Annotated in this window: 99 protein-coding genes (2 of these 99 running past the window's edge); 78 read left to right on the top strand and 21 right to left on the bottom strand. The window is 38.1% G+C overall.

The window, feature by feature from the left end; genetic code table 11:
• The 4 genes in view from IWX76_RS16010 to rfbA are tightly spaced (at most 52 nt apart) and all read left to right on the top strand, a layout consistent with a single transcriptional unit that may run on beyond the window.
• Positions 1 to 384, top strand: partial view of a DUF2480 family protein gene (locus IWX76_RS16010; RefSeq protein ID WP_196861034.1) — the 3' portion only. 132 nt of this gene lie to the left of the window's left edge; the window shows 384 of its 516 coding nt (coding positions 133-516); its start codon lies beyond the left edge, outside the window; its stop codon occupies positions 382 to 384.
• Between the two features lie 30 nt (positions 385 to 414).
• On the top strand, positions 415 to 1,194 hold the full coding sequence (locus tag IWX76_RS16005; RefSeq protein ID WP_196861033.1) for a DUF3108 domain-containing protein: 780 nt from the start codon (positions 415 to 417) through the stop codon (positions 1,192 to 1,194).
• A 10-nt stretch (positions 1,195 to 1,204) separates the two neighbouring features.
• Entirely contained in the window at positions 1,205 to 1,777 is a 573-nt protein-coding gene (locus IWX76_RS16000) for a DUF3109 family protein (RefSeq protein WP_196861032.1), read from the top strand.
• Positions 1,778 to 1,829: 52 nt separating this feature from the next.
• Entirely contained in the window at positions 1,830 to 2,690 is an 861-nt protein-coding gene (gene rfbA, locus IWX76_RS15995) for a glucose-1-phosphate thymidylyltransferase RfbA (RefSeq protein ID WP_196861031.1), read from the top strand.
• Positions 2,691 to 2,816: 126 nt separating this feature from the next.
• On the opposite strand, the gene IWX76_RS15990 is transcribed toward rfbA, so the two are convergent.
• Positions 2,817 to 5,186, bottom strand: coding sequence for a M1 family metallopeptidase (locus IWX76_RS15990; RefSeq protein ID WP_196861030.1), 2,370 nt, complete (start codon positions 5,184 to 5,186; stop codon positions 2,817 to 2,819).
• A 216-nt stretch (positions 5,187 to 5,402) separates the two neighbouring features.
• Between IWX76_RS15990 and IWX76_RS15985 the strand changes: the two genes are divergently transcribed.
• Both IWX76_RS15985 and IWX76_RS15980 read left to right on the top strand, forming a co-directional pair.
• Positions 5,403 to 5,879 (top strand): DUF6702 family protein, encoded by a 477-nt coding sequence (locus tag IWX76_RS15985; RefSeq protein ID WP_196861029.1) that lies wholly within the window; start codon positions 5,403 to 5,405, stop codon positions 5,877 to 5,879.
• Positions 5,880 to 5,890: 11 nt separating this feature from the next.
• Entirely contained in the window at positions 5,891 to 7,105 is a 1,215-nt protein-coding gene (locus IWX76_RS15980) for an anhydro-N-acetylmuramic acid kinase (RefSeq protein ID WP_196861028.1), read from the top strand.
• Here the strand turns inward: IWX76_RS15980 and IWX76_RS15975 are convergent.
• A complete protein-coding gene (locus IWX76_RS15975; RefSeq protein WP_196861027.1) occupies positions 7,102 to 8,877 on the bottom strand; it encodes an aminopeptidase P family N-terminal domain-containing protein in 1,776 nt (591 codons plus the stop codon). The two genes, IWX76_RS15980 and IWX76_RS15975, sit on opposite strands and share 4 nt — an antisense overlap.
• A 138-nt stretch (positions 8,878 to 9,015) precedes the next feature.
• Between IWX76_RS15975 and IWX76_RS15970 the strand changes: the two genes are divergently transcribed.
• From IWX76_RS15970 to IWX76_RS15855, 24 genes are all read left to right on the top strand, one after another.
• A complete protein-coding gene (locus IWX76_RS15970; RefSeq protein WP_196861026.1) occupies positions 9,016 to 9,252 on the top strand; it encodes a hypothetical protein in 237 nt (78 codons plus the stop codon).
• A 114-nt stretch (positions 9,253 to 9,366) separates the two neighbouring features.
• Positions 9,367 to 10,023 (top strand): hypothetical protein, encoded by a 657-nt coding sequence (locus IWX76_RS15965; RefSeq protein ID WP_196861025.1) that lies wholly within the window; start codon positions 9,367 to 9,369, stop codon positions 10,021 to 10,023.
• Positions 10,023 to 10,880, top strand: a complete 858-nt coding sequence (gene rfbD / locus IWX76_RS15960) for a dTDP-4-dehydrorhamnose reductase (RefSeq protein ID WP_196861024.1) — start codon at positions 10,023 to 10,025, stop codon at positions 10,878 to 10,880. The genes IWX76_RS15965 and rfbD overlap by 1 nt, the downstream gene beginning before the upstream one ends.
• Positions 10,881 to 10,920: 40 nt before the next feature.
• Positions 10,921 to 12,057 (top strand): GDP-mannose 4,6-dehydratase, encoded by a 1,137-nt coding sequence (gene gmd, locus IWX76_RS15955; RefSeq protein ID WP_196861023.1) that lies wholly within the window; start codon positions 10,921 to 10,923, stop codon positions 12,055 to 12,057.
• Between the two features lie 6 nt (positions 12,058 to 12,063).
• Positions 12,064 to 14,589 carry an SLBB domain-containing protein gene (locus tag IWX76_RS15950; RefSeq protein WP_196861022.1) on the top strand — a complete coding sequence of 842 codons (2,526 nt, stop codon included), beginning with the start codon at positions 12,064 to 12,066 and terminating at the stop codon, positions 14,587 to 14,589.
• 31 nt (positions 14,590 to 14,620) lie between these two features.
• Complete coding sequence (locus tag IWX76_RS15945; protein WP_196861021.1) at positions 14,621 to 15,715, top strand: Wzz/FepE/Etk N-terminal domain-containing protein; 1,095 nt, start codon at positions 14,621 to 14,623, stop codon at positions 15,713 to 15,715.
• A 3-nt stretch (positions 15,716 to 15,718) separates the two neighbouring features.
• Positions 15,719 to 16,126, top strand: coding sequence for a sugar 3,4-ketoisomerase (locus IWX76_RS15940; RefSeq protein WP_196861020.1), 408 nt, complete (start codon positions 15,719 to 15,721; stop codon positions 16,124 to 16,126).
• On the top strand, positions 16,116 to 16,529 hold the full coding sequence (locus tag IWX76_RS15935) for a sugar 3,4-ketoisomerase (RefSeq protein WP_196861019.1): 414 nt from the start codon (positions 16,116 to 16,118) through the stop codon (positions 16,527 to 16,529). The genes IWX76_RS15940 and IWX76_RS15935 overlap by 11 nt, the downstream gene beginning before the upstream one ends.
• A 4-nt stretch (positions 16,530 to 16,533) precedes the next feature.
• The gene (locus IWX76_RS15930) at positions 16,534 to 17,082 is read left to right on the top strand and encodes an acyltransferase (RefSeq protein ID WP_196861018.1); all 549 of its coding nucleotides are present in this window, start codon (positions 16,534 to 16,536) and stop codon (positions 17,080 to 17,082) included.
• Positions 17,079 to 18,182 (top strand): DegT/DnrJ/EryC1/StrS family aminotransferase, encoded by a 1,104-nt coding sequence (locus IWX76_RS15925; RefSeq protein WP_196861017.1) that lies wholly within the window; start codon positions 17,079 to 17,081, stop codon positions 18,180 to 18,182. The genes IWX76_RS15930 and IWX76_RS15925 overlap by 4 nt, the downstream gene beginning before the upstream one ends.
• A 26-nt stretch (positions 18,183 to 18,208) precedes the next feature.
• Positions 18,209 to 19,171 (top strand): glycosyltransferase family 92 protein, encoded by a 963-nt coding sequence (locus tag IWX76_RS15920; RefSeq protein ID WP_196861016.1) that lies wholly within the window; start codon positions 18,209 to 18,211, stop codon positions 19,169 to 19,171.
• 26 nt (positions 19,172 to 19,197) lie between these two features.
• On the top strand, positions 19,198 to 20,691 hold the full coding sequence (locus tag IWX76_RS15915; protein ID WP_196861015.1) for an O-antigen translocase: 1,494 nt from the start codon (positions 19,198 to 19,200) through the stop codon (positions 20,689 to 20,691).
• On the top strand, positions 20,691 to 22,187 hold the full coding sequence (locus IWX76_RS15910; RefSeq protein WP_196861014.1) for a hypothetical protein: 1,497 nt from the start codon (positions 20,691 to 20,693) through the stop codon (positions 22,185 to 22,187). The genes IWX76_RS15915 and IWX76_RS15910 overlap by 1 nt, the downstream gene beginning before the upstream one ends.
• A complete protein-coding gene (locus IWX76_RS15905; RefSeq protein WP_334642082.1) occupies positions 22,184 to 22,813 on the top strand; it encodes an acyltransferase in 630 nt (209 codons plus the stop codon). The genes IWX76_RS15910 and IWX76_RS15905 overlap by 4 nt, the downstream gene beginning before the upstream one ends.
• A gap of 40 nt (positions 22,814 to 22,853) precedes the next feature.
• Positions 22,854 to 23,933, top strand: coding sequence for a glycosyltransferase WbsX family protein (locus IWX76_RS15900; RefSeq protein WP_334642081.1), 1,080 nt, complete (start codon positions 22,854 to 22,856; stop codon positions 23,931 to 23,933).
• A 10-nt stretch (positions 23,934 to 23,943) separates the two neighbouring features.
• Entirely contained in the window at positions 23,944 to 24,807 is an 864-nt protein-coding gene (locus IWX76_RS15895; RefSeq protein ID WP_196861013.1) for a glycosyltransferase family 2 protein, read from the top strand.
• Between the two features lie 22 nt (positions 24,808 to 24,829).
• Positions 24,830 to 26,143 (top strand): hypothetical protein, encoded by a 1,314-nt coding sequence (locus IWX76_RS15890; protein ID WP_196861012.1) that lies wholly within the window; start codon positions 24,830 to 24,832, stop codon positions 26,141 to 26,143.
• Between the two features lie 127 nt (positions 26,144 to 26,270).
• Positions 26,271 to 27,416, top strand: coding sequence for a glycosyltransferase (locus IWX76_RS15885; RefSeq protein WP_196861011.1), 1,146 nt, complete (start codon positions 26,271 to 26,273; stop codon positions 27,414 to 27,416).
• 125 nt (positions 27,417 to 27,541) lie between these two features.
• Entirely contained in the window at positions 27,542 to 28,375 is an 834-nt protein-coding gene (locus IWX76_RS15880) for a glycosyltransferase family 2 protein (protein WP_196861010.1), read from the top strand.
• Positions 28,375 to 29,280, top strand: coding sequence for an NAD-dependent epimerase/dehydratase family protein (locus IWX76_RS15875; RefSeq protein ID WP_196861009.1), 906 nt, complete (start codon positions 28,375 to 28,377; stop codon positions 29,278 to 29,280). The genes IWX76_RS15880 and IWX76_RS15875 overlap by 1 nt, the downstream gene beginning before the upstream one ends.
• A 38-nt stretch (positions 29,281 to 29,318) precedes the next feature.
• On the top strand, positions 29,319 to 30,224 hold the full coding sequence (locus tag IWX76_RS15870; RefSeq protein WP_334642077.1) for an MraY family glycosyltransferase: 906 nt from the start codon (positions 29,319 to 29,321) through the stop codon (positions 30,222 to 30,224).
• 51 nt (positions 30,225 to 30,275) lie between these two features.
• Positions 30,276 to 30,923 carry a hypothetical protein gene (locus IWX76_RS15865; RefSeq protein ID WP_196861007.1) on the top strand — a complete coding sequence of 216 codons (648 nt, stop codon included), beginning with the start codon at positions 30,276 to 30,278 and terminating at the stop codon, positions 30,921 to 30,923.
• Entirely contained in the window at positions 30,920 to 32,611 is a 1,692-nt protein-coding gene (locus IWX76_RS15860) for a capsule assembly Wzi family protein (RefSeq protein WP_196861006.1), read from the top strand. Before IWX76_RS15865 ends, IWX76_RS15860 begins: the two co-directional genes overlap by 4 nt.
• Before the next feature lie 3 nt (positions 32,612 to 32,614).
• The gene (locus IWX76_RS15855) at positions 32,615 to 34,327 is read left to right on the top strand and encodes a capsule assembly Wzi family protein (RefSeq protein WP_196861005.1); all 1,713 of its coding nucleotides are present in this window, start codon (positions 32,615 to 32,617) and stop codon (positions 34,325 to 34,327) included.
• A 1-nt stretch (position 34,328) separates the two neighbouring features.
• On the opposite strand, the gene IWX76_RS15850 is transcribed toward IWX76_RS15855, so the two are convergent.
• Positions 34,329 to 35,837: an oligosaccharide flippase family protein gene (locus tag IWX76_RS15850; RefSeq protein ID WP_196861004.1), complete on the bottom strand. Its 1,509-nt coding sequence runs from the start codon at positions 35,835 to 35,837 to the stop codon at positions 34,329 to 34,331.
• Between the two features lie 5 nt (positions 35,838 to 35,842).
• Positions 35,843 to 37,135, bottom strand: coding sequence for a hypothetical protein (locus tag IWX76_RS15845; protein WP_196861003.1), 1,293 nt, complete (start codon positions 37,133 to 37,135; stop codon positions 35,843 to 35,845).
• Positions 37,136 to 37,481: 346 nt separating this feature from the next.
• Between IWX76_RS15845 and IWX76_RS15840 the strand changes: the two genes are divergently transcribed.
• A complete protein-coding gene (locus tag IWX76_RS15840) occupies positions 37,482 to 38,243 on the top strand; it encodes a 2OG-Fe(II) oxygenase (RefSeq protein ID WP_196861002.1) in 762 nt (253 codons plus the stop codon).
• A 475-nt stretch (positions 38,244 to 38,718) separates the two neighbouring features.
• On the opposite strand, the gene IWX76_RS15835 is transcribed toward IWX76_RS15840, so the two are convergent.
• From IWX76_RS15835 to IWX76_RS15820, 4 genes are read right to left on the bottom strand one after another with little or no spacing between them, the layout of a single operon-like run.
• Positions 38,719 to 39,828: a hypothetical protein gene (locus IWX76_RS15835; protein WP_196861001.1), complete on the bottom strand. Its 1,110-nt coding sequence runs from the start codon at positions 39,826 to 39,828 to the stop codon at positions 38,719 to 38,721.
• 1 nt (position 39,829) lies between these two features.
• Positions 39,830 to 42,157, bottom strand: a complete 2,328-nt coding sequence (locus tag IWX76_RS15830; protein ID WP_196861000.1) for an SLBB domain-containing protein — start codon at positions 42,155 to 42,157, stop codon at positions 39,830 to 39,832.
• 42 nt (positions 42,158 to 42,199) lie between these two features.
• Positions 42,200 to 43,852 (bottom strand): capsule assembly Wzi family protein, encoded by a 1,653-nt coding sequence (locus IWX76_RS15825; protein ID WP_196860999.1) that lies wholly within the window; start codon positions 43,850 to 43,852, stop codon positions 42,200 to 42,202.
• 8 nt (positions 43,853 to 43,860) lie between these two features.
• Complete coding sequence (locus IWX76_RS15820) at positions 43,861 to 45,117, bottom strand: glycosyltransferase family 4 protein (protein ID WP_196860998.1); 1,257 nt, start codon at positions 45,115 to 45,117, stop codon at positions 43,861 to 43,863.
• 303 nt (positions 45,118 to 45,420) lie between these two features.
• On the opposite strand from IWX76_RS15820, the gene IWX76_RS15815 reads away from it, so the two are divergent.
• Both IWX76_RS15815 and IWX76_RS15810 read left to right on the top strand, forming a co-directional pair.
• Positions 45,421 to 46,359 (top strand): SDR family oxidoreductase, encoded by a 939-nt coding sequence (locus tag IWX76_RS15815; RefSeq protein ID WP_196860997.1) that lies wholly within the window; start codon positions 45,421 to 45,423, stop codon positions 46,357 to 46,359.
• Positions 46,359 to 47,465 carry a glycosyltransferase gene (locus IWX76_RS15810; RefSeq protein WP_196860996.1) on the top strand — a complete coding sequence of 369 codons (1,107 nt, stop codon included), beginning with the start codon at positions 46,359 to 46,361 and terminating at the stop codon, positions 47,463 to 47,465. Before IWX76_RS15815 ends, IWX76_RS15810 begins: the two co-directional genes overlap by 1 nt.
• Before the next feature lie 32 nt (positions 47,466 to 47,497).
• Here IWX76_RS15810 and IWX76_RS15805 read toward each other — a convergent pair whose 3' ends face one another.
• From IWX76_RS15805 to IWX76_RS15785, 5 genes are read right to left on the bottom strand one after another with little or no spacing between them, the layout of a single operon-like run.
• Complete coding sequence (locus IWX76_RS15805) at positions 47,498 to 48,628, bottom strand: glycosyltransferase family 4 protein (RefSeq protein WP_196860995.1); 1,131 nt, start codon at positions 48,626 to 48,628, stop codon at positions 47,498 to 47,500.
• Complete coding sequence (locus IWX76_RS15800) at positions 48,625 to 49,314, bottom strand: acyltransferase (RefSeq protein ID WP_334642072.1); 690 nt, start codon at positions 49,312 to 49,314, stop codon at positions 48,625 to 48,627. Before IWX76_RS15800 ends, IWX76_RS15805 begins: the two co-directional genes overlap by 4 nt.
• Positions 49,311 to 50,741 carry a hypothetical protein gene (locus tag IWX76_RS15795; RefSeq protein ID WP_196860994.1) on the bottom strand — a complete coding sequence of 477 codons (1,431 nt, stop codon included), beginning with the start codon at positions 50,739 to 50,741 and terminating at the stop codon, positions 49,311 to 49,313. Before IWX76_RS15795 ends, IWX76_RS15800 begins: the two co-directional genes overlap by 4 nt.
• Positions 50,738 to 51,676, bottom strand: a complete 939-nt coding sequence (locus tag IWX76_RS15790; RefSeq protein WP_196860993.1) for a glycosyltransferase family 2 protein — start codon at positions 51,674 to 51,676, stop codon at positions 50,738 to 50,740. Before IWX76_RS15790 ends, IWX76_RS15795 begins: the two co-directional genes overlap by 4 nt.
• On the bottom strand, positions 51,669 to 52,931 hold the full coding sequence (locus IWX76_RS15785; RefSeq protein ID WP_196860992.1) for an oligosaccharide flippase family protein: 1,263 nt from the start codon (positions 52,929 to 52,931) through the stop codon (positions 51,669 to 51,671). The genes IWX76_RS15790 and IWX76_RS15785 overlap by 8 nt, the downstream gene beginning before the upstream one ends.
• Before the next feature lie 85 nt (positions 52,932 to 53,016).
• Here IWX76_RS15785 and IWX76_RS15780 point away from each other — a divergent pair, with 85 nt between their 5' ends.
• The gene (locus IWX76_RS15780) at positions 53,017 to 54,375 is read left to right on the top strand and encodes an undecaprenyl-phosphate glucose phosphotransferase (protein ID WP_196860991.1); all 1,359 of its coding nucleotides are present in this window, start codon (positions 53,017 to 53,019) and stop codon (positions 54,373 to 54,375) included.
• Between the two features lie 112 nt (positions 54,376 to 54,487).
• Here IWX76_RS15780 and IWX76_RS15775 read toward each other — a convergent pair whose 3' ends face one another.
• Entirely contained in the window at positions 54,488 to 55,075 is a 588-nt protein-coding gene (locus IWX76_RS15775; RefSeq protein ID WP_196860990.1) for a Crp/Fnr family transcriptional regulator, read from the bottom strand.
• Positions 55,076 to 55,441: 366 nt separating this feature from the next.
• Between IWX76_RS15775 and IWX76_RS15770 the strand changes: the two genes are divergently transcribed.
• The 5 genes from IWX76_RS15770 (at position 55,442) to IWX76_RS15750 (ending at position 61,085) form a co-directional block, all read left to right on the top strand.
• The gene (locus IWX76_RS15770; protein ID WP_196860989.1) at positions 55,442 to 56,080 is read left to right on the top strand and encodes a DUF6266 family protein; all 639 of its coding nucleotides are present in this window, start codon (positions 55,442 to 55,444) and stop codon (positions 56,078 to 56,080) included.
• 8 nt (positions 56,081 to 56,088) lie between these two features.
• Positions 56,089 to 57,264 (top strand): hypothetical protein, encoded by a 1,176-nt coding sequence (locus tag IWX76_RS15765; protein ID WP_196860988.1) that lies wholly within the window; start codon positions 56,089 to 56,091, stop codon positions 57,262 to 57,264.
• Positions 57,265 to 57,503: 239 nt separating this feature from the next.
• Positions 57,504 to 58,154: a DUF6266 family protein gene (locus tag IWX76_RS15760; RefSeq protein ID WP_196860987.1), complete on the top strand. Its 651-nt coding sequence runs from the start codon at positions 57,504 to 57,506 to the stop codon at positions 58,152 to 58,154.
• Positions 58,155 to 58,690: 536 nt separating this feature from the next.
• Entirely contained in the window at positions 58,691 to 60,139 is a 1,449-nt protein-coding gene (locus IWX76_RS15755; protein ID WP_196860986.1) for an MBOAT family O-acyltransferase, read from the top strand.
• A 124-nt stretch (positions 60,140 to 60,263) separates the two neighbouring features.
• Positions 60,264 to 61,085, top strand: coding sequence for a hypothetical protein (locus tag IWX76_RS15750; RefSeq protein WP_196860985.1), 822 nt, complete (start codon positions 60,264 to 60,266; stop codon positions 61,083 to 61,085).
• Between the two features lie 14 nt (positions 61,086 to 61,099).
• On the opposite strand, the gene IWX76_RS15745 is transcribed toward IWX76_RS15750, so the two are convergent.
• The gene (locus IWX76_RS15745; protein WP_196860984.1) at positions 61,100 to 61,825 is read right to left on the bottom strand and encodes a tyrosine-protein phosphatase; all 726 of its coding nucleotides are present in this window, start codon (positions 61,823 to 61,825) and stop codon (positions 61,100 to 61,102) included.
• Positions 61,826 to 62,012: 187 nt separating this feature from the next.
• Here IWX76_RS15745 and IWX76_RS15740 point away from each other — a divergent pair, with 187 nt between their 5' ends.
• The 32 genes from IWX76_RS15740 (at position 62,013) to IWX76_RS15585 (ending at position 97,136) form a co-directional block, all read left to right on the top strand.
• Positions 62,013 to 62,282 (top strand): hypothetical protein, encoded by a 270-nt coding sequence (locus IWX76_RS15740; RefSeq protein ID WP_196860983.1) that lies wholly within the window; start codon positions 62,013 to 62,015, stop codon positions 62,280 to 62,282.
• Positions 62,275 to 63,576 (top strand): nucleotide sugar dehydrogenase, encoded by a 1,302-nt coding sequence (locus IWX76_RS15735; RefSeq protein WP_196860982.1) that lies wholly within the window; start codon positions 62,275 to 62,277, stop codon positions 63,574 to 63,576. The genes IWX76_RS15740 and IWX76_RS15735 overlap by 8 nt, the downstream gene beginning before the upstream one ends.
• 1 nt (position 63,577) lies before the next feature.
• Positions 63,578 to 64,567 carry an SDR family oxidoreductase gene (locus tag IWX76_RS15730; RefSeq protein WP_196860981.1) on the top strand — a complete coding sequence of 330 codons (990 nt, stop codon included), beginning with the start codon at positions 63,578 to 63,580 and terminating at the stop codon, positions 64,565 to 64,567.
• Positions 64,568 to 64,579: 12 nt separating this feature from the next.
• Positions 64,580 to 66,475 carry a DCC1-like thiol-disulfide oxidoreductase family protein gene (locus IWX76_RS15725; protein ID WP_196860980.1) on the top strand — a complete coding sequence of 632 codons (1,896 nt, stop codon included), beginning with the start codon at positions 64,580 to 64,582 and terminating at the stop codon, positions 66,473 to 66,475.
• A gap of 8 nt (positions 66,476 to 66,483) precedes the next feature.
• Positions 66,484 to 67,338, top strand: coding sequence for an NAD-dependent epimerase/dehydratase family protein (locus IWX76_RS15720; RefSeq protein WP_196860979.1), 855 nt, complete (start codon positions 66,484 to 66,486; stop codon positions 67,336 to 67,338).
• Positions 67,317 to 68,294, top strand: a complete 978-nt coding sequence (locus IWX76_RS15715; RefSeq protein WP_196860978.1) for an ATP-grasp domain-containing protein — start codon at positions 67,317 to 67,319, stop codon at positions 68,292 to 68,294. The genes IWX76_RS15720 and IWX76_RS15715 overlap by 22 nt, the downstream gene beginning before the upstream one ends.
• 4 nt (positions 68,295 to 68,298) lie before the next feature.
• A complete protein-coding gene (locus IWX76_RS15710) occupies positions 68,299 to 68,949 on the top strand; it encodes an HAD family hydrolase (protein ID WP_196860977.1) in 651 nt (216 codons plus the stop codon).
• The gene (locus IWX76_RS15705; RefSeq protein WP_196860976.1) at positions 68,949 to 69,581 is read left to right on the top strand and encodes an acetyltransferase; all 633 of its coding nucleotides are present in this window, start codon (positions 68,949 to 68,951) and stop codon (positions 69,579 to 69,581) included. Before IWX76_RS15710 ends, IWX76_RS15705 begins: the two co-directional genes overlap by 1 nt.
• Before the next feature lie 10 nt (positions 69,582 to 69,591).
• Positions 69,592 to 70,728 (top strand): dTDP-4-amino-4,6-dideoxygalactose transaminase, encoded by a 1,137-nt coding sequence (gene rffA / locus IWX76_RS15700; RefSeq protein WP_196860975.1) that lies wholly within the window; start codon positions 69,592 to 69,594, stop codon positions 70,726 to 70,728.
• Entirely contained in the window at positions 70,715 to 72,157 is a 1,443-nt protein-coding gene (locus IWX76_RS15695) for an MOP flippase family protein (RefSeq protein WP_196860974.1), read from the top strand. Before rffA ends, IWX76_RS15695 begins: the two co-directional genes overlap by 14 nt.
• Positions 72,158 to 72,175: 18 nt before the next feature.
• The gene (locus IWX76_RS15690; RefSeq protein WP_196860973.1) at positions 72,176 to 73,303 is read left to right on the top strand and encodes a TDP-N-acetylfucosamine:lipid II N-acetylfucosaminyltransferase; all 1,128 of its coding nucleotides are present in this window, start codon (positions 72,176 to 72,178) and stop codon (positions 73,301 to 73,303) included.
• A 65-nt stretch (positions 73,304 to 73,368) separates the two neighbouring features.
• On the top strand, positions 73,369 to 74,385 hold the full coding sequence (pseB, locus tag IWX76_RS15685; protein ID WP_196860972.1) for a UDP-N-acetylglucosamine 4,6-dehydratase (inverting): 1,017 nt from the start codon (positions 73,369 to 73,371) through the stop codon (positions 74,383 to 74,385).
• On the top strand, positions 74,385 to 75,572 hold the full coding sequence (gene pseC / locus IWX76_RS15680; RefSeq protein WP_196860971.1) for a UDP-4-amino-4,6-dideoxy-N-acetyl-beta-L-altrosamine transaminase: 1,188 nt from the start codon (positions 74,385 to 74,387) through the stop codon (positions 75,570 to 75,572). Before pseB ends, pseC begins: the two co-directional genes overlap by 1 nt.
• On the top strand, positions 75,565 to 76,248 hold the full coding sequence (pseF, locus tag IWX76_RS15675; protein WP_196860970.1) for a pseudaminic acid cytidylyltransferase: 684 nt from the start codon (positions 75,565 to 75,567) through the stop codon (positions 76,246 to 76,248). The genes pseC and pseF overlap by 8 nt, the downstream gene beginning before the upstream one ends.
• Positions 76,245 to 77,693, top strand: coding sequence for a UDP-2,4-diacetamido-2,4,6-trideoxy-beta-L-altropyranose hydrolase (pseG, locus tag IWX76_RS15670; protein ID WP_196860969.1), 1,449 nt, complete (start codon positions 76,245 to 76,247; stop codon positions 77,691 to 77,693). The genes pseF and pseG overlap by 4 nt, the downstream gene beginning before the upstream one ends.
• Positions 77,674 to 78,711 (top strand): pseudaminic acid synthase, encoded by a 1,038-nt coding sequence (gene pseI, locus IWX76_RS15665; protein WP_196860968.1) that lies wholly within the window; start codon positions 77,674 to 77,676, stop codon positions 78,709 to 78,711. Before pseG ends, pseI begins: the two co-directional genes overlap by 20 nt.
• 86 nt (positions 78,712 to 78,797) lie before the next feature.
• Positions 78,798 to 79,568, top strand: coding sequence for a polysaccharide biosynthesis/export family protein (locus IWX76_RS15660; protein WP_196860967.1), 771 nt, complete (start codon positions 78,798 to 78,800; stop codon positions 79,566 to 79,568).
• A gap of 17 nt (positions 79,569 to 79,585) precedes the next feature.
• Positions 79,586 to 81,964: a GumC family protein gene (locus IWX76_RS15655; protein WP_196860966.1), complete on the top strand. Its 2,379-nt coding sequence runs from the start codon at positions 79,586 to 79,588 to the stop codon at positions 81,962 to 81,964.
• Between the two features lie 60 nt (positions 81,965 to 82,024).
• Positions 82,025 to 82,900: a glycosyltransferase family 2 protein gene (locus tag IWX76_RS15650; protein ID WP_196860965.1), complete on the top strand. Its 876-nt coding sequence runs from the start codon at positions 82,025 to 82,027 to the stop codon at positions 82,898 to 82,900.
• A 103-nt stretch (positions 82,901 to 83,003) separates the two neighbouring features.
• Entirely contained in the window at positions 83,004 to 84,047 is a 1,044-nt protein-coding gene (locus IWX76_RS15645; RefSeq protein ID WP_196860964.1) for a hypothetical protein, read from the top strand.
• 34 nt (positions 84,048 to 84,081) lie between these two features.
• Positions 84,082 to 84,972, top strand: coding sequence for a glycosyltransferase family 2 protein (locus IWX76_RS15640; protein ID WP_196860963.1), 891 nt, complete (start codon positions 84,082 to 84,084; stop codon positions 84,970 to 84,972).
• Positions 84,973 to 85,104: 132 nt separating this feature from the next.
• Positions 85,105 to 86,232: a glycosyltransferase family 4 protein gene (locus IWX76_RS15635; RefSeq protein WP_196860962.1), complete on the top strand. Its 1,128-nt coding sequence runs from the start codon at positions 85,105 to 85,107 to the stop codon at positions 86,230 to 86,232.
• Positions 86,232 to 87,344 carry a glycosyltransferase family 4 protein gene (locus tag IWX76_RS15630; protein WP_196860961.1) on the top strand — a complete coding sequence of 371 codons (1,113 nt, stop codon included), beginning with the start codon at positions 86,232 to 86,234 and terminating at the stop codon, positions 87,342 to 87,344. Before IWX76_RS15635 ends, IWX76_RS15630 begins: the two co-directional genes overlap by 1 nt.
• The gene (locus IWX76_RS15625) at positions 87,334 to 88,452 is read left to right on the top strand and encodes a glycosyltransferase (RefSeq protein WP_196860960.1); all 1,119 of its coding nucleotides are present in this window, start codon (positions 87,334 to 87,336) and stop codon (positions 88,450 to 88,452) included. The genes IWX76_RS15630 and IWX76_RS15625 overlap by 11 nt, the downstream gene beginning before the upstream one ends.
• Positions 88,449 to 89,390 (top strand): GNAT family N-acetyltransferase, encoded by a 942-nt coding sequence (locus tag IWX76_RS15620; RefSeq protein ID WP_196860959.1) that lies wholly within the window; start codon positions 88,449 to 88,451, stop codon positions 89,388 to 89,390. The genes IWX76_RS15625 and IWX76_RS15620 overlap by 4 nt, the downstream gene beginning before the upstream one ends.
• A 1-nt stretch (position 89,391) precedes the next feature.
• Positions 89,392 to 90,588 carry a hypothetical protein gene (locus IWX76_RS15615; protein WP_196860958.1) on the top strand — a complete coding sequence of 399 codons (1,197 nt, stop codon included), beginning with the start codon at positions 89,392 to 89,394 and terminating at the stop codon, positions 90,586 to 90,588.
• Positions 90,589 to 91,563, top strand: coding sequence for a polysaccharide deacetylase family protein (locus IWX76_RS15610; protein ID WP_196860957.1), 975 nt, complete (start codon positions 90,589 to 90,591; stop codon positions 91,561 to 91,563).
• Positions 91,544 to 92,713, top strand: coding sequence for a glycosyltransferase family 4 protein (locus tag IWX76_RS15605; protein ID WP_196860956.1), 1,170 nt, complete (start codon positions 91,544 to 91,546; stop codon positions 92,711 to 92,713). The genes IWX76_RS15610 and IWX76_RS15605 overlap by 20 nt, the downstream gene beginning before the upstream one ends.
• Positions 92,703 to 93,308 (top strand): sugar transferase, encoded by a 606-nt coding sequence (locus IWX76_RS15600; RefSeq protein WP_196860955.1) that lies wholly within the window; start codon positions 92,703 to 92,705, stop codon positions 93,306 to 93,308. Before IWX76_RS15605 ends, IWX76_RS15600 begins: the two co-directional genes overlap by 11 nt.
• A complete protein-coding gene (locus IWX76_RS15595) occupies positions 93,309 to 93,926 on the top strand; it encodes an acetyltransferase (protein ID WP_196860954.1) in 618 nt (205 codons plus the stop codon).
• Positions 93,916 to 95,079 (top strand): DegT/DnrJ/EryC1/StrS family aminotransferase, encoded by a 1,164-nt coding sequence (locus tag IWX76_RS15590; RefSeq protein ID WP_196860953.1) that lies wholly within the window; start codon positions 93,916 to 93,918, stop codon positions 95,077 to 95,079. Before IWX76_RS15595 ends, IWX76_RS15590 begins: the two co-directional genes overlap by 11 nt.
• Positions 95,080 to 95,189: 110 nt before the next feature.
• Positions 95,190 to 97,136: a polysaccharide biosynthesis protein gene (locus IWX76_RS15585; protein WP_196860952.1), complete on the top strand. Its 1,947-nt coding sequence runs from the start codon at positions 95,190 to 95,192 to the stop codon at positions 97,134 to 97,136.
• A 103-nt stretch (positions 97,137 to 97,239) separates the two neighbouring features.
• Here IWX76_RS15585 and IWX76_RS15580 read toward each other — a convergent pair whose 3' ends face one another.
• A complete protein-coding gene (locus tag IWX76_RS15580) occupies positions 97,240 to 98,634 on the bottom strand; it encodes a UDP-glucose 6-dehydrogenase (RefSeq protein WP_196860951.1) in 1,395 nt (464 codons plus the stop codon).
• Between the two features lie 377 nt (positions 98,635 to 99,011).
• Between IWX76_RS15580 and IWX76_RS15575 the strand changes: the two genes are divergently transcribed.
• The gene (locus IWX76_RS15575) at positions 99,012 to 100,157 is read left to right on the top strand and encodes an acyloxyacyl hydrolase (RefSeq protein WP_196860950.1); all 1,146 of its coding nucleotides are present in this window, start codon (positions 99,012 to 99,014) and stop codon (positions 100,155 to 100,157) included.
• Here the strand turns inward: IWX76_RS15575 and IWX76_RS15570 are convergent.
• Together IWX76_RS15570 and IWX76_RS15565 are read right to left on the bottom strand one after the other, a co-directional pair.
• Positions 100,154 to 100,483 carry a helix-turn-helix domain-containing protein gene (locus IWX76_RS15570; protein WP_196860949.1) on the bottom strand — a complete coding sequence of 110 codons (330 nt, stop codon included), beginning with the start codon at positions 100,481 to 100,483 and terminating at the stop codon, positions 100,154 to 100,156. The genes IWX76_RS15575 and IWX76_RS15570 overlap by 4 nt on opposite strands.
• A gap of 151 nt (positions 100,484 to 100,634) precedes the next feature.
• Positions 100,635 to 100,964: a helix-turn-helix domain-containing protein gene (locus IWX76_RS15565; protein ID WP_196860948.1), complete on the bottom strand. Its 330-nt coding sequence runs from the start codon at positions 100,962 to 100,964 to the stop codon at positions 100,635 to 100,637.
• A gap of 475 nt (positions 100,965 to 101,439) precedes the next feature.
• Here IWX76_RS15565 and glmS point away from each other — a divergent pair, with 475 nt between their 5' ends.
• The 5 genes from glmS to IWX76_RS15540 all read left to right on the top strand — a co-directional run bounded on the left by glmS (position 101,440) and on the right by IWX76_RS15540 (position 110,226).
• Complete coding sequence (glmS, locus tag IWX76_RS15560; protein ID WP_196860947.1) at positions 101,440 to 103,278, top strand: glutamine--fructose-6-phosphate transaminase (isomerizing); 1,839 nt, start codon at positions 101,440 to 101,442, stop codon at positions 103,276 to 103,278.
• Between the two features lie 99 nt (positions 103,279 to 103,377).
• Complete coding sequence (locus IWX76_RS15555) at positions 103,378 to 105,396, top strand: GAF domain-containing sensor histidine kinase (RefSeq protein WP_196860946.1); 2,019 nt, start codon at positions 103,378 to 103,380, stop codon at positions 105,394 to 105,396.
• A 10-nt stretch (positions 105,397 to 105,406) separates the two neighbouring features.
• Entirely contained in the window at positions 105,407 to 106,576 is a 1,170-nt protein-coding gene (locus IWX76_RS15550; protein ID WP_196860945.1) for a pyridoxal phosphate-dependent aminotransferase, read from the top strand.
• Entirely contained in the window at positions 106,573 to 107,649 is a 1,077-nt protein-coding gene (locus IWX76_RS15545) for an FAD-dependent oxidoreductase (protein ID WP_196860944.1), read from the top strand. The genes IWX76_RS15550 and IWX76_RS15545 overlap by 4 nt, the downstream gene beginning before the upstream one ends.
• 57 nt (positions 107,650 to 107,706) lie before the next feature.
• Positions 107,707 to 110,226 carry a hybrid sensor histidine kinase/response regulator gene (locus IWX76_RS15540; protein WP_334642059.1) on the top strand — a complete coding sequence of 840 codons (2,520 nt, stop codon included), beginning with the start codon at positions 107,707 to 107,709 and terminating at the stop codon, positions 110,224 to 110,226.
• Here the strand turns inward: IWX76_RS15540 and IWX76_RS15535 are convergent.
• The 3 genes from IWX76_RS15535 to dxs all read right to left on the bottom strand — a co-directional run bounded on the left by IWX76_RS15535 (position 110,211) and on the right by dxs (position 114,018).
• Positions 110,211 to 111,539 (bottom strand): sigma-54-dependent transcriptional regulator, encoded by a 1,329-nt coding sequence (locus IWX76_RS15535; RefSeq protein WP_196860943.1) that lies wholly within the window; start codon positions 111,537 to 111,539, stop codon positions 110,211 to 110,213. The genes IWX76_RS15540 and IWX76_RS15535 overlap by 16 nt on opposite strands.
• 86 nt (positions 111,540 to 111,625) lie before the next feature.
• Positions 111,626 to 111,934, bottom strand: coding sequence for a hypothetical protein (locus IWX76_RS15530; protein ID WP_196860942.1), 309 nt, complete (start codon positions 111,932 to 111,934; stop codon positions 111,626 to 111,628).
• 155 nt (positions 111,935 to 112,089) lie between these two features.
• Positions 112,090 to 114,018, bottom strand: coding sequence for a 1-deoxy-D-xylulose-5-phosphate synthase (gene dxs, locus IWX76_RS15525; RefSeq protein ID WP_196860941.1), 1,929 nt, complete (start codon positions 114,016 to 114,018; stop codon positions 112,090 to 112,092).
• 182 nt (positions 114,019 to 114,200) lie between these two features.
• Here dxs and glyA point away from each other — a divergent pair, with 182 nt between their 5' ends.
• Positions 114,201 to 115,343, top strand: the 5' portion of a protein-coding gene (gene glyA, locus IWX76_RS15520; RefSeq protein ID WP_196860940.1) for a serine hydroxymethyltransferase. It continues 129 nt past the right edge of the window; only the first 1,143 of its 1,272 coding nucleotides appear in the window; the start codon lies at positions 114,201 to 114,203; the stop codon falls past the right edge of the window.

Raw genomic sequence — 115,343 nt, 5'->3', positions numbered from 1 at the left:
TTAAGGGAAAAAGATTTCAGGGAGTTTATTAAAACGCACGACTGGGCGCAATATGCCGGTAAGAACGTAGCGGTCATCTGTTCTGCAGATGCCATTGTTCCCACCTGGGCGTACATGTTACTGTCCAACCGCATGAAACCCCATGCCAATGAAGTGGTATTCGGTAACCTGGAAGTTTTAGAAGCGGTGTTGTTTACCAAGGCCCTGTCTAAAATAGACATCAATGCTTACGCCAACGAACGCGTGGTAATTAAAGGATGCGGGGACATCGCCGTGCCTACAGCCGCTTATGTAGAGCTGACTAACCTGCTTACACCCGTTGTAAAAAGTATCATGTATGGAGAACCCTGCTCTACAGTTCCCGTGTTTAAACGTAAGGATTAATAATTGGAAAGCTTTTTGCAAAGCCCCTGTATGAGATATACCTATCTGTTTGCTTTTTTTACGTTTCTGACCAGCCTAACTACTTACGCTCAGCACTTACCTTTTCAAAAGCAGCCTGTATTTCAGGCCGGCGAAGTGCTGACTTACAAACTCAAATACGGTTTTATTACTGCTGCCGAAGCAACGATCAGGGTAACAAATTCAGACCAGAAGTTTGACGGGAAACCAACCTATAAACTCTCGGTTGATGCCAGGACTTCCGGTTCCTTCGATGTGTTTTATAAAATCAGGGACCATTACGATTCCTATATCGACAAAACGCAGCTTACCCCTTATTTTTACCAGGAGAATATTCGCGAAGGCAAATACCGCCGCCAGGATAAAGCACGTTTTACACAAAGTACACGTAAGGTGGTTTCGAACAGGGGGACTTTTACCGGACCAACGAATCAGACTTTCGACTTGGTTTCTGCCTATTATTTTGCGCGGAGCCTGGATATTTCAAAGATGAAAATCGGCGACAAGTTTGCGTTGAACTATTTCCTGGGCGATGAAATTTCGCAGCTGCAAATCGAATATGTAGGAAAGGAAGTGGTGAAGAGTAAACTAGGTACCATCAGGTGTTTAAAATTCAGTCCATCTATACAGCCAGGACGAATCTTCAGGAAAGACAGCAGGTTGTACCTCTGGATTACTGATGATGGCAACAGGGTGCCTGTAAAAGCCGAGGTAGAGATACTTGTTGGCGCAGTGACCATGGAAATAAATTCAGCCGCCGGATTAAAATATCCATTGGCTAAAATTGATTAATACAATTAAAATGATAGAAGTACAAAACACCTTAGTTCATGAAGATTTAATCCGCGAGAACTTTGTGTGTAATTTGAATAAGTGTAAAGGCATCTGCTGTGTAGAGGGGGATTCTGGTGCTCCATTGGAGCATGCGGAGAAAGCCATCCTGGAAGCCATTTACCCGACCATCAAACACATGCTGGCACCAAGAGGCATTGAGGCCATTGAAGCTTACGGCACCTCGGTCATAGATTCTGATGGTGATTTAACTACACCTTGTGTGGATGGCAATAAAGAATGTGCTTATGTGACCTTTGAAAACGGAATCACGAAATGTGCTATTGAAAAAGCACATGAGCAAGGCCTGGTAGAATGGCAAAAACCTATATCCTGCCACCTGTACCCGATCAGGATTACCCAATACCCAGAATTTGATGTGTTAAATTACGACCGCTGGAGCATTTGCAGCGATGCCTGTACATTTGGCCGGGAGCTGAAAGTTCCGGTGTACCAGTTTCTGAAAGGACCACTGATTAGAAAATATGGTGCAGAATGGTATGCCGAGCTGGAAGAAAGCGTAAGATTAGGCGCATCATCATAACAATACTATCTTTACAGCGTAGAAACGATTAACCAAAACTAAATAAGATAACTTGAAAGGAATTATACTAGCAGGGGGAAGCGGCACCAGGTTGCACCCTTTAACCCTGGTGATGAGTAAACAAATGATGCCGGTTTATGATAAACCGATGATTTACTATCCGCTGTCGACATTAATGTTGGCTGGGATTAAAGAAATCCTGATCATCTCAACACCTCATGACTTGCCAAACTTTGAGAAATTGTTAGGCGACGGAAGCCGCTTAGGTTGTAAGTTTAGCTATGCTGTACAGGAAGAACCAAATGGTTTAGCCCAGGCCTTCGTGATTGGTGCTGATTTTATTGGCAATGACAAAGTAGCTTTGGTATTAGGAGACAACATTTTTTATGGAGATGGCATGTCGCGCTTATTGCAAAGCAGTGCAGATCCAGAAGGCGGTGTGGTATTCGCTTACCAGGTGTCAGATCCTGAACGTTATGGTGTGGTTGAATTTGATGCCAATAACAAAGCCATCTCTATTGAAGAGAAACCAACGGAGCCTAAATCAGACTATGCAGTTCCAGGACTTTATTTCTATGACAATAGTGTCGTAGAGATTGCCAAAAACATTAAAGCTTCTCCACGCGGAGAATACGAGATTACCGATGTAAACAAAGTTTACCTGGAACAAGGGAAACTGAAGGTAGGCGTATTGAGCAGGGGAACTGCCTGGTTAGATACAGGTACTTTTGCATCGCTGATGCAAGCCGGACAATTTGTAGAGGTCATTGAAGAGCGTCAGGGTTTGAAAATCGGATGTATTGAAGAGGTTGCTTACCGCATGGGCTTTATTGACAAAGAACAGTTAAGGGCTATTGCAACACCATTAGTTAAAAGTGGTTATGGTGCTTATTTATTAAAGATGATTAAATAAACGCTTACGTAAACACACGAATAGCGTAAACAAAACATATATATACATATAAAAAGGTCCCGATTGTACATCAATCGGGACCTTTTTTATTTAGCAGTATGATAAGTTTGCTTTCGAAAACTTATTTTATTTCTTTCCGGCCTGCATTGGGTTCAAACCAACAGATTGTCCCCTTGCAGCACCACCAGATTTTTGTTTAAACAACTGGAATTTGCTTGGTTTCACCTGGCCACCCCAGGTATTATTCGTTTCATCGATATCCGCAGTTTCGCGCATCGGATCCAATTTAATGGAAACCACTTCCTGGTCTTCCACATAAAGTTTAGAAGCATTGTTCTCGTTTAAACGCCAGATCTGTGCAGGAATGCGGTCAAGTTTCTTCGAACCGTCGGCATAAGTAAACTCCACAATCACCGGCATAATTAAACCACCCTTATTGCTGAATGATAACTCATACAGGTGTTTGTTTGCATATTTCTTTTGGTCAGCCGCAGGTAAAGGCTCAATTGGCATATTGCTGGCTTGTTTGCGGGCGGTGGTATCTACTTTTTCCAATCCGCGGGCATATCTCCAATAGAAATCCCTGGTATTTTTGTCTTCATCCGTGTAAAAGGTAATCGACTTATCCGCTTTGTTCCTGATTTTGGAGATGTCTTCAAAAGCATTTACTGCTGGTTTATCTACCGCTACCAGGCGTTCTCTTGCTGGTGGTAATTTAGCATTTACATCAGGTTTGGCATATTTCACCGAATCCAAAGCAATATCACAAGCATCCGTACTGTAAAACCAGCCTCTCCAAAACCAATCTAAATCTTCACCACTCGCATCTTCCATTGTTCTGAAAAAGTCGGCGGGGGTAGGGTGTTTAAAAGCCCATCTCCTGGCATATTCTTTAAAAGCGTAGTCGAACAGCTCGCGGCCCATAATCGTTTCCCTAAGGATGTTTAAGGCCGTTGCTGGTTTAGAATAAGCATTCGGACCGAAACGAACAATGTTTTCAGAATTCGTCATCACCGGCTCCAACTGGTCTTTCGGCAATTTCATGTAATCGATAATGGTATAAGCCGGACCTTTTTTAGTTGGGAATTTATTATCCCAAAGTTCTTCCGTCAGGTATTCCAGAAAAGAGTTTAAACCCTCATCCATCCAGGTCCATTGACGCTCATCGCTATTCACGATCATCGGGAAAAAGTTGTGACCCACTTCGTGGATAATTACACCGATCATTCCGTTTTTGGTTGATTCACTATATGTACCATCTTTTTCTGTACGGCCGTAGTTAAAACAAATCATCGGGTATTCCATACCGTTGGCCGCTTCCACACTTTGTGCAACCGGGTAGGTGTAAGGGATGGTGAAATCAGAATAGGTTTTAATGGTATGGGCAATGGCTTTTGTCGAAAACTTACTGTATAAACCATAAGCTTCTTTAGGATAAAAACTCATGCACATCACAGATTTTCCCTCTATAGGTTGCGCCATGGCATCCCAAACATATTTTCTGGAAGACGTCCAGGCAAAATCCCTCACATCATTAGCTTGAAATACCCAGGTTTTAGTACCCGACTTTTTCGTGCTTTCTGCTTTTTTAGCTTCAGCTAAGGTTACAATCTCTATAGGTTCAGTTGCTTTAGTCGCCTTGTTATACCTGGCCATTTGTTCAGGTGTTAACACTTTTTCGTAATTTAAACATTCGCCCGTTGAACCAACAAGGTGATCCGCAGGTACAGTCATCTCTACTTTAAAGTTTCCGAAGGTCAAAGCAAATTCACCACGACCTGTAAACTGGTGGTTCTGCCAACCCTGAAAATCGCTGTATACGCATAAACGCGGGTACCATTGTGCCATGGTAAACAAGTGATTGCCATCTTCCGGGAAAAACTCAAAACCACCACGACCACCAAATTCCATGCGGTCGGCAATTTTATAAGTCCAGTCCACTTTAAAAACTAAAGTCTCGCCAGATTTCAAACTTGCCGGGATCTCCACCCGCATCATTGTTTTGTTAATGGTGTATTGCAAAGCTTTACCTTGCGCATCCGTTAATTTCTTTATTTGTATACCAAGTCCGTTATCCTTGTCGGTAGACTCCGCTTGCGTCCTGTCAAGCATAGTGGTGGTCGCCATATTCGGCATTTTCGTACTCGACTGGTAGTTGGCGTTGTTGATGTTATTATGTTCGTTTTCGTCAAGCTGTAGCCAGATGTACGTCAGTACATCGGGAGAATTATTGATATAGGTTACGGTTTGTGAACCAGTAAGCAGCATATTTTTCTCATCCAGCGTACATTTAATGTCGTAATCAGCGCGTTGTTGCCAATATTTCACACCTGGCGCACCACTTGCTGTCCTTTGCTCGTTAGGGGTAGTTAATATGGTGCCTAATTGTTCAAATTTATTACCATGGTTGCTGTCGGGGTTATTTCTAATGTTTTGAGCGGTCGTTATACCTATGCTGGCGCAAAAAAAGGTAATCAGGGTAAATATTTTCTTCATGAAATGCGGTTAAAGATGCTGCAAGGTTTGAAATGCATAGCTAAATTTAAAACGATTTTTTGTAAAACACTAAACAATTGCTTATAATTAACCACATCCGGCTTATTAGCCTTGTATAATGACCTCATGACAGTCTTTTTTAGCCAAACCCTATTAATTTGTTACTTCCTACTGGGCGTACTGCCAAGCCCCCGCGTGCAAAATAAGGCGCTTCTTATGACCAGCCGTGAAAGTTTTGGCGAAACGACCATCCTGCACCCTTTACATTTAAGCAGCATGGATATCAACTATACCACTAAACCTGGGACCTTGGAAATCAGTTGCCGTTTGTTTACCGATGATTTGGAAGATGCGCTGAAAAAGCAGTTTAAGGTCCCTACGGATCTTTCGGCACCGGCGAAACATAAAGCCATGGACGAGCTGCTCAAAAAGTACATCGCTTTGCATTTAAAGTTCCAGGCCAACGGCAAAGCCATAACCTTAAATTACCTAGGTTTTGAAAAGGACAGAGAGGCTGTGATTGTTTATGTAGAATCCGCACCTATAAAATCCTTAAAGAAACTGGAGGTCTATAATACACTGATGTATGACCTGTTTAACGACCAGACCAATATTATGCATGTGGTGGTTAATGGCAAGCGGAAAAGCGACAAACTTGACTATCCAGAAACAAAAGCTGTTATCTTTGAATAACACCAAGCAAAATGAACCCTTACCTTAAAAAACTTTACGAACTTTCACAAGCACCAGGCAGAACGATCATCGGTTTAATGTCGGGCACCTCTTTAGACGGATTAGACGTGGCCTTATGCCGTTTTGAAGGGTCTGGTTTGGGGACTAAAACAAGCGTACTGCAGTTTAAAACCATTCCCTACCCATCAGTTTTCAAGGAAGAGTTAAAGTCCATTTCCTTTAAGGAGCAGGTCGATTTACAAAAGCTCACGCTCTTAAACGCCTATATCGGAACTTACCATGGCGAACTGGTGCTGCAATGTTTACAAGAATGGGGTATAACGGCAGGAGAAGTAGCTATAATTGCCAGTCACGGGCAAACTATTTTCCATGCGCCCATTAGCAAACACCAGAAAAATTGCTGGCCAAATGCCACGCTGCAAATCGGCGATGGCGATCACCTTGCCGTTAAAACAGGTGTCATTACCCTCAGTGATTTCAGGCAAAAACATGTTGCTACAGGTGGAGAAGGTGCACCACTTGCCGTTTATGGCGATTACCTGATCTTTTCAAGCCCTGATGAAAACCGTATTTTGCTTAATATTGGTGGCATTGCTAATTTTACATACCTGCCCTCCGGAAGCCATGCAGATCATGTGTTCTCCACAGATGTTGGTCCGGGAAACACGATGATGGATCAATATGTGCAATTACATTATCCAGGTATGGCTTACGATAAAGATGCGCTTCTGGCCAGTAAAGGGCTAATCCAACATGAATTACTTGACGCCCTCTTAGAGGAGCCCTTTTTTGATTTGCCATTTCCTAAAACAACCGGTCCAGAATTATTTAACCTGCACTACCTGGATTTAGCCCTGGCAAAGGGAAGTGGAAAACCTACACATGAAGATATCCTGGCTACTTTATGTGAATATACAGCCATCACTATCACCGAAGCTGTTGAACGCGCTGTAGCGGCTCTGAATTTAAACCAGGAACAAGTGTTAAACTATGAAATTTATGTAAGTGGGGGAGGGATGCACAATCCGCTGCTCCTGCAGAAAATACAAGACCGTTTACAGAAAACAATCAGGAACACGAATGAATTGGATGTGGATCCAGATGCTAAAGAAGCAGTTCTTTTTGCCTTATTGGCTAATGAATGTATAACAGGAGGGCGACTTGATTTTGGAAGCCGCCCTGGTCTGCCATCTGTATTAATGGGTAAAATAAGTCTGCCGACTTAAATTGCCGCTGTTTCTTTCTTTAACCAAAGGTTTTCCTCTTCTGTTAAAAAAGGACTTAATTTTTCAAATACCCGTGCATTATAGTCATTCAACCATTGTACCTGGCTATTTTCCAATAACTCCTTTTTAACAATATTGGTACTGATGGGTGCTAAGGTTAATGCTTCAAACGCATAGAAATCACCAAACTCAGTTTTAGCATCCTCAACGGTCGTTACCAAATTTTCTATTCTAATGCCATGTTTTCCAGGTCTGTAAATTCCAGGCTCTATGGAAGTAATCATGCCCAGTTCAATGGATACAGGTGTATTGGTCGGGTTAAAAACCTGCGGTCCTTCATGTACATTTAAAAAATAACCAACACCATGCCCGGTACCATGACCATAATTTATTCCATGTTCCCAAATCGGTTTGCGGGTAATGGCGTCGATCTGGTAACCACAAGTGCCTTTAGGGAATCGCGATTTACAACCATCAATCATGCCTTTCAACACTAAGGTGTAATCAATACATTCCTCTTCTGTATTCTTGCCTAAAGAAACTGTACGGGTAATATCTGTGGTTCCATAAAAATACTGACCACCAGAATCCACCAGGAACAAACTTTCTGGTTGCAGTTCCGAGTTACTCTCCGCAGATGCTGAGTAATGCGGCAAGGCCCCATGTGCTTTATAAGCGCTGATCGTGGTAAAGCTGTCCCCAATAAAACCTTCTTGTTCCATTCGGTAACTACGTAATTGTGCTGCTGCAGAAAGCTCCGTAATTTTGATCTTTCCAATATTTTCAGATACCCATTTAAAGAAACGGGTAATGGCCACACCATCTTTAACCATGGCCGTCCGGGTGTTTGCTAATTCCGTTGCATTTTTAACCGCTTTTAAAACAGTCGAGGGATTGGTTTCCTTAATCACCTTTACGCTGGCTGGTAATACTTTTAAATACGCATAACAGTTACGTTTTGGATCTATCAATATAGAAGCATTGGCAGGTAGTAAAGCTAAATCCCGTTCAATTTCATCATAAGCTATCACTTCCACGGCGCTTTTTAGCAAAGTCTCTTTTTCTGCTTCCGTTAATTTAGCCGGGTCGATATACAATTTTGCATGATCCTGGCTAATTAAAGCGAAACTCAATACCACCGGGTTGTAATTCACATCTTTCCCCCTGATGTTAAACAACCAGGCCATGTCATCTAAGGAAGAGACCAAATGGAAATCTGCCTGTTGTTTTGTTAATACGGCCCTTACTTCCGCTAATTTAGAACTTACACTTTGCCCAATATGTTCGTCTTCAATTAAAAAAGCGGCATCAGTAGGTAAAGCCGGTCTATTTTCCCAAATAGGATCCAGGTAATCTTTATGTGTTAGGGTAATTCCCTTTTTACCTAAATTAAGGGTTAACAAGTCGCCGGAAAGAATAGAAAGCAGTTTCTCATCTGTAGCCACCACATCACCGGGTGCTAAAGTATCATTTAGCCATTCTATATATTCAGGCATGTGCTGCACTTTCAATTTCACCAGTTCAAAGCCGCTATCGGCTAATTGCTCTGAGGCCTGTTCAAAATACCTGGAGTCGGTCCATAGTCCGGCAAAATCATGGGTAATCACTAAAGTTCCTGCCGAACCCCTAAAACCTGAGGCAAACGGAATGCATTTAAAATGTTTTGGGAGGTATTCGCTCATGTGCGGATCGGCTGAAGGAATCAGGTAGGCCTGTACGTTATCGGCGGCCATTTGCTTACGTATCGCAGTCAGTTTTTCTTTATATGTCATTGTATCGCAGTAATTGTTGTCAAACAAAGTTAGTCATTTCAAATTATTGGCTGTCATAGTGGTGTAGGAAGGCATTAAACCCTGCGAAAACACTTTCGCAAATGCTTTGTTAAATCAAAAAAACTAAAGCCAATTATTATGAATTTCCCAGAGAACGAAAATGATCAAAACCAGGACGAGCGTAACCAAGAGATGAACGGTCAGGAACAGTCGCAAACAAGTGAAGAACCTTCTGAATTTAGCGGTGTTGCACATGCTTCCATGGAGGGTACTACAGAACAGGATGCTTTAGCCCAGGCGTATGATGCAGCACGACCTTCCTATGAATTAGAAAGTGAAGAAGACAGCGAAGATGATCAGGATAGAGACATCTAATAATTTTTCAGATTTGGTCTAATAGTTGCGCTAAGTATTAATAAATACGCAGGAACTTCATGAAAACTGTGTTAATTTTAATACTTTCGCAAACTTAATGGCTCAATTACCTGTATGAAAAAATTATTACTTGTTATTTCATTTACATTGATTTCTTTTATGGCTTTCAGCCAGCGTGATGGAAACTATAATTATAGTTTAGGTGTTCGTGGATATAATTTTACCCAGATGCCAAAACTTTTCAATCAATCAAATACAGATACTTATTTAACTTCTTATTTCAATAGTTATATTATAAAATTTAATGATAACCTCTGGAGTTACCGCTTAAATGGAGGTCAACTTAAGAAAGAAGTTGTTTTCATCAGTAATGGTGAAACTATCAATGGGCAATTGAAAGATATTGCTTTTGAGATGGGCTTTGAAAAGAATTTTAACTATTCTGTTGTTCAGCCCTATTTTGCCTTCGATTTCGGTTACCGTTCAAATAAATTTGATAGCGAAGCAAAAAATAATGCACATACTGCCGCTTATAAATCCGTTAAGGATGGTTTTACTGTAACTCCAACCCTGGGCTTAAAAATTAATCCTGTGGAACAAATATCTATATTTGCAGAATCGAACATGGAGTGGTTTTATAGTTCTACTACAGAAGAAAGATCACTTCAAGCTGGAGCAACAACACCGACTTCTAGTAAATATAAAAAAGGTGAATTTCTTTTGAATCCTATCACAATAGGAATACAATTTCATTTGGACGCAAAAAATTAATGAGTAATATTATTGTTATCGGCGGTAATGGTCAGCTTGGTCAATGCCTTCAGGAAGTTATAACAACATCTTCTACTGCTAACCATATATTTGTCTTTTTATCTCAAAATGATTTGAACATTAGTGATTCAGAGCAGATGACTTCTGTATTTGATCAATACCACCCGGTTTATTGTATAAATTGTGCAGCTTATACTGCAGTGGATCTGGCAGAAGAAGACCAGGCTAATGCACACGAAGTAAATGAATTTGCCGTTAAACGTCTTGCAGAAACATGTGCGGAATATCAAACAACCTTAATCCATATTTCTACAGATTTTGTTTTTGACGGAAGTCGTGGTATTCCTTTAACAGAAACGTCGGCTACCAATCCAATAAATGTTTATGGTGCATCCAAACTAAAAGGGGAGTTAGCCATTGCAAATAACCTCGAAAAATATTTTATCATCCGCACCAGCTGGCTTTATTCAGAAAAGGCCAATAATTTCTGCAAGACGATGTTAAAGTTGTCTCAAATTAAATCCGAATTACAAGTGATTTATGACCAAGTAGGTACTCCAACATATGCCATGGATTTAGCAAAATGTATTTTACATATTATAGATTCTCAAAAACCAGCCTATGGCCTTTACCATTATAGCAATGAAGGTGTCGCATCCTGGTATGATTTTGCAAAAGCGATATTTGAATTTGCAGAAGTTGACATCGATGTATGGCCGGTAAGTTCAAGTGCGTTTAATACGAAGGCTACAAGGCCCCATTATTCCGTCTTAGATAAAACTAAAATTAAAAGTACTTTTGATCTTCCTATTCCATATTGGAGGGATAGTCTGAATCAATGCATAAATAAGTTATAGCTTTAAATTTTTATCTTTGATAAATAATCAATACATTTCTATGAAAGTCGCCTTAATTACAGGAGTTACCGGACAGGATGGTGCATATCTTGCTGAATTTTTATTGAAAAAAGGCTATTTTGTGCATGGACTAAAAAGACGCTCCTCTTTGTTCAATACAGATCGTATTGACCATTTGTACCAGGATCCGCACGATAAAGGTGTTAATTTTAAACTTCATTTTGGTGACCTCACTGATTCAACTAATCTAATCAGGATTATCCAGGAAACACAACCTGATGAAATTTATAACTTGGCGGCAATGAGCCATGTTCAGGTAAGTTTTGAAATGCCTGAATACACAGCAAATGCTGACGGTATAGGAACTTTAAGGTTGTTAGAAGCGATTAGAATTTTAGGATTAGAAAAAAAGACAAAAATCTATCAGGCCTCTACTTCAGAATTATACGGTTTAGTTCAAGCTGTTCCTCAAAGTGAAACCACTCCTTTTTATCCTCGTTCACCTTATGCAGTGGCTAAAATATATGCTTACTGGATCATTGTAAATTACCGTGAAGCTTACGGTATGTTTGCTTGCAATGGGATTTTATTTAACCATGAGAGCCCGCTTAGGGGTGAAACCTTTGTCACAAGGAAAATTACCCGTGCGGCAAGCAAAATCGCTCTGGGCTTACAAAAATGCCTTTATTTAGGTAATCTTTCTGCTCAACGTGACTGGGGTCATGCTAAAGATTATATCGAAGCGATGTGGTTAATCCTTCAACAAGACGTCCCAGAAGATTTTGTAATTGCCACGGGGATTACCACAACTGTGCGTGATTTTGTTAAAATGAGTTTCGCAGAATTAGGTATTACGGTAGAATTTATTGGAAAAGATGAGCATGAAAAAGGCGTTATTATTGATATTGATCCTGTGATTTTCCAAAAATTGGAACTAAATGCAGCTGAGGTGCATCTGGGTATGGAAGTGGTGAAGGTTGATCCTAAATATTTTAGGCCCACAGAGGTTGACTTGTTGTTGGGTGACCCAACAAAATCTAAAACACAGCTAGGCTGGGTTCCCAAATACGATTTGTCATTGTTAATTCAGGATATGGTTCAAGCAGACCTGTCCCTAACTAAAAAGGACGCACATCTCAAATCTGGAGGTTACACTCCATTAAATCATTTTGAATAACCCTATATGAATATTAAAAAGGTTTTAACCGTTCTCTCGTTTTTAATGGTACTTATTATTACTCAAGTATCCGCGCAAACAAACTATGCCGACGTGAAGGTTGATGAATTAACTGATGTACAGGTACGTCAGTTGATGCAGCGGGCTGAATCCATTGGGTATGACGATGCTCAATTGGAGAAAATGGCAGCTGCGCAAGGGATGAAACCTGACGAAATTCAAAAGCTTAGGCTGCGTGTTGAAAAGATAAGAAAACAAGACGGAACCTCATCAACAAATGACAAATCTTTGAAAGGTAAATCTAGTGGAAGAACATTAGAGAACGACACAACAACGGCAAAAACGAGAGACAATAAAAATACAGATAGTGATGAATTATCTGATGCGGAAAAAAGAGCACAGGAAAGAATAAGCTTATTTGAAGATCTAAAGCCCAAAATTTTTGGTGTTGACTTATTTAAAAACGGGAATTTAACATTTGAACCTAATTTACGTATGGCTACCCCAAAGGGCTATGTAATTGGTCCGGATGATGAGTTACTGATTGATCTTAATGGCGACAACGAAGCTAATTACACATTAAAAGTGAGTCCAGAAGGTGCTATCAATCTACAATATGTTGGTAGGATTCCTTTAGGTGGTTTAACCATAGAACAAGCAACTGCTAAACTTAAATCTTTGATGTCATCGACATACCCGGGTTTGAGAACCGGCCGGACCAATCTAGCAATTAATATAGGGAATATCAGAAGCATCAAAGTAACTGTATTAGGAGAGGTTGTTAAGCCGGGATCTTATACTTTACCTTCTTTGGTAACGGTATTTAATGCTTTGTATGTTTCTGGTGGGCCGAATATAAACGGGTCTTTTCGTAATATTCAAGTGATTCGAAATAACAGAATTGTGTCTACTATTGATGTTTATGATTTTTTATTACGCGGTATTCAAACCAACAACATTCGTTTACAGGATCAGGATGTCATTAATGTACCTGTATATCAAAGTCGGGTAGAAATGGCTGGCGAAGTAAAAAGGCCAGCATTGTTCGAGGTGTTAAGCACAGAGTCATTAGAAGATGTGATTAATTTTGCTGGTGGATTTAGTAACCAGGCATATACCGCTAGAATAAAGGTATTACAAAACACTAATAAGGAGAGAAGAATTACGGATGTAGCTGCTGAACAGTTTTCGGTATATGGCCCACTAAATGGTGATAAGTACATTGTTGAAAGTATTTTAGATCGATTTGAAAATCGCGTTGAAATTGAAGGTGCCGTTTTCAGACCTGGTCCATACGAATTGGAAAAAGGCCTAACATTAAAAGCCTTAATCCTTAAGGCCGAGGGATTAAAGGAAGATGCATTTTTAAACAGAGCTTATATTAATCGACTAAATGCAGATAATACCTTAGCCTTAATATCATTTGATGTGGCAAAAATAATGTCTGGAACGGTAGCGGATATTCCACTACAGCGCGAAGACAAAGTTACCATATCATCGCTGTTTGATTTACGTGATGAATTTAATTTAAGCATTCAAGGGGAGGTAAGAGAACCTGGGATTTTTGAATATGCGGAAAATATGAATTTGGAAGACCTAATTCAGATGGCTGGAGGTTTCAAAGAAGGTGCGACTCCTAATCGTATAGAAGTGTCAAGAAGAATCAAAGACAGTGATGCGAAATCCGTGTCAGCTATAACGGCAGAAGTCTTTAATATAAGCGTGGACCAGAATCTTAAAATTCTTGATAATTCATTTGTTCTACAGCCCTTTGATGTTGTCTCTATCCGGAGTTCCGAAGGGTACCAGGTTCAAAAGCAGGTTAAGTTGGAAGGTGAAGTTTTATATCCTGGCACCTATACTATTACAAAGAAAAATGAAACGATATCTGATGTGATTGAACGAGCAGGAGGGTTAACAGTACTTGCCTATGCTAACGGTGCCTCATTAAAAAGACCTGGCCCGGAAAAAAATGATCCTGATGATAAAAATGCGATCAACGACCAAGAAGAAGAAGATAAGAAGTTTTTAAGTTTAAAAAGAGCTCAGGAATCGGGGGTTAAGGACACACTTAAAACTGAAATTGAACAAAAATTGATTCAATCAGATCTCGTTGGAATTGACCTGAAAAGAATATTAGAAAAACCAAAATCCAGGATAGATTTAATACTTGAAGATGGTGATATCATACGGATTCCAAGACAACTGCAAACGGTTAAAGTGACCGGTGAAGTGTTAAATCCGAATAGCATTGTTTACACGCCAAGTAAGGATTTTAAAAGCTATCTAAATGGGGCGGGAGGATTTACTTCGAACGCTTTGAAAAGTGGTGCTTATGTTAAATATGCTAATGGCTCAGTAAAAGGAACCAGTAAGTTTCTTTTTTTTAATAATTACCCTCAGGTAAAGCCAGGTGCCGAAATTTTAGTACCGAAACGTGCCGAAAGGGAACGAATGACCGCACAAAGCTGGATTGGTTTAGGAACAGCACTTGCATCAATGGGAGCGATCATTGTATCATTACTTCGATAATTATTGCATATTAAAACACTTTTCAAATTGAATGAAATCAGAACCAATAATAGATTCAAATAAGTCGGACGAAATTACACTCAAAGAATTCCTTCTGAAAATTCAGGAATGGTTTAAGTACCTGCTTTCCAAATGGCTAACCATTATTCTAATTGCAATACTTGGTGGGATCATCGGTTTTGCTATTGCCTATGTTGATAAGCCGACCTTTACAGCTACCACTACTTTTGTGCTGGAAGAAGGAGTAGGTAGTGCCAATCAAGCTGGAGGAATGGGTGGCCTGGCCTCTATGGCAGGAATTGACTTGGGTGGTACAGGCGGTGGTTTATTTGAAAGCAACAGTATTTTAGAATTATATAAGTCGCGAACAATGATTGAAAAGACGCTGTTCACCGAGATTAGAAATGAAAGTAAAAATGAAATTTTAATCAACCAATATATTGATTTTAACAATCTAAAAGACCGTTGGAAGGAGAGTAAGAACCCTGCTCTTGTTGACTTTCAGTTTACGGACAGTGCAAGGAACACTTCTGTAACCAGACTTCAGGATAGTATCGTTGGGGCTATCGTTGCTGATATTCAGAAAAATTATTTAGTGGTTACCAAACCTGATAAAAAGGTGAGCCTTTTTAAAGTGGAGATTAAGTCTCCGGATGAGTTATTTGCTAAAAATTTCAATGATCAAATAGTCAAAAACGTAAATGACTTTTACGTGCAGACGAAAACAAAAAAATCATTAGAAAATGTCAATGTTTTACAGCAACAGGCTGATTCGGTTAGAAAGGTAATGAATGGCGAGATCTATAGATCTGCAGCTGTGTTGGATGCCACACCAAATTTAAACCCAACCAGGCAGGTACAACGTGTGGCTCCGGTTGAGCGATCTAAAACATCTGCTGAAACAAATAAGGTTATACTTAGTGAATTGCTAAGAAATCTGGAAATGTCAAGGATGACTTTATTAAAAGAAATGCCATTAATTCAAGTTGTTGATCAGCCTATATATCCATTAGAAAAAGAACAAAGCAATCCTATTACTGCTGCAATCATCGGCGCCATTCTTATAGGATTTTTAACGGTTATAGTTTTATTGCTTAATAAAATCATAAAGGACGTTTTAGTATAGTATATGAAGGAAATTCCAAGAATAATAGAACTGCCCAAAATTTTGGACAAAAGAGGAAATCTATCATTTGTCGAATATCCGGGACAGATTCCATTTGAAATTTACAGAACCTATTGGATATATGATGTGCCAGGCGGAGAAATCAGAGGTAGCCATGCTTTTAAGGAGCAATTAGAGTTTATCATTGCCCTCTCTGGTAGTTTTGACGTGGTTTTACACAACGGGGCAGAAGAAGTAAAATACTCCCTTAATAGGTCATATTATGGCTTATATGTGCCTAAAATGCATTGGAGAAGAATAGAAAATTTCTCTACTAATTCCTTAGCATTAATTGTGTCTGACAGTGCTTTCTCCGAAAGCGATTATATCCGGGATTTTGATGAGTTTAAAGAATTAAAAAATGGAAAATAAGGTTACTGTTTTCGATTGTACCTTAGTTGATTTAGGGAAGAAGAATTTTGAGCAAGGGAATCTCACGGTCATAGAAAATGATGGCTCATTTCCATTTGATGTGAAAAGGGTTTTCTATTTATATGACATCGCAGGTGGTGAAAGTCGTGGCGCACATGCCCACTACGAATGTCATCAGTTTTTGATTGCCGCCAGCGGAAGTTTTGAAGTACAGCTTGACGATGGAAACTTTAAAAGGCAGGTTTTTCTAAATCGGCCAAATATAGGTTTACACATCCCACCGGGGATTTGGGCATCAGAGATTAATTTTTGTTCCGGAGCTATTTGTCTTGTCTTAGCCTCACATGTATATAACGAAGATGATTACATCAGGGAGTATGAGGAATTTTTAAATTATAAGTAAATATATGCCCAGCATCCACCCATTAGCAGATGTACAAAGTAAAAATATTGGTAAGGAAACCACCGTTTGGCAATTCTGTGTGATTTTAAAGAATGCTGTCATTGGTAACCACTGTAACATCAATTGTAATGTGTTAATTGAAAATGACGTAGTCATCGGTAACCATGTGACAGTGAAACCAGGTGTTCAGATCTGGGACGGCATCACCTTAGGCGATCATGTTTTTATTGGTCCGAATGCTACGTTTACTAACGACCTGACCCCCCGTTCTAAACAATACCCCGAATCATTTGCCAAAACGGTGGTAAAGAAAGGCGCATCTATAGGTGCTAATGCCACCATCATTGCCGGAAATACAATTGGTGAATATGCTTTAATCGGTGCGGGTAGTGTGGTCACTACACACGTAGCGCCTCATCATGTTTATTATGGAAATCCCGCTAAACATAAAGGTTATATTACTAAAGAAGGCAAACTGGTAGATCTGCAATACAAGGACAATGAAGGCGTTTTGTACCATTTTAACAACAATCAATTAATTATAAAAGAATGATTAAATTTTTAGATTTACAAAAAATAAACCTTGTTTATCAGCAGGAAATAGAAGATAGATTGTTGAGTACCTTTAGGAGTGGATGGTATTTATTAGGTAATGAAGTAAGCAACTTTGAAAACAATTTAAAAAATTATATCGGAACACCTCAGGCCATAGGTGTAGCCAATGGGCTTGATGCCTTGAGGCTGATTTTCAGGGCGTACATCGAAATGGGGATTATGAAAGCTGGCGACGAAGTATTAGTCCCTTCAAACACCTATATCGCTTCCATGCTGGCCATATCAGATAATGGATTAGTTCCGGTATTGGTAGAGCCTGAAATGGATACTTACAATATCGATAGCAGTGAAATCGAAAGTAAAATTACATCAAAAACGAAAGCGATACTATTGGTTCATTTATATGGTCGGGTAGTTTTTTCTGAAGCCCTGACAACTATTGCAGATAAGTATGATCTTAAAATCGTAGAAGATAATGCACAAGCCATCGGTGCTTCCTGGAATGGTCTAAAAGCCGGTAATTTAGGAGATGCTGCCGGATTTAGTTTTTATCCCGGTAAAAACCTAGGCGCACTTGGCGACGCTGGCGCAGTGACCTGTAAAGATGAAGAACTGGCAAAAACAATCAGGGCTATCGCTAATTATGGGTCTAATCAAAAATATATCAATATCTATAAAGGCCTTAACAGCCGTCTGGATGAAATACAGGCCGGTGTATTGGATGTGAAGTTAAAATATATTGATGCAGAAAATCAATACAGAAGGGAAATTGCTGCCCGTTATATCCAGGAAATCAATAATGATCAAATCATTAAACCTGAAATGCCTGCAGATCCAAATGAACATGTTTGGCATTTATTTGTGATCCGCACATCCGATAGGGATAAACTTCAAAAGCACCTATTAGACCAGGGCATTCAAACACTGATCCATTACCCTATTCCGCCACACCAACAAGCCGCCTATGCAGAATGGAATCAACTTTCCTTTCCTAAATCGGAGCGCATTCATAATGAGGTATTAAGCCTGCCGATCAGCCCGGTGATGACCAAAGAGGAGATAGCATTAGTTATTCAAAACTTGAATGATTATAATTAACAGACTTTTAAATATTTAAGCGTAAAATGCGTAACGAAAATAGGATGTTTATCCATGATAGGCAACAGAATTATACAGTTAAATATTACATCAAAAGGCTGTTGTTGCCATTCTTGGATATGCTTTACGAAAGTGTATTAAGAATAAAAAAAAACAGATCAGGGATTAAAAAAAAATACAAAGTTTCAATATGCGCAATTTTTAAAAACGAAGCTAAGTACCTGAACGAATGGATAACTTACCATTTGCTGATTGGTGTTGATCATTTTTATTTATATAATAATAATTCTAATGATGATTTTAAAAATGTACTGGCTTCCTATATAGATAATGGAATTGTAGAGCTAATAGAATGGCCAATGATACCTGGTCAGTTCCCTGCTTATGAACATTGTTTTGTAAATCGAAGGGGAGAAACACAGTGGATCTCTTTTCTTGATATTGATGAATTTATATGTCCTCTTTACGAAACAAACATAAATGATTGGTTGAAGAACTATAGTCATTACCCCTCCATAGCTATTTATTGGAAGATGTTTGGTACGAGTGGTCTGTTACAAGAAGACGTTAATAAATTAGTTATCGAACAATATACTGTGTGTTGGGAGAAATTAGATGATGTAAGCAAAGTACTTTTCAATACCGATTTTGAAGTGGCTAATTATACCAATCATCATTTTATGGAAGGCAAATTAAAGGTGTTGGGGTTTTCTATGACTATCCCGCCCGTAAATGAGTTTAAAAAATTCATTAAATACGAAATACACCGAGCAGGATTTAAAAGTCCTAAAGATTCTACTATTCAAATTAATCACTATTGGAGTAAATCTTATCGATCGATGGAAGAAAAATTTTCTAGGGGAGATGTTAATAATCACGATAGAGATTTGAATTTGTTTTATTGGCATGAACATAAAAACAAGAGCTCCGACTTTAAAATTTGGCGTTACTTGATACAGCTCAAAGTCAATCTTAAAAAGTTACCCTAAGTTTGCATCAATTAGTTAAGTTTTAAATGTCAGAAGACAGTTCATATAAAAAGATTATTAAATCTACTGGAATAATAGGTGGTTCTCAGGTTTTTACAATTCTAATAGGCATATTCCGAACCAAAATTGTAGCGGTACTTCTTGGCCCAATGGGTGTAGGCTTAGTAGGATTATTTCAAGTAACAATTGATTTAATCCGGAGTATGACAGGTTTTGGGATAAATTTTAGCGCAGTTAAAGACATCGCTGAATCAAATAATTCCAATAATGAGGTGAAAATTTCTAGAACGGTTTTTATTGTCAAGAGATGGGCGATAGCAACTGGAGTAATTGGAATGTTATTCGCAATAATCTTTTGTGTGCCTATAAGTGAATATACTTTTGGTAATGATGATTATGCAATTGGAATCCTTTTTCTTTCCATAACGTTTATTGCAACAAGTTTATCACAAGCTCAGTTAGCGATTTTACAAGGTTACCGGCTCATGGGGAAAATGGCGAAGGCTACTGTTTTAGGTTCAATTTTAGGTTTGATCATTACAGTTCCACTATATTGGTGGTTTGGGCTGGACGGAATAATACCAGGACTAATTTTAATGTCATTTAGTTCTTTGATTATTTCCTGGATATTTACGAAAGATTTAAAAACTATTCCAGTAGTGATGAACTTGCAAGAAACCTTTAAGGGGGGGCTAAGCATGGCGCGTTTAGGATTTTTTATAGTTATTTCTGGATTTATTGGAAGTTTGTGTACTTATGCAATAAGGATTTTTATAGCAGATGAAATGGGTATTTCATCAGTGGGTATTTTTCAAGCTTCATATACCATTTCGACGATGTACTTAAGCATAATATTAAATTCAATGCTTGCTGACTTCTTCCCTAGACTAAGCGTCCATAGTAAGGATAATACTAAAGTTAATACTTTAATCAACGAACAAACTGAACTCGCTTTGATTTTTGGAGCGCCCATGGTTATCGCTATAATTGCTTTTTGTCCGCTTATCATAAAATTATTGTATTCTTCATCCTTTGCCGGTGCAGTGCCTATATTAGAATGGCAGGCGATAGGTGATTTTTTCGTACTCATTACTTGGCCTTTAGGAGTATTGTTTCTAGCTAAGGGCATGGGTATTTATTCAGTTCTGACAGATTTGTTATGGGCAGTGCTTTATTATAGCCTTATTTATCTTGGTCAAGATTTCTTTGGCGTAGAAATTTTAGGTATCGGATTTCTAATAGCTATAGTTATAAAGCTCTCTGTCGTGTTTATTTGTGTTCGAAGAATCAGTGGATTTACCTGGAGTAGAAAGAATAGACTATTAATTGCTGTGTATTTAACTTTAGTTTTCTTTACTATGATTAACACTAGATTATTCAGTGGCTTTATATTCTATGTTAACACTTTTTTTATAATAGGGGGTGTCGTTTCTTTTTCTTATTATCAATTAAAAAAAATATTAGTATTGCCTATGATTTTTGAAAAAATTAAAATTAAATATTTTAGAAATAAGAACTAATGAGCGATTTAACAGAGAGAGAGATTACAAATTCCTATCATAAAATTAGAAATTCAGCCAAGGAATCATTTGCAAAAGGCGAATACGATAAATGTCTGGAGCAAATAGAATTATCGGCCAACATTGCCTACAATTTTAATTTCTTTTATAAAGATGATGTATTAGAGGGTCTATTGTCGGCGATCGCCGGCAAATTGTTTTCTGATACAAGCTCAGCTGTTCAACACAATGGTCGTGTCGTTTTCTACGATTATTTCGGCATCGCCAATAGAGGGCTAACTCAACAATACTTACAAGCCCTGATGGCTTTAGACATTGAATTTTTATATGTCTTAGAAAACTATGTGGTCAAATCGGATGCTATTCTGGTAGAGATCAAAACCTATGATAAAGCACAGGTGCTCCTGGTTGATCCCGGGCTCTCGCTTCTGGATAAAATAAAGTTTGTTCATGAAAAGATTGTTGCATTCAAACCTGAGAAAGCATTATTACACCTACATCCGGCAAGTGTGGTGGCTGTTACCGTTTGGAATGCTTTAAGTCATGTGGAAAGGTACCAGGTTAACCTGACTGACCATGCATTTTGGTTAGGCGTAAGCTGCATTGACTATAGTCTAGAATTCCGCGATTACGGCTGTACCGTTTCTATAGAACAAAGGGGCATTCCAAAAGAAAAACTGCTCTTACAGCCCTATTACCCAATCACGGATTGTGGCGAATTTAAGGGGCTCCCAGAACTGGGCTCAGATAAGGTCCTGATCTTTACTGGAGGTACTTATTATAAAATGTATGGCGGTAACAATGCCTTTTTTACAATGCTTAAAAGGCTGCTGGATGAAAATCCACAAACTGTTGTGTTATTGGCAGGAGATGGTGATGCCGATCCGATCCATAAATTTATCAGCAGCAACGGTTACGAGAACAGGTTTTACTTAATTGGTAACCGAACAGACATCAACCACATCTTTCAGCGTTGTGATATCTACCTGAGCACCTACCCGATCACTGGCGGGTTAATGTCGCAATATGCGGCCGTGAATAGCAAACCCATACTTTCTTATAGCGATGCGAACATCCCATGTAATGATGTGGAGAGCTTCCTAACTTTTGGAGATCAGGATGCCAACATTACTTTTCATCAACCGGAGCCTTATTTTGACTATGCCCAGAAGCTCATCAACAGTAAAACTTACCGCGAAGAAATAGGGGCAAAGTATAAACAACGCGTCATCGATGTCCCTTCTTTTAATACCCTGCTTTTTAAAAATCTGTATCAAAAAAATATTCCTTTAGCGTTCGAAAAAATCCACATAGATTATGCTCGTTTTTCTCAGCTTTACCTGGAAGTAGAAAATAACTACCTATTTTCCTATAGGACCTTATTGGTCATGAAGTTTAAATTACGTGCTTTCCTGGATTTTCCACGCGAAATGCTTCATCCTAAGTTTATCAAAAAGCTAATGCTGCTGATTAAAAATAAAATTAGTCACGCATGAAGAAAATCCTGAAATATATTTATAACTTATTAATTTCCATACTCAGCTCGGGGATTGTCAGGTATATCAACCTTCGGTGGAAAGCAGTGAGAAATAGTGTTTACAGTGGAGTAATTGCCAAATCGCTAAAGAATTCCAAATCCGCACAGTTCTTTGAATACCCTTTAGTGATGATTGGCAATAAATATATCGAGATTGACGAGCACTTCAGCACAAGGGCAAGGCTTAGGCTAGAGGCTTGGGACAGTTATCAGGGACAAACGTTTTCCCCGGCAATTAAAATCGGTAAAAACGTGCATATCAATTATGACTGTCATATCGGGGCAATTAACCGGATAGAAATTGGAGACAATGTGTTAATCGGAAGCAGGGTGTTAATTACCGACCATAATCATGGCGAAGCTACCCGGGAATCCATTGTGCTTGCACCTGTTCTCAGGCCCTTATATTCTAAAGGACCGGTCATCATCGGTGATAATGTTTGGATTGGTGAAGGTGCTGCCATTCTGCCTAACGTTAGGATCGGTGAAAATGCCATTATAGGCGCTAATTCAGTTGTCAGTAGTGACGTAGCGGCCAATAGTGTCGTAGGCGGAGTACCCGCAAAACTAATTAAGATGATGTAATCGCATCAGCACCATTGTTGATGATTTAATATTAAATAAAATGGAAGAAAATAATTCAAATCATATACGCCTTATCGCATTTTACCTGGGTCAGTTTCATCCGATCCCTGAAAACAATGCATGGCATGGTGAAGGTTTTACCGAATGGACTAACGTTGGTAAAGCAAAACCACTTTTTAAAGGACATTATCAACCAAAAGTTCCTGCCGATCTGGGCTATTATGATTTACGTCTGGAGGAAGTTCGTGTGAAACAGGCTGAAATGGCAAAACAACATGGTATTGAAGGCTTTTGCTATTGGCACTATTGGTTTGGAAATGGAAAACGTTTGTTGGAAAAACCAATTAATGAGGTCATCGCCTCAGGTAAGCCTGACTTTCCTTTTTGTTTTGCATGGGCAAACGATAGCTGGAAGGGAATATGGCATGGTTTGTCTAAAGGTAATATGCTGATTGAACAATTATACCCGGGAGATCAGGATATAGAAGACCATTTTTATGCGGTACTTGATGCTTTTAAAGATAAAAGGTACATAAGGATTGATGACAAACCGGTGTTTATGATTTATAAAGCATTAGACTTACCAGATGCTAATAAGTTTATTAAAACCTGGCAGGGCCTTGCGTTGAAAAATGGACTAAAAGGCGTGTATTTTATCGGACAGGCGGTACATTTACATGAAGTGGAAAAGTTAGAAAAATTAGACCTAGATTCCATTAATGTGGTTCGTTTACTTTATGCAGAACAGCAACTCAGCAATAAATATAGTCGTTTTGCTAAACGCTTGCTCAAGCTGCCCAGGTTTGCAAAATATAAAAATGCGATGAAGTACTTTATCGGTAAGGAGGAAGAGTCCCCAAATATGATCCCTACCATTATACCAAACTGGGATCATTCACCGCGATCAGGTACCAATGCACTTATCCTTCATGATGCCAAACCGGAATTCTTCGATAGCCATGTTAAAAGTGTATTTGAAGTATTAAAGAAAAAAAGTCCTGATAGAAGAATTGCCTTTGTGAAATCGTGGAATGAATGGGCAGAGGGCAATTACCTGGAGCCTGATTTAAGGTATGGTAAACAATACCTCGAAGTGCTGAAAGAGAATTTGAATTCATAATAACTTATAGATGAATAAACCAACATTTAGTATTGTTGTCCCAACTTATAACAGGGCTGCTTATCTTGTAGAACTCCTTCAGGGGCTTGTCAAGCAAACTTACAAGAACTTTGAGGTGCTCATTTGCGATGATGGCTCGAGCGATCATACTAAGGAAGTGGTAGAGTCTTTTCAACACCTGATCGATTTAAAGTATTGCTACGATACCAATTGGGGTGGGCCCGCTAAACCAAGGAATATAGGGATCAGGAATGCTGCTGCAGATTGGGTATGTTTCCTGGATTCAGATGATTTATGGCTTCCAAATAAATTGGATGAAGTATTTCAGGTGTTATCCGACGACCGCGAGGTGATTTATCATTTATTTAGCACAAACTATCAGAAACAGATCATCGGAAGACATCAGAAATCACCCTTTTATAACCAGTTTGAAGATTTACTTTTCAACGGTAACCGTATCGTGAACTCTTCACTTGTGGTAAAAAAATCTGTCCTTTTAAAAATTGACGGTTTCAGGGAAGATAAGAAGCTAATTGGTGTGGAGGATTATGATTTACTACTCAGAATGGCCCGTGAAAAGGCTGATTTTTATTTTATCGATAAAGTACTTGGCGAATACAGATTAAACGATAGCAATATATCAGGTGATTTTCCCGTTCAGGTCTTAAAAATCAATCATTTATTAACTCAATATGAGCGGGCCGTTCCTGGTGTTGGGAAAGCCAGGGTTGAAGCATTGGTCAACTACCTTAATGGCAGTTATTACCTGAGCAGTAAAGATGTACCTCTGGGTAAAAAGTTTCTTTTAAAGAGTTTGAAAAAGGGATCTTTACCAATTAAGTTAAAATCGTTTGTCAAACTGCTAAAATTTTGAATTTGACTTTAAACATTGAAGGGTGAATAGAATTTTCGTAAGCTATAACGATTGGATAACCTTCATCTTAACAGGAATCATTTTTCTGATTGGAATAGGTGCTTCAGTTTTGGGCTACCCTGAAGGATTGAGCATTTGTGCTACTTTGGTCAATTTGTTGTTCATCATCAAATTTCGAAAAGTTATTCCTATGTTCATCCTGTTTTCCTTTATCTTTCTGTACACCAAGACCTTTAATATTTATTTTATCGACCATATCGGTGTATCTTTTTGGCAAGATTTTCAAACTCCCGGGATCATCAACACTGTATTGATCAATCACGCAATCTTTTTAGTGTTTTTGGGTAATTTAATCTCTGCCGAAGTGAAAGTGGTGAAGACAGATCTTTTTCTCCATTTTAAGCCAGATAGGGTGCTGTTCAGCGTGTTTTTGGTGTGTAGTGTATTTATCTTAATTTTTGGACTTACGGGAGAAACGATCTTCCAAAGCGGTTCTTATGGAACCAGTGATACGGTACAGAAATCAACTTTACATGAATATTTTATCCTCATTTTTTTATTTGTGATGTTATTTGCACCGAGAAATTTCGCTTGTCAGTCACTACTCATCTTTATCCTGCTACTCTACATGATTAAAACATTGCTTTATGGCGGTCGTATTGAAGTGGTGCAGGTCAGCCTGCTGTATTTTTACTTGTATTATGTTTTTAAGGATAAAATAAAACTTAAATATGTGGTCTTAATCATCTTCTCTGGTATATATTTTAACGAAATAGTGAGTAACATCAGGACAAACCCAGCCGATTTAATCCAAGGAAACATAGGACAACTAATGATTCCTTCTGGTTTTTTCTCCAACAATCATGATATCGAATACATTGCCTCTAACGAAGGCGATGTGATTCAATCAAGTGCCAGGCTCATCGGTCTTTCGGGCACTGCCGGGCTAACGCCAATCAAACGTGGATTTAGTTTCATCAGTTACTTATTCAGTCCTATCGTTCCCCTTTCCATTTTACCAGGATATGCCAACCTGGCTGCCTATGAACAGGATACCTATCGCTCAGGTGGGGGTGGCCTAATCAGTACTTATTTTTTTATATGGCTGGGTTATATAGGGCCAGCGATTATTGCCGCTTTTCTTGCTTTCGTCATCCGTTCCTTTTATCAATTTGAAAACAAACTAATGATGATCTATGGTGTTTTATTGCTGATCACTTTTCCACGGTGGTTTGCTTATAACCCTGTACTATTGGTAAAATTCTGCTTTTATGGTGTCATTTTATACATATTGATCCGTTTATTTATCCTGGTGCTTAAAAAGCGACAAGCCTAGGTTATCCTGCTGATTATTGTTTTATATCCTTCAAAGTGTTAATTTTGACGATAATGATCTGGGCGTATAAAAGCTATATAATGCAATTTTTCTCATTAAGCATACCAACTTATAATCATTAAACCCTATGAAGTTATTAATCAATGCATCGACGCTTAGCAGTACAGGTGTTACACAAGTCGCAGTATCCTTTATTGAAGAATGCAAAAAGATAATTGGGCACACGTACTATATTTTGGTTAGTGATGATGTTTCAAATCAAATTAACCAGCGGGAATATCCTGATAATTTTATATTTCACACGATTACCTTAGAACCGAGATTGCTGTTTACAGCTTTTTCTGTAGCTAAGCAGCTTAAAAAGCTTGAATCAGAGTTAAAGCCTGATTGTACCTTTAGTATATTTGGCCCATCCTATTGGACGCCTAAGTCAAAACATTTAATGGGTTACGCTTCTGGTCATTATATCTATGAAGACTCCCCATTTTTTTCCCATACATCTTTATATGTACTGTTTGATACGTTCCTCAGGAAAACTTTTCATAGGTATTTTCTGGTGAGAAATGGTAAGTATTATGTCTGTGAGACAGAAGATGTTAAGCAGCGGCTGCCTGATTTTTTAGGGGTGAATAATAGGGCTGTATATACCGTAAGTAATAGTTATAATCATTTTTTTGAAAATTACAGCCCCAGGCAAGAAGTCCTTCTGCCTAAAAAGGAAGAAAATGAATTTCGTTTTTTAAGTTTGTGTGCATTTGCGCCGCATAAAAACCTGGCCATACTCAATAAAGTAATACCGCTTGTTAAGAAGGTTATAAAAAATTTTAAAATCACATTCATTTTAACAGTTGATGATGCCTCATTCCAATCAAAGCTATCGGATGAAGCAAGGGCAAGTATTATTAATTTGGGTAGGATCGATGCCGACCAATGCCCACAGCTCTATTACGAATGTGACGCTTTGTTTTTGCCAACATTAATAGAATGCTTTTCTGCTAATTACCCCGAGGCTATGAAAATGGAACGACCAATTTTAACCTCAAACCTTTCCTTTGCGGCAAGCGTTTGTGAGGACGCTGCATTGTATTTTGATCCAATTGACGAACAAGACATTGTAGCAAAAATGAACTTGCTTCTCAATGATGCATCCTTGAAAAAGGAATTAATCAAAGCGGGAAAAGAGCGGGTTAAAACCTTTAATTCGGCTGAACAACGTGCCCATGCATATTTAAATATTTGTAATAGTATTAGCACGGAGCAAATTGTCAAATAAAGCCTATTTTTATAGCCACCTTGCAAAACGGGGCTTAATAAGCTTTCCATCATTTGTTGGAACACAAATTGCGTTTCAACGACGCTAATTATTGCGCAATGGCAAGTAATATTAATAAAAAATATATGATTAAAGTTTCTGGGTGTATAGTATTATTTAAAAATGACAGAAAAATTCTCTCTGATTCCATAAACAGTTTTCTAGAAAGTAACCTGCCCATTAAATTATACTTGGTAGATAATTCACCTACTGATGATTTAAAAGACATCAGCCAGCATGAAAATGTTACCTATATCCATAATCCATCAAACCCCGGATTTGGTGGGGGGCATAACATAGCCATCAAAAGAGCTATAGCAGATGGTGCTACCTATCATCTGGTGTTTAATCCGGATGTGCGATATGATGGGAAAATATTGGAGACCATCGTTAACTACATGGATGAACATCAGGAAATTGGTAATCTGATGCCTAAAGTCTTATACCCTGATGGCTCGACACAATACTTATGCAAATTGCTGCCGACACCTTACGATTGGATTGGCAGAAGGTTTAATCCGCTAAAAAAGATCGTAGAAGCCCGAAATCAGCTGTTTGAACTGCGCTTTACCAGTTATGATCAAATCATGGAGGTGCCTTATTTATCTGGTTGTTTTATGTTTCTTCGTTTGTCAGCCTTGCAGAAAGTAGGCTTTTTTGATGATCATATATTCATGTACGGTGAAGAAGCCGACTTATGCAGGCGAATCATTGATGAAGGTTATAAAACCGTCTACTTCCCCCGGGTAACCATCGTCCATCATTTTGAAAAAGGTTCTCACAAAGATTGGAAATTGACTGTGATTGGCATGCAATCTGCCATATATTATTTTAACAAGTGGGGTTGGTTTTTTGATAAAAGACGTAGCGAAATAAACAAAAAAACACTGGCGGAGTTAAGTCTAAAAGATAAATACTAATGATTTTACTCACAGGTGCTCATGGCTTTTTAGGGGGATATATCTATAAAGAGCTGATAAAAATCGATGCTACCGATACCCTCAGTAGGAACAAGGGTACCTATCAAACGGATCTCTCTGATGAGGTACCCGTTTTAAATAAACACTATGACCTTGTTATTCATTGTGCCGGAAAAGCGCACAGCGTTCCAAAAACTGACAAGGAAAAAGAGGAGTTCTTCCGCGTTAACGTGAATGGCACGAGAAATCTGTTAAGTGCATTAAGTGAAAACCCATCCTTGCCAGCCTCGCTGGTACTCATCAGCACGGTGGCTGTTTATGGTTTGGACACAGGTAAAAACATCAAGGAAAATGCAGCGCTAAAAGCCAGCGATCCTTATGGAAAAAGCAAAATTCAGGCAGAAGGACTTGCCACGGAATGGTGTTTGGCAAACAAGGTTAAACTTTCCATATTGAGGTTGCCACTGATTATCGGGGATGAAGCACCGGGAAATCTGGCGGCGATGATTAATGGCATCAGAAAAGGATTTTATGTAAATATCGGCGGAGGCAAAGCTTGTAAGAGCATGGTGTTAGCGCAGGATGTTGCAAATGTTATACCCAGGCTTGCAGCTATTGGCGGAATCTATAACCTAACAGACGGCTATCATCCGAGTTTTATAGAGCTGTCTACCTGTATTGCCAAACAAATTGGAGCAAGAAAACCAGGAAATATACCTTTTTTCGTAGCAAAAGCATTGGCTCATTTAGGCGATTTACTAGGTGCAGCAGCCCCCATCAACATAAATAAACTTCGTAAAATTACCACGGATCTTACTTTTGATGATACGAAGGCCCGTAAGGAAATTAACTGGCACCCAACACCCGTTTTGAAAGGATTTAAAATTAAAAAATACGCAAATTAATGTTTTACCTCTTTTACTTGTTCCTGTTCATAGTAATCATGCTTTTGTACTTCAAAGTTGCTGATTATTACAACATCATCGACCGCCCAAATGAACGAAGTTCTCATACCGAGGTAACCATCAGGGGTGGTGGCATCATCTTACTTTTCGCAGCGCTGGCTGCTGGTGTTTTGCATCCTGAATACTGGCTGCCCGTTACCGGTATGTTGGTTATTGGCATCATCAGCTTCATTGATGACCGGATCACCCTTTCAGGTAGGATCAGAATTATTTTTCATCTCGCCGCGGTAACCCTATTATTTAGCTTTTTGAGTGTCTTTAACCTTTTCCCCTGGTGGATCGTATTGGCATTTTACATCATTGTTATAGGCATTATTAATGCCTATAATTTCATGGACGGAATCAATGGTATTACTGGGGCTTATAGCATAGTCGTGCTGTCTGGTCTCCAATATATTAATTATTATCAGTACGACTTTATTGCCCCTGATTTAATTTGGCTCCCTTTACTTGCCGTACTAGTTTTCCTTTATTTTAATTTCAGGAAAAAAGCCAAATGTTTCGCAGGGGATGTTGGCAGTATAACCATCGCTTTTTGGATCATTTTTTTGATGCTTAAACTCATTATGTTAACCGGTAATTATGCATATATTTTGTTTCTCGCAGTGTACGGCGTAGATACGATCCTAACTATACTTCATCGCCTCGTTTTAAAGCAGAATATATTTGATGCCCATAGGCTGCATTTTTACCAAATATTGTCTAATGATTTAAAATGGCCACAATTGAGTGTTTCTATACTTTACGCGGCTGTTCAATTAGGCATTATTGTTGTCATAACATTCTCTAAATTGGATTTCACCACTTTATTTTTTGCTATAATTACGCCTTTAGCTGTGACATATTTATGGATAAAGCCACTCATTGTAGTTGAAAGAGAATAGTTAACCTTAACTTTGAAGAATAAGCTTCTAAAATAAATCTAGTATGACTATATGAAATACATATTAATTATTGCGCTCTTTTCTCTTACACTGTTTCTTTCTTGTTCTAAGGAAGTCAAACAAGATGTTGAAGTCTATTTCAATGATTTCGAAACAAATGATTTAAATGGAATCACACTTGGACGCATTGAAGACTATAACAAGTCAAAAGTACTGGGCCGGTACAATTCAGGAGGGTTTGATTTGCAAATAAAAGACTTACCAAAGCATAAGTTGGTTGTAATATCTTTCGACCTATACATTCATGACAGTTGGGAAGGTAAAGGGATTGACAATATTGATGGGCCAGATATCTGGAAAATGATTGTTGATGATAATTTATACATCAATACCACATTTTCTAACGCACCCTGTAACGACAGCAATTTTTGTCCACCGCAATCATATCCTTTTGACTATCCAAACAGTTCTCAAAATCCCAAATGGGGATCCGTCTCCAGAAACCTTCCTGGAGCTTGCTTATCTGCTGGCGTAATTGGAGGAACTACACTTTATAAAATCACAAAAACGATAGAGCATTCTAAAGCAACACTACTCTTACAATGCCGTGATCAATTAATACAAAACAATACCCAAGATAATAATTGTGATGAAAGCTGGTCGGTAGATAATATACGGGTAAAAGTAATCAACCTATGAAAAAATTAGCATACCTATGCCTCGCAGTACTCTCACTAACCGTACCAATGCAGGTTTTTGGTCAATCCTTAACCGTTGGCAACACCGCACTGGAAGATTATTACCGTCGGCAGCAGCTTTTAGGAAATCTGGATTCTACGGTTTCGTTTACAGTCAGGCCACTTATTCCTATTCAGGCATTTCGGGTAAAAGATGCAATCTATCCTGATTCTACGGAAACCAGGTATAATGCCTTGAATGCGGAAAGCAGCTTTACTTCTAGCAATGGAAAACTTAAAGCCATGTTTTTGCCTTTAAGTATACACGCACAGGCAAATTCTCATCATCCCTATGGTTGGAATGACGGTGCCATGATCCCCGCAAAGGGCTTACAGACCTTACTAAGTGCAGGTATTTATGCAGAATATGGACCTTTAACCATACAATTTAAGCCTGAAATCGTTATGGCGTCAAATTCAGGATTCGATACCTTTAACAAAGACCATTACGACATCATTACCGCCCGGTATTATGATTTTTACAACAACATCGATCTGCCAGCCAGGTTTGGCAATTCTACCTATAACAAAGCCTATTGGGGTCAAAGCAGCATCCGCCTGAACTATGAAAGCCTGTCATTTGGTTTATCCACCGAAAATTTATGGTGGGGACCAGGCATGCGAAGTTCCTTATTAATGAGTAACAACGCCCCAGGATTCAAACATTTAACCTTGAATACCCGCAAACCAATTAACACACCGGTAGGTTCTTTCGAAGGTCAAATTATTGCCGGACGATTGGAAAACTCTGGATTTGGTGTTTTGGAGCCTGAACGCAATCATTTTTCGAATCCCTTATTCCTGCCTAAACGCGACGACTGGCGTTACCTTGCTGGTTTGGTGCTTACTTGGCAACCTAAATGGGTGCCAGGTTTATTTCTGGGTTTAACCAGGAGTTCACAAAACTATGGTGAGGATCTAAGAAAGTTCGGTGATTACCTCCCATTCTTTTCGTCCAAAAAACAGAGCAATGCAGCAGAGGCCATAAGTAAACGCGATCAGCGGAATTCATATTTTATGCGTTGGTTATGGCCTGAGGAACATGCAGAAGTATACTTTGAGTATGGAAGAAACAATTATTCTGGCGACTTTCAGGATCTTCTGTTAGAACCAGCCGTATCCAGGGCTTATATCTTTGGTATCCGAAAGTTATTCCCCTTTGGCATAAGAAAAGATGAAAATCTCATGGTCAATGTTGAAGTTACCCAGATGCAGGAAACCGACATCTATAAAGTGATGACCGCAACAGGTTGGTATACAAGTAATCACATTAGGCATGGGTACACCAACAGAGGTGAAATTCTTGGTGCTGGAATTGGACCCGGTGCAAATATGCAATCTTTAGAAGTGAGCTGGGTTAAAGGATTAAAACGCCTGGGCCTCCAATTTGAAAGGTACGTTCATAACAACGATTTCTATTATTATGCTTATAATGATTCTAAAGACTGGAGGCGACATTGGACAGATCTTAGTGTTGCAGCTGTTGGTGAGTGGAATTATAAAAATTTAATTTTTAATGCCAAATTGCAGGGAGTAGAATCATTGAACTACCAGTGGTATCTTAAGCAAGAGCCCGGAGAACCTTATACACGCCCGGGGAAAGATGCATTTAATTTGCAGATCCAAGCTGGTCTAACTTATCGTTTTTAATTTATGAAACAGTCTAGAAATATATATATCCTGTTCTTTATCCTAGCGCTGACTTGTTCAGGCCTAAAAACTGCCTATGGACAAACTCTCCCAGTGGGTAGTCCAGGTTTAGACGATTATTATCGTAGGTTACAATTAATGGGTAAGTTAGACTCCAACTTGTCGTTTGCGGTTAGGCCATTATTTAAAGAAGCGATCTTACAAGATGATATTTTTGATCCAGATTCATTGGCTAAATCCTCGGTATTCAATCGCAATAAAAGTTTCGCGAGTGGCAATGGCACTTTTCAATTACTACCAGTATCCTGGCAGCAGCATTTTAATTCTAATCATCCTTATGGATGGAATGATGGCGGAATGATCCCTGCTAAAGGTTACCAAACGATGGTAACTGCTGGTTTTTTTGCTAAATTTGGTCCGTTAAGTATCCAGTTGAAACCAGAAATGATTTATGCTGCTAATGCTGATTTTAAAAGCTTTGGCGACAACCGTTCTGATGCAGATCTGCGTCAGTATTATAGTTATCATAATTTCATAGACGCCCCTGAAAGATTTGGAGATAAAGCTTATCAGAAGTTATTATGGGGGCAAAGCAGTATCCGTTTGACATTTGGTCCAGCCTCTATAGGCTTGTCTAACGAAAATTTGTGGTGGGGTCCTGGCATGCGTAATTCTTTAATGATGAGTAATAATGCCCAGGGGTTTAAACATGTTACACTGAATACCGTGCGCCCTATACGTACTGGTATAGGTTCTTTTGAGGGTCAAGTTATTAGTGCACGATTAGATGATTCCGGCTTTGCACCATTACCCGTTCAAAATTTGTCTACTGGACTAAACTTGCACGCTGGTTTTCGGAAAGATTGGCGTTACCTCACTGGCTTTAACTTAAATTATCAGCCCAAATGGGTGCCCGGCTTATTTTTAGGTTTCACCAGAACTTTTAGTGCTTATCATAGTGACCTAAGCACTTTTAGTGATTATTTCCCGTTTTTCACACCTTTCCAGAAAAATAAGGTGGCAGAGGATGGACAGAACCTTGTAGAAGAAACTTTTGACCGGGATCAAAGAACTTCCTTATATGCGAGATGGATATTTCCCAAAGCTCATGCTGAAATCTATTTTGAATATGCTTTAAATGATAATTCCTTTGATTTTAGAGATTTTATTGGATCCCCAGATCACTCCAGGGCATATTTGTTTGGTTTGAGTAAACTAGTTTCATTAGGACGTGAAAAAGATGAGTTTATTCAGGTAAATGCTGAACTCACACAGCTTTCCCAAACAACAGATGGATTGTTAGTTCGTTCGGCGGGAACCTTTTATCACCACGGAGGCGTTAGGCAAGGTTATACCCATAAAGGTGAAGTAATTGGTGCTGGAACTGGCTCAGGGGGCAACTTACAATCATTGGAGTTGAACTGGGTTAAGGGGCTCAAGAAATTAGGTCTTGGTTTAGAGAGGTATGAACATGGTAAAGATTTTTCTGATCGGTTTGCGGCTAGCCCAAACGGAAGTAGAAAGTGGGTTGATTTTGCTGTTGCAGCTCAGGGGAGTTGGGATTATAATAATTTAATCTTTAACGCAAAGCTACAGGGTATCAAATCTTTAAATTACCAATGGAGACAAAAGGATTTTAGTACAGATACATATTATATACCACATAATGATGCCTTCAATATTCATGGTGAAATTGGTATAACATATAGATTTTAACTTATTTTAATAATTTAGATATGGCTGTTCTGAATGATTTATCGAATAGGACCAAGAGACCTACGATAGAGATGTAACTTAGGACCATTAAAAACGAATAAGAAAATAAAGACACATAGTTTTTGCTTTCCTTTACTTGTTGTAGTGGTAAATAACTTATTATACTAAATAGCAGTGATAGACTAATTGGTAATGCAAATACCTTGTAAAAAAAGGTAAACCTTGTCATGTATAAATATTTGATTAGCCAGTTAACTAATACCATACAGCCTGTGCCAGCACAAAGTATTTTTAATAAAGCCAGCAATACCCCGCTATCAACGGATTTATAAAAAATCCATAGTCCCAAGTATTGAATTGCGATATAAATAACGGAGTTTGCATATAATATGTTCATTTTTAACTTAGTTGTTAATAAAGATCCAATAGGTGTAGATAAAGGGTAGAATATGTATGAAAAGACCAATAGTTGGGTAATGATTACTGATTGTTCAAATTTATTCCCTAACCATGATATTATTAGTGCTTTAGAAAACAATACCAATACTACAATTCCAGGGATCAGTAAATAAGATCCTAACTTAATAACCAGGTAAAAGAATGAACTTAACGCCTCCTTACCTGATACTACTAAGTGATTAAATTTCACCGTTAATGGATAATACAGTGTGCTTAACACATTCCTCAGAATACTAGCTACATTGAAAGCAATGGCATATTGCGCGGTTGCGGCAGCACCAGCTAAATAGGTAATCAATACCAGATCAATTTCGAAAAACAGAAGCCAGGCCAAAGATACAAAAAGGGAGTTAAAGGCTAATCTGGAAACTTTATTGTAGATACTTTTCCGAAACCTGAATGCCTTAAAAAAATAGCGGACATTGTAGTCAAATTTTTTGGTAGTAAGATAACCCAGTGCAATTATATTAATAAGATTTAGGACATTATAAAATAGGAAGTATTCTACAATCTTATAATTTCCTGGTGAAAAGAAATAATAAATGGATATTAAGCGTAGCGCAATATTAATAATTTCAAATTTGAACACAATGTGGTCTGCAAACCTTACTGAATATATTACTTGAATAATTCGTTGCAGGATCAAAATTGGAAAAGAAAATGCTAGGATTCTCAATAAATCAGCAGCAATAATAATTTCAGCTTCTGTAATGCCTTTAATTAAGTAATGAGGATAATAGCTAAAATAAAAGATTCCTATGGAGAGAGGGAAACAACATAATAAGAACACTAAGCAGGAGAATGACGTCACAGCAATTTCAGCCTTTAGTTGTTTTTTGGCTACGAATTCTGCAGCAAATTTCCTGGCGGCTGTAATAAAACCTAAATCTGCATAAGAAAAAAAGATAGTAATGGAAGAACAAAACGCATAAATTCCAAATATAGTCGGTTTACTTGTTAAGTGTGGTGTTACAATGAGTAAGGATAGGATGCCTAAAAGGTAGACTAGTGATTTCCAGAATACAATGGAAAAAAATTGTTTTTTAAACATGTTATTTAAGGCGCTGAATGAATTGAATCTTTTAGTATGTTCTCATCAAAAGTGCTCATATAACCTGAAAGAACATCGTTAGGTTGACAGTGTCTTCTCCTCAATAGTTCTTCCAATTCATATTCATCTTTTGCGACCGCAATTTCTGGATCTGAACCATCAAAAGGTGGGACAATTTTATAATTTAACAAGTCAACCCCGTCATCATCTTGAGGTTCGTATATAACGTAGTTCACACCATTAAAAATTGATTCTAGGAATACTGTAGATGTTGGACCGATAGCCAATGTAGTATGCGCCAAAGATTCACTCAATTGCGGGTAGGGATCAGCTATAAAAAAGGAAGGATCTAAAAAAGAAAGCATCCAATGAACATTTGCTGATGGGTGAGGACGCAACCGCACACTTTTAACTCCAAATTTATGCAGTACTATCTGGAGAGATAATAGATAAACGATAATCGCACCTCGGTCAGCAATTGCAGGTTCATAAGTATGCTGGTGCCAGGTCATGGCTTTTGGTAAAATAAGAATATTCTCGAAGGAATTGCGTAATAAATCAATCCTTTTTGGTGTCATATATCCTGGGTGACCGATAACGAATATCTTTTCGGCGTTGAACCCTGCCTTGATATAATTACATTTGATTTTATTGCCCCAGACATATAAATAATCCGATCGGTTATCTACTTCTTTAGAGTAAATTCCTGGCAATCCATGTGACAAAACGAATGACTTTTTGTTTATCTTTTTAAACACTTCTATTGTCACTTTAGAATGGTAATATTGATCAGTAAATAAGAAAACAGCACTTGGATCTGTTTCTGAATAATAATTAAATAAGTCACTTTCATACTCATCAAGTAAGCTTGCAGTTTCAGGCTTTAATAAGGTATTAAAGCTTGCTTTCCCTAATAAGTTATTAATTTTCTTCGACTTTTTATACAAGGAATTGTTTCCGTCAATTACGAATCCCCTGGGCAACCAAACAGGGGTGTGAACCTCGCCAAGCTTAGCGAGGTATTGGTCAAACTTACCAAAGTAAATACTTGAAATAAATTTTTTTTTTGTTTTACTTTTAAACTGGTTGCGTTTAAGTATGATTTGATTTTTTAAATCATACTTGAGCTCTTCGTAAGTCCAATGATGTAACTTGTTTTCGAAGGGGGTATTAAAATGCGCTCCATAATGGTAAATGCGCCAATCTAATTCTATTTTAATTTTATCCAGGTAGTTTTTTTTTGCCAATTCAGGCATTCCCTCTATGATCTTACTAAGAATATATCTTTTTACTTTCATCTCACTACCTGCTTATTTCCAATCCTTAATCAAACATTTATCATTATTTTAAAAATAAACATTTAAATATTTAAAAACTACAAAAAATAAGGATTACGGTAACTTGTGGTCTTGTTCTACATGTTAAGTTTACGTTTATAATACGATTTTAAAAGCAAATGCTTCGTTGCCATTTCCGGCCGATCCGTTTTAACGAGCTATATTTTATACACATTACTTTCGATGTAACTTAATTAATAAATGCATAATAATTAAATTATGTAAGTATATTGCGTTTTTCTAAAATAAACGTATGGACTTGAATAGAGGTTACCTCTCAAATTTAATACTTTCAAGACTCGAAAGTATGTCAGATCAACTAAAGAATGATTTTGCTCAGACAGGAAGAATAAACAGCTGTATAATTGATGATTTACTTCCAGAGGAGATTGCCCAGCAAATCTACGATGCTTTTCCTTCACCAGAAGAAATGGCTATACATAAATCTTTAAGAGAAAATAAAAGGATTGCAGCTCAAATGGATTTATATAATCCGCTTTTAGAAGAGATAGTATTTGCATTTCAAGATGAGCGGGTTGTTAAAATTGTTGAGCAAATTACTGGGATAAAAGAAATGGTGCCTGATGAAAATTTATATGCTGGAGGTATTAGCCTAATGGCCCACGGTAACTTCTTAAACCCTCATTTGGACAATTCTCACGATAATGATAGAGAAAATTATCGGGTGCTTAATTTATTATATTACGTTACTCCAGATTGGGATATTAATTCTGGTGGAAATTTAGAATTGTGGGATAATGGAATGAATAAACCGCAAAGGACTATTCATTCGAAATACAACAGGTTAGTATTGATGATAACGAATAAATCTTCAATACATTCTGTAAACAAAGTAACCTCACAGGGGAAAAGGTGTTGTATATCAAACTATTATTTTTCAAAAACCCCAGCAGAGTCAACAAATTACTTTCATGTAACCTCTTTTTACGGACGCCCAGAAGAGAATGTGAAGAATGTCATTTTAAGAGCTGATGCTTTTTTAAGGCAAACAGTCAGACAAATAACTGGTAAGCGAATTGTTGACACAAAACATATCTACAAAAAATAGCAAGAGTAGTCTTATATACATTTAACATACAAGTTTGTAATTTACTGTTAAACGAATTTTTCTTCAGATTTCTTTTCGAAATTGACAAGCAGAGTCTGTTATATTATCAGCCTCTGCTTGTCATAACTGTTTTTTTATTAACTATATATTAATTCGCATCCGCAACTACCAGTCATATAAAAAGGTGCAATTCTGCATACAATTTTTTAATATTTCTACTCAAAGTGGCCCATGTCAGGCGATTATAAGCACGAAAGTTAATGTCTACCTGACTGCTATGAACAAATCTATGGTTAGTTATTAAGAAGCCAATAGTGTATGTTTTTTAACATCTATATTTATTGATTTTATGCTCGACCGAAAAAATGAATTAAGAGGCTCCTATATTAATTTAAATGGAATAATTGATATGATATTAAGCATTAAAAGATAAAGAAATTATGGAAGCCTAATTTATTTAATATATAATTTTGGATCAATTTTTTACAACTCTCTTCCGAAATAGTAACAAATAACCACTGAAACCAATCCCGGCAATCAGCATTCCCGCCAGTATGGCTACAAAATACTTCAACCTGTTTTTCTTTAATGGTAGTTCTGGTTCGTCTACGATTTGTACTGTTGGGGTTTCCTGTGCTAGCATCGTTTTACTGCCTTCCAGGTTTTTTACTGTTTCCGAGAAAATGGTACTCAATACAATCTTGTCCCGTTCCTGCATTTCCACATTGGCATTGGCCGTGGTATAAGCCGGGTTCAGGTCTAATAAACTTTGGTTAGCTGATGCCGCCGCATAGGTTTTCCGGTTCAAAATCCGACCTATACTGTCTGCACGGTGTTGTAGACGGTTCACGTTATTTCTTAATCGCGAGGTTTTGGTGGTGATAAAAAAGTCGGTCGCTTGTTTGATCATGCGGGTACAAAACAAAGCGGCCAGTTGTTCATCTTTCATGGTCGTGTTCACTTCAAAAAAACCCAGTTTTTTATCTGTTTTGGCGATGCCGAATTCACCTCCTAATACCAATTGTGTCATTTCATGGATCAAACTATCCTGAACACGAGAGTTCTTCGACGGGTCCATTGGAAAAGCGATTACTTGACCATCTTTACTGTGTTTTAACCACTTTTTATTTAATTTATTGACTTCCGCATATTTATCAGCAAGGGTTTTGGTGCCCAGGCTATCATATGGCGTCAAAAGCGTCGATTTAATCAACTTTCTGCTCTTTAACAACTCTTGCACATTGTCGCCGGCTAACACGCCACTGGCGCCCCCAATACCATCCAGGTTAAAACCAAACTGCCCGGCTAGTGCGGCTAAACCACCACCACCAGATGATTTGGCATCATCGATCACAAAAGTTAATCTTGCCGTATACGTAGGTGTCCACAAATAAGCCGTTAAGGCACCTAATGATGCACCGATAATTAAAAACAGAGCCATCCATTTCTTAAAACTTAACACATACTTCAGGTCGTCTACCCGGTTTCCAATGACTTTACTGAACGAAAATTCAGGTTCATAAGGGTAGGAGCGGTTTTCCGGATAAGGTGTATTCGAAGAAGGAGGCGTATTTTCGGGCATCATGTTAGTTATTTAAAATAGCGATTAAACTAATCAATGCGGTTACTGCAGAAGTAATTCCGCCAATTTCTGCAAAGCCCAGTTTCAATTTGCTGTTAGGATCTTTTTCAGGTACAATGATCTTACTTCCCGGCGTTACAGGCGGATAATTACGGAAAAATAAAAAGCGGGTCACCGGTTTATTCAAGCCGTTTGGATATTGTACATAAGCACCTTTTAATAATGCATTTTGAGTAGCTCCGGCAGCAGCGTTCAGGTAATAGGTAAAGTTTTTTCCATTGTAATCCACCAGTTGCGGGTTATTCACCGCACCAGCAACCTCTACAAAAGAAACTTCCCTTGGAATATAAATACTATCACCTGGTAAAAGGATCATGCTTCTTTTCACACTTTCCCTCTCACTGGTATTGGTCAGGTCTAAATTTACACGTACCCCTTTTCTATACACCTGTGCATTAGCTAAAGAGCCATAAGGACTCAAACCACCGGCACGTTTTAACAGGTCTAAAGCAGTTTCATCCCTACGTTGTACAGAATACTCTCCCGGAAATAAAACTTCACCTTTCACGCTAATGTTGCCTAGAGCACGGTAATTCACTAGACGAGGCACATAGATATAATCCATCGGCTGCAGTTCCATGTCGCCTTCAGCGTCTGTATTTAAATTGATCGTAAAAGTCTTCACTAATTGGTTGGCAACACTATCCGAATCGTTGATAATGATCCTTGATATCTCCACATGGTGATCAGCAGCTTCGTCTTGAAAACCACCAGCCATGGCAATGACATCATTTAGTTTCATGCCTTTTCTATAGGTAAAGGAAGCCGGACTTCTTACAAAACCCTGTACCGTTACATTTTGTGAAGAGGTAAAAACCGCTCTGTCTTGCACCATTACGGAGTCATCACGCATTAAAGGTAAATCGCTTCGGCCTTCTACCACATCCATCGGGTTAAAAGAAATTAATTCTTTTTCCAGGTTCGGCAAGGTTCTTTTAACGTAACCACGTTCCATATATGCTTCTGGTTTTAAGCCCGAAGCCGTTTTTAACAGGTCGCCCAAACTCATGCCTGCAGTCAATTCATACACGCCGGGGCGGTACACTGCGCCTTCTAATACAATTCTGTTGGTATAGCGGTTGGTAATGGCACCAATTTCCACTAAATCACCATTGTTAGGGGTAAAGTTTCCAAAAAGGTTAGAGGGTACATCTTTAACTTCCCGTTCCAATTCATTGATCTGGTCAATTTTAGCCATGCCGCGGTAAGCGATATCTGTAAAACCACCGGCATAGCCAATCAGGTTGTCTAACTGTTCGTTTTCTTTCAGCTCATAAATAGCTGGCCTTTTCACTTCCCCTTTAATGCCTACTCTTTTTCGGTATACCGGAATGCGGATGACATCCTGGTCTTCCAAACGGATGTTGCCATCCATTAAACCATTTTGCAGGAAGGTGTAGAAATCGATCGTTTTATAAACACGGTTATTTCTTAGTAATTCTATGTAACGTAAGGATCCGTTAGCATTAGGGCCGCCAGAATTATACAAAGCGTTAAATACTGTCGACAAAGAGGATAAGGTATAGGTACCCGGTGTTTTCACTTCTCCCACCAGGGTGATTTTAATGCTGCGTGTATTTCCTAGGTTAACAGCTAGTTTGGTTTGCCCACTGTTTAAAGCGGGGTAGGCCTTACTCATCCTGCTTTTAATCAAACTGGTAGCCTGTTCAATCGTAAAACCGTTTAGATAAACTAAACCCGCATAAGGGATTTGTACATTTCCTTCCGTGGTAATTTTTGTTCTTACACTGCTTTCATTCATCCCGGTTACCAGGACAATTAATTCATCACCCGGACCTAAAACATAACTTTTTGGGGTAGCTACACTAAAGTTAGGCTCAAATTTTATTCCTGTCTGGTTAAAAAATTCCATGCCGTATACACCTAAAACAGGTTCAGGTTTAGACACAGGTGCAAGTGGAAAAGGCTTCACCAGCACGGGTGTCGTATCCCGGGCATAATCAATCGCTTCTTTTTCAGCAGTCGCAGGCATTTTAGCGCCTTTTTTATTTAAACCCAGTAGAGTGACCCGGTCTTTAAAAGCCTGTACTTCACCTGGCGACATGCCCTTTTGAACCATCATTTTATAGGCTTGATCTTCAGGAATTCCGGTTTCTTCCAATTTATCCCAGGCTTGTTTAATTTGTGCGTCAGATAACTGACTTACTTTAACATTCTGGATGTTACTCATGGATATGTTTTGCGCATTCACCTTTAAAGTGACCGAAGCAAAAAGAAATAACAGAATATAATATAGGTATTTATGGTTCATGGAAGGATGTTGTGCTAAATCGCAAATATAAAGTATTAAGGATTAAAAGCCATAGGATACCCCGAACTTAAACTCGTTGGGCACGGCTGACGTTTGCAGGTCTGGTCTGATTACACCATTCTGGTGCATATAGGACGCTTTGACATACAATTTTTGAAGCAACTGGTAGTTGGCTTCGAGTAAATATTGTTTTTGCGATTGCACCGGGCCCTGACTTAAAAACGGAGGCTGTGGTTCTGCCCAATACTGGTCAAATAAACCGCCATCAGCACCCTTGCGGATGGCATTAAATTCAAAACGGGTAATCAAACGTGATACCGGAGAATAACTTGCCCAGGCAGTCATGCGGTCAGCATTCTGGCCCATCCAGTCACCCAAAGTGTAACCCTGGTTGGTATAGGTTTGTGCAGGGATCAGGTTGTTATAAACGAAAGGACTAATGCGGGTATATTCTGCACCCAGGGTGAGGTAGGAGATACCCAATACGTCAGTATGAGAAAGCCCCATGGTATAACCTAACTGGTTCCTGCTTTTCGCCTTATTGAAAATTTCGCTGGTGCGAATTTCATCAACAAAAAGCGACGCATATAAATGTGTTCTCGGTAAATGGTTTCTTGAGCTTGCGGAAAAGAAAAACTGGCTGTTGGCTCCGGTAGACAATTTATAACGGCTTTGGTATTGATCATAAGCTTTAAAAAACATCACGGGGATAAGGTAAGCAATGTCAAAATCATCACTGTAGACCATAGATTCCCCAACACTCAGGTTCAAACCTTTTGTGGGGATAAAACTTAAGGTATGCGAAGCCATAAATTTTTTCACATACATTTCGCGGTTTTCTCCAAATAACGCATTGCCTTTATCATAAGATCTTGCAGAGTCGATCACTGCGGAGTTTAACCAGGCATGGGTATAATTAAAATGTAACCATTTTAAAGGGCGATAATCCAAACGGATATTTGGGTAAGCCGGTGATTTATCAGAAGCCACTATACGGCCATTTTGCCCATATCCCCATAATAATTGTTCTTTGCCTAAACTGATCGATCCATTTTTCCAGGCGTAGGTAATGTAACCTCGGAAATCACTGTAATTTACTGTTTTTGACTTTGGATTCACGTTGGCCGTCCTCAAAATCCCAGTTTCCGGTGTAAATACCCGGTTGCTGTCTATACCGTTTCCTTTATCGGTAATGTCCTGGAAATAAAATTGGAAACTGATGTTTTTACCAGCATGGCCCCAAAAGGTTAAACCTGTTGCCGTGCGGGTAACACTTTTTCCTTCCCCAAGGTGCGTTTCAAAAGTCAATGCCGGATCTCCGTTTAACACAAAACCATCTTTTTTAACGGAAAGAAAACGCCACCGGCCAGCTACATCCTTTTTAAAGAAAGTGGTAGTGTCGGGCTTGCCTTCCTGGTCAAATTCACTGAATTCTTTTAGGTAGAAGGCCAGTTCTTTTTGTTCCGTTAGGGATAGGTTTGTCACCGAATCCTGCAGCGTATGCAATAACTCCGCAATATTTTTGCGACTCACTGGCTGAATTAAGTCATTAAATTCAATATTGCCTTTTTGTGCCTGCCGTGATAAATATTGGTAAACAGGGTTTTTAGGGTTTTCAAATACCACTTGTGCAGAGCTGTTAATGGAACCAGTTATTAAAAACAGGAAGAGGATTAAGTAAAGGTTTTTATTCATTGTTTATATTATAGTGAAAGGTTAATTTGTTGTAAACCGGCATAATGTTTTTCGCTGTTAATCAGCTGATGGATATGCTGTTCTGCCTGTCCTCCCATGTGTTGCTGTAATTCCAGGTCATGATACAATTCATTTATTTTTTCTGCAAGCTGGTTGCTGTTGCCAGCCTCAAATAGCAGTCCCGTACGCCCATCAATGACCATTTCGGGAATGGCACCAATTTTCGAGCCAATTACCGGTTTCCCCATAGCCATGGCTTCGACTACGGTAAAGCCTAAAACTTCATACCATTCAGAGGGACAGACCAAAAAAGCCGATTTTCCAATCCATTCCAGTGTTTCTTTTTTTGTTTTTTTGCCCAGGAAATCTACCTGGATCAATTGGTTGATTTTGGCGTAAGTTTGAAGCATCTCCAACTGTGTTCCGGTGCCAATAATTTTTAAGGGAATGGTAGGGTGAGCCTTCATGGCTTCCAGCAAGGTATGTGCTCCTTTTATTTTTTCCAGACGCCCAACAAATACGATAGGTGCATGTTGAGCAAATCTTTCCTGAACGGGGGCTGTGGCGTGTTGAGCAGATCGGGCCTCAGCAATCTCTTTATAATCATAACCATGGTATAATTGAACCAGCTTCTCCTTAAAAAAGTTAAACTGTTTAAACTTCTCGTAAAGAAAAACAGAGGGGCAGATGTAATGGTCTACATATTCGTAGTAGTTGAGGTATTTATGTACATAGTTCTCCATGGAAGCCACGATACTTGCGGGAAGGGAGCCTTTTTTGCATTTATTGGTTACACAATGGTGAAAAGCACCGCCAAAACATTTTTCACAGATTTTTCCATGACTGATAAAAGTGCTTTCCGGGCAGATTGGGGTATATTCATGCAGCGTCCAGATAATGGGAATGCCCCGTTTTTTTAGTGTTTTTAAAATGGCAGGGGTGATGTAATGGTGGATCACGTTAATATGGGCAAAGTCAATTTTTACCACATCAAGCAATCTTTCCAGTTTGTTCTGGGCTTCTGTTGAGTAGATACTGGTTTTAACTACTTTAAGGCCATCAGTTAAACTTTTTTTGTTGACTTTTTTATAGTCAATATGTTCAATAAAATATTCAGCATAGGGTGAAGGGAAATTCCTGTTGTCTTTCATGGAAAAAGGAATTACCTGGTGCCCATGTTCACGGTACAATTTGGTGATGTGTTCTACATATGTCCAATCGCCGCCACTTGGATACCAGGTCCAATTTGCTACCAAAATATTCATTACTTTTCCTTTAAATTAATTTTCAAATAAATTGGCATAATTTTTATACACCTTAAGCAGTTCCTGCATCAGGCTTCAAAGATGCTTGTATTATATCATTTTATTAATTAATCAGGTGAATATTTGGTCAAATTTGGCCTTTTTTTATATAAAAAGATCTTATTGAAGCCGGAAACAGAGATAAGCGTAACAAAAACATTGTACGGTCAGTTTAAAATGGTTAATTTTGGCACCAGGTCAATTTATAAACTAAGACTGCAGCCATACAATTGGGAGAGATAGATTAATGGCTTTAAAACCCCTATGAAGAAGAAAATTTATATAGCCGGAGCGGGCGGAATGCTAGGTGAAGCATTTTATACAGTTTTTAAAGAAGAATTCGAACTTAAATGTACGGATAAAGATGTCAACGAAAACTGGCTTGACTTTTTAGATTTTAGGGATTTTGAAAAATATAAAGAAGATGTTCACCGCTTCCAGCCTGACTATCTTTTTCACCTGGGTGCTTATACCGATCTGGAATACTGCGAAACTCATCAGGACGATACTTACCTTACCAACACCACATCTGTAGAAAACGCTGTTTATATTGCTAATCAACTCAATATACCGATACTATATATTAGTACGGCAGGCATATTTGATGGCCAAAAGGAATTTTACGATGATTGGGATGAGCCGAACCCACTTGGGCATTATGCCCGTTCCAAGTACATGGGCGAACGTTATGTACGGGAACATGCCAAAAGACACATCATTTGCCGTGCTGGCTGGATGATGGGTGGCGGACCAAAAAAAGACAAAAAATTCATCAATAAAATTATTAAACAGTTAGCTACCGGTACCAGGGACCTTCATGTAGTTAACGATAAAGACGGTACGCCTACTTATACTGTTGATTTTGCAAAGAATGTAAAATTGCTGTTTGAGAAAGAATACTGGGGACTGTATAATTTAGTGTGCAATGGGGAAACCAGCAGACGTGAAGTTGCAGAAGAATTGGTTAACATTTTAGGCTTAACAGATGAGGTTACTTTTCATGAAGTATCATCCGATTATTTCAAAGATACCTATTATGCACCTCGACCAACTTCAGAAAGATTGATCAATAAAAAGCTGAATTTACGAGAAGCGAATTTGATGCGCGATTGGAAAGTATCTTTAAAAGAGTATGTAGCCAATTATTATACAGAATATCTGGAAGAAAATCTATATTCTGCAAAAGATACGGTTTCCATTTAATGATGCGTATTGCGGCATTTGGTTTCCGTTCTATCCCTCCAGCTAAAGGTGCAGCCGGTGCCGACAAGTTTGCCATGGAACTCTTTCCACGGTTGGTTAATCGTGGTCATCAGGTTGTCGCTTATAACAGACAATACCCAGATGTATTTGTTGATGTAAACGAATACAAGGGCGTTAAAATTAAAACTTTCAAAACCGTTGCGACCAAAGGCTTCGATACCCTGTTGCATTCTTTTAAATGCACCTGGGATATTATCGTTAACAATACGGCTGAAGTAGTTCATATTCAAAATGGTGGTAATAGCATTTGGGCATTACCTTTACGACTCTTCGGAAAAAAAGTATTTATCAGCCAGGATGGTGTAGATTGGAAACGTGACAAATGGCCCTGGTATGGTAAGTTATTTTTGAAATTATCATCCTATTTAACGGCACACCTTCCCAATGAAGTCATCTTCGACAATGTCATTGCAAAGAAGCTTTTTGAAGATCGTTTTCATAAAAAATTTACGTTTATTCCCTTTGGTAGTGAAGTAAGCCCATGGATCGATGATGAAGATGTTTTATCTCAAAACAACCTGCGAAAAGGGGAATACTACCTATTTATTGGCCGCTTTATTCCTGACAAAGGACTTCATTACCTCATTCCTGCCTTTACCGCTTCTCAATCCTATAAGAAACTTGTGCTGGTTGGGGGATCGCCCAATCCTTCTCCTTATGAGCAGGAAATCATGAATATGGGAAATGACCAGGTGTTATTCCCGGGTTATATTTATGGCGACCAGGTTAACACCTTAATTAGAAATGCATATTGTTATATCCAGCCCTCTGATGTAGAAGGTTTATCTCCAGTGGTGCTTACGGTGATGGGGCTAAATGTACCGATGATTGTAAGTGATATTGAAGAGAATGTCTATGCCGTACAGGATACCGTACGTATGTTTGAAAAAGCGACTATCCCTTCGCTTACTGAAGAAATAGATTACTGCGAAACACATTATCCGGAGATGCAGGCCCTGGCTTTAAGAGCACAAGAACGTGCATTAAGTGTTTTTAATTGGGAGAATGTGGCTGACGAGCATGTTAAAATCTTTCAAAACAGGTAGAAAATTTACGTTATCTTGAAATTGTTGTAAAATTATTGCATTTTAAATATCGCAACCAATTCTTGAGCTGTTTTTTTCCAGGAAAACTGCTCTAACCTTTGTGTTCCATTTGCTATCAATTCCTTACGTAAACCCTCATCAGCTAATGCCAGTTTAATTTTATCAGCGATGTTTTCTGGAAAGAATGGATCAAACTGCAACACCGCATCACCACCTACTTCAGGCAAACAGGTGTTATTTGCTACCAATACTGGAACACGGTGTTTAAAGGCCTCTAAGATCGGGATCCCGAATCCTTCGTTCAGGGAAGGAAAGACATATAATCGAGCATGTTGGTAAACCAGGCTTAACTCCTCATCACTTAAGTACCCTGTAAAGATCACGTCTTTTTCTAACCTATGCAATTTAATCGCTTCCAGAATGAGCTGGCCATCATTGCTATCCTTTTTAGGGGCAGGAGGGCCTGCAAGTACCAATTTTAAGTCTGGGTAACCTGCGTCTTTGACTAATTTAAACGCCTCGATCAGTGCTGGTATGTTTTTACGTTTAAACAGGGAACCCACATGCAAAAGATAATCAGCTGCTCCTGAAACAATCTCTGCGATAGATCTGCTGTTTATATTATTCCCAGATCCATCCAAGTCAAAAGATTTTGGACCCTCATGGACCACCACCAACTGCGTTAATGGGATATCTGTGTATTTCGCGATTTGCTTTTTTGCATATTCGGTCGGTGTAATGATGACCGGCGAACGTTTTGCAGCAGGAATAGCTGTGCTGTGGTAAAGTTCAAGCCAGAGTTTACCATAGTGTTCCGGGTTCTCAAAGAAAAAGGCATCATGAAATACCGGTACTGTTTTATATCCCAAATGTATCAAAGGGACAAAATTATCGGTACAAAATAATATGTCACAACCTTTAGCCCAGGCTTTTAGAGGTAGAAATACTTGTTTCCAAAGCTGGTAACGCAGGTGTTCTACATATTTCAGTAAATTGCTATCTGTACCCCATACCGGGATAGGGGTATCCAGGAAATGAAATTCTACCATAGGGTCATTCATTTCCCTAAAGGCCTTGCAAACTTCTTCTAAATATGTTTTTGTCCCGGTTTTGGCCAGTTGTAAATCCCGGATGTCGACCCCAATAATCAATTTTTTACTCATGCCCTGCTTTTAATGATCCGTGCCGGAACACCAGCAATGATAGAATAATCCGGACAACTTTTGGTCACTACAGATCCCGCTGCAACCACACAACCTTTACCAATATGGACGCCGTCTAAAACTGTTACCCGGCCACCTAACCAGCAATGATCACCAATTCGCACGCCTAATCGCGTTACACCCTGGTCTTTAATGGCAACGCCAGGTTGCTCATAATTATGATTTTCAGAAAATATCTGCACACCCGGACCAATGATCACTTGTTCACCGATGTGGATACCGCCTTGCCCTCCAAGGTAAGCGCCTGCATTGATGCCGGTGCCTGTTCCTATATAAATACCTTTCCCCTGATGTGCAATGACTCCTGTGCAGATTAATATAGAATCTCTGGCAATGGAAACATTGTCTCCGGTAATAATGCCATCTTCCGATAAGGCATTGATAAACACGTTATCTTCGATAATAAGGTTTTTACCGGCAGTAAAATGTCTCTTATGGCGAAGATGGACGCCCGACCCCACAAATAGCAAACCTTTACTTTCTTGTAAAAATAGCTTCATCAACACACCTCGTAATAATTGAACGACACGTACTAAGGATATGGCCATAAGATCTACTGGCGCATAAGTGCTTTCCCATTTATAGTTGGGGTCATTTTTTAGTTTTCTGATGATCTTTTCTATCATGCGTCAGTTGGTGTAGTCGGTAGAGGGGGTAATGTTTGCAAAGCAGGTTCCAGGCGCCTGGGTTCGCCCTGCGCCATGATAACGGTCATCATGATACCCGAAAAAAACCAGTTCATGTAAGAAATATACGAAGAGCTTTCCACTTCAGAGGTTAATAGCGGTATAAAAAAACCTATTTTCATAAACAATACGGCCATGCAAATCTTACGCTCCTTACCATTTAAATAGGGTAACCATTTCACCCCTAAACGGATAAAATTCAGGTAAATGAAGAGGTATAGAAACATGGCAATCACACCTGCTTGCACCCCGATAATGATAAATTGGTTTTCACCTCCAACATTTTCACCCAAAGAACCGGCAACCCTGCCTGAAGAACCAAGACCTAAACCCAAGGGGCTGTCAATCATGGCCATAATACCCTGGATCCATTCTACAAGGTGCCCTACGCTGGAAGGGTTGCTAAAATCAATAGTGTTGACCACTACCTCCATGATGCCACTGGCCGTGTCTTCAAAGCGGGTCATCAGGTATACTACATAAGCGCCAACCAAGCCAAATCCAATGTGGATGGTGTTGGTGATTAACTTCTTACGCGTAAGCAGGGCATAGAAATAAATCATCACGAAATAACTGGCAAAAGGGGCACGAGATAAAGCAAGTGTTATGGAAATAAAGGTAGCTGCTAATGCAGTCATGCCGATTGGTGTTAACACCAACTTATTATCATCTCGTGTATATAAGGCCATGATAAACGCCAGGGCCAATAAGGTTGCTGCTGCATGTTCTAATGGGTTGGCAAAAAAACTAGCAAAACGTTTATAGCCACCTTCCGATTCGAAGGTGGTTGTTAAACCATAACTGCCACTCGGCTCGAAGTTAAAAAAGTAGAAACTGTATTCTGCATAACCCGTCCTGGTTTGCAGGTGTGTTTGGAGCAGGTATTCACCAATCACTACCGCACCGGCAGCAATGGTTAACACCATGATGTAGTTGAAATATTTATTGATGTAAAGGTTACGTAGGTCGAGCAGGCGACCAGTAAAATAAACCATTACAAAAAACGACATGCTTTTGAAGGCCATCAGGCGGTTTACGAAGCTCTGTTCCCCGATAGGTGCCAGTGCATAAAATAAGGAGTAAAGAAAAAAGCTGAGAATGAGGTAATCCAGGAGGTGAAACCTTGGTTTTTGTGTCAAACTCATGATGTTTAAACCCAGGACGCTGAAAATCATCAGCTCTTTAAAAAATTGAAATACGGGTATCAAGTCTTTTAAACCGAAAGAAAATGCCACTGACATGGCGGTAGTGTATATCGACAAGCCAAATATTAAAAAAAGCAACATGGCGTCTTTATTTCCCCTAATGATCTCCCTCAGGCTCATGATGAAAGAAACGATAAACAGGAGCGGAAAAATAAACATCATAAGGGCCAAATTAAGGCTTTTGGCGTAAAAAAGCCATCTTTTAAACCCTTAAATAAATAACCAGCCTTTTTTTTGCGCCCCCTCAGGATAAAATAAGCCAGAAGACCGACAAAATAAGGCGCGTTATACAAAAACATCAAAGGATAAAACAAAGGATTGCCGTAATTCCGGAAAAACCAGATTTTATTGCGGCTCACATAATAGTGGATGATTGGGCTTAAGGTGCCTTCTTTATCTTTAGCCGCTTTTCCAGATGCCCCAGCTTCATGGTACATGGAAACGGATGGTAGATAATGCAGTTCATATCCTGCAGCACGAAGCCTGTAAGAGAGTTCCACATCTTCATAATAGAGGAAAAAACGCGCATTAAAACCACCGGTTTTTGCTAACACAGTATTGCGCAGTAAACAGCAACAACCAGTTAGCCATTGCACTTTGTTAAATTGATGCTGGAGTTCTTTTGTTTTTTTATGATAGGTATAACCAAAAACTCCGTTGACATAACAGTCGCCATTCCAGATGCTGGTCTTGTCGTGCATCCAATAAATAGCAGGTTGTACACCTCCCGCTTGCTGATGGTTTTCCAAATGGTTTAATAAATCTGAAACTACATCCGTTTCCACCAGGGTATCCGTGTTTAATAATAACGAATAGCCATAACCTTGTTCCAGGCTATACTTTAAGGCCCGGTTATTTCCTTCCGCAAAACCGAGGTTTGTTTGGTTGTCGATATAAGTTAAGGTTGGAAAAGCCATACGTAAAATGGGTAATGATCCATCCGTAGAACCATTATCTGCCACGATGATATTAAAATTTTTCTTGTCGCAAAAACGATTTAAAGAATGGATACAAGCGATGGTATGCTGAGGGGTATTCCAGTTTAATAATATAACTGCAACAGGTTTTTGGGTAGACTTCAACGATTGCTTATCCATATTTTATCGATGGTTTAGTGACCACATACTGGTACATCAAAAGGCCAGCAATTTCAATAATCAACGTAAAAGATCCAACCCACAAAGGGTTTGTTAATTGTAATAAACAATAGGCCAGTACTATAGCTAAGCCTAATAATACCATCGCGATTCTGAAGATATACACATTGTGGTTTTTCAATAACTGGTCCAATACGTTCAATACGTTTAAAGCCGAAATCGTTGGTACTAAGGCCATGATCCTTAAAAACAACACAGCCGTTTCATTCTCTTCCCCTGAAAGCACCTTTACTGCAAATGGGGCAAAGACGAATAACAAGATGGAACCCATGAAGAATATGCCGGTAATGATCATTTGCATTCGTTTTTTATAGCGTTTCCATAATCTCGGACTGAGTTTGTATAACTGTGCCGATTTAGGGTAAACTGCATTTGATACTGTGATTAACAGAATACGGCAGGAGCCAATCACCTTGTCGCATAAGGTATAAGCGCCTAATACCGGTGCTGTGCCCCATTTTGCCAATGCAAATATGATAATGCTTTGCTGCAGGTTATTGGAAATGTTGTTTATGGTCAAGTAAAAATTGCTGCGGGCAATATGGAGCAGATCCAATTTAACTGGTCCTGTAAAACGAAGATTAAAATCGCGTATGGCAATATAGAGCAGGTAAGAATAGGTAGCTACAGTAGCCATTCCCATAATAAAATTAACCCAGATAGCATCTTGTGCCCCATCTATAAAGAAAAAAAGCAATACTATCGCTGCAATTTTCGACATTACGTTGGTGATGTTATACAAACGAAGTTTTTCAATACCAATAAAAAAGAATAAGGGATTAAGCACTTCACTTAACACGAGGGGTAAGGAAAATAGAATAAACAAATAATATTGAATGGAAAACCACTGCAGGACAAACAGGAGCAGTAAGTAAGCGATGAATAAAAATACGCGTATCCAAAGCGTATTGTAAAAGACACTTTGTAAACGAGGCAGCTCCTTCACGTGGGCAGCTATATCACGAATACCCGTTTGGTTGGTTCCGTAATTTATGACTGTACCTGTGAGCACTGAGAACGTATTGGCCAGCATCACAAAGCCAAAAGCTTCGATGCCTATCTGATGTGTGATGATTGGGAAAATTAAAATCAGCAACAGAATATTTGACAACTGGATGCTGCTTAAATTGAGGAAATTAGCGATAATGTTCGTTTCCTTAATTCGGGTATAAGAGCTGATTAATAGTTGTTTCAATTGCTGTCGTTAGGTAGGCGAATTTAAAACTATTTAATGGTAAAGTGGTAAAACGACCTATATTTGAGGAAACTTTACCCCATCAATGAGTGAAACCAATCGTGCTTATTATAAAGCAATAAGTATCCTGTTTGATCTATTTCTGGTTAACTTAACCATGTATCTGGCTTATGAAACATCGTTAAACCTCTTACATGTTCTTTTCATTAACGTTTTATGGATAAACCTTACGCAGCTTACTAAGTTATATATTGACCTTTTTGTAAAGGATGCCATACCTACTATAAAACAAACTTTATGGAGTTTGTTCCTATTCATAGCAGTCATGATGGTCATTGAGCTTGCCGCACCTGAATTGAGTGCATCTTCCAATCTCTTTCTGTTACTGTCTCTATTTTTTACCCCGGCCTTACTTTTTGGTAAAATAGCATTTCTGCTACTTCGGCGTTCTAAACGCACAAGTTTGATCAATTATAAACAGGTTGTCATTATCGGTGCCGGGCCATTAGGAAAAGAATTAAAAGAGGTTTTAGAAAGTAATACAGACCTTGGTTATCAGGTGAATGGATTTTTTGATAATTATCCTTCAGCTAATGATAACTTGAATATATTAGGAAAGGTTGATGATTGCATGGCTTTTGTCAAAAATAATAATATCACAGAGGTGTTTTGCGCTTTACCAAATCCCTCCTTCGATCAGGTTGATTTTTTAATACGCCAGGCTGATGCCGAAATGATCCGATTTAAATTGGTTCATGATGTCCAAAACTATTTTAAGAAAACCGTGCATGTACAATTATACGGTCATCTCCCTGTTTTCAGTCCAAGAAAAGAGCCGCTGGAAAATAGGGGTAATCAATTTGTTAAACGGGTTTTCGACGTTAGTTTTTCAATATTTATCTGTCTGTTTATCATGAGCTGGTTAGTTCCCGTATTCGCTTTGTTGATCAAACTGGAATCCAAGGGCCCGGTGTTTTTCAAACAGTTGCGATCGGGTAAAAATAACCGACCATTTTACTGCCTCAAATTTAGAAGCATGCAAGTAAACGGTGAAGCCGACACCAAGCAGGCTTCATACGCTGATAGTCGGATTACCAGGATTGGTGCTTTTATGCGGAGAACAAGTTTAGACGAGATGCCACAATTTTTTAATGTGCTGCTTGGCGATATGTCAGTTGTTGGCCCAAGGCCGCATATGTTACAACACACTGCGGCCTATTCTGCCATCATTGATCAATTTATGGTGCGTCACTTCCTGTTGCCTGGTATTACCGGGTGGGCTCAGGTGAAAGGGCTGCGTGGCGAAACTAAAGATGACCAGGCTATGGAACAACGTGTTAAGCTAGATATCTGGTACTTAGAAAACTGGTCAATATTTCTTGACCTAAAAATTATATTCCTTACGATATGGCAAATTTTGACTGGTCATAAAAATGCCTGGTAGCTTGTATATTTAGGTTCACATATTTCACATATCCCTAAATTGTTTTTTTTGATAAAAATAAAGACAAAATAAGTTAAGCATTTAGCATGCAAAAACTTAACTTATTTGATTTTTAGCTCATGCGGCTTTTCGCTTTGCTGATCGCCTGTTCTGTAACCCCCATCAAATCTCCCAGATATTTCTGTGATACGAAATTTATAACCCCTGGGTACTCTTTGTTAAAGGTATGTAGTCGATTTTTAATTTTCCCTTTCATTAATATGCGATTCCGGTTTAGATTCTTTAACACCTGTTTTACATTGTAAGTATTCATAAGCTCTGTAATAAAGGGTTCCTCTTCACAAATACTCATCCAGGCATGGAAATTTATGTGCATCACTATGGCCTTATTCTGGCAAAATAGTCCAGCGTTAGTAGTACCGGGTGTTACCAGACTAGGCGTGCCTATAATAAATTCATTGGCCTGAAAAAAGTTAATATGTTGTTTTTGTTTGCCAGTCTGCTCATAGTACATAATAAAACCATCCAAAACAAAGTAGATGTCTTTACAGATCTTATCTGGTCTCAACAAGTGTGTTTTTTCTGATAATGTTAACACTTCCATCTTACTTATCAATTTGTTTTTATGGGTGTTCATCAGCTGCCCGGCAGGGTCAAGTACGTTAAAAATAGTTGTGAAATTGAGTTCGCTAATTTCCATGATTAGTTGTTAAAAGGTTTGATTAATTAGTTTTAATATTGGTTATAGATTTTTGATAAATGTGTAGCGGACATCAATAATAGATAAAATAATTATACAATACAAAACAATATGGAATGGAAAAATAAAGTATCGTTTAATTCCCAGATAAGCTGCAGTACGGCTATAGTCTGGTTCGTCGTAAAGATCGAGTCGCGTCCGACTTGGCTCTGGAATTCCTCTGTACAAGCAGGGGAAAAACCTCCTAATGTAGCGCCGATGGCGATACTAAAGAATTGGCGTCTGGGTTTTTGCCTGGAACCCTGGATGAAAATATTATTAAGCCCTTACTATCTCTATTAACAACTCTACTAAGACCTACAAACAATGGCAAAATTGAAACGCGGCATTCTCGGCCAATTATCGGGAAAAATTGGTCCGGTGGTTACATCCACCTGGAAAAACACAGTTTACGTTCGGGCAATGCCCCAAAGAATAAATGACCCGAAAACACCTGCTCAAGTCGCAGCCAGGGAGAAGTTTAAATTTATTCACAACATGCTGCGGCCTTTAAGGCCATTTATCAAAGTAGGGTTCCGGCACCTGGCAACGGAGGTTATGGAAATTAATCTTGCATTTTCATTGGCCTACCGCAAAGTAGTCACCGGAACTTATCCGGATCTGGTGGTTGATTATAGTCAATTGGTACTAAGTGAAGGACGTTTATTACCCTTAAAGGAACCAGAGATGATAGTTGATGATGCGAATAAGCTTACTATAAGCTGGGATGCGGATTTTAAAGCTTATAGCTCCTATAGTGACCTTGTGATGTTGGTCACTCATTGTCCGGCCTTAGGTTTAGCCGGTGGTTTAATAGGCGGTTTTGAACGGGGTGAACGAAATTGCAATTTCACTATACCACCAATGATGATAGGCCAGGACGTTGATGTATATATCAGCTTATTTGCTGTTAATGGTAAAGAGGCCTCAAACAGTCAATACATGGGAAGGGTTAGGCCGGTATGAAAACGCAAATGATCATTCTTAAAGAAATGGTGCTGGATACTTTAGATCCACAAATGGTGCAAAATTTTTCTGTTGAAGAGCTAGAGGAATGGCGGACTGGCGTAGCACAGGCCGTGAACAAGTTAATTAACGCCATGCGTGAAGAAGTTTATGGCTCTGTGGATGACCACCTGGTTAAAAGACATATTCAGCAGGTTCAAAATGACTGTACTTTTTTACTTCAATCCTTGCAGACACAACCTCACATGGACGGACTTTTATTTGAATTACAAACCGTCCTGCGTGAGGGCATGGAAAAAGTATTGCGTTACATTGAAAAACACCATGGCCGCTATTTTAGTTTAAAGGTGCCGATGCCGATTAGTTTTTTCAAAATTTCTGTTGACGAACTGGCTCCCCAGTTGGACCTGTTAAAAATGGGCATGAAGAAAAAACAAGTAACCTCCATCTTGCAGGAATTAATTTTAAAGTGCTTCTATGATTACCTAAAAGCCGGTGAAGCCCCTTATGAGCGGATGCATTATATGAATAACCTATATGAGGCGCTCATGCAATTATGCAAAAATGCACCGGTTGATGATTTTAACCAACTGCTGGTTGAATGTTTAATTTTCCTTTTATTTAATGATCCAACGTTTGAAAGTTATGTGAAGGCCAGGCTGATCGAGAAATTTAACACCTTGTATAACGTGACAGAAAAACTGCAAGCGCTCTACCAGGTAGAGAAATCAATTAAAATGATGCAGGAACGAACGAGTGCCTGTTATGATCCTCAACGTCCAAATCTAAAATTAGTATTGCTGGCCTTTATCAAAGCGGAGATTAAGTTTCTCACTAAAAAACAAAATGCGGCATTGATTCTGAGCATCGAGGGTCAGACAAAAATGAACAGGATGATCCAGCCACCTGAATACCGCATTAAAATGACATTTTCGGCTGATGCTTTAGCTTATTTCCTGCGTTTGTTAATTGAAGCAAACATCATTGTGGCTGTGCCCCGTTCAGAACTGCTGGTCTTTATGGCCAGGCACGTACAAACCCCCGGAATAGGACAGGCCTTCCTCTCTCCAAATAGCTTGGGTACCAAATATAAACAGGTGGTTCAAACAACAGCTAAAAATGTCTATGCCGCTTTAATGCGCATGCTTAAAATTCTGAACAAGGATTTTAACCTGAACATGTAATACTTAGATTTTTTATATATCCCGTCTTACCAAATAAGGCGGGATTTTTTTTGTACTAAATTTTTGCGTTGTAACGCCTGTAAAAACACAGTTTTCAGGCCTAAAAACAGGAGGGGTGTAGTACCCCTGGGACTGATTAAGGTTTAACTGATTCCTTCTATTTGTAAGGTGATGCAGAACTGGAAAGACCAGATCGCATCCCGAATAGACAAATTTTTAAACAATTAATTTTAAACAAAATGGGAATTATTGAAGGAGGAATCCTTGGTGGATTCAGAAACAAAACAGGTGCAGTTATCGGAGCTTACTGGCGTACGCTTCACACGATGAGAGGCCTTCCGCGCAAAAGCGGTAAAGCTGCCACACAACAACAATTGGATCAGCAATCCAAATTCAGACTTATCATAAACCTATTGAGTAAGGCGCAGTCAATTATTGACAAGGGTTACAATTCGGCCGGTAGGGTTGCAACATCCATGAACATGGCCGTGTCAGATAACCTTGCCCGTGCGATCGCTGGTGTATCACCATTATTCAACATCGACTATCCGTTAGTGATCTTTAGTAAGGGAAATCTGGATGATGCAACCGACGTTACGCTTGAAGGTATCGCTACGGCAAAAGTAGATTTTCACTGGAGTTATAATGCCGTATCCGGTGAGTCAGACCGAGCGACTGATGAGGCAACTTTGCTTGTGTTTAACCCGACGAAAGACAGGTTTGTGAAACTCGAAGCTGCGGCCTTAAGATCGGAGTTAGGTTTTGCATTACAGATGCCAGCCAATTATGTTGGAGACACGGTACATGCGTATGTAATTTTCTTTTCGCAAACGAATAAGAAGAAAGTCTCAAAGACGACATATGCCGGTCAGGTAGTTGTAATTGCATAAGTGCAGTAAGTGGGAGCCTGATCGTTAAAGATCAGGCTCTTTTTTTGTTTCCTTAGGCCATTGACTACTGTCTATATGCTTTGTTACACCACAAGTGTCGCATTGGTAATTTCTATAGGTACGCCAAAAAATAAGGTGCTTGTAAAAAAATGATTGTGGTATTCGAGTAATTAGATGCCCCTTTAAACAGGAGCGACATTTAATATATTCTTTTTCTTCGTTTAACCAGGAGAGAGTGTTATTATTCATAATACGGCTAAATTACGTAATAATTAACAAGTGTCTTAATAATTGTAATATTATATTTAAAATATCTATTTGTAAATAAATTAATAAAAAACCATGACAATGTCAGATTTATGTATTGCTATTTTAGATTGTAGTGGTTTAGCATAAACCTAAATCCCAAGATGTCGTAATCAATTAAACACTAGTGCGATGTGCTTAAAATTGGGAAATAAAATTATCTTCGCAATTAATTAGCTAAAAAGCGGTGAATGCCAACCCATACTTACCTATATCAACGATAAAAAATAATGCTATTCAATTCTTTAAGCTTTGCAATATTCCTGCCTGTTGTTTTTTTTCTTTATTGGTTCGTTGCTGAGAAAAAAATCAAACATCAAAACATCTTATTACTTGTTGCAAGTTATTATTTCTATGCTTGTTGGGACTGGAGATTTTTGTTTCTATTAATGTTCACTACAATATTAGACTATGTAACAGGAATCCAGATGTCTCAAACGAAAACCTTAAAAATGAAGAAGTTTTGGTTTTGGCTTAGTATCTTGATAAATTTGGGTTTCCTTGGGATATTTAAATACTATAATTTCTTTGCTTCCTCTTTTGCAGAAGGGTTAACCGGACTTGGTTTAAATGTGAATGTAAGTACATTAAACATCCTACTTCCAGTAGGTATTTCATTTTATACTTTTCACGGGTTATCATATGTTATTGATATTTATAAAGGCAGAATTGAACCTGAAAAGAACTTTGTCGATTACTCTGTTTTTGTTAGCTTCTTTCCCTTATTAGTTGCCGGGCCTATTGAACGCGCTACTCACTTGCTTCCTCAAATTCAAAGAAAAAGAACCTTCAACTATACTCAAGCAATTAATGGATTAAGACAGATCCTTTGGGGCCTATTTAAAAAGATAGTGATTGCGGATAATTGTGCTGCTGTTGCAAATGAAATATTTAACAATTCTGAACAATATTCAGGAAGTACATTATTATTAGGTGCAATTTTATTCACATTCCAAATTTATTGTGATTTTTCGGGTTATTCTGATATTGCGTTGGGAACCGCAAGATTATTTGGTGTAGAATTATTAAGGAATTTTGCCTTTCCGTACTTTTCCCGTGATATTGCAGAGTTTTGGCGCAGGTGGCATATTTCATTGTCCTCATGGTTTAGGGATTATTTGTATTTCCCATTAGGCGGTAGTCGAGGTGGCACTTGGATGAAGGTCAGAAATACTTTCATCATTTTTATCGTTAGTGGTTTTTGGCATGGAGCGAACTGGACATTTATTATATGGGGTTTTTTAAATGCTTTATTTATAATGCCTTCTATCATCTTTAATACAAATAGAAAAAACTTGGATATAGTTGCTCAGGGGAGCTTAATCCCATCGGCAAAAGAAGTGATGGCAATGATTTTCACATTCTCCCTAACGGTTTTTGCTTGGATATTCTTTAGGGCAAATACCGTGTCGGATGCTATACTATTTATTTCGAGTATATTCTCATCTTCAATTTTTGAGATGCCTACTGTAAGTTTATTAAGGCAGTCTTTTATGCCTATCTTATTCATTTGTCTTTTATTAGTTATTGAATGGATCGGAAGGGAAAATCAGTACGGTATTGAAAAGTTTGCTTTTAACTTCCCAAAATCTTTTAGATGGTCATTTTATATTTTTATAGCATTGGTTATTTTTTTGTTTGCGGGTAAAGAACAGCAGTTTATTTATTTCCAATTTTAGACTAATGAAGAGATTTCTAATTTACACAGTTCTATTTCTGATTTTATGTTCGATCCCTTGTTTGTTTTTTTTAACAAGAGCAAACGGGTATACAGACGCTTTCTATAAACGGTTAACTACACCATTGCAAACTTCATTAATAATTGGTACTTCAAGATCGGCGCAAGGAATATTACCGCATATACTCAATAAAGAATTAGGAAGAAATGATATATACAATTATTCATTCACTGTTTCTCACAGCCCTTACGGTCCTGTTTATCTAAAAAGCATTGAACAAAAACTTCAAAAGAACTCAAAAAATGGTCTTTTTATTTTAGCTGTAGATCCCTGGAGTATTTCATCAACAGGAGCCAATCCGAATGATGAGTCTTCATTTAATGAAAATGATCTTTTTTTAGCAGATTTAAGGTCAGTGACGTTGAACCCTAATTTCGAATACTTAATTAAGTATTATGATGATAATTACTTTAGCTTGATTTATAACCATAAGAAAAAAACATTTCTTCATGAAAACGGATGGTTAGAAGTTAATGTAAATATTGAAAACAAAAAAAGCATCGATAATAGCACAAAAAATAAAATAGAGGAATACAGAAAAGATAATTTACCTAGGTATAAATTTTCTAAAAAGAGATTTGAATATTTGAAGTACACCATTGAGCGGTTAAAATCACATGGTATGGTCTATTTGGTTAGACTTCCAATTCATTCAGAAATGATGGAAATTGAAGACAAATTAATGCCGGACTTCAATTTAAAATTGCAGGATCTTGCTACCATCGCAAAGGTTGAATTTTTAGACCTCACTCCAATAAACTCCACTTTTGAATATACAGATGGTAATCACTTGTATAAAACTTCTGGGAAACAAGTGACTAAGATCCTAGCTGATTGGATTAAAAAAACCGATCAAGAAAAATCATTATCTATAACTGGGAAATAATATTGATTATCTGATTAAATTAAGCTTTGATTTTTTAATAATCCACTTTTGACCAATCGTTCAAAATGTTTTGTGGTAGGAACCCGCTTCAGTACTTCTAAGTGTCTTACATGATGAATATCAGTTCCAATAAAATCAATCATGTCGTTATCAATCAGTTTTTCAGCTATTTTTCTAATTGATTTTCCGTAATGGTCTGTTAAAGAAAGAGCATTGACTTGTAACTCAACGCCCAGGTCTTTCAATGTTTTGAAATATTCGTATTCTTTATGGAAAAACAGATATCGCTCAGGGTGAGCTAAAACTGGCTGAAATCCTTTGATGGTAATGTCAAAAATCACACTTTCCAGATCTGGAGGTCTGGAAATCTGACTAAATTCGATTAATAAGCGGTTCCCTGGTAAAGGAATAAGACTATTGGTTTGAAGTTTTTCACTAAATCCCTCATCAAGGTAGTACTCAGAGGAAAGATTTAATGTTATCCCTTCTGGTATCTTTCCTATTAATAATGATTTTCCTTGTTGTAAAGTTTCCTTGGTATTAGGGTGAAAGTCCAGTAAAGTGTGTGGTGTCGTAAATAAATTTGCAAATCCTAGATTTTTTAGACCTGTAATAATATTTATGCTGTCTGTTACGTCTTGAGCGCCATCATCCACCCCAGGAATTAGATGTGAGTGCATGTCTACGCCAATGGCTGAAAAATCGGAAAATTTACTTTTTTTGCGAGTAAAAAAAAACATATTTGACGTGGTTTATTTTTTCAAATATACTGAAGTAAATGAGTAAATAGGTAAACACATGCACAGTGGGCAAGGTTGAATAACTATTATTTAACTGTTGTACAAATACCTTAAATAAAGGAAAATAATTCATCTTAAATATTATCTTTGACACCGTTAAGTAAAACACCGTTTACGAATAAATGAAATGTATAATCAATTGGCACTTTTAGCTAAATATATTCATTTGGGTATGATGGAATCAAAATATTCAATGGTCTCCCAGGAATTAAAAATGTTTTTAAATAAAATAGTTACACAAATCAAACAAGCAAAACTAAGTTTGATGTTAACAAGTTTCATTCAATTTCCACAAAAAACATTTCCTCAATTATTAGTTTTCTTTTTGTATTCAAAGGGGGCGAATTTCAATTATAATAAATCAGTTATTATTTCTTTTAATAAAATATATGCTTAAATCTGTTTCTTCTTCTAAAATTGCTGTTATAGGGCTTGGTTATGTAGGATTGCCGTTAGCAGCAGCATTTGCAAAAAAATATAGTGTAATTGGCTTTGATATTAATCAAAAGCGAATTGATGAATTAAGAACAGGTCTTGACCGTACCTTAGAGCTTGATGAATCTGAATTGCTATCTGTAACGAGAACTGACAAGAGAGAAACCGGATTGTTTTGTACTAATGAAATAGAGGAATTAAGCAGTTGCAATGTTTTTATTGTTACCGTTCCAACTCCAACAGATAAGAATAACCGCCCTGATTTAACACCGTTATATAAAGCAAGTGAAACTGTAGGTAAAGCTTTAAAAAAAGGAGATGTTGTCATTTATGAATCTACAGTTTACCCTGGAGTAACTGAAGAAGAATGTGTTCCTGTATTGGAAAAGATATCAGGCCTAACTTATAATGTTGATTTTTTTGCAGGTTACTCACCTGAACGGATCAATCCTGGGGATAAGGAACATACGGTTACAAAAATTTTAAAAATTACTTCTGGATCTACACCAAAAATAGCAGAATACGTAGATCAATTATATAAATCAATTATAATCGCTGGTACACACATGGCTAGCAGTATTAAGGTTGCTGAAGCAGCCAAGGTAATAGAAAATTCACAGCGAGATATCAACATCGCTTTCGTAAATGAATTAAGCAAGATATTTAGTCGAATGAACATCGATACCCATGAAGTATTGGAAGCTGCTGGTACGAAATGGAATTTTCTAAAATTTAAGCCTGGTTTAGTTGGGGGACACTGCATTGGAGTAGATCCATATTATTTAGCCCAAAAAGCCCAGGAATTAGGGTACCATCCTGAAATCATTTTAGCCGGACGACGTTTAAATGACGACATGGGCGCTTATGTGGCTCAGGAAGTAATTAAGTTAATGATTAAAAAGGATATACAAATCAAAAATGCTAAGGTTTTAGTATTAGGTTTCACCTTTAAAGAAAATTGCCCAGATGTACGTAATACCAAAGTGATTGACGTAATCAACGAATTAAATTCATACAATACGCAGGTCACAGTTTATGATCCATGGGCTAAACCTGAGGAGGTTCTTCATGAATATAATGTGGAAACTACAAATGATTTAGCGCAGCTTAATCAATCGGAGTATGATGCCATTATTTTGACAGTTGGACACGAGAAATTTAAAGACTTAGACCTATCTGTTTTAAAATGCAAAAACTGTGTAATATATGACGTTAAAGGATTTTTGAATAAAGAACTTGTTGATTCTAGGTTGTAAAATGATGTACAATAAAAAATATCATAATATAGATTTAAAAGATAAATCATTTTTAATCACCGGTGGTGCAGGTTTTATTGGTTCAAACTTAGTTGAATATTTGCTTAAATATGGCGCAGGGAAAGTTAGAGTTTTAGATAATTTTTCTACAGGATCACATGAAAACTTGAAGCCATTTCTATCAAATCCATCGTTTGAATTGATTGAAGGAGATATTAGGAATTTAGTGGATTGCCAAAGTGCTGTTCAAGGGATTGATTATGTTTCCCACCAGGCGGCTTTGGGTTCTGTACCCAGGTCTATTAATGATCCTTTAACGAGTAATGACGTCAATATCTCTGGATTTTTAAATATGCTTGTAGCCTCGAGGGATGCGCAAGTGAAGCGTTTCATTTATGCGGCGAGTTCAAGTACTTATGGAGATCACCCGGCTTTGCCAAAACAAGAGGGAAATATTGGCAATCCATTATCTCCGTATGCGGTTACTAAGTATGTTAATGAACTTTACGCCGGTGTGTTCTCAAAAACCTATGACTTCCACACCATAGGCCTGAGGTATTTTAATGTATTTGGACCTAGGCAAAACCCTAAAGGACCTTATGCTGCGGTTATCCCATTGTTTATTGAGCATGCCTTAAAAAATGAGGCACCATTTATAAATGGGGATGGCGAAACCAGCCGTGATTTTACCTTTATTGAAAATGCAGTACAAGCCAATGTGAAGGCATTGTTGAAGGATGATTTAACCCAATACCAGGTTATTAATATAGCGTTTGGCGAAAGAACTACTTTAAATCAACTTTGGACTAAAATATCGGAACTTTCCAAAATTGATTTGTCGCCGATATATAGAGAAGAGCGAAAGGGAGACGTAAAACATAGTCATGCTGAAATTAAAAAGGCAGGTGATTTAATTGGTTACAAACCAGAATTTTCTGTTGTAGATGGAATACCGATTACGTTGGAATGGTATAAAAACAATTTATTTTAGGATAACCATATAATGTTTAAATATATCTTCGATAAGATTAGTCAGTTGTACGATAAAAAAATAAGTGCGAAAGGACTTGCCATTTTCAGAATTACATTTTCTTTTATTCTATTGGGAGAAGTGCTACAATTATTTTATTTCCGCCATTTGATATTCGATAAAATACCTTATTTAATTCCAGCGGAGGTGGATATTTGGCCGGTATTTTTCTTCTGGATTATTGCTATTATTTTTGTTATCCTGGGGCTGTTCACAAGGATCTCATCCATAATCAATTACATATTAACGGTTATCTTGATTGGTACAATAACTTCGTATGAATATCATATGTTTTATACATATTTGATCGTTAATTTCATTTTCATATTTTTACCAATATCTAAGTCAATTTCGATCGATAGGTTATTGCTGAAACTTAAGTACTCGAATACCCGTTTCCGTTATAATCCACCTGAAACGGTTTCTGTTTTGGCTTATTATTGCCCAATTCTACTGGGAATTGGACTAGTATATTTCGATTCCGTGTTTTTCAAATTTAACTCCTCCCTATGGTTAAATGGTTTGGGATTGTGGTTACCTTCATCCTTGCCGCAAACGATTTTATTTGATATATCAACAATACTTAATTTGAAATATCTAGTCATTGCTTTGGGATATTTTACATTATTATTTGAAGCCGTTTTCCTTTTTATATTCTGGAATAAAAGTTACAGGGTTCCTATTCTGGTAATCGGGTTGGGTCTACATATCGGCATATTAATTTGTTACCCTATACCTTTTTTTGCCTTGGGTGTATCAGCAGTTTATCTATTGATGTTGCCAAGTTCAATATGGGATAAATTCTTTAGACGGAAAAAGACTTCATCGGCTAAATTAAAGTTTTATTATGACGGGGAATGTCCTCTTTGTAACAGAACAAGAATTATTGTTAATCACCTGGACACTGGTAATCATATCGAATTTTTAACTGTTCAAGAAAATTATTTAAATGAACCCGCGCTTAAAGATCTTGAATTTGAACAACTTTTAAATGACATTCATTCTGTTGATAGGAAGGGACGAGTTTTTGTGGGGTTAGATACATACATTCACGTCTTTCGCTCCATTTGGTATTTAGTCCCCTTATCCTTCATTTTAAAGGTCCCTGGTATCTACCAATTAGGAAGAAAAGTATATAAGTTTGTCGCGATAAATAGAACAACAGAACGTTGCACAGAGGATAATTGTGGTTTTGTAATACCTGATCTTCCTCAAAATGATTCTGAGATAAAGATTCTTACAAATTACACCTTAAAAGATTTAAAAGTTACAGGAATTTGCATTGGACTCAGTATCCTGATGTTCTTTCAGGTGTTAGTAACTTATAACTCTCCCTTGTTAAAGCAAGTTAGGAAGGAACTTGGTATTTCCAACTTTATAGTGTTCAAAGGAATAGAAAAGGCTTCCAAGACTATCGAACCGTTTACCAAGGCATTTTTCGGCGTTACACATCATGGAGTATTTGTTGATGCGCATTTTAAAGGATATAACCATACTATCGCGGTAGTTTATAAAACTACTTCAGGTGAGGATAAATGGCTTCCAATTTTTGACGCTGATGGCACCCCAGGAAATTATTTATTCGGACCAGTTTGGGCCAAATGGTCTTTTAGATCAAATTCGCCTTTGGTCAATCAAAGCCGATTGAAGGAAAGTATACGTGATTTCACCTCTTTCTGGGCACATAAGAATTCGATAAGCCTAGAAAATGCTAGGTTTGAAATAAGGGTGAAGAAAAATTTAGAGCCCAAGGAATGGGAACATGATTTTTTGAAAAAACAAATGGCAAATCCTTGGCTTGATGGGGGTGAGGTTATATGGAAAAATAAAGCTTTCTACCCTAAAGTAAAGAATATAGAGAACATGTAATGTAGGCAATGTCAAAAAACGAAATTTTAATTGTAGGTATAAATAGCTTCCTTGGCAAAGCCGTCTATGACCATGTCAAAGCAGATGGTGTAATAATCGGGGTTTATCATGTGAACAAAGACAATATACCTGAAGGGATAGCTTCAGTAAAAGTGGATAAGATTTCAAACTTGAAAGGTAAAGCGTTTGGGGTAATATATTTAGTGAGTGCTTATATACCCAATTCGATTGAGGAAGATGACGAAAAGTTAATAGCTGCTAACATTTTACTGCCTAAAAAGTTAAGTGAGTTTTTTCCTGCTTCAAGAATTGTTTTTTGTTCAAGTGTTTCTGTTTATCAGAATTATAGCTCCAAGGATGTTTTATCAATGGATGATGTGCCAAAACCTAACACGAAATATGCACTTAGTAAATTATGGGCAGAGCAGATCATCAGCCGCCACAAGTCATATGCAATACTTCGTATTTCGTCAATGTATGGGGTGGGGATGAAGACAAATACGTTCCTACCGCGAATAATAAAAGATTTAATTTTGAATCAGCGTATTCTGCTGTATGGAAATGGGTTGCGGTTCCAAAATTATATACATGTCAATGACGTGGCTAAAATTATGATTAAGGCCGGTCAACTGCAGAAAAATGTTTCTATGCTAGCCGTTGATGACTATTCTTATACAAATAAAGATATTGCCCAAATGATGTTGAAATATTTACCTGGTACTGTCGAATATACAGGTGAAGATCATTCTACATCTTATAAATATAACAATAAGCTTACTCACGATACATTAGGTGGGATTGAACTTACAAATATCAAGTATGGTATTATAAAATTAATAGAATGGATAAGAAAAGAATATTAGTAACTGGAATAGGCGGTAATGTTGGACAGGGTATTATCAGAAATATACGGTCTTTAGGATATCCAATAGAAATAATTGGGTGTAACACACTGGCGTTTTCAGCAGGTAACCATTTGTGTGATAAATTTTACGAGGTTCCGTTCGCCTACACAGATAACTATATTACGACCATTAGAAATATCGTAATTGATGAAGACATAGATTTAATTATACCTTCAACGGATTATGAGGTCTATTACTTATCTCAGTATAAAGATGAAATTCCATGTAAATTGGCAGTATCTGATCAAGATACTGCAGAAATATATTTAGATAAGTATAAGACATACTTACATCATAAACAATTTGATATACCATTTGCCCCAGCCTTTCTTCCTTCTACTTATGATGGGTCTTTCTCAGATTACATTGTTAAGCCTAGAGAAGGTCGTGGATCTAGGGGAATACATATAAATCCGGAGTCTCTAATTGGTTTTAACGATGATTATATGATTCAGCAACTTATAACAGGAACTGAAATAACCACTGCGTTTTACGTGAACAAAAAAAACGAGTTACATGGTTTTATTAATTTAAAAAGGCAATTAGACAATGGCGCTACTAATGAATGTTATGTTGACCAGCAAAATAATGTAGAATTAGAAAAAATTCTGACAAAAATAATAAACCATTCTAAAATTTCTGGTAGTGCTAATTTGCAGTCAATCTTGACAGATGAAGGGCAAATAATTCCTTTTGAAATTAATTGTCGTATTTCAGGTACAAACTCTATAAGGTCTAACTTTGGTTTTGAAGATGTCAAATATACTTTGCAGGAATTTCTATATGAGGAACCTATATCAAAACCTGAAATAATAGAAGGTGTGGCAATAAGAATAATGATGGATGTAATTTATAAGAATCAGAATGACAAAAATATGCTTCTAGACAATTCATCACCAAGTTTTATTTTTTAATTGTATGCAAACGAAATATAAAGTTCTTCTATTGGATGCAGCAAATACGATCATCCATAAACCTGATTTCTGGGTTAAGTTTGTAAGTGTGTTAGATAGGAATGGGATTGATGTTGATTTGTTAGAGCTGAAACAAAAACATAAACTTATTTCTGAAATTGTTCATTTCCCTGATCGTACATCTAAGGATTTTTATCATTCATTTAATTCACAAGTTTTACTTGCGCTAGGTATTGTACCAAGCGATCAATTATTAGATAACATTCATAGTGAATGCACCTACTTACCTTGGACTGCCTTTGATGATACGAAATCACTTTATGATATTAAACTTCGCAGAGCAATTCTCTCCAACTTTAATAGTTCCATTAAAGATAAAATTTGTGACCTGTTTGGAAATGAGTTATTTGATCAAATTATAGGTTCTGAAGAACATGGGATTGGTAAACCTAACTTAGAATTTTATAAACGTGCATTAGATATACTGGAGGTGCAACCGGATCAAATATTGTATATCGGTGACTCGTTAAAACTAGATGTTATTCCTGCTCAATCGCTTGGTATCGATTCGTGGTTGATTGATAGAGACAACAATTATAAAAGTTTTAAGAATAGAATTACAACTTTAGCGGAAATAGCTAACATTCTGAACTAATGAAAAAAATAGCGATAATTGGATCGGGAGATTTGGGTCAACAAATTGTTAACCATATGGTCCAGGACAATCAATATGATGTCGTTGGGTTCTTTGACGATTTCAAAAATGCATCTGAAAAGGTAAATGCCATATCTGTATTAGGCGGAGTTGAGGATATACAACATGTATTTGATACAGGGGGATTTGATGAACTTATTATTGGAGTCGGTTATAAGCATTTAACCTTTAGAAAGGAGTTGTTTGACCGTTTTGTTGGTAAAATCCCTTTCGGGCGTTTTATTCACTCGACTTGTATAATAGACAATTCAAGTAACATAGGTGAGGGGGTAGTAGTATATCCAGGTTGTATTATCGATTATAAAGTTAATATAGAGCCAAATGTGTTAATTAATGTGGGGTGTTGTATTGCACATGACACAACTATTGGTAAGCACTCTTTTCTTTCGCCTCGTGTTGCTATTGCTGGTTTTGTAACCATTGGCAACGAATGTGTTATTGGAATAAACGCGACTGTGATAGATAATATAAGCATTACGTCAAACACACAAATCGGTGGTGGCGGTGTTGTTATTAAAAATATTTTAAATCGTGGGTTATATGTAGGTAACCCAGTGAAGTTCATTAGATAAAAAAAAATACATGATACCTTTTAATAAGCCATATTTATCTGGCAATGAAACTGAATATATTAAATTGGCAGTCGAATCTGGTAAGATTTCTGGTGATGGGGTTTATACTAAAAAGTGCCACGAATTCTTTGAGAATAGATTTGGCTTTAAAAAAGTTCTGTTAACTACATCCTGTACTGACGCATTGGAGATGGCTGCGATTTTAATTAATATTGTGCCCGGTGATGAGGTGATTATACCTTCCTATACATTCGTCAGTACGGTTAATGCGTTTGTTCTTCGTGGTGCTAAGGTGGTGTTTGCCGACAGTGAGGCTACTAATCCTAATATAGACGCTGATAAAATTGAATCACTTATCACACCAAAGACAAGGGCAATAGTTCCAGTTCATTATGCTGGTGTTGCATGTGATATGGATAAAATTATGGAAATAGCTGAGCGACATAATCTTTTTGTTGTTGAGGATGCAGCGCAGGCTATTGATAGTTATTATAAAGGGCGGCCCTTAGGCAGTATAGGGCATTTAGCTGCTTTCTCTTTTCATGAAACTAAAAATATAATTTCAGGCGAAGGCGGTATGTTGGTGATCAATGATGACCAATTTATGGAGCGTGCGGAAGTTATTAGAGAAAAAGGAACTAATCGTTCTGCTTTTTTCAGAGGTGAAGTGGATAAATATGGTTGGGTAGATATAGGTTCATCCTTTTTGCCATCTGATATTATTGCTGCTTATTTATTCGCACAGTTAGAAAGTTTAGAAAGAATCCAACAAAGAAGGAAAGATATTTGGAATCGATATGACGAGAAATTTAAACAAGCTGGTTTAGAAAACTATATTTCGACTCCCTTTACTCCAGAATATGCCACAAATAATGGTCATATGTATTACTTGGTTACTAAAGGACTCACAGAAAGGTCTAATTTAATTGCTGATTGTAAATTAAAAAATATTCATCCTGTTTTTCATTATTTATCATTACATAAAAGCCCCTATTATTCAGAAATTTATAAGGGTATAGAACTGCCAAATTCTGATTTTTATACCGATGCATTAGTGAGATTACCATTGTACTATTCCTTGACTGATAGTGAACAGGATTTAATCATAGAAACGATTATTAACTCGTTAAGCTTTGGTATCGATTAAGAAAGTAATACTTAACGGACTTTTCTGGTCCATTTTAAATCAATTTAGCGTTATCATTGTCGGTTTGGTTATTACTGGCTTTCTTGCCAGGTTGATATCGCCATCTGAATTTGGTATACTAGGAATGGTATCACTATCTACGGGATTTTTAAATGTGCTTAAGGATTTTGGATTTGGTGCTGCTTTAATTCAAAAAAAAACAGTAACAGATGAAGAATACAGCACCGTATTTTGGTTTAATTTAATTATAGGAGCATTTTTAGCATTGGTGGTATTCTTCGCTGCACCACTGTTGGGTCAATTTTTCAAGGAAGAAAAGGTAGTATCGGTATCCAGGGTTTTGTCATTTACATTTGTAATTAACTCTTTAGGTATTGTATGGAATAATCGATTAGTAAAAGACGTAGCTTTTAAGCAAATTTTTTACCGGACTTTCTTATCTACTATAATAAGTGGCATAATTGGCGTATTTCTTGCGTTCAAGGGCTATGGTATTTGGGCGCTTGTAGCACAAATGTATATGTCATTGATAATAAACACAATACTTAACTATTTGAGGGTAAGGTGGCTGCCTCAATTTGTATTTAGCAGAAACCACCTAAAAGAGTTATGGAATTTTGGTTTACCCTTATTAGGTGACCAGATTATAAATTATTGGGTAAGAAATATTGACAATATTCTAATAGGCAGGGTATTAGGTAAAGATTCTTTAGCGTTTTATAATAAAGGATATAGCCTAATGTTGTTGCCTGTAAGACAACTCACAGGTACTTTAACTAAAGTGTTGTTCCCATCCTTTTCAATGATTCAGGACGATAAAGGACAGATCGGTAATATCTATTTGAAAATGTCAAGTGTCATTGCGTTCATTGCTTTCCCATTAATGATCTGTTTATCTATGCTGGCAGAGCCTTTAATACTAATTGTATATGGAGAAAATTGGAAACAGGTTATACCAATATTTCAGGTGCTAAGTATACTAGGCATGTTTCAAGCTTTAGGGTCATTAAGTGGAAACATTTACCTGTCCTTGGGTGAAACCAAGTTGATGTTCAAGATTGGCTTATTTTCTCGTGCAGTAATGATTTTTGGGATCGTGTGTGGCTTATATGCTGGTGGGATTATGGGATTAGTATATGGGTATTGCATTGCATCGGGACTTGCCTTTCTTCCAGAATTGTACTTTATTGGAAAATTACTAAATATCAGTTTGAAGAGAATTTTATTAAATTTCTTGCCATATCTTATGCTTGCTGCTTTGACTTTTGTTGTCATACGTATCACTACTACTCAGATGAATTTAGGGTTACTCGTTGATTTCATTTTAAAAATAGTGTGTTTTTCAGTTCTTTATTTGATTTTGAATTTTATGCTCAAAACCAAGGCGTTATCAGACCTTTTATTGTTAGTCCGGAAGAAACAGAAATAATTTTATTTTAGAAAGAAAATGCAATTAAAGAAAATTGTTAACATCATGCGTGATGATAAGTTTTTAGATTACTATATAGCTATGTCAGAGCGGTTTATTCCAAATGAAACTTCGTATGTCATATTTAAGGATACAGATGAATTGGTGCATATAAAAAATAAAACTGTACCCCTGATTATTCTTAAAGAATCTAGCGATAATTTTGATGAACTTGTAGCCAGTTTGTCAAAAACAAATGTAATTGTATTTCATAGCTTTAATGAAAGATGGTTTAATTTTATTAGGTCCATTCCTAAAGGTTTGAAAAAAGTTTGGTTGTTCTGGGGTTTTGAAGGTTATGCTGCTTTACCCAAACCTACGTTTCCAAGTATGAGTGTAAAAATTGCTAAGTATGAAAACAATTTCTCAGGAAATGTAAGATTTCTTTATAGCTGCTTTAGACGTATCTTTATAAATAAAAACCATTTGGAGGCGCGTGAAATAATCAACGTAATGGATTATTGTGCCACTTGGGTGGATGCAGATCATGCACTAGCAAAAACAATAAATCCTTATTTGAAAAATTTATCTTTCAATTATTATACTAAAGAATTAATGGATTTTGAGAGTTTTGACGTTCAACGTTTAAACCGAAATAAATTATTATTAGGCAATTCTGCGGACCCTTCAAATAACCATATAGATGCCTTGCAATTTTTACATAAAAATAAATTCAAAGGTATTATATATTGTCCGCTATCTTATGGTGGCACGAAGTTATATAGAGAATATATATGCAAGTTAGGGAATAAGTATTTTGGGTCAAACTTTAAACCTTTAGTGGAGTTTATGCCATTAAACGAATATCAATTAATAGTAAACGAATGTGGTATAGTTTGGATGAACCATAAAAGACAGCAAGCTGCCGGTAATCTTTTATTCTCATTTCTAGCAAAAAAAATAGTTGTTCTGAATTCTGTCAGTCCATTAATTGATACATTTGACAAGTGGAATTTAAAACATTTTAATAGAAATAATTTTGAAATGGCTAATAGTAACCTAGAAGCTGACTTGGAAAAAAATAGAAAAATCATTTTAGAAAGAATCACAATTGATCAGAATGAAACCTTCTTTAGGTCCATTGAAAAGTTGGCTTTAGGTAAATAATGAATTTCACGTATACTTTGATATCTTTATAATTGTCAATTTAACCACATAATTAAATACATACTATGTTAAATCTAAGTGAAAAATCACTTTTGATAACGGGAGGAACTGGATCTTTAGGGAAAGCCTTAACCTCTCACATATTGAAAAACAGTCCAGAGATAAAACGTTTAGTTATATTTTCTAGAGACGAGCAAAAGCAATTTCAAATGGCGCAGGAGTATCCTGCTGATCAGTATCCGCAGCTTAGGTTTTTTATTGGTGATGTTAGGGATAAAGAAAGATTAATTAGGGCTATGAATGGTATAGATTATGTGATTCATGCCGCTGCTATGAAACACGTACCTATTGCAGAATATAATCCAGATGAATGTATTAAAACTAATATTGGTGGAGCACAGAATGTTGTCGACGCCTGCCTCCAAACAAATGTTGAACGAGTAGTTGCATTATCAACAGATAAGGCTTGTGCACCTATCAATTTATATGGCGCAACAAAACTTACTTCTGATAAATTATTTGTCGCTGCTAACAATATAAAGGGTAGTAAAGAAATCCGCTTTTCAGTGGTGAGATACGGAAACGTTATGGGATCGAATGGCTCGGTTATCCCATTTTTCCTTAACAAAAAAAAGGAAGGAAAACTTCCGATAACAGATGTTAACATGACACGATTCAATATATCTCTTGATGGTGGGGTGGAGATGGTCATGCATGCTTTAGAACATGCCTGGGGTGGTGAGATTTTTATTCCAAAAATCTTATCCTACAGAATTACAGATGTGGCTACAGCAATTGGGCCAAACTGTGAGCAAGTAGTTGTTGGTATCAGGCCAGGTGAAAAAGTACATGAGGAAATGATTACACCTTCTGATTCTTTTTACACTTACGATTTAGGGAAGTATTACACTATTCTGCCCGCAACACATACTTGGAAACTAAACGATTTTAAAGCAAGGTTTAATGCCAAGTTAGTGGAGCCAGGTTTTGCATATAATTCTGGTGACAATACAGAATGGGAAACAGTAGAAAGCTTAAGAAATCTAATTAAAGAACACGTAGATTCAAGTTTCGTACTATAATGGAAAACAAAGCTATTCCATATGGCCGTCAAAACATTACCGATGAAGACATTCAAGCGGTAATTGCTACATTGACGTCAGATTATTTAACACAAGGGCCAAAAATTGTTGAATTTGAGGCTGCTTTTGCAAAATATATAGGTAGTAAGTATGCTGTTGCAGTCGCAAATGGTACTGCTGCACTGCACCTAAGTACTTTGGCATTGAACGTTAAGCCAGGGGATAAGGTAATTACCACACCAATAACATTTGCAGCATCTGCAAATTGCGTGCGCTATTGCGGTGGCGAAGTGGTTTTCGCAGATATAGATCCAACTACTTATTTACTGGATATTAGATCGGTGGAGAAACTATTAGCTTCGGCGGAAAAGGGAACCTTTCAAGGTATTATTCCAGTAGATTTCGGTGGCCGTGCAGTAGATCTTCAAGCGTTTAGAAAGCTTGCGGATGATTATGGATTATGGATCATTGAGGATGCTTGCCATGCACCAGGAGGCTATTTTATTGATAATAATAAACAGCAGCAACGCTGTGGAAATGGTGAATATGCTGAATTAGCTATATTTTCGTTCCATCCTGTCAAACATATTGCTTGTGGTGAAGGAGGAATGATTACTACGAACGACAAAGCTCTTTATCAGAAATTGCTTCAATTGCGGACACACGGGATTACCAAAGTGGAAGATGAATATACTAACAGTATTCAATTTGCTGGCGGTACAGATAGCTATCCAAATTGGTATATGGAAATGCAAACCTTGGGATATAATTACCGTTTGACTGATTTTCAAGCTGCCTTAGGCTTAAGTCAGTTGAACAGAGCTGATGATGGCATTATCAAGAGAAGAGGCATAGCTGCAACATATGAACAGGCATTCGAAGGGAAGAGTTTTTTAAAAGGCCAATCGAAGGTTGTTGAGGGCCATGCTTATCACTTATACATTTTAGAAGTGGCAGATCGTCTGGGATTATATAACCATTTGCGAAACCATCATATTTTTGCTCAAATCCACTATATTCCGTGTCATTTAATGCCTTACTACAGGTCTTTGGGATGGAAAGAAGGTGACCTTCCACATGCTGAGGAATATTATAGAAACTGTATAAGTTTGCCCATGTTTCCAACGTTAACCGAAGATGAACAGAAATTCGTCATCGAAAAAATAATTGGTTATTATAGTGTCTAAATTAGCAATAATTCCAGCAAGAGGAGGAAGCAAAAGGATTCCAAGAAAGAACATTAAGGATTTTTTGGGGAAACCTATCATCGCTTATTCTATTGAGGCGGCCATAAGCAGCGGCATTTTTGATGAGGTGATGGTTTCTACTGACGATGAGGAAATTGCTGAAATTGCGCGAGCATATGGTGCCAGCGTTCCCTTTATTAGAAGTATTCATAATGCTGACGATCATGCCACAACCATAGCAGTGTTAAAAGAGGTAGAATTAGAGTATCAGAAACGTTTTAGAATGTCATACGAGGCCATTTGCTGCATTTATCCTACGGCACCCTTGTTAAACAGTCAGTCATTAATTGAAGGATACAAGCTCTTAATAGAAAAAGAACTTGATACTGTTTTTCCTGTGACTGCGTTTTCTTATCCAATATGGCGTGCCTTGGAAATTCAGGATGGACGTACGCAAATGATCTGGCCAGAACACCAAAGCAGTCGGTCTCAAGATTTTAAAGCTGCTTATCATGATGCCGGGCAATGGTACTGGTATAAACCCAGACTGATTACCGGGTCGTTATTTACCAACAATACTGGCTCAATAGTTTTGCCCGAAGAAGAAGTACAGGATATAGATTGCTTATCCGACTGGGTCTTGGCAGAATTAAAATATAAGTTGAAGACAACATGAAACCAGCAGTTTACATCCGTGTAGATGGATCATCGTCAATCGGTCTAGGACATCTCGTTAGATGTATCGCATTGGCACAAATGTTAAAGGACATTTTTAATATTACCTTTTTCTGTAAACAATCGCCTGCAAATATTTCGAAAGAGATCGTTGAATTAGGTTTTGGTCTTTTGATGATACATGAGGAAGCGGAATTTTTAACCGCTGTTAATGCTTCCTGCATTGTGGTATTGGATCATTATGACTTGGATTCCGATTACCAAAAAACGATCAAGGCGACTGGGGCTAAATTGTTGTGCATTGATGATTTGAATGATAAAGATTTTTATGCAGATGTCATTCTTAATCATGCTCCTCATGTCGATTCAGGATTATATCACGCACAAATAGGTGCAATATATGCTTTTGGTTTGGACTACGTTTTACTTAGGCCAGTATTTTTAGAGGCTGCAAAGAAAAGTAACCTTAACAGGTCTACATTGGATGTTTTTGTATGTTTTGGCGGCGCTGATCCCAGGAACATTACTCAGGAGGTGGTGAATGTTCTAATAGGGGATAAAAGATTCAGGCGAATTAACATTGTTTTAGGTTCTGCCTATCGATTTTTGGAAACGCTTCAGCCAGCAGTTGAGCGTGATAAAAGATTTCATTTACATCATTCTATTTCGGAAACTGAAATGTGTGATTTAATGTCCGTTTGTGGGTTAGCCATTGTCCCTGCTAGTGGAGTTTTACAAGAAGCACTCGCTACAGGATGTAAGGTGATATCCGGTCTTTATGTTGAAAATCAACAACTGACACATGATAATTATTTAGCGCTCGGCGCATTTATTAGTGCCGGTAGCTTTAAGGGTAGTGACATCAAACGCTCGCTTGATCTTGCAATGGTTCAAGAACAAGTTGAAAATAGATTAATAGATGGGAAATCAGGGATAAGAATATCAAAGCTATTTAAACAGCTATTGGTTGAGGAATCTTTAACTTTAACTAGAGCTAATAAAGGGGACCTCCTCACTACATTCAATTGGGCAAATGATCAAACTATACGGGCATTCTCTTTCAGTAAAGCCAATATACCCCTAGTCGATCACACCAAATGGTATTTAAATAAAATAGCCAGTAAAGACTGCTTCTATTATATTGGCGTTATTGATGGTAAGACCGTTGGATCAATACGATATGACATCACAGAAACAATTGCTTTAATAAGCTATTTAATCGATCCCGCTTATCACAATCAAGGCTTGGGTCTTTTTTTATTAAAACATGGCATATTACATTTATTGAAAGATTCCCCAATTGAAATTTCCAGAGTAGTGGGTATGGTTATGAAAGATAATATTGCATCAGTGAAAGCATTTGAGCGATTAGGGTATAAAAAAACACCTGATAACCAAGGTTATAAATTTTTTAAAGATATTAATTATGAAAATAGGGTCATATAAAATAAATGCTAATAGTCCGGTTTTTATTATAGCTGAATTATCAGCAAATCATAACGGGAGTTTACAAAATGCATTAGATACGATCAAAGCCGCTAAACGTGCCGGTGCGGATTGCATTAAATTGCAGACCTACACCGCAGATACGATTACTATTGATGCCCGTAATGATGATTTTAAACTAGATCAAGGAACGATTTGGGACGGTAAGTACCTACATGACCTATACAAGGAAGCTTATACTCCGTGGGAGTGGCATGAGCAATTGTTTAAGGCTGCAGAAGAGGAGGGGCTTGTGTGTTTTTCATCACCATTTGATTTTTCTTCCGTTGATTTGCTAGAAGATTTAAATACACCTGCATATAAAATTGCATCCTTTGAGATTACAGATATTCCATTAATAGAATACGTGGCATCAAAAGGGAAACCTGTTATTATCTCTACAGGTATTGCTGAAGAAGCAGATATTGAATTGGCATTAGCGGCATGTAAAAAAGTGGGTAACACGAATATTGCGCTGTTGAAATGTACCTCTAGTTATCCAGCCCCTATAAATGAGGCCAATATGATAATGGTGAAGGACTTGGCTGAACGATATGGCGTAATCAGTGGCTTGTCAGATCATACCATTGGAAACACGGTTCCTATAGTTGCTACCTGCTTCGGGGCCAAGATTATTGAAAAGCACTTTATAGTAGACCGTTCCATCGGTGGTCCAGATGCTTCGTTTTCTATGAATGAACAAGAGTTTACTGATATGGTTAAGGCCGTTAGGGAAACTGAAAAAGCAATTGGTGTCATTGACTATAAGTTGACGGAAAAGCAGGCGAAAGGAAAAGAGTTTTCCAGATCCTTGTATATTGTAGCTGATGTTAAAGCTGGTGAAGTGTTTACAGAAGCTAATGTGCGTTCGATTAGGCCTGGCTATGGGTTACATCCTAGATACTACCATGAAATCATAGGGAAAACCGCCAAATCCGATTTGAGAAAAGGTCAGCGGTTTTCATTAGAGTTCATTTAGATGGTTAATTACTGTTTAAAGATCTCCAAAATGTCCTGCTAAATATTATCTTTGTCATGATTAAGTAATACATCGTCTACGACTAAATGAAAAAAATATTTTATTGGGTAATTCTCATACCAATTATACTAAGCTCTTGTACAGCAACGAAGGAGTTGAGGTATTTTAATGATCTTCCAGATAGTAATCGTGTAGAATTACCTCACATGCCACAAGTTGAGCGATATGTACAAGACGGTGATAGGCTGGCCATAATAATAGGGGCTCAAGATCCAGCTGCTGCGGCATTATTTAATACTTATGGTGGCATATCACAAAGTGGTGCTGGTACATCAAATCAGGGAAATTCGGAGACTTCCGGATATTTAGTAGCTCCAGATGGTACAATTGAATTTCCTTATATAGGAAAGGTCGCCGCCTCGGGTTTAACTGCAATGCAATTAAAGGATAGTCTAACCATATTACTTGCTAAATATTTGAAGGATCCGTTAATTAGTGTCAAATTTTTCCAAATAAAATTTACAGTGCTTGGAGAAGTAAGATCGCCTGGAACTTATACACTTCCACTTCAACGCACGACTTTCTTAGATGCTCTTGGAGCTGCTGGTGATCTTCCCACCTCTGCAAAAAGGTACGATATTCAAATTTATAGGGACTATAATGGCAAACGCACAATCTTCAAAGTTGATCTTCGCAAAAAAGATATCCTTTATGACGCGGAACTGTTTCAGGTCAGGCATAACGATGTGATCTATGTGCAACCAAGAGATAGTCGTAGATTTAGTGAAGAGACTCGTTTTTATACTTCAATGATCACTTTAGCTGTAGGGCTCATCGCAATATTTAGTAGGTTTTAAATTAATTACAAATCCGAATGGAAGATCTTTTCGAAGATAATACACAACAGCAGGGAAGCAATTCTTTTGATTTCAATCATTTTCTTTCAAAACTAAAATCAAATTACATTTGGATTATTATGGCGCTGTTAATAGCGTTATGTAGTGCCTTCTTGTATTTAAGATATTCAACATATAAATACCAAATTTCGGGTTATATATTAGTAGGTGGGGCTGAGCTTCAAACTGGTGCAAATGATATTCTAGCAAATGCTGGTCTAATTAACAGTTCTGATAAAAAAGAATCAGCGGTTAGTAATGAGATCTTTATTCTAAAATCAAATAAAATTAATGGACAAGTTGTGGATTCGCTACAATTAGATATTAATGTGATTAGATCTGGAGCGCTAAAAGATCAGCCGATTCTAAATGAAACCCTTCCTGTAGATATTAAAGTTAAGAAGCATAGGCCTAACAAAACTAGTGCGCTATATAAGTTAAATCTGACCAATAATAAGTATATTATTTCTGAGGAAGGAGTACAACGTACTGGTAACTATGGTGTGCCACTTATAATAAATCAAGACACTGTAATAATTAATAGGAAGCCTGGTAAAAATATTTCTAGTGAGGAATATAGCTTGCAATTTGTAAGCCGATTAAATACGCTTAAAAAATATATAAGCCAACTAACGATACAGCCAGTACCTAATGGTGGTGTAGGTCTCTTAAAAATTTCTATTATTGATGAGATGCCTGAGCGTGCTAATCAGTACATCAATGTGCTCATTGATACATATAACCTTTCTTATATAGAATATAAAAGTCAGGCAATAAGAAGGGCATTAGTTTTTTTAGGTGATCGCTTAAAGACGGTAAGTTCCGAACTTAGTCAACAGGAAAACCAAGTTAAGGATTTTAAAGCAGATAATAAGATCTACGATGTCTCAGCAACTGCTACAGAACTATTAGGTAATTTACAAACCCTTGATGTACAAAAAGGTACAAATGATTATCAGGACCAATTGTTAGGCTTGGTAGAAAGTAGTTTAAAGAAGGCATCAAGTGATGATGAAATAGTTGCATCAGCAAATGGCATTCAAGATATTGTATTAGCAGGCCAAGTTGCTGCTTATAATGAGTTAGTTTTTAAAAAGCAAATGATAAAAAATTCTGGAACAAGTGAAGATCCCAGATTAGCCCCTATTAGTGAACAACTGAAAGATATAAAAAATAGTATACTAAAAAATATTGGAAATATAAAAAGGCAATTCGCGGCGCTAGACAACAATGTTAGGACTCAGGAGAATAAAATATCAAATAAATTCCAATCGTTACCTGAGAAAGAAAAACAGTTTGTAGAATTAAGTCGGAAACTAAATATCAAAGAGAGTCAATACATATTTTTACTCCAGAAAAAAGAAGAAACTGAAATACAGTTGGTTTCTTCGGATGGTGCCAGGTCTAGGACGGTCGATGACATTTTAAATGAAGGGCTGGTTGATCCCATACCTTCAAAAGTATATGCCATTTCAGCATTAGTAGGACTATTATTGCCAACGTTAATTATATTTCTTAGGGTTTTTCTTAATCAGAGGATTGAAACTAGAAAAGAAATTGAAAATGGCACGAGTGTTCCAATTTTAGGTGAGCTTGGAATTAGCAATTCAGATCAACCAATAGTGATTTCCGCTAACAATAGAACTGCGATAGCTGAACAATTGCGAGCCATAAGGACTAATCTTTCGTTTATTAGTGCAAACGAAGAACAAAAAGTTTTTCTGGTTACCTCAACAATGAGTGGTGAAGGAAAGAGCTTTCTAAGTTTAAATTTAGGAAATAGCTTAGCCATCAGTAATAAAAAAGTCGCCATTTTAGAGCTTGATTTGAGGAAACCAATGCTTTCCAAAAATTTAGGAATTCATAATAAACTTGGAATTTCTAGTTACTTGGTCCAGAAAACTATTAATCCTACTGATATTATCCAACCCGTTGAGAATTATCCAAATCTTTTTCTGTTGAATTCAGGTCCGATACCCCCTAATCCCGGGGAATTAATTATTAATTCACGCATGGAGGAATTAATGGCCTATTTAAACGCAAATTTCGATTATATAATTTTAGACTTACCACCCATTGGGTTAGTTGCTGATGCCCTGAGTATGGCAAAATTTGCGGATATATCATTGTTTGTGATAAGACCAAATTACTCTTATCGTTCATCATTGCGATTGGTAAACGATTTATATAGAGAAAAGAAATTCCCTAAATTATCTATTGTCTTAAATGGAATTCAGCCACAACAAGGTTATGGTTATGGTTACGGGTATGGTTACGGTGGTTATTATGCGGAAGAAAACCCTGAATCAGATACCTTCGTTAAAAGAATGCTTAAGAAAATAAATATAAATTCTTAGTAAAATCAATTTCCCGCATTTGGGCTGTAAAATTGTATACGGGACCATATTATTATCTCTATGAAAGTTAAAGATTTTTTCAAGGTCAGCGTCATTATCCCAGTATATAATGCAGAGCACTACTTATTACAGTGTGTAGAATCAGTATTAAAGTTTGATGAAGTGGGAGAAGTTATTTTAATTGAAGATGGCTCTCCAGACAATTCTATTCAGATATGTCGCGAATTAGAAAAAGCCAATGAAAAAGTTAAATTTTTTCAACACCCTAACGGCAGAAATTTTGGCGCTGGAGCCAGTAGAAATTTAGGCATCCAAAATGCTAGATTTGATTTTGTGGCCTTTCTGGATGCAGATGATTATTACCTTCCCAACCGATTTGAGCAAGAACGGGTGCTTTTTCAAGATCCTAATATAGATGGCGTTTATGGTGCTACTGGTTTCTTTGTGGAAGGTGAAGGCCTAATTGCTGGAAAATTGACGACTTTTAAGGAGCGGGTAGACCCTGAATTTCTGTTACGTAAACTTGTTAAACTTGAGGGCAGGTTTACTACTGACGCAATAACAATTCGAAAAAGTCTGTTTAGTAAAACAGGTTTATTTAATGTTTCATTATTACTTCATCAGGACACTGATTTATGGTACAGGCTTGCTTTTTTTGGTGTCTTGGTTCCTGGAACTATTGAAAGTGCAGTTGCGATTAGAAGAGTCCATTCCTTAAACAGAATCAAAAATATGAGTACTAAAACTCGTGCAGTTTTTCATTCAGCGGTGTTTGAGAACTTTAGAAATTATGACAATGTTGATGCCGCTTCCATGAAAATAATCATTAATAGACATATCCTTGCGGTATCAAAAAATCCTTTCGATAGAGTCGTAAATTATTTAAAGCTGTTTAGCCAATATCCAAAATATTTAAAGTCTTTTGTGAAATTTTGATCGAAAATTATCAAAAAATTGATGTATGCCTAATTTACATTTAAGAATTTAGACTGTAGTTATAGAAGTTAAGGAAATGTTTAAAAATAATTTAATGGGAAGTATGAGTAACACAGAATCCAAAGGTTATGTGGTCCTAAATGGGCAGATGTTTCATATAATTAGGTTATTAGAATATCTTCATATTGCTAAAATCGAGCCCCGTAATGTAAAATTAGCAATTTACTACGACGAAAAGAAGAAAAATAGCATTTCAGATTATAAGCAAATTTTGATTAAATACGGTTTTGTAGATGTAAAATACTGGTGTTTAAAACAGACAAATCGCTCATATATTTTGATGTGGAATAAGATGAAAATTTCAAAAGAAATAATTAATTGGTTTGGAGTGAGAAGTTGTTCGACCCTCATATTGGGCAATTATTTAAGCGAAATTAATTTAAACATTGTAAATCAAATTAATGCCGTTCAAAGCGTCTTTTTAGATGAGGGGAATTCTACAGTTGCTATTGCTGAAAAGCGTGTTAGCAATTATGAATATCGTAATCCATCAATTAGACTTGCCTTAAAATTTCTATTTAACTATAATTTGTCTTCTCCGAATAAGGTTGTTTTTTTTACCAGTTACCCACATATTAATGTGAGGGATGTTGATAATATTATTACATGTGATTTTTCTTTTTTTAAAAAAGGTTTTCCGATTAAAAAAATAAAAGAAAATACCATGTTGATATTAGGTAGTCCTTTGGTGGAATATGGATACATGGAACAATCTTATTATTCAAAAAATATAAAGGATATCAAAGATCATTTGGACGCAGTAGAGGTTTTTTATTATTTGCCTCATCCAAATGAAACAAAGGAAAATATTGATAAGGTAATTGCACTAGGTTTAATCTTAGTTACATCAAATATGCCAATAGAATTGCTATTATCTTTTCAAGAAGAGAACCCAAAGTATATTTGTTCATTTGTAACTACCGCATTTGATACGCTTAGACAAATACTTCCTGAAGATATATGTTTAAGATCTTTCTACATAAAAGAGGATGATTTTAAAAAATATCCAATCTCCTGGCATAAGATTTATGAAAATTACCAAAATTTACAGTCTTCAAATTTCAAGTTGATACACGCGAAAAATTAATCTATCGGTATCTAACCATTATAAAGAGCAATCAATGAGTGATATAAACATATTTTCAGTAATTATACCAACATATAACAGGGCACATCTTATTAAACGTGCCATTGAAAGCATAGTTGCTCAGACTTATATGAAATGGGAACTAATTATAGTTGATGATGGGAGTACCGATCAAACAGAGCAAATAATAAGCCCATTTTTGGTTGACAACCGTATTAAATATGTTAAGAAAGAAAATTCAGGTGCAGCAAAGAGTCGAAACATCGGTGTTAAAAATAGTAGTGGGAATTGGGTGACCTTTTTAGACAGTGACGATGAAGCTTACCCATCTTGGCTTGATGAGATTAGTAGGCATATTGCTGTACCTAATGTACAATTAATATGCTGTGGTAGCGAAATTGTAGACCACTCCGGGCGTTTAATAGCTATTAGTCTACCCGCACCTAAAATTGAATTATTTGGGCAACAGGATTATAAAATGACCAATGGTGGCGTATTTATCATTAGAAGGGATATTTTTGACGAAATTGGTGGTTTCGATGACGAGCTTCAGTCTAGTCAACATACCGAATTATCTTTTAGATTGATACCATTTATTCAAGAGATAAAAGGCGAAATAACAAATGTTTACAAACCATTAATCAAGATACATATACATTTAGGGGAGAGGATAAGAGGGAATTCAAAAATGAAGTATTTGGGTACTAAATATATGTTGGAGAAGCATGCCGATTTCTTATTAGATAAAAAAGTTTTTAGATCTAACTTTGAGGGGGCAGTTGGTTACAATGCCTATGTAGTAGGGCAGTATAGTGATTCCTTCAAATTCTTGCTAAAAGCTTTTTCTACTAAGCCAACCTTCAAGAAGCTCATTAGATTATGTGTTTATAGTGCAAAAATTAGTTTAAAAAAAATAAAATCGTAGATAGCTTAATAGGTATGTGTATTAATACTACGAAATTACTGTATAAAAGATATAATACTTATGATTAAATTTACCGAAATCCTTAAATTTTGAATAGATCTTCAAAATTCCTAGCAAGACTACTCTTTTATTATGAAAAAAATCCTCTTTTTAATTGACTCGCTTCAAACGGGTGGTGCAGAGAAAAGCATTTTAGAAATCGCTAGCTCACTCAAAGATTTTGAGCCAATTGTGTGTACACTTTTTTCTGATAAAAATGATTTAAAGGAGGAATTCACAAAGCATAATATTGTTGTTTACGAGCTTAATTTGAATAGATATTCTTCAAATTGGATTTTTTCAGGAATCACTAAGTATAAAACTTTAGTTAGTTCCATTAGGCCCGATATTGTTCATGCACATCTATTCAAAAGTGAACTTCTTGCTAGACTAGTAAAGCTTCCTAAATCTTCTTTACTATTAGGTGCATTTGTGAATGATTCATATTCTAAAGAACGTTATGCTGACCAGACTTTCCTAAGAAATATTAAATTAAATATTATACGTTTTGTTGATCGCATAACAGCTAAACGAGTTAATTATTTCACATCAATTACCTCCTCGATAGCGGATTCCAACGCTAAGGCATTATCTATAAAAAGGAACAAAATAGAAACAATCTATCGTGGTAGGTCTTTAAATCGTTATAAGCCAGAACAGCCCTCTGTTGTAGATAATTATATTTTTATCACAGTCGCTCGGCTTTTAAAAAGGAAGGGATATATAGACCTGTTGAACGCAGTCTCCTATTTGAATACTGAACACAAAGATTTAAAATTCATTTGTCAGATAGCGGGTGATGGAGCTGATGCTAGTGAGATAAAGCTACATGCAAAAAACTTAGATATTAAAAATGTAGAATTTTTAGGGAATAGAGACGACATTCCCAACTTACTACAACAAGCACATGCCTTTATTTTTCCTTCACATTACGAAGGTCAGGGTGGTGCCTTGGTTGAGGCTATGTTTTCGGCGAAACCAATTATTGTTTCTGATATTCCAGTTTTTAATGAGCAGATCCAGAATATGGATACTGGGCTATTTTTCAAATTAAAGGATCATATTGATTTGGCTAATAAAATGAAATGGATGATTGAAAATCATGAACAAGGCAAGATCATGGGGGCAAAAGCACGCATTTATGCAGTGCAAAATTTTGATATAAATAATATAGCAGCTAAATATGATGTTTATTATAAAAAAATCCTTCAATATAAATAATGATTATATTTCAGCTTATACAAAAGTCCCAGTATAGAGGTGCAGAAATGTTTGCTTCTCAATTGTCTACACACTTAGAAAAAATTGGACATCAGGTAATCCTAATCAGTATTTTTCCAGGAGATTCAGAGATGCCTTTTCAAGGTGCGAAAATTCAATTGGATAGGCCTTTAAGCAAACGCTTTTATGATATTAATGGCTGGAAGGAGTTTGCCAGTTTAATAAAAGAATACAAGCCCAATATTATTCAGGCGAATGCCGCTGACACCTTAAAGTTTGCAGTATTTTCAAAGACAATTTTCAAATGGAGTGTCCCTATTGTTTTTAGGAACGCCAATAAAATTGGTGATTTTATAAATTCCACGCCTAAACGTTTACTGAATAAATTTTTTATGGACCGCGTGGCCCACGTAATTTCAGTGAGTGGATTATGTAAAGAAGATTTTATTGAAACTTTTAATTTTGAACGCAAATGCGTGACCAATGTTGAAATTGGAATTAATTTGAAGGAAGTTGGCAAATTGCCAATAGATCTCGAGCATATTTATAAGAGGGGCCCAGTGATTGTAAATGTTGCAAGTTTGGTTCGTGAAAAAAATCATAAAGGCTTGTTGAACATATTTAAGAAAATAGCAGTTGTTCATCCCAATGTTCAATTGATTATTGTAGGGAAAGGTGTACTTCAGCCTGAAATTGCTCTCTTAGCAGAGGACCTGAATATTACAAGTCAGGTTCATTTTCTGGGTTCCAGGAATGATGTGTTGGAAATCGTAAAGCAGGCTTCTGCTTTTGTTCTCCCAAGCCACATTGAAGGGCTCCCTGGTGTGATTCTGGAAGCACAATATTGTCAAGTGCCGGTGGTTGCATACAATGTAGGTGGAATCTCGGAGGTGCTAGAAAACGGTAATACTGGTTATTTGGTTGAAAAGAATGACGAGATTGCGTTTAGTGAGGCTGTAATAAATATTTTGAATAGTGACACGACCGAAAAATCAGCAGATTTAACTGACAATGCCTACCAACAAGTGGTAACTAAATTTGATAATCATAAAATAACACAGCGGTTTTTAGAAGTTTACAAAAATATCTTAGCATTAGATAATGGAAAATAGAATTAAAGTCCTTCACATTATCAAGTCCCTTGGAAGAGGTGGTGCCGAAATGTTGCTTCCTGAAACCCTAAAGCTGCATGATCAAACCAGTTATGAGTTCCATTATATCTATTTCTTGCCTTGGAAGAACCAAATGGTTAAAACCATTGAAAATGCAGGAGGTCTAGTAACCTGCTTGCCTGCCAAAAACAATATTGCCTTATTTTTTAAGTACTCCAAAATTAGGCAATATATAAAGGATCATGATATTGATTTAGTTCATGCACATTTGCCCTGGGCTGGCTTTGTAAGCAGATTTGTTCATTGGCTTACGGGTGTGCCCGTTTTGTACACGGAACATAACTTACAGGAACGTTATCATTATATTACCAAATCGATTAACCGTTTAAGTTTTAACAGCCAAACTTTAGCTATAGGGGTGTCTGAGGATGTAACTTTGTCAATCAAGAAAAACATAGCGCCGGCAATTCAAGTACAAACGGTTTTAAATGGTGTAAACACAGTTTCTTTTGAACGTACAAATACAACAGACAGGCAGAAAATAAGAAGTCAATATGGAATTCCTGACAACGCATTTGTAATTGGAACGGTTGCGGTATTTCGCTTTCAAAAGCGATTAGACCTTTGGTTAGAAATTTTAAGCACGTGTATTCAAGCTAATCCAAATATATATGGATTGATTATTGGTGCTGGTCCGCTGGAAGCAGAATTGAAAACTAAGCATGATCAGTTGAATTTGGGGAATCGGGTGGTTTTTGCCGGCTTACAAACAGAGGTTAAACCTTATTACGAAGCCATGGATGTGTTTATGATGTCTTCATCGTTTGAAGGTTTACCAATTGCGTTATTGGAAGCGATGAGTATGGAATGTGCAATTGTAGCTACCAAAGCGGGGGGGATAAAAGAAGTCATTCACGATAGTAGTTATGGACTCACTTGTGAGGTGGAGAATTGGAAAGAATTAGCACCTCTTTGTTTAAATTTGTTAAATAACACTGAAAAGTTAACTGCCTTACAACATAGTGCAAGATTGCGGGTAATCGACAAGTTTAGTATGATTACCATGGTGACTCAATTAGAGTCGCTGTATTTGAAACATAAAAAATGACATTTAAAGAATCCACGGAAAATGATATACCCTCCATGGTTGATTTGTTAAAATCTAGCCTGGGAGAAAGTATAGTAAAAAAAACGGATCAGATCTGGGATTACAAACATAGATTAAATCCATTCGGTAAATCATATGTATTATTGGCAGAGGAAGAAGAAAAATTGATTGGATTAAGAGCCTTTATGCAATGGAAATGGCAAATTGGAACTAAAACCTGGCAGGCTTACCGTGCGGTAGATACTGCAACTCATCCTGATTTTCAGGGAAAAGGAATTTTTAAAAAATTAACATTACAGGCGATTTCAACAGTTGGTGCTAGTCAGGATAGTTTTATTTTTAATACGCCAAATAATAAAAGCAGACCTGGATATTTAAAGATGGGCTGGGTCATTGTTGATAAAATAAAATTAGCCTTAGTGCCAAGCTTTTTGTATTGGCCGATGGTAATGTTTGCAAAACGTATAGCCATTGGAAACCCCATTAGTGATAAGCAATTGGATAGTCTGTGCGTTGCATATAATAATAAACTAGCAGTAGGGTCATTGCTTTTTACACCTAAAAGTGCTAGATATCTACGTTGGCGATATGAGCTAAACCCAATTCAGAAATATACGGTCATATCTGGTGTAAATTGGTACCTTGCTTTTTACCTGAAAAAACATAAGTATTTTAACGAACTAAGGGTAGCGGAATTGATTTCTGTTAATGAGGGCGCAGAGCATAAAAATATCAGGAAAATATTATTACAGGCCGCGAATGAAAAAGGGTGTTTAATTATCTCGTGTGTAGATAAAAGCTTGTTTTCTTTGCGGTTGTATGGGAGTTACGGACCACAATTAACATTTAGAGACCTGACAAATAGCAATGAACTACAAAGCTATAAAGAGGATATCGACAATTGGCAGTATCAATTGGGCGATTTAGAATTATTTTAATATGATTAGTTTTTTTATTCTATTCATTTTACTTTTTGGCGTAAACCAGGTGCTTCTTAATTCTTTGGCTCAAAAGCACCGCTTTTTTGATAAAAAGCTGTTAAACCTACTTTATGGATACCACCTGCTCTTTTTCCTGGTGTACTTTTTATACGCAACTTATAACCCTTCAGATTCTAAGCATTATTATGCAGTAGCAGATGCCCTGGGTTCTGATTGGCCCTCCAGGTTTCAAACCGGGACACAATTTGTGAATGTGCTTGCCGCACCATTTATTCAACTGGGTTTATCGTTTATTGCCACCATGCTTTTATTTTCATGGATGGGGTATGTAGGTTTTGTATACGCCTATTTGTTTTTCAGAGAGAATATACCTGTTCCAGTAAAACTGTTTGGTCGTTTTGATCTTTTAACAGTATTGCTTTTCCTTCCAAATATGCATTTTTGGACAGCATCTCTGGGGAAGGGATCTGTTATTTTCATGGGTCTAATGCTTTTCACCTATGCTGTCAAATTTCCGTCAAAAAGAATTATCCCTTTATTAATTGGTGGATTTTTTATATACATGGTTAGGCCTCATGTGATGTTTTTTGTCCTTTTGGGCGTAATGACTGGATTAATGATTGGAGAAGGTAAAATTAGCACCTCGATCAAGATTTTTATCATCATAGCATCTCTGGGATTTTTGGTGGTATTTAGCAGTTCAATCTTAGCCGTGGCAAATCTTCAGGATTCTGAAAACGTAATAGAAGACTTTGGTACCTTTTCCCAAAAAAGAGCAAGTGGCCTTTCAACATCTGGTTCTGGCGTTAACATGAGTAATTATCCGGTACCGGTGAAACTTTTTACTTTCTGGTTTAGGCCTCTTTTTGTCGATTCGCCAGGTGTACTGGGTTTATTTAGTTCTGTAGAAAATCTTTTATACCTGTTGTTGTTTTTTAAAATTTGCAATAAACGGTTTTTTAGGTTCATGAAGAAAGCACCTTACCTGGTCATCATGTCAGCCATCATATTTTTACTTGCTTCTTTTGCAATGACTTTTATCATGTCTAACCTTGGGATTATGATGCGACAGAAGTCCATGGTAATGTACTTTGGTTTCTTTGTGATTTATTATTTCCTGGCAGAGGAGCGATATCAAGCAGTGATGCGTATTCGAAAACGTAAAGAGCAAATGAAACCAAAATTAACTGTTTAAATGCATAGAGAAAATATAAAAGGAGGTGCTTTAGTCATTTCACTGGATTTTGAATTGGTGTGGGGAATATTTGACCATATCAATGTGAAGGACAAGGTAGCCTATTTTGACAATACCTTGAAAGCAATTCCGCTGATGCTGGAATTATTTGAAAAATATAATATCCACGTTACTTGGGCAACTGTAGGAATGTTATTTAATCGGAATTGGGAAGAATGGCAGGAAAATATACCTCGGATGTTACCAACATATGATAACCAAAATTTGAACCCTTATCAGTTCGGACAAGCTCACCGAAAAGCCGGTTATGACCAATATTTCTTTGCTCCCCATTTGATAAGGGCAATTCAGGAACTTGACTTTCAAGAAATAGGGACGCATACTTATTCCCACTATTATTGTTTAGAATCTGGTCAAAATGAGGCTCAATTTGAAGCTGACCTTGAAAAAGCAACTGAGTTAGCTAAAAGTATGAACATCAGTCTTAAATCACTTGTTTTTCCGAGAAATCAATTTAACATAGATTATCTGAGGAGCTGTACCAAGCAAGGCATCGATTCAGTTAGATCAAATCCTTCAGTCTGGTATTGGGACACGATGAAACCGACGACAATTAAAACAAAACTATTCCGCACTGCCGATGCTTACCTGCCATTTAGTAGTAAAAGCTATAACAAAGATATACTTACGTTAGAAAGTCCTTTATGCCAGCCGGCTAGTCGGTTCTTGCGTCCTCAACATCACATACAATTTTTAAACAATATTCATTTACAGCGTATCAAACAAGAAATGATCGAAGCTGCGAAAAAGGCAGAGGTATATCATCTCTGGTGGCACCCACATAATTTTGGCATCGATCCTCAGGGAGCCTTAAAAAAACTCAAAAACATTTTAGATACATATAAATATTGTAAAGAGACATTTGATTTCGAGAGTTTAAATATGCAAGAACTACATGAAACCCAAACTAATTAGAATAACGACAGTACCACTTTCCTTACAAAAATTGATTGCCGGGCAAATGGAATTCATGAGTCATAATGGCTTTGAGGTATCAATGATCTCTTCGCCGTTTGATGGGCAGTTGAATTTGGAAAAAAAAGAAAATTCAAAATACATTGCGGTGAATATGACCAGGGTGATTTCACCATTTGCCGACCTGAAATCTTTATATGAATTAATAAAAATATTTAAGCAAGTAAAACCAGATATTGTTCATACCCATACACCAAAGGCTGGTCTGTTGGGTATGTTGGCTGCCCGGATTGCTGGCGTGCCAGTGAGGTTGCATACCGTGGCAGGATTGCCTCTTATGGAAACTAAAGGTATAAAACGAGTAATTCTTGAGACGGTTGAAAAAGTAACCTATGCTTGTGCGAATCGTGTTTATCCGAATTCAAGTAATTTAAAGGATTTTATTGTTAATGCTGGATATACCGATGCTTCACATTTAAAGGTCATTGGAAATGGGAGCAGTAATGGAATAGATGTCAAGCTTTTTGAATCCACACCTGATATTAATATTCAGGTTGAGGCACTAAAGGAAAAACACCAGCTATCAGCAGATCATTTTATCTTTGTTTTTGTGGGAAGATTAGTTAAAGACAAAGGAATAGAGGAATTGGTTTTGGCTTTCTCCACACTTGCAATTCAATATCCTCAGTTGAGGTTATTATTGGTTGGCCCGGAAGAAAGTGATCTAGATCCCCTATCTAATGTGTGTCGAAATGAGATCCATCATAACCCTGCTATCATCCATGTTGGCTATCAAAATGATGTTAAACCTTATTTGGCCTTAAGCAAAGCTTTAGCATTCCCTAGTTACAGGGAAGGTTTCCCCAATGTACCTATGCAAGCAGGTTGTTTTGGTTTGCCCTGCATTGTTAGCAATATTAATGGTTGCAATGAAATTGTTGAAAATGAAAAGAATGGCTTGATTGTACCAGTAAAAGATACAGTAGCACTCCAAAATGCGATGGAACGAATTTTTGTGGATACAGAGCTGTATGGAGTGATGTGTTTAAATGCCAGAAAGTTGATTGTAGAAAGATATGATCAACAAAAAATTTGGGGTTTAATTTTAAAAGAATATCAATACTTCTTAAGGAAAAACAATGTTCTATAAAAACTACCTTAAACGGCCAATTGACTTGATCATGGCTTTATCAGGTCTAATCGCGTTATCGCCGGTATTCGTAGCAATTACACTTTTTTTATATTTTGCGAATGATGGGAAGCCCTTTTTTTTTCAATGGAGACCAGGAAAGAAAGGTATTTTATTTAAAATTATCAAGTTCAAGACCATGAACGAAAGAAGGGGTTCTGATGGATTGTTGTTGCCTGATGCCCAACGTTTAACCACAATTGGTGCCTTTGTAAGAAAAACATCTCTGGATGAAATTCCTCAATTAATTAACGTGATTAAAGGTGAAATGAGCTTGATTGGACCAAGGCCCTTACTTCCTGAATATTTGCCATTATACTCCAGCGAACAGTTTAGGCGTCATGAAGTTAGGCCTGGAATAACCGGTTGGGCGCAAATTAATGGTAGAAATGCCATCTCCTGGAATGAAAAATTTAAACTTGACGTTTGGTATATAAATAATCTTAATTTTTGGTTAGATTTGAAAATCATCTTGTTAACTATAAAGAAGGTAGTGGTGAAGGAAAACATTTCATCTAAAACCTCGGTTACCATGGAAAAATTTAATGGAAATTAGATGCATATTATAGGAGCAAGCGGTCATGCAAAAGTTATAGTTGATATCCTCAAATTGAATAGTTTGTCTATTTCAGGTGTATGGGACGACAATAAAAAATTGACTTCTTTTCTCGGTTATACCATAAACGGTGATACCCACACATACAACCATTCTAACAGAGGGGCAGTAATTATTGCTATCGGTAATAATAAAATTCGGAGTCAGATAGCGGCGAGAGTAAACGGCCCATATGGTATCGCCGTACATCCAAAAAGCGTGGTTTCTTCCACAGTAACCTTGAATGAAGGTACAGTGGTCATGCCAAATGCCACAATTAACGCTGATTGTAAAATTGGCAGGCATGTGATTATCAACACCAATGCGTCTGTAGATCATGAATGTGAGATAGGTGACTTTGTTCACATATCACCTCAGGCAGCTTTGGCCGGCAATGTTAGTGTGGCAGAAGGTACCCAAATTGGCATTGGGGCTTGCGTGTTACAGGGTTTGAAAATTGGCAAATGGGCTACTATAGGTGCTGGTACGGTAATAATAAAAGATGTGCCGGATTATGCTGTAGTGGTCGGTAACCCAGGAAGAATTATTAATAGTATACCGTATAAAAATGAAAAATAAGATTTGGCTCTCTTCACCTCACATGGGGGGGACAGAGCAAAAATTTGTAAATGAGGCATTTGAATCGAATTGGATTGCTCCATTAGGCCCTCATGTAGACAACTTTGAATTAGATTTAGCTAAGTATACTAGAACCAATTATGCTGCTGCTTTAAGTTCAGGTACAGGGGCTTTACATTTGGCGCTGATCATGTTAGGTGTTAAACCAGGTGACGAAGTAATTTGTCAAACCATGACCTTCTCTGCTAGTGCCAATCCCATTGCATACTTAGGCGCCAAACCAGTCTTTGTGGATAGCGAGAAAGATACCTGGAACATGTGCCCGGATTTACTAAGAAAAGCCATTAAAGACAGGACGGCTCAGGGAAAGAAGCCTAAAGCAATTATACCCGTACACTTATATGGAATGCCTGCAAAAATGGATAAAATTATGTCCATAGCTAGAACTTATGATATACCAGTTATAGAAGATGCGGCCGAGGCATTAGGTTCTAACATCAATGGCAAAATGATGGGGAGTTATGGCGTTTTAGGTGTCTTATCTTTTAATGGTAATAAAATAATAACAACTTCCGGCGGTGGTGCATTATTATCAAACCATAAAGGGCATATCAACAAAGCGAGATTTCTAGCTACCCAAGCAAGGGATGCGGCGCCTCATTACCAGCATAGTGAAATTGGTTACAATTACCGGATGAGTAATATATCCGCAGGAATAGGTCGCGGACAAATGGAAGTCTTAGATGCTCACATCGCTTATAGACGCAAAAATTTTGAGACCTATAAGAGAGAATTAGGCGGCTTAGCTGGCCTTTCTTTATTGGAAGAGCCTGTTGGTTATTTTTCAAACCGTTGGCTAACGACAATTTTAATTGATCCGATATTATCTCAAGGGGTTACTAAAGAACATATCATTGAGGCTTTAAAAGCTGATGATATCGAATGCAGACCATTATGGAAGCCTATGCATTTACAGCCAGTTTTTAAAGATTCACATTTTTATGGTAATGGTTTCTCTGAATATTTATTTAACAATGGTTTATGCCTTCCTTCTGGGTCTAACTTAACGACTGAGGAATTGAAAAGGGTGTTCACCATAATAAAAAATGTATTTTCGCTTATCCAACTGGATAAGCAACTGGAGACAGTTTAACTTAATTAATAATTAAGACTTAGATGTAATACCGAGTATTGCCCCCGAAAATTTAACGAATTGGTGCAATTATTGTTAATTTTATAAAGACGTATATTAAAGAAAAGAAGATGTTCTCCAAGATTGAAATCGTACCACGTTGGGTTATTTTTACCATCGATTTAGGCTTAAGTATTTTTGCTTTGGTATTGGCTAAGATATTAAAGAATAACTTTATTATTGAAGATATTAATGCTTTGGCATTATACCAGGCAATTGTAGTGGTAGTGGTGGTGAATACCTTAGTTTTTGTTAACTTAAAAACTTATGCTGGAATTGTTCGCTTCACTTCAGCCCAGGATTCCTTCAGAATTCTATTTTCTGTTTTAGCGAGTTCAATTGGTATTTTTTTTATTAATGCTTTACTCATTGCATTTAAAAATGAAGCTTTTATCAGTATTGTAACTATTATCATTTACTCTCTGCTTACCTTTCTTTTTTTAATTACCTATAGAATCCTCGTGAAGTATTTTTTTATGTACATAAAAAACTCCAGTCTGGATAAAATACGGATCATTATATATGGGGCGGGTGAAGCTGGTTTAGCGACTAAGCGCACTTTCGATCATGATAATAAAATTAATAAAAGCATTATTGCCTTTGTTGATGATGACTTGCGTAAAGTTGGCAAAACAATCGATGGAGTTAAAATTTTGAATGCACAGAATCTGGAGGAACTGATTGTTAAACATGAACTGGATGAGATTATTTTTGCCAGCTATACAATTCCCACCGAACGAAAGAATCAAATTGTAGACATTTGCCTGGAAAATGATATAAACATCTTAAATATTCCGCCTCCGGAAGTTTGGGCCAGGGGTAATGTACAAACTTCACAAATTCAAAATATCAATATCGAAGATTTGCTCAATCGCAAATCCATTGATATCGATATCAATGGTATTCAGAAAGAACTGAAAGATAAACGAATATTGATCACCGGGGCAGCAGGGTCTATTGGTAGTGAAATTGTAAGGCAATTGATGAAATTTGAAACGGGCTTGATTATCATGTGCGATCAAAGTGAAACAGCCTTGCATGACTTGTACCTTGAAATAGAAGAAAATCATACAAATTCAAACTTTCATGCCTTTATTGGCGACGTGAGAGATGAAAAACGAATGACGTTTCTTTTTGAATCTTTTAGTCCACATTACGTTTATCATGCAGCTGCTTATAAGCACGTGCCGATGATGGAAGATAACCCGGCAGAAGCGATTAAAACTAACGTATTAGGAACAAAAACTATCGCTGATCTTTCTGTGAAACATGGGGTACAGAAATTTGTCATGATCTCCACTGATAAAGCTGTTAATCCTACCAATATCATGGGTGCTTCTAAAAGGATTGCAGAAATCTATGTACAATCCTTGAACAATTCGTTGAGTGCGCCGGACTTAATTTTCAGGAATGGGCTAAGCTACCTTAATGAACCTGGTGTGAAATCAATTACAAAATTCATTACTACCCGCTTCGGCAATGTGTTAGGTTCAAATGGTTCGGTGATCCCTCGTTTCAAACATCAAATTGAGAAAGGCGGGCCGCTTACGGTTACTCATCCGGAAATTACACGTTATTTCATGACGATACCTGAAGCTTGCAGGTTAGTGTTAGAAGCAGGATGTATGGGTAAAGGCGGGGAGATTTTCGTCTTTGATATGGGTAAATCTGTTAAAATTGTGGAGCTGGCCAAGAGGATGATTCGCTTGGCAGGATTAGTTCCTAATCAGGATATTAAAATTGAATTCACAGGTTTACGGCCTGGAGAAAAGTTGTATGAGGAGTTACTCAACGACAATGAAAATGTGCTACCTACACACCATAGCAAGATCATGATCGGTAAAGTGCGAGAGTATGTGTTTAGCGATGTCCAGTCACAGATTCATGAATTAGTAGCCCATGCACGGGTTAATGATAATCGTAAGGTAGTCTTACAAATGAAAGCCATGGTTCCTGAATTTAAAAGTAAAAACTCTAAGTTTGAAGCCTTAGATAAATACATTGAAACCACCAGCTAGTGTCTTGCAAGAGTATTTAAACAGATTGTTCCAGCGAAAAAATATTGAAAAAATAAAGGTCAAACTATTAAAGTCAAACCTTTATTTAAGTCTTGTAATTCTACTATCTTCCAATCGACTGTACTCTGAACCCTATAGCTTTTAATTTTTCTACATCAAGCACATTTCTTCCGTCAAAAATCTTTGCCGGCTTTAACATGTTATCATATATTCGTTGCCAATCATAGTTTTTAAACTCATCCCATTCTGTTAGAATTGCAATAGCATGAGCGTCTTTGCAGGCTTCATAAGGGTTTTCAAATACGGAAACAGCCTTATGATTTTCTTTTATTTCCCTTGTACCCAGGTAATTTAGATCAGCGAATATTTGCTTTTCGTTAACCTTAGGGTCATATACCTTAATCTCCCCGTGTTCACTTAATAAGATATCGGCTACATAAATAGCAGCTGATTCGCGTGTGTCATTAGTGTCTTTTTTAAATGACCAGCCTAAAAATGCAATCTTCTTTCCAGAAACTGTATTGTATAGATTTCGCACCATGTTCAATGCAAATCTTCTTTTTTGATGATCGTTCATGATAATCACCTGTTCCCAATAATCGGCCACTTCTTGTAGCCCAAATGATCTGGATATATAAACCAAGTTCAGAATATCTTTTTGAAAACAGGAGCCGCCAAATCCAACAGAGGCATTTAAAAATTTACTTCCAATCCTGCTATCGGCACCAATTGCCTTCGACACTTCATTAACGTCCGCTTCGGTTTTCTCGCACAACTCAGATATCGCATTGATCGAGGAGATTCTCTGTGCTAAAAAAGCGTTAGCAACTAATTTAGATAGTTCAGATGACCACACATTTGTTGTTAAAATGCGCTCTTTTGGAATCCAATGTGCATAAATATCTACCAAAGCTTGTATCGCTTGTTGCCCTTCTGTTGTGGCATCTCCACCTATCAATACTCGGTCTGGATTTAATAAGTCAGTAACCGCAGTTCCTTCTGCTAAAAATTCAGGGTTTGACAGCACCTGGAATTTGGCGCCATTTCCAGTGTTTTCCAAAATATCCTTTAAGGCTTCGGCAGTTCTAACAGGAAGTGTCGATTTTTCTACCACAATTTTATTTGTTTTAGAACACCTTGCAATTTGCCTTGCACATAATTCTATATATTTTAGATCTGCTCCCATACCTTTTCCAGAACCATATGTTTTTGTAGGCGTGTTTACAGAAATAAAAATCATCTCCGCTTCATCAATTGCCTTATCTACATCTGTTGAAAAAAACAAATTTTGTCCCCTTACTTCTGCGACTATTTCGCTTAAACCCGGTTCGTAGATGGGTATATTTTGAGTGTCTTTATCATTCCATGCGGCAATGCGGCTTTCATTTAAATCAACGACAGTTACCTTAATGTCTGGACATTGTTTTGCAATAATCGCCATAGTGGGACCGCCAACATAACCGGCTCCAATACAGCATATATTTGTTATTTTGTTCATATTTTATTCCTGATAATAAGAAGATTTAACCGCGAATTTAATTAAAGTTATTAAAACTGAGGCTAGTCTAAATTTTAAATCATTTAAACAAAAGGCATTTAAAAATGTTGAATTTGAAATAGTGTTAAAATAAATATAAATATAAATGGCAATTTAAACTGTTGTACATTCAATAGAGCCAATAGCATTCAAAATAATACTTTCAATATTATATAGAGTTGAAATAATCATCTGATACAGTGTAGGTCCTTTAAAACTTAAAATATGATATTTTTAAAATTCTTAGATCCTGGGCAAATGACTGAGGTGGTTGTTGATTTATTATGCAAAAGCACTAAGGATAAATGCCCTGATAGATCCAATAATATAACAGTATAATGAATGGCCTTCGGGCCACCGGTAGTTATAGTACCTATTCTACCGTTATTCTTCTTCTTGTTTTTTTGCAAGTTCCCTTGTTTGCCCAGTATAAGAACAGTCTTGAATTTTCACCCACTTATTCTATAAAAATGTTTACCGCTGATGATCAATTGTCGGGTACTGCATTTGGGTGGGAGATGATTTATGCGGTAATTAATGATGAAAAGCCTAAAGATTGGCAGCGTATGTTACGCGTGCAAAGTATAGATTTAATTATAAATGTACAGAACATGCGGCAGGTTAATGTGCTGACTGCGGCTGACGAAGTACATCCGCTGTCATTGGATGCCTTTGCCTTAATGGCAGGATTGAACATCCGCTTAACTCGTCTTGGTAATTCAGAGCTCTTATTTTCTCCTGCCTTCGGCGTAGGTTATTTGTCCCAAACTTATTTTACAAATAAAAATCCCCTGGTTGGGGGACATATGAATTTTGCCAGCCGCGCGGCCCTGAAATTGGCTATCCCAATTACAGAAAGCATTTCCATAAATCCTGGTCTTCAAGTTTTGCATTACTCAAATGCTGCCTATCGGGTACCTAACCGTGGTTTAAATGGGTTGTTTTTTAACCTCGGTTTGTTACATCAGCTGAAACCATTTTCTAATCGACCTGATACCGCGTTAAGAATAAAAAAGCCTTATCCAAAGCATAGTTTTGAATTTGGTGTAGCTGCTGGTCGTCGGGGCATATATCAGAGCAAACTTGGTTTACATCGGGCTGCCCTGTATGGTGGATACAATTATAGGCTTAACCAGGTTTTAGCCTGGTCTACGGGACTGGATGCGGTGTACCAGCCAACTGTATTCGATCCTGATGATTTTAGAAGGACTTACCAAAGTAAGGCCAGTAATTATGAACACTGGCGACTGGGGGCTGCTGTAGGCCCCGATATTTGGATGGGTAACCTGGCCTTAAGTGTAAAATATGGCTATTACCTGCATTTTAACAGTTACCATAACATAAATACATACTGGACAGCAGGGTTTAAATACACAGTTTTACCCTGGCTTGCGTTACAGGCCAAGGTGTTTGTGCATCAATCTGAAGCTGATTTTGTGGGTTTTGGGTTGTTATTGAATGCATCCAAGGGAAAAGGTCTTTAACCTTTCCTCAGCTCCTCGTAAATGCCGATTAATCTTTTTTGAAGGTTGCTTAATTCCTCCTCCCGTTCCTGAAGTTTTTCTCTTAATTTATGGAGCTCTCCGGCATTTTCTGCAGGAGCGGTACTCTCGTCCTCTTGCAAAATTCCAGCTGCAGTGATGCCAAAGAGTGTTGCTATTTGAGTGAGCCTGGAAATGTTAATATCGGTAATGCCTGTTTCGATTTTGGAAAATGCCGGAACAGAAATATTTAACTGGGCGGCCACCTGACTTTGACTCCAGCCCTTTTTTTGACGTAGACGACGAATGTTTTTGCCAATGTATTTCATATTCTAAATTTAATTAATTTATTTCTATGAAAACGGTAGAGAAGCTGCTTTAATTGAATTTGTGCAGTAGGTGAGATTTTACACAGTACCCGTTAACAGTTGCCTGTTAACGGGAATTAGTGTCATTGGTGTGTGTGATGCTATTAGGGGATTACCTTTTGGTAACCTCTTCATAAAGGTCAATCAGTTTGCGCTGAAGGCTGCTAACCGTTTCTTCTTTCTCCTGGATCTTTTGTTTCAATAGGGATGCTTCATTGTGCAAAGCCTCTTGTGGGTTTTGACCTTCATCATATAGGATATCTAAAATAGATACGCCAAAGATTTCAGCTAATTGTTTTAACCTGGACATGTTAATGTCGGTCGGTCCCGTTTCTATTTTCGAAAATGCTGGTACAGAAACCTGTACCTTTTCTGCGATTTGGACTAAGGTCCAGCCTTTTTTTTGTCTTAAACGACGGATATTTTTACCTACGTTGTTCATTTGGGATAATTAAAAAGTTCTACGTTTTTGTTAATTCATTGTGTGTTTTCTGCTTTTAGTAAATTCCTAGAAACATTAGTTAAAGATAGGGGAAATTTTCATCTATTTATAGAATAAAATGTACAAATACCTAATTTAGGTATTTCCCTCAGCGTTTCAATTAATCTTTCATGCTATTTTATGTTCTGAAACATTTGTAACATTCTGGTAATCACCATGAAACAGATTGTCGTGTGGTGTTAATACAAGCTTCGAAATATTAAATTAAAAATGAAATATTCGTAATAATAATGTGACGTGAAAGCTTTTTTCTAAAAGCTGAGCTAAAATTTTGTTTCAGGCTATATCATATGAATTAAATACTTGTTTCAAGGATGAGTTTATTACGCCCACTTTAAAAGATTTACATGTAAATATTTTATTTACATTTACGCCTGATTAACAAACTCATCAACAAATTGATATAACATAATATATGTGTGGAATAGTAGGATACATAGGCCATAGACAAGCATGGCCTTTAGTGATTAAAGGATTAAAAAGATTAGAATACCGCGGTTATGATAGTGCGGGTATAGCATTGCTGCATGATGGGGAAATGAATATTCTTAAAAAAGCAGGTAAAGTACAGGAATTGGAAAATTTCGCAGTGGGCAAAGACCTAAGTGGTACCATTGGAATTGGGCATACGCGTTGGGCAACCCATGGCGCGCCTTCTGATCATAATTCGCATCCGCATACCTCTAACAACAGCCAGCTGTCTATTATCCATAATGGAATTATTGAAAACTATGCGACTTTAAAAACAGAATTGCTGCGTCGTGGACATGAATTTAACAGTGATACAGATACCGAAGTTTTAATTCACCTGATAGAAGAAATCTATAAAGGTGATAACATTGACTTATTGGAAGCCGTACGTTTGGCTTTACATGAAGTGAATGGTGCTTATGCCATTGTGATTATGGATAAGGAAAACCCTGACCAGCTGATTGCAGCGCGTAAAGGTAGCCCAATGGTGATTGGGGTAGGAGATGGCGAATATTTTATTGCTTCTGATGCTACACCTATTATAGAATACACCAAAAACGTGATTTACATGAACGACAATGAAATTGCCTTTATTAAAAGGGATGAATTGTTAATTAAACGTTTGGACAATGTGGAGGTAACTCCTTATGTGCAGGAGCTGGAAATGCAACTGGAGATGTTGGAAAAAGGTGGATATGAGCATTTCATGCTAAAAGAAATTTACGAGCAGCCTCGCTCCATTAGAGATTGTATGCGTGGAAGAATCTACCCGCAGCTTGGCGAAGTACAATTAGGTGGAATTAAAGAATATGCAGATAAGCTTAAAAATATAGATCGCATTATTATTGTAGCTTGTGGTACTTCATGGCATGCAGGTTTGGTTGGTGAATACCTCATTGAAGAATACGCCAGGATTCCAGTAGAAGTAGAGTATGCATCTGAATTCAGGTACAGGAACCCAATTATTACGGAGAAGGATGTAGTGATCGCGATTTCTCAATCTGGTGAAACAGCGGATACCATGGCTGCTATTGAAATGGCCAAGGAAAAAGGCGCAACCATTTTCGGCGTTTGTAATGTGGTAGGTTCTTCGATTCCGCGGATTACTCATGCTGGTGTATATACACATGCTGGTCCGGAAATTGGCGTAGCTTCTACTAAAGCCTTTACTGCCCAGGTAACCGTATTAACGCAAATGGCTTTTTACATGGCCCAGCAAAAAGGGACCATGACCAAATCGCAATTGGTGGAATTGTTAACCGAAATGGATAACATTCCGGCGAAAATTGAAAAAGCCTTGCTATCAGATACCTTGATTAAAGAAATTGCACACAAATTTAAAGACTCTAGAAATTGTTTATTTTTAGGTCGTGGAAGTGGATTCCCTGTAGCTTTAGAAGGTGCCTTAAAATTAAAAGAAATCTCCTACATCCACGCCGAAGGTTATCCTGCTGCGGAAATGAAACATGGTCCGATTGCTTTAATTGATGAGGAAATGCCGGTAGTAGTCATTGCCACCAAAAATTCTTCGTATGAAAAAGTAATCAGCAATATTCAGGAAGTGAAAGCCCGTAAAGGTCAGGTGATTGCCATTGTAACGGAAGGGGATACAGAAGTGAAGAAAATGGCCGATTATTGCATCGAAATACCTGATGCCAGTGAAGCCTTTTTGCCTTTATTAGCCACCATTCCTTTGCAATTGTTATCTTATCATATTGCCGTGTTAAGGGGTTGTAACGTAGATCAGCCAAGAAACTTAGCCAAATCTGTTACAGTAGAATAATTAAATAAAATAATTCCCACAATTATTAATAAAAATAAGGGTGGGAGTTATTTTATATTTTTAACTTTACGGCAACCGAATTACCCTATAAACTAACTTATGATAGAAATTCCGCTTTCTGATTGGGAGACCAGACGCCTTGCAGCGCTCTATAACCTGGAAATTCTGGATACTAAACCAGAAACGGATTTTGATAATATTGTTGCTTTAGCTACCCAGCTCTCTGGATGGCCCATGGCCACCATAAGTTTTATGGACCACCATAGGACCTGGATTAAAGCAGCTATTGGTTTGGGTAACATGGAGATACCTGCGCACCGGGAATATAGGGAAGCCATGATAATCAGTCCTAACCCAATTGCGATCCATGATGCCTTACTGGATCCGCGTGTGGCTAATCATCCCTTTGTCATCAATAATCCAAAGGTACGGGGTTTTGCCATATTCCCATTACAGACTGCTGAAGGCTATACACTGGGGCATCTTGGTGTAGCCGATACGAAGCCTGGCACCTTAACTGAAAAGCAACATCAAGCCATTGAAATGCTGGCCCAGCAAACCTTAAGTTTATTGAACCTGCGTTTGCGCATTATTAAAATGCGGCAAATGGAAACCCAATCTAAAAAGATCATTGATCAGATTAGTCCCGTTTTTAACAATGCCATTGATGCGGTAATCATGTCCACAGAAGATGGTCGGATTTCGCGTTGGAACACCCGTGCAGTAGAATTATTTGGCTGGACGGCTGAAGAAGCTATTGGCGCCGCGCTCCACGAACTGCTCATTCCTGAAGAAAATTACCCGATATTTTTGGAACATTTCAGGATATTGCTGGCGAAAGAAGAGGATGCAGCCAGCAACCGTTATGACATGATTATTAAACGTAAGGATGGGGAGTTGCGGACCATTGACATAGGCGTATCTACCGCTTTTATTGATGGGGAACGCCTGTTTATTGGCTTTGCCCGCGATATTACCGAAAGCAGGCAAATTGCCCGTGAGCTGGCCATACAAAAAAACTTTTACGAAAATATTCTTAATAAAATTCCTACCGATATAGCTGTTTTTGATGCAGACCACCGCTATTTATTTGTCAACCCTTTTGCCATAGGAAATCCGGAGTTTCGTGAATTTATTATAGGGAAGGATGATTTTGAATATGCCGCCTACCGCAACCGCGACAATGCCCTGGCTATACAGCGCCGCGCTAAGTTTTTAAAAGCAAAAATTACCGGTAAGTCCATTGCCTGGGAAGACCAGGGCAGAAATGCAGACGGGGAACTGATTACGCATTTAAGGAATTTTTATCCCATTCATGATGAATATGGTCGCCTTTCTTTGGTGATTGGTTATGGAATAGACATTACCGACCGTAAGGATATGGAGGAGAAACAGAATGTGCTGGTGGAACGTTTATCATTCCAAAATACGCAACTGTTCGATTTCTGCAATATTGTTACCCATAACCTGAGGGGTCCGCTCGATAACATGTCCATACTCATCGAAATGATTAGCGACAGCAGTGACCAGAACGAAAAAGACGAAATGGTTTCCAAGCTGCAACCGCTAATTGATGGCTTGCGCCAAACGTTTAACCAGTTGGTGGAAACCATACAGATTAAACAGGACCTGGAGATCAGATCGGAAAGGGTGAACCTGGAAGCCTGCCTGAAGAAAACGATGGAAGGCCTGGAAATGGAAGTGAAAAAAGCCATGGCCCGCGTAGTGATCGATTGTTCGGATGCGCCGGAGCTGAATTTTCCACCTAAATATATAGATAGTATTTTTCATAACCTGATGAGCAATGCCTTAAAGTACAGGTCCGCGAAACGCCGTTTGGTGGTGCGTGTAACCACTAAACAGGTAGGCAGTAGCATATTCTTGTCGGTAGAAGACAATGGATTGGGCATTGACATGAAGAAAAATAAAGAACATGTGTTTAAGATTGGCAAAGTGTTTCATAATCACTCCAATGCCAAAGGTTTAGGTTTGTACATGACCAAATCACAAGTGGAGATGATGGGTGGATCTATAGCCGTGGAAAGCGAAGTGGAGAAGGGGACTAAATTTACCATTGAATTTATAAATCAGGAAAAATTTGCCGACTCGGCAGTTTAACTAGACATACATGTTTGACCAGAATACCATCAATTTAGATATCCTTAAAAAAAGGGCCTTTAATTTGCGTTGGGCCACCGTGCCTGAAGGTGTAATTCCTTTAACAGCTGCAGATCCAGATTTTCCTAGTGCCCCTGCAATTGCAGAAGCCATTATTCGTTTTACCAAAGATCGTTATCTTTCTTATGGTCCGCCAGCGGGCTTACCTGAATTTAAAGAAAGTGTAGCGCGTTTTTTCCAGGAAAAGCGTTCGATTCCGGCTAACCCGGAATGGTTGTTCCCCGTGGATAGTGCTGCTTTTGGCATTTACCTGATTTGTAAGACTTTTTTGAAACCTGGTGATGAGGCTTTGATCTTTGATCCGGTCGACTTCCTTTTTCGCTACTCCACAGAAACGGTAGGAGGCAAGGCCGTTACGTTTGCCATTCCGCCGGGTACAGATGAGCCTGATTTTGATCACCTGGAAAGTTTGATTACGCCCCGCACCAAATTGCTTTGTTTATGTAATCCACTAAATCCTACGGGTAAGGTATTTACACGGGATGAGCTATTGAAGTTTGGGGAAATCGCCATAAGACATGATCTAATCATTTTATCGGACGAAATTTGGAGTGATATCATCTATGCCCCGCATGTGTTTACAAGCATCGCTTCTCTAAATGAGGAAATCAGACAACGTACCATCACCGTAACGGGTTACAGCAAATCTTATGGTTTAGCGGGTTTGCGCATTGGCACCGTCATGGCTTCAAACGCCAAACATTATTCGATGTTGTTTGAAGCTTCTTTACACCAGTCAACCATTCATGGCGCCAATGTATTATCGCAAATTGCGGCTACCACGGCGTTAAACGATTGTCAGGATTACCTGGATGGTTTTGTCGCCCACTTGCAAGAGATGAGGGATTTGACAGTTCGCCATTTAAATGAAACCAATGGTTTTCATTGTATAGCGCCCGAGGGTTGTTATGTGGCTTTTGCCAATATCAAAGCAACGGGTAAAAGCAGTGCCGAAATCAGGGACATCTTATTTAATGAAGCCAAAGTAGCTGTGGTGCCCGGACAAAAGGAGTGGTTTGGCGAAGGGGCAGAGGGGCATATCCGCCTGTGTTTTTCGACCACCCGCCCAATTTTAGAAGATGCCTTGATGCGGATTAAAAATACGATGAACAACAGATGAAAGTAGTGATCATCGGTGCCGGTATTGCGGGTTTAACCCTGGCCTTATTTTTAGAAAAATATAATATAGAGGTGGTGATCAATGAGCGCGCCGCCGGAACACCTGGTGGTGGTCATGCTTTTTTAATGCACCACGATGGCCTCAGCATTTTACAGGAATTGGCCAAAGATCAAACTTCCCCTTTGCCGGGTAAGCTGGTGGAAAAGTATTGTTTATTACGTCCTGATGGGGAAGTTTTACAACACCTGGAACTGGAAGCCTGGCATTGCATGAAACGATCTGAATTAACGGCTTTTTTATATGGCTTGTTAAAAACGACAGTGCAGGAAGAACGTGTTTTCTCTCATTTTGTGTATAAACAGGAGAAAGTGATTGCCGCTGTTTTTGAAAATGGTGATCGGGAGGACGGCGACATTTTTATTGGTGCCGACGGGGGTTACTCCAGGGTACGCACTGAAGTTTTAGGTCCCGTAAGTTTTAAATCTGGCCGGGTGAAAGAAGTGGTCGGTATTGCGCGACAAGCGGATGTGGCTTTGAAATATGCAGGGATCTTCAATAAATTTCAAAAGTCTTACCGGGGATTGGCTTTTGGCATGATCCCCACCTCAGAACAGGAGTTGGTTTGGTTTATTCAATATGATCCTGCTGTGGCAGAACCTGAAGATGCCAAACCGGAAACGTTACGTGCTTTTTGTGCCGATCTGCTGCATGATTTCCCCCCGGTGGTACACAAGGTGCTGCAGGCTAACGATTACGAGAAAACTTATTTATGGAATACGCGGGATTTTGACCTCCTGCCTAAATTTCACCAGGATAATGTGCTGGTGATTGGTGATGCCGCGCATTTGGCCTTGCCTTTTACCAGCGCCGGAACCACCAACGCTTTAGTGGATGCCAAAACTTTAGCCGAACTGCTTCGTGCCGATTTACCTTATGAGGAGGTGTTTGAAACCTTTTATGAACAGCGTGCGGCATCGGTTGCCCAACACCTGGAATTTGGCCGTAAACTCCGGGATGTTTTTCTTGATCCTGCGGCTTATGCAGGCCAGGCAGCAGCCATCCCTTTAATATAAGCGTTCTGGCATCATTTTTCTCGTATAAATCGTAAATTTGTAGGGATTAAAGGATTGATGATGAGTGGAATGGTGAAAACAGGTGTAATCAGGGCGACAAAAGGGAAGGTGATTTTAGCACTTACCCTGGCTTGTTTTGCACTTTTTATGGCCTGGGCAGTCAGCAGGGTCGCTTTTAAAGAGATGCTGGATACGGTAGAAAACATTACCTCGCCAAATGAACGCCTGCGCATTGTTAACGAACTTTCCAGAAATATAGCCCGTTTAGACCAGAGTCAAAAAAACCTGGTCTTTAACGAGGACCGTAAATACAATTCATTTTTTAAGGAATCGCTGCAGTTGCGTAAGGACCTGGATACCCTGGGTATGCTTTACAGTGCCGATACGGTGCAATTAAAACGTATTGCTTCGATTAAAAAGCTGCTGCGGGTGCGCGATAAACAGTTTGTGGATTATTTAAAAGTAAGGGAGCGGCTGGTGAACGACCGTTCTTTTTCGCAACAGCTGAAAAGTTTCAACAACATGGTGGATAAAACCACTGCCGCTGCAGATAGTACCGTGGTCACTTCTGAACGCCGCACCACCACCACCACCGTAGTGCCGTCTGATGAAAAACCCAGAAGTTTGCTGAGCAAGATATTTGGCAGTGGAAAAAAGAAAGCGGAAGAGGACATGGCTGCTTCGTTCCGCATTACTAATGAAGAGAATGTAACCCGTGATACCATTGCCTTATCTACCGATGGCAAAATTGTGAAAGGGGTGGAGAAATCGCTTAGGGCCATGCAACGCGCACAACAGCAAAAGAGCCGGATTTTTATTGCCCGGGAAGCAGTTTTAGCGCAGGCTAATAATGTGCTGACCACCCAGATGCTGGATATTTTGAAGAAAGTGGAACGCGAAGCGGTATATGAAATTGAGCAAAGTAGTATACAGGCGAAGAAAGTAGTGAACACGGGCATTAAACAGATGACCATTATTATGGTGGTGTTTTTCCTGCTCATGGTGCTCCTGCTCTTTTTAATCCTCACCGACATTACCCGCAGTAACCGCTACCGCAAGGAGCTGGAGGAAGCCACCGAACAGGCGGAATACCATGGCAAGGCGAAACAGCGTTTCCTGGCCAATATGAGCCATGAAATCCGTACGCCTTTGCAATCTATTATTGGCTACGCTGAAATTATCCGAAACCAGGATCATCCGGATCCTAAGGACATTAACGCAATATATGACTCCTCGGAACACCTGCTCCAGATTGTAAACGAAATTCTTGATTATAACCGCCTGATTTCTGGCAAATTTACGTTTACCAACCAGGTATTTAATGTCCGCCAGCTGTTGGAGGAAGTAGTGAAAATTGTAACCCCACAAGCGGAACGGAAATCGCTGCGTTTGAAAACCAGCTTCGAGCTGGACCATGTGGATTACCTGCAGGGGGATCCTTTTCGCCTGAAACAGATCTTGTTTAACTTATTGAGCAATGCCATTAAATTTACCTTGCAAGGGGAAGTGGAATTGTCTGCTTTCTTTAAGCGGCAGGGGGATAACCTCCATTTTACGTTTCGCGTAAAGGATACAGGCATCGGCTTAACGGAAGAGGAAAGTACGCAGATTTTTAATGAGTTTGAACAGGCTGATGCGCCTGAACAAAGTGAAGTGAACCAAACGGGTGCTGGTTTAGGTTTAACGATTGTAAAGGCACTGGTGGAGAACCAGGGTGGCCGTATATATGTGAAAAGTAAAAAAGGCCAGGGCAGTAACTTTACCTTTTTCCTCACCTTTAAAATTGCAGAAACACCAGCACTGTTGTTAAGTGAAAAACGGGTGACCTTGCCTTATCAACAGCATGCGGTATGGGTAGTAGATGACGACCAGCTGATCCTTGATCTTTGCAGCCTGATATTCCGTAAAAATGGGGTGACCTATACCTGTTTTAATTCGCCTCAGGACATGCTGGATGCGCCTTTAGATCCTGCCGTAAAGGTGGTGTTAATGGATATCCGTATGCCAAAAATGTCGGGCATGGAATTGTGTAAGGCCATGCGGTTAAGGGTAGCTGCGGATGTTAAAATATTTGCCATGACTGCACAGGTGATGCCGGAAGAGCGGGAACAGGTGTTGGCCAGTGGTTTTGATGGCATGGTAGGTAAGCCTTTCCGGGAACAGGAGTTGCTGGAGATTTTTGAGGGTGTTGAAGGTGGGGAGGTACTTGAACCTTTGTTGCCGGAAGAAGAGGTATGGTTTGACCCGAGTTACTTGGAGAAGATGACATTTGGCGATCAGGAGCAGTATGACCGCATCCTGAACCGCTTTAACATTGATTGCCAGAACGACCAGCAGGAGTTACTGGAGAACCTGGATAAAGGTAATTATGACCATGTGTCTTTATTGCTACACCGTTTAGCGGGACGTTTAGCCCAAATGGGTAGTCGCGACCTGGCCAGTTCCTTCCGGTTAATGGAAATAGAAGTGGATGCAAGTTTAGCTATTGCCGAAGAGGATGAACTGGATGATCTGCAAAAAACACGTATTGTGGCTTTGTGTAACCAGCTCCAACGCCTGACTTACTCGATTTCGTAACGTTCCATTTTACTGTATAGGGTCTTCCGGTCGATATTAAGCAACTTCGCCGCACGCGACTTGTTGTACTTCACTTTAACCAGCGTTTCCATAATCAGCGCTTTTTCGTTCACTTCATTGATGGCTTTCAGGTCGGAACCATGGTTTTTGTTGCCCTGGTTTACCGCAAGGATCATTTCATCGGGCAAGGAGCTCACTTCAGCGGTGTCGGTAGGACTTAACAACACCATACGTTTGATCACGTTACGCAGCTCGCGAAGGTTTCCTGGCCAATCGTATTTTTTTAACAAGGCTTTCGCCGCAGGTGCGATATACTGTACGTTGCGGTCCAGCTGCTGGTTGCTGAGGTCGACGAAATGTTTAATGAACAGATCGATGTCTTCGCCGCGGTCGCGCAAGGCTGGTAATTGTATTTTGAATTCGTTTAAACGGTGGTAAAGGTCTTCCCGAAAGGTGCCTTTGCTGACGCTATGTAATAGATCGTCATTGGTGGCGGCAATTAAGCGCACATCCACAGGGATGTTCTTCGTACTACCCAATGGCTGGATCACCCTTTCCTGTAATGCACGCAACAGTTTTACCTGCACTTCATAACTTAGGTTTCCCACTTCATCTAAAAACAGGGTTCCGCCGTCTGCGGCTTCAAACTGTCCTTTTTTATCGTTTAAGGCTCCGGTAAAGGCGCCTTTGGCATGGCCAAACAGTTCACTTGCCGCCAGGTCTTTCGACAAGGCACCACAATCAATAGCCACAAAAGGGTTGTTTTTTCTTTTACTTTGCAGGTGTAATGTACGTGCTGCATATTCCTTACCGGTACCACTTTCGCCCTGGATCACTACAGACATGTCTGTAGGGGCCACCAGGCTGATGTGATCATATAATTTATCAGCGGTATCACTTGTGCCTTTGATGGTGTCGGCATGTTGTTGCGGGTTTTTCGGACTTTCAACTTTGGGTTTGCTCAAGGCATTTTCAATCAGCATCAACAGCTCATCGGGGTTAACCGGTTTGGTGATGTAGTCAAAGGCACCCAATTGAATGGATTTAACAGCGGTACGCACATCGTTAAAGCTGGTCATGATGATCAAAGGAACTGTAGCACCTTGTTCGCGAACCTGGGCTAATACATCCAGTCCGGTACCATCCGGCAAACGATAATCAACTAATAACAGATCGTAACGTTCCTGTAAAAGTAATTTTAAACTTTTCTTTACATCATGTACTGCAGTGACCTGGTGTTGATGTTTTTGGAGAAAGCCTTCTAATATCTGGGAGAACGTTAAATCGTCTTCAATGATCAGTATTTTTGCCATAGGTTATTTTTCGTATCCCTACAAAAATACAAAAGCCGGAACGATATCCGGCTTTTGTGGTGTATTTATTAAAATTATTATGGGGTCTATTGAACGACAACTCCGTCTTTACCAATGTTTAAGGATCCAGTTTCTTCACCTTTTTTAACATCAATTTGGTAGTATTCTGATTTGTTAGCCAATACGACTAAGTGAGCAGTAGTTGGAACCCATTCTTTATAAGCGTCAGTCTGTAATGTAGCTTTCACTGCATCAGGTAACTCTTCAACTTTAACAGGTGTTTTTGTAGTACTGTCTTGAACTAAGGTAGTTATAGGAGCGTTTACTTCGTTTGCTTGTACTGAAGCTATTCCTGCGAAAGCTAAAAATGCTGCTGATAAAATGATCTTTTTCATAACTATTTAATTTTAATGATTAATATTCTTGTTTTATGCTAAGTAGTGTTACATAATGGTGCCAGGAATATTAAAATGCTTAAATAGCTGATGGAGAGAAGATAATGCGTATGCCAGTTTTTTTGAGGTGTGGAAAAGCTCCACACCTTGTGGTTTTAGGAGGCGATACTCGATGTGGTGCGGCCAATGGCAATGGATTTTGCCGCCAAAATGATGGCTGCAGTATCAAATCCGCAGATTGACCATAGTTCTGCCTGTTCGCCATGTTCGATAAATTCGTCAGGGATCCCTAAGCGGATGACCGTAGCCTGATAGCCGTTATCGGCCATGAATTCCAGGATGGCTGATCCCATTCCGCCAGGTAAACAACCGTCTTCAACGGTGATTACTTTTTTGTAACGCTTGAACACTTCATGTAAGAGTTCTTCATCCAGTGGTTTCACAAAACGCATATCGTAATGTGCAGGGTGTATGCCTTCGCTGTTTAATTCTTTACAGGCAGCTACGGCAAAATTACCTACATGACCGATGGTCAGGATGGCCACGTCTTCGCCCTCGCATACTTTACGGCCTTTACCTATTTTAATTTCTTTTAGTGGACGTTTCCAATCGGATAACACACCTGAACCTCTCGGGTAACGGATAGAAAAAGGTCCCTGGTCTTTTAACTGTGCAGTATACATCAGGTTACGTAACTCTTCTTCATTCATTGGCGCCGAAACCGTCATGTTTGGAATGCAGCGCATAAAGGCAATGTCGTAAGCGCCATGGTGGGTAGCACCATCTGCACCGGCTAAACCGCCCCTGTCTAAACAAAACACCACATTGAGGTTTTGGATGGCCACATCATGGATGACCTGGTCAAAGGCCCTCTGCATAAAACTAGAATAGATATTACAGAAAGGAACGAGGCCCTGTGAAGCGAGTCCGGCAGAAAAAGTAACGGCATGTTGCTCTGCAATACCCACATCAAATGCCCGTGTAGGCATGGCTTTCATCATGATGTTCATGGAGGAGCCGGAAGGCATGGCTGGCGTAATACCGACAATATTAAGGTTAGCTTCTGCCAGTTCAACAATGGTATGACCGAACACATCCTGGTACTTTGGAGGCTGCGGTTTATCGTTCGTGCTTTTTTTGATTTCGCCGGTAATCTTATCGAATAAACCGGGTGCATGCCATTTGGTCTGGTCCTTTTCTGCCAGGGCAAAGCCCTTTCCTTTAACAGTAACGCAGTGTAATAATTTAGGCCCAGGAATAGCACTCAGGTCTTTTATAATAGAAGCCAGGTTTTTAACATCATGCCCGTCTACCGGACCGAAATACCTGAAGTTAAGGGCTTCGAATAAATTGCTTTGTTTAAGTAAGGTGCCTTTAATGCTCTTTTCAATCTTCTTCACAAACTTATGGGCATTTGGTCCCAGTTCAGAAAGTTTGATTAAAGCATTGGATACATCGTCGCGAAAGCGGTTATAAGATTTTGAAGTGGTAATGCTGGTCAGGTATTCTTTTAAAGCACCAACATTAGGATCGATCGACATACAGTTGTCGTTCAAAATCACCAACAGGTTGGAGTTCTCAATGCCTGCATGGTTCAACCCTTCAAAGGCCAAACCTGCCGTCATTGCGCCGTCGCCAATAACAGCAACATGCTGGCGGTCGGTTTCTCCTTTATAATGCGAAGCCACCGCCATCCCTAATGCAGCGGATATGGAGGTAGAGGAGTGCCCTACACCAAAGGTGTCGTACTCACTTTCACTTATTTTTGGGAAACCACTGATGCCATGAAGGATACGGTTGGTATGGAAAACGGATTTCCGCCCGGTTAAAATTTTGTGTCCGTAGGCCTGGTGTCCAACATCCCATACCAATTTATCGTAAGGGGTGTTCAGTGCGTAATGTAAGGCTACGGTGAGCTCTACTACGCCCAGACTTGCGCCGAAATGACCTCCATTAACACTAACCACATCAATGATATACTGACGAAGTTCCTGGCAGATTTGCTCCAGGTCTTCTTCCTTATATTGCTTAAGGTCAGCGGGATAGTTGATGTTAGGTAGTAATGGACGCTTATTGTCTTCCATAAGGTTATAATCGAATTTACAAAGTAAGGGATTTTGTTTAATATTATTAGAATAATTTGCCCCACAGGGATAACAATCGCGGAATAAGATTGTTAGAAAGAATATTTTAGCTATTTTTACGTCTTGGGAACAAATCGGGTGGAACCTGATGGGCCAAACAGGATGATTATAAAAACATTTAAATGAAACGTGATACCTTAATTTTTGATCTGATTGGAAAGGAATTAGATCGCCAGGAAAATGGCTTGGAATTGATTGCCTCTGAAAACTTTGTGAGTAAACAGGTAATGGAAGCTGCAGGCTCGGTTTTAACAAACAAATATGCTGAAGGCCTGCCAGGCAAACGTTACTATGGCGGTTGTGAAGTGGTTGATCAGGTTGAAGATATAGCAATTGCACGTGCAAAGGAACTTTTTGGTGCCGCATGGGTAAATGTGCAACCTCACTCTGGTGCACAGGCTAACGCTGCGGTGTTATTGGGTGTACTTCAGGCGGGCGACAAGATTTTAGGTTTCGACCTGGCGCATGGCGGCCACTTAACGCATGGTTCTCCGGTAAATTTCTCTGGAAAATTATACCAGCCGTTTTTTTACGGTGTAAAAAAGGAAGATGGCCTGATTGACTATGCTAAACTGGAAGAAGTAGCTTTAGCGGAACGTCCGAAATTAATTATCTGTGGTGCTTCTGCTTATTCGAGAGAATGGGATTACGCTTTTATCCGCAGTGTTGCTGATAAAATTGGTGCATTAGTGTTGGCTGATATTTCTCACCCTGCAGGGATGATTGCCCGTGGTTTATTAAATGATCCACTTCCTCATTGTCATATTGTAACCACAACTACCCATAAAACTTTACGTGGCCCTCGTGGTGGAATGATCATGATGGGTAAGGATTTTGAAAACCCATTTGGTTTGAAAACGCCTAAAGGAGAAACCAGAATGATGTCGTCTGTTTTAGACATGGCTGTTTTTCCAGGTACACAGGGTGGTCCTTTAGAACATATCATTGCAGCTAAAGCCATTGCTTTTGGTGAAGCGTTAAGCGATGAATATTTCGAATACATTAAACAAGTGAAAGAAAATGCACAGGCCATGGCTGCCGCTTTTGTAGCGAAAGGTTATGGGATTATTTCGGGAGGTACCGATAATCACCTGATGTTAATCGATCTTCGCAATAAAAACATTACGGGTAAAGCTGCAGAAAACGCCTTAGGCGAAGCAGACATCACCGTAAATAAAAATATGGTTCCTTTTGATGATAAATCACCTTTTGTAACGTCGGGAATCCGTGTTGGTACTGCTGCCATTACAAGCCGTGGTTTTAAG

The organism is Pedobacter sp. CAN_A7, from assembly GCF_015752175.1.
Lineage (GTDB): Bacteria > Bacteroidota > Bacteroidia > Sphingobacteriales > Sphingobacteriaceae > Pedobacter.
Note: the sequence above shows the minus strand (reverse complement) of the source record. Positions and strands in the feature narration are given on the sequence as shown.

Excerpts from the sequence above, each read along its gene's own strand:
- IWX76_RS16005 (WP_196861033.1), top strand. The coding sequence starts at position 415 with ATGAGATATACCTATCTGTTTGCTTTTTTTACGTTTCTGACCAGCCTA.
- IWX76_RS16000 (WP_196861032.1), top strand. The coding sequence starts at position 1,205 with ATGATAGAAGTACAAAACACCTTAGTTCATGAAGATTTAATCCGCGAG.
- IWX76_RS15990 (WP_196861030.1), bottom strand. The coding sequence starts at position 5,186 with ATGAAGAAAATATTTACCCTGATTACCTTTTTTTGCGCCAGCATAGGT.
- IWX76_RS15985 (WP_196861029.1), top strand. The coding sequence starts at position 5,403 with ATGACCAGCCGTGAAAGTTTTGGCGAAACGACCATCCTGCACCCTTTA.
- IWX76_RS15980 (WP_196861028.1), top strand. The coding sequence starts at position 5,891 with ATGAACCCTTACCTTAAAAAACTTTACGAACTTTCACAAGCACCAGGC.
- IWX76_RS15975 (WP_196861027.1), bottom strand. The coding sequence starts at position 8,877 with ATGACATATAAAGAAAAACTGACTGCGATACGTAAGCAAATGGCCGCC.
- IWX76_RS15970 (WP_196861026.1), top strand. The coding sequence starts at position 9,016 with ATGAATTTCCCAGAGAACGAAAATGATCAAAACCAGGACGAGCGTAAC.
- IWX76_RS15965 (WP_196861025.1), top strand. The coding sequence starts at position 9,367 with ATGAAAAAATTATTACTTGTTATTTCATTTACATTGATTTCTTTTATG.
- rfbD (WP_196861024.1), top strand. The coding sequence starts at position 10,023 with ATGAGTAATATTATTGTTATCGGCGGTAATGGTCAGCTTGGTCAATGC.
- gmd (WP_196861023.1), top strand. The coding sequence starts at position 10,921 with ATGAAAGTCGCCTTAATTACAGGAGTTACCGGACAGGATGGTGCATAT.
- IWX76_RS15950 (WP_196861022.1), top strand. The coding sequence starts at position 12,064 with ATGAATATTAAAAAGGTTTTAACCGTTCTCTCGTTTTTAATGGTACTT.
- IWX76_RS15945 (WP_196861021.1), top strand. The coding sequence starts at position 14,621 with ATGAAATCAGAACCAATAATAGATTCAAATAAGTCGGACGAAATTACA.
- IWX76_RS15940 (WP_196861020.1), top strand. The coding sequence starts at position 15,719 with ATGAAGGAAATTCCAAGAATAATAGAACTGCCCAAAATTTTGGACAAA.
- IWX76_RS15935 (WP_196861019.1), top strand. The coding sequence starts at position 16,116 with ATGGAAAATAAGGTTACTGTTTTCGATTGTACCTTAGTTGATTTAGGG.
- IWX76_RS15930 (WP_196861018.1), top strand. The coding sequence starts at position 16,534 with ATGCCCAGCATCCACCCATTAGCAGATGTACAAAGTAAAAATATTGGT.
- IWX76_RS15925 (WP_196861017.1), top strand. The coding sequence starts at position 17,079 with ATGATTAAATTTTTAGATTTACAAAAAATAAACCTTGTTTATCAGCAG.
- IWX76_RS15920 (WP_196861016.1), top strand. The coding sequence starts at position 18,209 with ATGCGTAACGAAAATAGGATGTTTATCCATGATAGGCAACAGAATTAT.
- IWX76_RS15915 (WP_196861015.1), top strand. The coding sequence starts at position 19,198 with ATGTCAGAAGACAGTTCATATAAAAAGATTATTAAATCTACTGGAATA.
- IWX76_RS15910 (WP_196861014.1), top strand. The coding sequence starts at position 20,691 with ATGAGCGATTTAACAGAGAGAGAGATTACAAATTCCTATCATAAAATT.
- IWX76_RS15905 (WP_334642082.1), top strand. The coding sequence starts at position 22,184 with ATGAAGAAAATCCTGAAATATATTTATAACTTATTAATTTCCATACTC.
- IWX76_RS15900 (WP_334642081.1), top strand. The coding sequence starts at position 22,854 with ATGGAAGAAAATAATTCAAATCATATACGCCTTATCGCATTTTACCTG.
- IWX76_RS15895 (WP_196861013.1), top strand. The coding sequence starts at position 23,944 with ATGAATAAACCAACATTTAGTATTGTTGTCCCAACTTATAACAGGGCT.
- IWX76_RS15885 (WP_196861011.1), top strand. The coding sequence starts at position 26,271 with ATGAAGTTATTAATCAATGCATCGACGCTTAGCAGTACAGGTGTTACA.
- IWX76_RS15880 (WP_196861010.1), top strand. The coding sequence starts at position 27,542 with ATGATTAAAGTTTCTGGGTGTATAGTATTATTTAAAAATGACAGAAAA.
- IWX76_RS15875 (WP_196861009.1), top strand. The coding sequence starts at position 28,375 with ATGATTTTACTCACAGGTGCTCATGGCTTTTTAGGGGGATATATCTAT.
- IWX76_RS15870 (WP_334642077.1), top strand. The coding sequence starts at position 29,319 with ATGCTTTTGTACTTCAAAGTTGCTGATTATTACAACATCATCGACCGC.
- IWX76_RS15865 (WP_196861007.1), top strand. The coding sequence starts at position 30,276 with ATGAAATACATATTAATTATTGCGCTCTTTTCTCTTACACTGTTTCTT.
- IWX76_RS15860 (WP_196861006.1), top strand. The coding sequence starts at position 30,920 with ATGAAAAAATTAGCATACCTATGCCTCGCAGTACTCTCACTAACCGTA.
- IWX76_RS15855 (WP_196861005.1), top strand. The coding sequence starts at position 32,615 with ATGAAACAGTCTAGAAATATATATATCCTGTTCTTTATCCTAGCGCTG.
- IWX76_RS15850 (WP_196861004.1), bottom strand. The coding sequence starts at position 35,837 with ATGTTTAAAAAACAATTTTTTTCCATTGTATTCTGGAAATCACTAGTC.
- IWX76_RS15845 (WP_196861003.1), bottom strand. The coding sequence starts at position 37,135 with ATGAAAGTAAAAAGATATATTCTTAGTAAGATCATAGAGGGAATGCCT.
- IWX76_RS15840 (WP_196861002.1), top strand. The coding sequence starts at position 37,482 with ATGTCAGATCAACTAAAGAATGATTTTGCTCAGACAGGAAGAATAAAC.
- IWX76_RS15835 (WP_196861001.1), bottom strand. The coding sequence starts at position 39,828 with ATGATGCCCGAAAATACGCCTCCTTCTTCGAATACACCTTATCCGGAA.
- IWX76_RS15830 (WP_196861000.1), bottom strand. The coding sequence starts at position 42,157 with ATGAACCATAAATACCTATATTATATTCTGTTATTTCTTTTTGCTTCG.
- IWX76_RS15825 (WP_196860999.1), bottom strand. The coding sequence starts at position 43,852 with ATGAATAAAAACCTTTACTTAATCCTCTTCCTGTTTTTAATAACTGGT.
- IWX76_RS15820 (WP_196860998.1), bottom strand. The coding sequence starts at position 45,117 with ATGAATATTTTGGTAGCAAATTGGACCTGGTATCCAAGTGGCGGCGAT.
- IWX76_RS15815 (WP_196860997.1), top strand. The coding sequence starts at position 45,421 with ATGAAGAAGAAAATTTATATAGCCGGAGCGGGCGGAATGCTAGGTGAA.
- IWX76_RS15810 (WP_196860996.1), top strand. The coding sequence starts at position 46,359 with ATGATGCGTATTGCGGCATTTGGTTTCCGTTCTATCCCTCCAGCTAAA.
- IWX76_RS15805 (WP_196860995.1), bottom strand. The coding sequence starts at position 48,628 with ATGAGTAAAAAATTGATTATTGGGGTCGACATCCGGGATTTACAACTG.
- IWX76_RS15800 (WP_334642072.1), bottom strand. The coding sequence starts at position 49,314 with ATGATAGAAAAGATCATCAGAAAACTAAAAAATGACCCCAACTATAAA.
- IWX76_RS15795 (WP_196860994.1), bottom strand. The coding sequence starts at position 50,741 with ATGATGTTTATTTTTCCGCTCCTGTTTATCGTTTCTTTCATCATGAGC.
- IWX76_RS15790 (WP_196860993.1), bottom strand. The coding sequence starts at position 51,676 with ATGGATAAGCAATCGTTGAAGTCTACCCAAAAACCTGTTGCAGTTATA.
- IWX76_RS15780 (WP_196860991.1), top strand. The coding sequence starts at position 53,017 with ATGAGTGAAACCAATCGTGCTTATTATAAAGCAATAAGTATCCTGTTT.
- IWX76_RS15775 (WP_196860990.1), bottom strand. The coding sequence starts at position 55,075 with ATGGAAATTAGCGAACTCAATTTCACAACTATTTTTAACGTACTTGAC.
- IWX76_RS15770 (WP_196860989.1), top strand. The coding sequence starts at position 55,442 with ATGGCAAAATTGAAACGCGGCATTCTCGGCCAATTATCGGGAAAAATT.
- IWX76_RS15765 (WP_196860988.1), top strand. The coding sequence starts at position 56,089 with ATGATCATTCTTAAAGAAATGGTGCTGGATACTTTAGATCCACAAATG.
- IWX76_RS15760 (WP_196860987.1), top strand. The coding sequence starts at position 57,504 with ATGGGAATTATTGAAGGAGGAATCCTTGGTGGATTCAGAAACAAAACA.
- IWX76_RS15755 (WP_196860986.1), top strand. The coding sequence starts at position 58,691 with ATGCTATTCAATTCTTTAAGCTTTGCAATATTCCTGCCTGTTGTTTTT.
- IWX76_RS15745 (WP_196860984.1), bottom strand. The coding sequence starts at position 61,825 with ATGTTTTTTTTTACTCGCAAAAAAAGTAAATTTTCCGATTTTTCAGCC.
- IWX76_RS15740 (WP_196860983.1), top strand. The coding sequence starts at position 62,013 with ATGTATAATCAATTGGCACTTTTAGCTAAATATATTCATTTGGGTATG.
- IWX76_RS15735 (WP_196860982.1), top strand. The coding sequence starts at position 62,275 with ATGCTTAAATCTGTTTCTTCTTCTAAAATTGCTGTTATAGGGCTTGGT.
- IWX76_RS15730 (WP_196860981.1), top strand. The coding sequence starts at position 63,578 with ATGATGTACAATAAAAAATATCATAATATAGATTTAAAAGATAAATCA.
- IWX76_RS15725 (WP_196860980.1), top strand. The coding sequence starts at position 64,580 with ATGTTTAAATATATCTTCGATAAGATTAGTCAGTTGTACGATAAAAAA.
- IWX76_RS15720 (WP_196860979.1), top strand. The coding sequence starts at position 66,484 with ATGTCAAAAAACGAAATTTTAATTGTAGGTATAAATAGCTTCCTTGGC.
- IWX76_RS15715 (WP_196860978.1), top strand. The coding sequence starts at position 67,317 with ATGGATAAGAAAAGAATATTAGTAACTGGAATAGGCGGTAATGTTGGA.
- IWX76_RS15710 (WP_196860977.1), top strand. The coding sequence starts at position 68,299 with ATGCAAACGAAATATAAAGTTCTTCTATTGGATGCAGCAAATACGATC.
- IWX76_RS15705 (WP_196860976.1), top strand. The coding sequence starts at position 68,949 with ATGAAAAAAATAGCGATAATTGGATCGGGAGATTTGGGTCAACAAATT.
- rffA (WP_196860975.1), top strand. The coding sequence starts at position 69,592 with ATGATACCTTTTAATAAGCCATATTTATCTGGCAATGAAACTGAATAT.
- IWX76_RS15690 (WP_196860973.1), top strand. The coding sequence starts at position 72,176 with ATGCAATTAAAGAAAATTGTTAACATCATGCGTGATGATAAGTTTTTA.
- pseB (WP_196860972.1), top strand. The coding sequence starts at position 73,369 with ATGTTAAATCTAAGTGAAAAATCACTTTTGATAACGGGAGGAACTGGA.
- pseC (WP_196860971.1), top strand. The coding sequence starts at position 74,385 with ATGGAAAACAAAGCTATTCCATATGGCCGTCAAAACATTACCGATGAA.
- pseG (WP_196860969.1), top strand. The coding sequence starts at position 76,245 with ATGAAACCAGCAGTTTACATCCGTGTAGATGGATCATCGTCAATCGGT.
- pseI (WP_196860968.1), top strand. The coding sequence starts at position 77,674 with ATGAAAATAGGGTCATATAAAATAAATGCTAATAGTCCGGTTTTTATT.
- IWX76_RS15660 (WP_196860967.1), top strand. The coding sequence starts at position 78,798 with ATGAAAAAAATATTTTATTGGGTAATTCTCATACCAATTATACTAAGC.
- IWX76_RS15655 (WP_196860966.1), top strand. The coding sequence starts at position 79,586 with ATGGAAGATCTTTTCGAAGATAATACACAACAGCAGGGAAGCAATTCT.
- IWX76_RS15650 (WP_196860965.1), top strand. The coding sequence starts at position 82,025 with ATGAAAGTTAAAGATTTTTTCAAGGTCAGCGTCATTATCCCAGTATAT.
- IWX76_RS15645 (WP_196860964.1), top strand. The coding sequence starts at position 83,004 with ATGAGTAACACAGAATCCAAAGGTTATGTGGTCCTAAATGGGCAGATG.
- IWX76_RS15640 (WP_196860963.1), top strand. The coding sequence starts at position 84,082 with ATGAGTGATATAAACATATTTTCAGTAATTATACCAACATATAACAGG.
- IWX76_RS15635 (WP_196860962.1), top strand. The coding sequence starts at position 85,105 with ATGAAAAAAATCCTCTTTTTAATTGACTCGCTTCAAACGGGTGGTGCA.
- IWX76_RS15630 (WP_196860961.1), top strand. The coding sequence starts at position 86,232 with ATGATTATATTTCAGCTTATACAAAAGTCCCAGTATAGAGGTGCAGAA.
- IWX76_RS15625 (WP_196860960.1), top strand. The coding sequence starts at position 87,334 with ATGGAAAATAGAATTAAAGTCCTTCACATTATCAAGTCCCTTGGAAGA.
- IWX76_RS15620 (WP_196860959.1), top strand. The coding sequence starts at position 88,449 with ATGACATTTAAAGAATCCACGGAAAATGATATACCCTCCATGGTTGAT.
- IWX76_RS15615 (WP_196860958.1), top strand. The coding sequence starts at position 89,392 with ATGATTAGTTTTTTTATTCTATTCATTTTACTTTTTGGCGTAAACCAG.
- IWX76_RS15610 (WP_196860957.1), top strand. The coding sequence starts at position 90,589 with ATGCATAGAGAAAATATAAAAGGAGGTGCTTTAGTCATTTCACTGGAT.
- IWX76_RS15605 (WP_196860956.1), top strand. The coding sequence starts at position 91,544 with ATGAAACCCAAACTAATTAGAATAACGACAGTACCACTTTCCTTACAA.
- IWX76_RS15600 (WP_196860955.1), top strand. The coding sequence starts at position 92,703 with ATGTTCTATAAAAACTACCTTAAACGGCCAATTGACTTGATCATGGCT.
- IWX76_RS15595 (WP_196860954.1), top strand. The coding sequence starts at position 93,309 with ATGCATATTATAGGAGCAAGCGGTCATGCAAAAGTTATAGTTGATATC.
- IWX76_RS15590 (WP_196860953.1), top strand. The coding sequence starts at position 93,916 with ATGAAAAATAAGATTTGGCTCTCTTCACCTCACATGGGGGGGACAGAG.
- IWX76_RS15585 (WP_196860952.1), top strand. The coding sequence starts at position 95,190 with ATGTTCTCCAAGATTGAAATCGTACCACGTTGGGTTATTTTTACCATC.
- IWX76_RS15580 (WP_196860951.1), bottom strand. The coding sequence starts at position 98,634 with ATGAACAAAATAACAAATATATGCTGTATTGGAGCCGGTTATGTTGGC.
- IWX76_RS15575 (WP_196860950.1), top strand. The coding sequence starts at position 99,012 with ATGAATGGCCTTCGGGCCACCGGTAGTTATAGTACCTATTCTACCGTT.
- IWX76_RS15570 (WP_196860949.1), bottom strand. The coding sequence starts at position 100,483 with ATGAAATACATTGGCAAAAACATTCGTCGTCTACGTCAAAAAAAGGGC.
- IWX76_RS15565 (WP_196860948.1), bottom strand. The coding sequence starts at position 100,964 with ATGAACAACGTAGGTAAAAATATCCGTCGTTTAAGACAAAAAAAAGGC.
- glmS (WP_196860947.1), top strand. The coding sequence starts at position 101,440 with ATGTGTGGAATAGTAGGATACATAGGCCATAGACAAGCATGGCCTTTA.
- IWX76_RS15555 (WP_196860946.1), top strand. The coding sequence starts at position 103,378 with ATGATAGAAATTCCGCTTTCTGATTGGGAGACCAGACGCCTTGCAGCG.
- IWX76_RS15550 (WP_196860945.1), top strand. The coding sequence starts at position 105,407 with ATGTTTGACCAGAATACCATCAATTTAGATATCCTTAAAAAAAGGGCC.
- IWX76_RS15545 (WP_196860944.1), top strand. The coding sequence starts at position 106,573 with ATGAAAGTAGTGATCATCGGTGCCGGTATTGCGGGTTTAACCCTGGCC.
- IWX76_RS15540 (WP_334642059.1), top strand. The coding sequence starts at position 107,707 with ATGATGAGTGGAATGGTGAAAACAGGTGTAATCAGGGCGACAAAAGGG.
- IWX76_RS15535 (WP_196860943.1), bottom strand. The coding sequence starts at position 111,539 with ATGGCAAAAATACTGATCATTGAAGACGATTTAACGTTCTCCCAGATA.
- IWX76_RS15530 (WP_196860942.1), bottom strand. The coding sequence starts at position 111,934 with ATGAAAAAGATCATTTTATCAGCAGCATTTTTAGCTTTCGCAGGAATA.
- dxs (WP_196860941.1), bottom strand. The coding sequence starts at position 114,018 with ATGGAAGACAATAAGCGTCCATTACTACCTAACATCAACTATCCCGCT.